Below are 112,871 nucleotides of genomic sequence, written 5' to 3'. Positions count from 1 at the left end.
CCGCGCAGGGCCGCCCGTTGGAAGTGCCAGGAGTCCTGGTTGAGGCAGTAGCCGTGCGAGAACACCACGGTGACCGGGGCCGGGACCTTGCGCCCGAAGAGCCTGCGCTTGCGCGGGGCGTTGGCGCCCGCCTCCGGCTCGACCTCGTCGCTCTCGTAGTACAGGACGGTCCCGTCGTCGGCGACCGCCTTGCCCGGCGTGCCCCGCAGCGCCCCGTACGGCCCCGACGCGTCCAGGGCGAGCCGCGCCTTCCTGCGCATCCCGCGCCCGACGGTGAGCCGCTCTATGGCGACGCCGGCCGCCGCGCCCGCCGCGACCACGCCTATCGCGGCCCCCGCGATCGAGGCCAGGCGCCATGTGCCCACCGCCGCCTGCGCCTCCTGGACCGCGGATACGACGGCGTCCCCCGTGCTGGTCTCGCTCACGTGCCGCTCCGCTCCTGCTCGTAGCCGTCTCTTACTCGTCCTCGTCCACGCGCCTACGCGTCCATGCGTCTACGCGCCTACGCGTCCTCGTCGTCCCGCTCGTGCGTATAGACGCGGGGCACCCGCGCACCGATGCGCGTCACGATCTCGTAGGCGATGGTGTCGGCCGCCCGCGCCCAGTCCTCGGCGGTCGGCTCCCCCTCGTCGCCCGGCCCGAACAGCACGGCCCGGGCGCCCGGCTCGACCGTGTCCCCCTCAAGGTCGACCACGAACTGGTCCATGGCAACGCGGCCCGCCGCGGTACGCACTTTCCCGCCCACCAGAACCGGACCGCGCCCCGAGGCGTGCCGCGGGATGCCGTCGGCGTAACCGAGCGGCACCAGGCCCAGGGTGGTCTCGCGCTCCGTGACGTAGTGGTGCCCGTAACTGACGCCGTGACCCGCCGGAACGTGCTTGCTCAGCGCGACCGAGGCGGAGAGCGTCATGACGGGCCGCAGGCCGAGCTCGCGGGCGGTGCCCAACTCGGGCGAGGGCGAGACGCCGTACATGGCGATGCCGGTGCGCACGAGGTCGTAGTGCGACTCGGGGAGGGTCAAGGTGGCCGGGGAGTTGGCGATGTGCCGCACCTCGGGGGTGACGCCCGCCTTCTCCGCGAAGCCGAGCATCTCCTCGAACGCCGTGAGCTGGGCGGCGATCGAGGGGTGGCCCGGCTCGTCGGCGCAGGCCAGGTGGGACCACAGTCCGGTGACCGTCACCTCGGGGGCGGCGAGCGCCGCGTGCACCAGTTCCGGCCAGTCGGCGGGCTGGCAGCCGTTGCGGCCGAGGCCGGTGTCGGCCTTGAGCTGGATCCTGGCCGTGCGTCCCGCGGCGCGGGCCGCCTCGGTGACCTCGCGCAGCGCCCACATCCCGCTCACCGAGACGTCGATGTCCGCCTCGATCGCCTCGCGCCAGGGGCCGCCGGGCGTCCACAGCCAGCACATCATGGGGCCCTCGATGCCGGCCGCACGCAGGGCGAGCGCCTCGTCGGGGGTGGCGGTGCCGATCCAGGCGGCGCCCGCCTGCCGCGCCGCCCGCGCGCACGGCACCGCGCCGTGCCCGTACGCGTCCGCCTTCACCACGGCCATGAGCTGCGCGCCGGACGAACGGGCGCGCAGCGTACGCACGTTGGCACGCAGCGCGCCGAGGTCGATCTCGGCGCGGGCGCGCACGGCGGGGTTCTGAGTCTTCGCGGTCATCGCGCCCAGTCTCTCAGAGCGCACGGGTACGCGGATTGTGCCGCGGACCACACCGCCCGGGCGGGCCCGGCGGCGGGCTCAGGTGCCGTCCCGGTGCCCCCACACATAGACGCCGTCGCCCTTGCGCAGGACGTCCCAGAGCTTGCGGGCGTCGGCCAGACCGAGGTTGACACAGCCCTGGCTGCCGACCGAGGTGTACACGCTGTGGTAGATGGCGTGGAAGGCCTGGCCGCCGTCGAAGAACTGGGCGTAGGGCATGGACTGGTGGTAGATCGTCGACCAGTGATTCTTGTGGCGCCAGTACACCTTGTGCCAGCCACCCCGGGTGGGCATGGAGGCCCGTCCGCTGCGGATCGGCACCGGCCCGAACACCACCTTCGTCCCGGTCTGCACCCACATCAACTGCCGCGTCAGATCCACGCACGCCACCCGCTGCGCCTTGACGGGGCACTTGTGCGCGGCGTTGGGGTTCCTACGGGCCGACAGGAACTGCATCCGCGACCAGGTGACCGGCCCCGCGAAGCCGATCGCCGGTGAAATGCCCTGCGCCTGCTGGAACGCGCGGATCGCGGCGCAGTCGGCGGCGGACTGCCTGCCGTCCACCGCGAGCCGCAGCCAGCGCTCGACCTGCCGCTGGTAGGGCCCGGTCCTGGCGGTGCAACTGCCCGGCTTCGCGGTGAGTTCGCCCTGCGGTACGTACTCGACGAGGCGGTAGGCATCCGCGGGGGCCGCGGCCGGCTCCACCGCGTCCTCGTCGGCCGCCGGCTCGTACACGAGGGGCGGCAGCACCTGGTCGGGGGTGTCCAACGGCCCCGCCTGCGCGTCCGGCGCGATGCCGGGCACGAGCACGTCGGGGTCGCCGGGGGCGGCGGGGGCGGGGGCGGGGGCCGCGGGGCGGGCGGGGGGTGGAGGTGGCGGCGTGGCCACCTGCGGTGCGGCGCCGAGTGTGAGCGCGGCCGCGAGTACGAGGCCGTAGGTGGCTCCCGCTCGACGCCTCTTAAGCTTTGGCGGCATTTGCCTTTTTTGTCCATATTCCATGGGTTCAGGGAACCTGGCGTGTTGGGCGTGTCGCGGAAGCCGCGCGGGGGTTGTCACCCGGGGGTGGGCCACCCCCGGGTGACCGGGCCCCCGCCCCGGATCCGGGGGGCGTTTTCCCACCCACCCGCCCGTGCAGCGGGGTTGGATGGTTCCGGCCCCTCCTGGGGCTCCGCCCCAGACCCCGAGGCACCTCGCCCACCCACCCGCCCGTAAGCGCAGGGTTGGAGGGTTCCGGCCCCCTGGGGCTCCGCCCCAGACCCCGTTCGCGCCTGAACGGCGCTCGTCCTCAATCGCCGGACGGGCTGAGGTTGCCCGTGCGGGCCCGCAACGAGCAGTTAAGGGGCGCGGGGAACTGCGCGACCAGCCACCTGCGGCCCGCAGACAAAGACGGGTTTCCTGGGGGCGCGGGGAACTGCGCGAAAAGCGACCACGGCCCGCAGGATCGAGAGGGGTTAGGGGCGCGGGGAACTGCGCGACCAGCCACCTGCGGCCTGCAGACGAAGACGGGGTTCAGGGGCGCAGGGGGTGGGGCGCGCTCAGGGCTGGTTTTGTCGCGGGGGGCGCCGGCCGGCCGGGGTCGCCACGTCACGCCAGACCCCGCCCACCGCCTCGGCCACCCCGAACGCCGTCACAGGCCCACCCCCCGCGGCCCGGCGCCCCGCCAGACCATGGAGATACGCCCCCACCGCCGCCGCGTCCCCCGCCCGCAACCCCGTCGCGAGCAGCGAGCCCGTCAGGCCGGACAGGACGTCACCGCTGCCGGCCGTGGCCAGCCAGGGCGTACCGGTCGGGTTGACCCGGACCGGGCCGCCCTCCGCGTCCGCGACCAGCGTGGTCGAGCCCTTCAGCAGGACGGTCGCCCCGTACCGCGAGGCCAGCTCACGCACCGAGGCGAGCCGCCCCGCCTCCACCTCCTCGCGCGCGACCCCGAGCAGCGCCGCCGCCTCCCCCGCGTGCGGGGTGAGCAGGGTGGCCGCCGAACGGGCCCGTACGACCTCGGGGTCCAGGCCGTGCAGGCCGTCCGCGTCCACCAGGGCCGGCACGTCGGATGCGAGCACCTCCTCGACGCCCGGGCCGTCGCCGAGTCCGGGGCCCACCACCCATGCCTGCACCCGACCGGCCTTCGCGGGCGAGCCGTCCGACACCAGGGTCTCGGGGAAGCGCGCGATCACCGCGTCGCCGCCGGGCCCGACGTAGCGCACCGCGCCCGCGCCGCCCCGCAGCGCCCCCGCGACCGCCAGGACCGCCGCCCCCGGATAGCGGGCCGACCCGGCGACGACCCCGACGACCCCCCGCCGGTACTTGTCGCTCTCCGCGCCCGGGGTGGGCAACAGGTCGGCCACGTCGGTGTGTTGGAGCGCCTCGACCGCCGGTACGGAGGGCAGGTCGAGGCCGATCGGGACGATGTGCACCGCGCCCGCGTACTCCCGCGCGGGGTCGATGAGCAGGCCAGGCTTGTACGCCCCGAACGTGATGGTCGCGTCCGCCCGCAGCGCCTCGCCCGGTACCTCGCCGGTGTCCGCGTCCACGCCGCTGGGCAGGTCCACGGCGACGATCAACGCGTTCGAGCCGCGGGCCGCGCGGGCCAGCGGGACGGCGTCGGGGCGCAGGCCGCCGCGGCCTCCGATGCCGACGATGCCGTCCAGTACGAGGTCGGCGGCGGCCAGTACCTCGAACGGGTCGTCGGCGACCCGGCCGCCCGCCCGCTCCAGCGCGGCGAGGCCCTCGGGGTGGGCGCGGTCGGGGTTGAGCAGGACCGCGCTGACGCCGGCGCCCCTGCGGGCCAGGCGGGCTCCGGCGTACAGGGCGTCGCCGCCGTTGTCGCCGCTGCCGACGAGCAGGACGACGCGGGCGCCGTAGACCCGGCCCAGCATGTTCGCGCAGGCGGCTGCGAGGCCGGCGGCGGCGCGCTGCATGAGCGTGCCGGGGGGTCGGTGGGCCATGAGGTCGGCCTCGGCGGCCCGAACGGTGTCGACGTCGTAGGCAGTACGCATGCCGCCCACTCTCCCCCACCCCGCCCCACCCCGAAACCCACGGCCCTCCCCTGGGGGCGCACCACCCACCCACCCGTGCAGGGGGTGGCTGGCTCCGACCCCCTGGGGCTCCGCCCCAGACCCCGAGCACCTTTGCCCACCCACCCGCCCGTAGGCCCAGGGTTGGAGGGTTCCGGGACCTCTGGGGCTCCGCCCCAGACCCCGTATCGCGCCTAAAGGGCGCTCGTCCTCAAACGCCGGACGGGCTGAGGTGCCTCGATGCCGACCGGCACCGAGCAGTTAAGGGGCGCGAGGAACTGCGCGAGAAGCGACCACGGTCCGCAGACGCGAGCGGGTTTCAGGGGCGCGGGGAACTGCGCAGAAGCGACCACGGCCCGCGGACGAAGGCAGGTTTTCAGGGGCGCGGGGAACTGCGCAAAAAGCGACCACTCCCGCAGGGTCGAGAGGGTGCCGAGTCAAGAGGGTGCAGGGGCTCAAGGAACCGCACGCCCCAGCCCCCTCCCCGAGGACGAACGAGCCCCCACCCCAGCCCCTCCGGCGTTTGAGGAGCAGGGCCCGGCCGAGGGCAGGGCGGCACCCCCGAGAAGCGAGGGCCCCTAGCCCTCCGCGATCACCACCGCCGACGCCACCCCCGCATCATGGCTGAGCGAAACATGCCAGTGCCGAACCCCCAGCTCCGCCGCCCGCGCCGCCACAGACCCCCGCACCCGAAGCCGCGGCTGCCCGCTCCCCTCCACATACACCTCCGCGTCCGTCCACAGCAGCCCCGCCGGCGCCCCCAGCGCCTTCGCGAGGGCCTCCTTCGCGGCGAAGCGGACGGCCAGCGACGCCACCCCGCGCCGTTCGCCTCCGGGGAGTATCAACTCGCTTTCCACGAACAGCCGTTGAAGCATGGCCGGGGTCCGGGCGATGGACTGCCCGAACCGTTCGATCTCCGCCACGTCGATGCCAACACCGATGATCACTGCCCACATCCCCCTGTCACTGCCGCTGCCTCACTCCACCCACCACTGACCGACTCCCCATCGCTGCCTCACTCCACCCACCACTGACCGACTCCCCATCGCTCCCGCACGCCACCCCCCAGCACCCCCCGACTCTCACTCCACTCCCGCACGCCACCCCCCAGCACCCCCCGACCCTCACTCCACCGTCACCGACTTCGCCAGGTTGCGCGGCTGATCGACCTCGTTCCCCCGGGCCGTCGCCAGCTCGCAGGCGAAGACCTGGAGCGGCACGGTCGCCACCAAGGGCTGGAGCAGCGTGGGCGTGGCGGGGATACGGATGAGGTGGTCGGCGTACGGCACCACCGCCTCGTCCCCCTCCTCCGCGATCACGATCGTGCGCGCCCCCCGGGCCCGGATCTCCTGGATGTTGGACACGATCTTGTCGTGCAGGACCGACCGCCCGCGCGGCGACGGCACCACGACGACCACCGGCAGATCCTCCTCGATCAGCGCGATCGGCCCGTGCTTGAGCTCGCCCGCCGCGAACCCCTCCGCGTGCATGTACGCCAGCTCCTTGAGCTTGAGCGCGCCTTCGAGCGCGACCGGGTAGCCCACGTGCCGGCCGAGGAAGAGCACCGTGTTCTTGGCGGCCAGCGAGCGCGCCAACTCCCGTACGGGCTCCATGGTTTCGAGCACCCGGTCGACCTCGGTGGCGATCTCCGCGAGGTCGCGCACCACGTCCCCGATCTCGTCTCCCCACTTGGTGCCGCGCACCTGGCCGAGGTACAGCGCGACGAGGTAGCAGGCCACCAGCTGGGTGAGGAACGCCTTGGTCGAGGCGACCGCCACCTCGGGGCCCGCGTGGGTGTAGAGGACCGCGTCCGACTCGCGCGGGATCGTCGAGCCGTTGGTGTTGCAGATCGCGAGGACCTTCGCGCCCTGCTCGCGGGCGTGCCGCAGCGCCATCAGGGTGTCCATGGTCTCGCCGGACTGCGAGATGGCGATGACCAGGGTGCGCTGGTCGAGGATCGGGTCGCGGTAGCGGAACTCGCTGGCCAGCTCGGTCTCGCACGGGATCCGCGTCCAGTGCTCGATCGCCAGCTTCGCGATCATGCCCGCGTGGTGGGCCGTCCCGCACGCCACGACGACGACCTTGTCGATCTCGCGCAGCACCGCGTGCGGGATCCGCAGCTCGTCCAGGGTCAGCGAGCCCGCCGCGTCGATGCGTCCGAGCAGCGTGTCGGCGACCGCCTTGGGCTGCTCGGCGATCTCCTTCAGCATGAAGTAGTCGTAGCCGCCCTTCTCGGCGGCCGAGGCGTCCCAGTCGACGTGGTACGACCGGGTCTCGGCGGGCGCGCCGTCGAAGTCGGTGACCACCACCCCGTCCCGGCGCAGCTCCACCACCTGGTCCTGGCCGAGCTCGATGGCGGAGCGGGTGTGCGCGATGAACGCGGCGACGTCGGAGGCGAGGAAGGCCTCCCCCTCGCCGACGCCCACCACGAGCGGCGAGTTGCGGCGCGCGCCCACCACCACGTCCGGCTCGTCGGCGTGCACGGCGACCAGCGTGAACGCTCCCTCCAGGCGTCGGCACACCTGCCGCATGGCCTCCGCCAGGTCCTCGGACGAGGAGTAGCACTCGGCCAGGAGGTGGGACACGACCTCGGTGTCCGTCTCGGAGGCGAGGGTGTGGCCGCGCTCGGCGAGCTCGGCCCGCAGCGCGGCGAAGTTCTCGATGATCCCGTTGTGCACGACGGCGACCCGCCCGGCGTTGTCCAGGTGCGGGTGCGCGTTGGCGTCGGTCGGGCCGCCGTGCGTGGCCCACCGGGTGTGCCCGATGCCGGTCGCCCCGGCGGGCAGGGGCGCCTCGACGAGCGCCTTCTCCAGATTGACCAGCTTGCCGGCCTTCTTCGCCGCGGCGAGCCCGCCGTCCGCGAGGACCGCGACACCGGCCGAGTCGTATCCGCGGTACTCAAGCCGCTTCAGACCCGCCACCACGACGTCGAGCGCCGACTGCCCGCCCACATAACCCACGATTCCGCACATGGCGGCAGCCTACGACCGCCACCGCCCATTTCCGCCTCACCGGGGCGCGCGCGACCCTTCATCCGTATTTCGTGGCTTACGGCAAGTGACCCACCCCACCCCCCACGCACGTCATACAGCCGCAACAATGGAGACGTGATCACCTCGCCGCCCCGGAGCGCCCACCGCAAGCCGGAGGCGACTCCCTATGTGGACCTGACGCGCGCGGAGTGGAGCGCTCTGCGCGACAAGACGCCGCTGCCGCTGACCGCCGAGGAGGTCGAGCGTCTGCGGGGACTCGGCGACGTCATCGACCTCGACGAGGTCCGTGACATCTATCTGCCGCTGTCCCGGCTGCTCAATCTCTATGTGGGCGCCACCGCCAATCTGCGCGGCACCCTCAACACCTTCCTCGGTGACGCGGGCAACGGGCACGGCACCCAGCACGGCACCCCCTTCGTCATAGGGGTGGCGGGTTCGGTGGCGGTCGGCAAGTCGACGGTGGCCCGTCTGCTCCAGGCGCTGCTGGCCCGCTGGCCCGAGCACCCGCGGGTCGAGCTCGTCACCACCGACGGCTTCCTGTACCCGATGGCCGAGCTGAAGCGCCGCGGTCTGATGTCGCGCAAGGGCTTCCCCGAGTCGTACGACCGCCGGGCCCTGACCCGGTTCGTCGCGGACATCAAGGCGGGCAAGGACGAGGTCACCGCACCCGTCTACTCGCACCTGATCTACGACATCGTGCCGGACGAACGGCTCGTGGTGCGCCGCCCCGACATCCTGATCGTGGAGGGCCTCAACGTCCTCCAGCCCGCCCTGCCCGGCCAGGACGGCCGCACCCGGGTCGGCCTCGCGGACTACTTCGACTTCAGTGTGTACGTGGACGCGCGCACCGAGGACATCGAGACCTGGTACCTCAACCGCTTCCGCAAGCTGCGCGACACCGCCTTCCAGAACCCGTTCTCGTACTTCCGCAAGTACACCCAGGTCTCCGAGGAGGAGGCGCTCGACTACGCCCGGACGACCTGGCGGACCATCAACCGGCCCAACCTGGTGGAGAATGTGGCGCCCACGCGCGGACGCGCCACGCTCGTCGTGCGCAAGGGACCGGACCACAAGATCCAGAAGATCTCCCTCCGCAAGCTCTGACGGACCCGACACCGCGCGGACTCCGGCACCGCGCAAGCCCCGACCCGGCGAGGAACCGTGCTGCACCTGCGTCTGATCGTGCCCGCCGACCGCACCGAGGAGGTCGTGCGCACCGTCGAGTCGACGGTGGGCACGGCTCATCTGGCGGTGCTCCCGGGCGCGGCCCGCAACCCCGTCGGCGACCTCGTGCTGTGCGATGTGGCCCGTGAGGCGGGCGACGGATTGATCGCCGAATTGCGATCGATCGGTCTCGACCGTGACGGTTCGATCGCCGTCGATCACATCGATCTTTCGATCTCGAAGCGGGCCGACAAGGCCGAGGCGGAGGCGCCGGGCGAGGGCGCGGACGCGGTCCTGTGGGAGTCGCTGACCGACGCCACCCACGAGGAATCGACGCTGTCGATCACCTACGTGGCGTTCCTGGCCGTCGCGACGATGCTCGCGGCGTGCGGGGTGATGCTCGACAACGCGATCCTGATCGTGGGCGCGATGGCGGTGGGCCCCGAGTTCGGGCCCCTGGCCGGCATCTCCACCGCCCTGGTGCGGCGCGCCCCGCGCCTGGTGGGACGCTCGCTGCTCGCGCTGGTGGTGGGCTTCGCCTCGGCGATGCTGCTCACGGCGGGCTTCGGCTGGCTGATGGAGGTGCTGGGGCTCTTCGACAAGTCGATGATCGAGGCACCCCGGCCGAACACGGCGTTCATCTTCCGGCCCGACTGGATGTCGTTCGTCGTGGCGTTCCTGGCGGGCATCGCGGGGACGCTCTCGCTCACCTCGGCGAAGTCCGGCGCGCTGATCGGCGTGGCGATCTCGGTGACGACGGTTCCGGCGGCGGCCAACGCCGCGATGGCGTTCAGCTATCAGGACTACGGCCAGACCTGGGGCTCCAGTTGGCAGCTGCTCGCCAACCTGGGCGGCATCGTCCTGTCCGGCACGCTCACGCTGCTCGCCCAGAAGGTGTTCTGGGCGAGTCAGCGCAAGCGTCAACTGCCTTAGCCGAGCGCCGACTTGACGACGTCGGCGAGACGGCCCGCCACCGAGCGGGCCTGCTCGATGTCGGCGGCCTCGACCATCACGCGCACCAGCGGCTCGGTGCCCGAGGGGCGCAGCAGCACCCGGCCGGTGGCGCCCAGTTCGCGCTCGGCCTCGGCGACGGCCGTGCCGAGTTCGGCGGAGGTGGCGACCCGGGACTTGTCGACGTCGGGGACGTTGACCAGGACCTGCGGCAGCCGCGTCATGACCCCGGCGAGGTCGGCGAGCGTACGGCGGGTCGCGGCGACGCGGGCGGCCAGCATCAGACCGGTCAGCGTGCCGTCACCGGTGGTCGCGTGGTCCAGGATGATCACGTGGCCGGACTGCTCGCCGCCCAGCGCGTACCCGTGCTCCTTCATCGACTCCAGGACATAGCGGTCGCCGACGCCGGTCTGGACGAGCTGAATGCCCTCGCCCTCCATGGCGATCTTGAAGCCGAGGTTCGACATCACGGTGCCGACGACGGTGTTGCCGCGCAGCGTGCCCGCCTCGCGCATGGCGAGCGCGAGGACCGCGAGGATCTGGTCGCCGTCGACCTCGTTGCCTTCGGCGTCCACGGCGAGGCACCGGTCGGCGTCGCCGTCGTGCGCGATGCCGAGGTCGGCGCCGTGCTCGACGACGGCCGCCTTCAGGAGGTCGAGGTGGGTGGAGCCGCAGCCGTCGTTGATGTTGAGCCCGTCCGGCTCGGCACCGATCGTGACGACCTCGGCGCCGGCCCGCGCGAACGCCTCCGGCGAGACCCGGGCGGCCGCGCCGTGCGCCTCGTCCAGGACGACCTTCAGGCCGTCGAGGCGGTTGGGCAGCACCCCGATGAGGTGGGCCACGTAACGGTCGAAGCCCTCCTTGTACGAACGGACCCGGCCCACGCCTGCACCGGTCGGACGCTCCCAGGGCTGGCCCGTGCGGTGCTGCTCATAGATCGACTCGATGCGGTCCTCCAGCTCGTCGGCGAGCTTGTGGCCGCCGCGCGCGAAGAACTTGACACCGTTGTCCGGCATGGCGTTGTGGCTGGCCGAGAGCATGACGCCGAGGTCGGCGCCCAGCACACCGGTGAGGTACGCCACCGCGGGGGTGGGCAGCACACCGACCCGCAGGACGTCCACGCCCGCGCTCGCGAGACCCGCGACGACCGCGGCCTCAAGAAACTCTCCCGAGGCCCGGGGGTCGCGCCCGACCACGGCGGTCGGCCGATGCCCCTCGAAGGTCCCCGCCTCGGCGAGCACATGTGCCGCCGCGACCGACAGTCCGAGCGCGAGCTCGGCCGTCAGATCCGAGTTGGCGACACCGCGCACGCCGTCCGTGCCGAAGAGTCGTCCCACGTCTGTCCTCCGAAAACCTCAAAGTGCGGGGTAGATAGACGAACGCCCCGGCAGCACGCAGAGTGCTGCCGGGGCGAACGAGAGCCGTAGTGGCAGGCGCGGATTTAGCGCTTGCTGTACTGCGGAGCCTTACGGGCCTTCTTGAGACCGGCCTTCTTGCGCTCGACCGCACGGTCGTCGCGGGAGAGGAAGCCGGCCTTCTTGAGGGCGCCGCGGTTGTTGTCCACGTCCGCCTCGTTCAGCGCGCGGGCCACGCCGAGGCGCAGGGCGCCGGCCTGACCGGACACGCCGCCACCCGAGATGCGGGCGATGACGTCGTAGCGGTTGTCGAGCTCGAGCACCTTGAAGGGCTCGTTGACTTCCTGCTGGTGGACCTTGTTCGGGAAGTAGTCCTCGAGCGTACGCCCGTTGATCTTCCACTTGCCGGTGCCCGGGACGATCCGGACACGGGCGATGGCGTTCTTGCGACGGCCCAGGCCGGCGGCCGGCTGCGGGTCGCCGAAGCGGGACGCCATCGACTCGGTGGTGTACTCGCCCTCGACGGGGACCTCGGACTCGAAGGTGGTGACCTCCGCGTAGGTCTCTTCGCCCTCGACGGGGGTCTCGACAGTGGTCTCGGCCACGATGCTCCTCAGATTCTTTTCTGTCTTAGGGGGTGTGGTGGCCGGAACTACTGCGCGACCTGGGTGATCTCGAACGGCACCGGCTGCTGGGCAGCGTGGGGGTGCTGGTCGCCCGAGTAGACCTTCAGCTTCGAGAGCATCTGACGGCCCAGGGTGTTCTTGGGGATCATGCCCTTGATGGCCTTCTCGACGGCCTTCTCCGGGTTGTTCGCCAGGAGGTCGTCGTAGCGCACCGAGCGGAGACCGCCCGGGTAGCCGGAGTGGCGGTAGGCCATCTTCTGGGTCTTCTTGTTGCCGGACAGGTGAACCTTGTCGGCGTTGATGATGATGACGAAGTCACCCATGTCCATGTGGGGCGCATAGACGGGCTTGTGCTTGCCCCGGAGGAGGTTCGCGGCGGTGGTCGCCAGACGACCCAGGACGACGTCCCGGGCGTCAATGACGTGCCACTGGCGAGTGATGTCGCCGGGCTTGGGGCTGTACGTACGCACTTCGTAGCCTTCGCTTCTTCAGTGGATGGGGTACCAGACTCATTGCACCCTGAAGCGATATGCAGCTGGGACTCACAGTGCCGGGACGCTTCCCGTATGCGAGCCACTGGTAACTGCTCCAGAGAACCTGCGTAAGGGCCACTCGCGTGAGAGCGATCGAGCCAATACGCATAACAAACCAGAAGACTACCCGGGCGCCCCCAGGCGGGTCAAAACAGCCCGACGGCCCCCGGTCCCCCTCCGGCCGCACCCGGCCCTGGCCTGGGCAGACGCCCTATCGCGCCCGCTCCACCCGGCGCTCGTCCCAGACCGGCTCCGGCGTCTCGCGCACCACTCCGTCCGAACCGAAGACCAGATAGCGGTCGAACGACTTCGAGAACCAGCGGTCGTGGGTGACGGCGAGCACCGTCCCGTCGTACGACTCCAGACCGTCCTGGAGCGCCTCCGCGGACTCCAGGTCCAGGTTGTCCGTCGGCTCGTCCAGGAGCAGCGCGGTGGTACCGGCCAGCTCCAGGAGCAGGATCTGGAAGCGGGCCTGCTGGCCGCCCGAGAGCTTCTCGAAGGCCTGGTCGCCCTGCCGCTCCAGCTCGTAGCGCCGCAGCACCGACATCGCGGCCCCGCGGTCCTTGGCGTGCTCGCTCCACAGGATGTCGACGAGGGTGCGCCCGAGCAGCTCGGGGTGGGCGTGGGTCTGCGCGAAGTGCCCGGGCACGACCCGCGCCCCCAGCTTCCAGTTCCCGGTGTACGCCACCGACTCGTCCCCGGCCAGCAGCCGCAGGAAGTGCGACTTGCCCGAGCCGTTGGAGCCGAGGACCGCGACCCGCTCGCCGTAGAAGACCTCCAGCGAGAACGGCTTCATCAGACCCGTCAGCTCAAGGTTCTCGCAGGTCAGGGCGCGCACACCGGTGCGGCCGCCGCGCAGCCGCATGGTGATCTCCTGCTCGCGGGGCGGCTCCGGCGGGGGCCCGGCCTCCTCGAACTTCTTGAAGCGCGTCTGCATCGCGTGGTAGCGGGACGCCATGTCCGGGCTGATCGCGGCCTGGTTGCGCAGCCGCAGCACCAGCGCCTTGAGGCGGGCGTGCTCCTCGTCCCAGCGCCGCTTGAGCTCCTCGAAGCGCGCGAACCGCTCCCGGCGCGCCTGGTGGTAGGTGGCGAATCCGGCGCCGTGCACCCACACGTCCGTGCCCGCCGGGCTCGGCTCCAGGCTCACGATCCGCTCGGCGGCCCGGGAGAGCAGCTCCCGGTCGTGCGAGACGAACAGGACGGTCTTGCGGGTCTCCCGCAGCCGCTCCTCCAGCCAGCGCTTGCCGGGGACGTCCAGATAGTTGTCCGGCTCGTCCAGGAGCAGCACCTCGTCGGGCCCGCGCAGCAGCGCCTCCAGGACGAGCCGCTTCTGCTCGCCGCCGCTGAGCGTGCGCACCTCGCGGAACTGCGCCTTGTCGTACGGCATCCCGAGCGCGGCCATGGTGCACATGTCCCAGACCGTCTCGGCCTCGTAGCCGCGCGCCTCCGCCCAGTCGCTGAGCGCCTGCGCGTACTTCATCTGCGCGGCCTCGTCGTCCACCGTCATGATCAGGTGCTCGGCCGCGTCGACCTCGGCGGCCGCCTCCTTGATCCGCGGCTGGGCCACCGACACCAGCAGGTCGCGTACGGTCCGCTCGTCCCGCACCGACCCGACGAACTGCGGCATCACACCGAGCCCGCCGCTGACCGACACCGAGCCGCCGTGCGGCTGGAGCTCACCGGAGATCATCCTCAACAACGTCGTCTTGCCGGCCCCGTTGGCGCCGACCAGGGCCACCACCGAGCCCTCCGCCACCCGGAACGAAGCGTCGCCGAGCAGCACCCGCCCGTCCGGCAGGTAGTACTCCAGGTGTGCAGCCTCAAGATGTCCCATGGGCGGATTGTCGCCCAGTGACCGGCCCCCTGAACAATCGAATTAGGATGCGCGGCATGAGCTTTGGGCAAGGGGGACCCGGGTGGGGCCCGGGGGATCAGCAGACGCCGGACTGGGCGGCGCTCGCCGACGCCTCGGCCGCGCGCAACCGGCGCAAGAAGTGGATCTTCATCGGTGCGGGCGCGGTCGCCACCGCGGCGGTCGTCGCGGTCGTGGCCACCGTCATCGTGAACGCGGGCTCCTCGGACGACGGCAAGTCCACGAGCGCGCTCCCCTCTCCCCCGGTACTGCCCAGCGACAGCGCGCAGCCGGGGCCCTCGTTCTCCCACGTGGCCCCGCCGCCCCCGCCCAACCCGTACGACTTCGTCGCCAGCGCCAAGAAGGACACCGCGCCGCTCGGCGCCGACACCCTCTTCCCGGGCCAGAGCCTCGCCCTGCCCAGCGGCGCCTACGCCAAGGGCCCCACCGGCAAGGTCACCGACTGCGCCTCGGTCACCCAGGGTTCGCTGGGTTCGACCCTCGCCAACAACGGCTGCCGGCAGGTCATCCGGGCCACCTACACCAAGGACGGCGTCGCGGTCACCGTGGGCGTGGCGGTCTTCGACACCGATGTCCAGGCCACCAAGGCCAAGGAGCAGGCGTCGGGCGGCATAGCCTCGCTCTCCGGCTCCGGAGTGAACACCTTCTGCCGCGGCGGGTCGGTCTGCCGCAACACGACCAACTCCTATGGCCGCTATGCCTACTTCACGATCAGCGGCTTCACCGACGGCAAGAACGTGACGCAGGGCGACACGGCCGTCTTCGCCGCGGGCAACGACCTCGCGAAGTTCACCTTCGACCAGATCGTGGCCCGCGGCCGCAACCAGGCCTCAGCAGCAGCCGCCCGCCCCGCCGCCTGAACTCCCGGGCAGGGTACGCAGGTTGCGCGCTTCCTTGCTGCGCGCGGCAAGCAACTCGTCGGCGGGGTAACCGACTTCCTCCAGGGTCAGCCCGTGCGGCTTGACCACATGCACGGAGGAGTCGCGCACCGCCGCCGCGAGGACCGTGCCGGGCCACTCCACACCCCGGTGCCCGTCACCGACGTACAGCAGCGCGCCCACCAGTGAGCGCACCATGTTGTGGCAGAAGGCGTCCGCGCGCACGGTCGCGGTGATGATCCCGTCGTCGCCGCGCGCCCAGGACAGCTCCTGGAGGGTGCGGATGGTGGTGGCGCCCTCGCGCTTCTTGCAGTACGCCGCGAAGTCGTGCTCGCCGAGCAGCGCGGCGGACGCCGCGTTCATGGCGTCGACGTCCAACTCCCAGTCGTGCCACAGGACATGACCGCGCAGCAGCGGGTCCACCCCGCCCACGTTGTCGGTCACCCGGTACGCGTACCGGCGCCAGATGGCCGAGAACCGGGCGTTGAATCCGCTCGGGGCCTCGGCGACCCGCCAGATCCGCACATCGTGCGGCAGCCGCCCGGCGAGGCGCCGCAGCAGCTTCTCGCGGTGCTCGGCCCACACCTCTTCGGGCAGGTCGACATGGGCGACCTGGCCACGCGCGTGCACCCCGGCGTCCGTACGTCCGGCGACGGTCAGGTCGTACGTCTCCGCCGAGCGCGTCACCGTGCGCAGCGCGTCCTCGATCTCGCCCTGCACGGTCCTGCGCCCCAGCGGCTGCCGGGCCCAGCCGGAGAAGTCCTTGCCGTCATAGGACAGGTCAAGCCGCACCCGGACGAGGCCGGGCTCCACCTCATCACTCACGTAACAGATCCTCTCAAAGCATCCCCGCAGCAGAACGGGCCCGCCCCCCGAAGGGAACGGGCCCGTTCACCAGCCTTCAGAACGCTTACGCGTCCTTCGCCTCGTCGGCCGGCTTGGCGTCCTCGACGTTCTCGGCGTCAGCGGCCTTGGCGTCGGACTCCTTGACGGCGCGCACGGTGGCGGCCTCGGCCTCGGCGACGGTCGCCTTCTTGGCGATCTCGCCCTCGACCAGCTCGATCACGGCCATCGGAGCGTTGTCACCACGGCGGTTGCCGATCTTGGTGATACGGGTGTAGCCACCCGGACGCTCCTCGTAGCGCGGCGCGATCTCGGTGAAGAGGGTGTGGACGATGCCCTTGTCGGTGATCGTCTGCAGCACCAGGCGACGGTTGTGGATGTCGCCCTTCTTCGCCTTGGTGATCAGGCGCTCGGCGACCGGACGCAGGCGGCGGGCCTTGGCCTCGGTCGTCGTGATGCGGCCGTGCTCGAAGAGCGACTTCGCCAGGTTGGCGAGGAGCAGACGCTCGTGCGCGGCGCTGCCACCCAGACGGGCACCCTTTGCGGGACGCGGCATGGTGATTCTCCTAGTGATCTGCACCGGCCGTATGAGGTACCGATGTCAGTGTCCGAGCAGGCGGCTGCCTGTCGGAGATCCGGAAGCAGCCCCGAAGGGGCGCTTCCGGAAGGGGCGCGGGGAACTGCGCGATCAAGCACAGAGCACCCGCACCCAAGAACGGACCGGACGGCCCGAGCTCTTAGTACTGCTCGGTCTCCACGAACCCGGCATCCGCGTCGTCATCGGCGCCGAAGGCGTCAGCCGCGGCGGTCGGGTCGAAGCCGGGAGGCGAGTCCTTCAGCGCGAGGCCCATACCGGCCAGCTTCGCCTTGACCTCGTCGATCGACTTCGCACCGAAGTTGCGGATGTCGAGCAGGTCCGCCTCGGAGCGCGCCACGAGCTCACCCACGGAGTGGATGCCCTCACGCTTGAGGCAGTTGTACGACCGAACGGTGAGCTCGAGCTCCTCGATCGGCAGGGCGAGATCGGCGGCGAGAGCGGCGTCCGTCGGGGACGGGCCCATGTCGATGCCCTCGGCGTCGATGTTGAGCTCGCGCGCCAGACCGAACAGCTCGACCAGGGTCTTACCGGCCGACGCCATGGCGTCACGGGGACGCATGGCCTGCTTGGTCTCGACGTCGACGATCAGCTTGTCGAAGTCGGTGCGCTGCTCGACACGGGTCGCCTCGACCTTGTACGTGACCTTGAGCACCGGGGAGTAGATGGAGTCGACCGGGATACGGCCGATCTCCTGGCCCAGCTGCTTGTTCTGCACGGCGGAGACGTAGCCGCGACCGCGCTCGACGGTCAGCTCCATCTCCAGCTTGCCCTTGCCGTTGAGCGTGGCGAGCACCAGGTCGGGGTTGTGCACCTCGACACCGGCCGGCGGGGCGATGTCAGCAGCGGTGACCAGGCCGGGACCCTGCTTGCGCAGGTACATCACGACCGGCTCGTCGTGCTCCGAGGAGACGACCAGCTGCTTGATGTTGAGGATGAGGTCGGTGACGTCTTCCTTGACGCCCGGCACGGTGGTGAACTCGTGCAGGACACCGTCGATCCGGATGCTGGTGACAGCGGCGCCGGGGATCGAGGAGAGGAGCGTACGACGCAGGGAGTTGCCGAGCGTGTAGCCGAAGCCGGGCTCCAGGGGCTCGATGACGAACCGCGAGCGGTACTCGTCAACGACCTCTTCGGTCAGCGAGGGGCGCTGAGCGATAAGCATGGGGAGATCCTTCAGTCATGGGCACCCACTATTTGATGCCCTGCTGGGTACTGCGGGGTACTGCGTACTGCAAGGGTACGGGCGGCACAGCCCGAAAGAGCCGTACCGCCCAGAACCTCAGGTCAAGCGACGTGCGTCAGACGCGGCGGCGCTTGGGGGGACGGCAGCCGTTGTGCGGCGTGGGGGTGACGTCCTGGATCGAGCCGACCTCGAGGCCAGTGGCCTGGAGGGAGCGGATCGCGGTCTCACGGCCGGAGCCCGGACCCTTGACGAAGACGTCGACCTTGCGCATGCCGTGCTCCTGCGCGCGGCGGGCGGCCGACTCGGCGGCCATCTGCGCGGCGAACGGAGTCGACTTGCGGGAGCCCTTGAAGCCGACGTGGCCGGCGGACGCCCAGGAGATCACGTTGCCCGAGGGGTCCGTGATCGAGACGATGGTGTTGTTGAACGTGCTCTTGATGTGCGCGTGGCCGTGAGCGACGTTCTTCTTTTCCTTGCGGCGCACCTTCTTGGCAGCGCCCTGACGACCCTTGGGGGGCATGTCTTACTCCAGCTGGAGAGGGGAGGTGATCGGTCCTACAGCGAAGACCGCTGAAAAGCGTCCGCTGTGGACTACTTCTTGCCCGGCTTCTTCTTACCGGCGATGGCGCGACGCGGGCCCTTGCGGGTACGAGCGTTCGTGCTGGTGCGCTGACCGTGGACCGGCAGACCACGACGGTGGCGCAGACCCTGGTAGCAGCCGATCTCGACCTTGCGGCGGATGTCGGCGGCAACCTCACGGCGAAGGTCACCCTCGGTACGCAGGTTGGCGTCCACGTACTCGCGGATCTTGACCAGGTCCTCTTCGGCCAGGTCGCGAACGCGGGTGTTCGGGTTCACGCCGGTCGAGGCGAGGATCTCCTTGGACCGGGTGCGCCCGATACCGAAGACGTAGGTGAGTGCGATCTCCACGCGCTTTTCGCGCGGGATGTCAACACCTGAAACGCGTGCCATTTACTGGCTCCAGTTGTTTTCGGGGGTCTTCCACAGCACCGTTCCCGACCGCCGTACTAGGTACGTTTCGGGTCCCCGGCCCCCGCCGGAGGTGTCACCAGCCGGGGAAACCGGCCAGGTGGGCGCTGCGTATGTACGTTTTGCTCGCGTCGCTCGAAGAACTGCGGAGTGCAGGTCGGTCGGCGTGCGTCAGCCCTGGCGCTGCTTGTGGCGCAGGTTGTCGCAGATGACCATGACCCGGCCGTGACGGCGGATCACCTTGCACTTGTCGCAGATCTTCTTGACGCTCGGCTTGACCTTCATGGGATGTCAGGTTCTCCGGGTCAGTGCCACCGCCGCCTGGAACAGACGGCGCGGGCAAGATCTACTTGTACCGGTAGACGATCCGGCCACGCGTCAGGTCGTACGGAGAGAGCTCCACCACGACCCGGTCATCCGGGAGGATGCGGATGTAGTGCATCCGCATCTTGCCGCTGATGTGCGCGAGGACCTTGTGACCGTTCTGGAGTTCCACCTTGAACATGGCGTTCGGGAGGGACTCGATCACGGTGCCCTCGATTTCGATGGCACCTTGCTTCTTGGCCACGCTTCGCCTTTCGAATCGGCTACCTTGATCGACTCCCGCAGCCGTGTGTGGACACACGGGTACACGAGAGCCGACGCATCAGTCTACGACAGGCCACTCGAAAAGACGAATCCGGGGAGTTTGCCCGCCATCGTAGATCCTTAAGCGGCCTGAGGTACGTGTCTGAGCCAGCGGGTCGGCCGGCTTGTTTCCCGGCCACCCGGCCCTCAGCCCAGCGGGTCCGGGGCCGTCGTGACCCCGTACTCCGCCAGCTTGGCCTTCCCGCAGTCCGGCATCGTCAGGACCAGCGGGCCGTTCTCCGTCAGGGCCACCGAGTGCTCCCAGTGCGAGGACCAGGAACCGTCCGTCGTGATGACCGTCCAGTCGTCCTCCAGGACCTCCGTGCGGGGCGTGCCCAGGGAGACCATGGGCTCGATCGCCAGGCAGAAGCCCGGGACGAGCTTCGGGTTGTGGCGGCCGAGCATCCGGCGCTTGTCGACGTAGTTCAGGAGGTGCGGGTCCATGTGCATCTCGGACCCGATGCCGTGGCCCCCGTAGTCCTCGACGATCCCGTACTTACCGGTCGACGGGCGGGGCTGGCGGCGGATGTACGACTCGATCGCGCGCGAGACGTCGATGAGCTTGTTGCCCTTCTTCACCGCGGCGATGCCGGCCCACATCGACTCCTCGGTCACCCGGGAGAGCTCGACCAGCTCGGGGGCGTGACCGCTGCCGACGAAGGCGGTGTACGCGGCGTCGCCGTGCCAGCCGTCGATGATCGCGCCGGCGTCGATGGAGATGATGTCGCCGTCCTTCAGGACGGTCTTGTCGTCCGGGATGCCGTGCACGACGACCTCGTTGACCGAAGTGCAGATCGTGGCGGGGAAGCCGCCGTACCCCAGGAAGTTGGACTTCGCCCCGTGATCGGCGATGACCTTGCGGGCCACCTCGTCGAGGTCCTTCGTCGTGGACCCCGGCACCGCTGCCTCGCGGGTGGCGGCGTGGATCGCGGCGACGACCAGCCCCGCCTCGCGCATCTTCGCGATCTGCTCGGGGGTCTTGATCTCCACCATGTGCGGCTCACGCCTTTCTGGACAGGTACGGTTCACCCCCCACGATAAGGCTTCCCGGCCAAGCCCCGGGGGCCTCGGCCGCCAGGTGCGACCCGTGCGCGACCGGTCCCGCAGTTCCCCGCGCCCCTAACTACTCGGTGCCGGCCAGCACCGGGCACCTCAGCCCGTCCGGCGTTTGAGGACGAGCGCCCTCAAGGCGCGAACGGGGTCTGGGGCGGAGCCCCAGGGACCTCGAACTCCGGCTGCGGACCGTGATCGCTCCCCGCGCAGTTCCCCGCGCCCCTAACTACTCGGTGCCGACCAGCACGGGGCACCTCAGCCCGTCCGGCGTTTGAGGACGAGCGCCCTCAAGGCGCGAACGGGGTCTGGGGCGGAGCCCCGGGAAGAGCGAGAGGCGCCGCACGCAGAACGGCCGCGGCACCCCCGCCAGGGGGCACCGCGGCCGCAAGCAGCACTGGATACGAGGGCTACGCCGCTTCGCGGCGCAACGCGTCCATCGCCTTCTTGGTGACCTCGTCGACCTTGCCCAGCGCGGCGATCGTGATGACCAGCCCCTGCGCCCGGTAGTAGTCGATGATCGGCTCGGTCTCGCTGTGGTAGACCTCGAGCCGCTTGCGCACCGTGTCCTCGGTGTCGTCGCCCCGCTGGTACAGCTCCCCGCCGCACTTGTCGCAGACGCCGTCCTGCTTGGGGGCGTTGTACGCCACGTGGAAGACGTGCGCGCTGTCGTTGCGGCAGATGCGCCGACCGGCGATCCGCTTGACGACCTCGTCCTCGGAGACCTCGAGGTCGAGCACCGCGTCCAGCTTCACGCCGTCCGCCTTCAGCACCTCGTCGAGCGCCTCGGCCTGGACCACGTTGCGCGGGAAGCCGTCGAGCAGGAAGCCGTTCTCGGCGTCCGGCGCTTCCATGCGGTCCTTGGCCATCCCGATGGTGACCTCGTCCGGTACCAGGTTGCCGGCGTCCATGTACGCCTTGGCCTGCTTGCCGAGCTCCGTGCCCTGGCTGATGTTGGCACGGAAGAGGTCGCCCGTGGAGATGTGCGGGATCGCCAGGTTCTGGGCAAGGAACGCGGCCTGCGTTCCCTTGCCTGCACCGGGCGGTCCGACGAGGACGATTCGCATCAGCGGAGGAACCCTTCGTAATTGCGCTGCTGAAGCTGGCTCTCGATCTGCTTAACGGTCTCCAGACCCACACCCACGATGATGAGGATGCTCGTCCCGCCGAGCGGGAAGCTCTGGACACCGCCGAAGATGATCAACGCCATTGTCGGTACGAGCGCGATCAGCCCCAGATACAGCGACCCCGGCCAGGTGATCCGGTTGAGTACGTAGCTCAGGTACTCAGCGGTCGGTCGGCCAGCCCGGATGCCCGGGATGAAGCCACCATACTTCTTCATGTTGTCGGCGACTTCCTCGGGGTTGAACGAGATCGCCACATAGAAGAAGGCGAAGAACACGATCAACAGGAAGTAGCTGACGATGTAGTAAGGATGGTCGCCCTTGGTCAAGTTGTCCTTGATCCAGGTCGCCCAGCCGGCCGTCGAGTTGGAGAACTGTACGACGAGCGCCGGGATGTAGAGCAGCGACGAAGCGAAGATGACCGGGATCACACCGGCCTGATTGACCTTCAGCGGAATGTAGGTCGAGGTCCCGCCGTACGACCGCCGGCCGATCATGCGCTTCGCGTACTGGACCGGAACGCGCCGCTGGGCCTGCTCGACGAAGACCACGAGCCCGACCATCACCAGGCCGACGAGCACCACGGTGCCGAACTCGATCCAGCCACCGGCCAGGTGACCCTGCTTCTTGATGGCCCACAGGGAGCTCGGGAAGCTGGCGGCGATCGAGATGAACATCAGGATGGACATGCCGTTGCCGATGCCGCGGTCGGTGATGACCTCACCGAGCCACATGACGCAGGCCGTACCGGCGGTCATCGTGATGACCATCGTGATGGTCGTGAAGATCGACCGGTTCGGGATGATCTCGGTGGCGACCTGGCACCCGTTGAAGAGGGCGCCGTTGCGGGCGGTGGCCACGAGGCCGGTGCCCTGGAGGATCGCCAGCGCGACGGTCAGATAACGCGTGTACTGCGTGATCTTCGCCGTACCCGCCTGGCCCTCCTTCTTGAGGGCTTCCAGACGCGGGATCACCACGGTCAGCAGCTGCAGGATGATGCTCGCCGTGATGTACGGCATGATGCCGAGCGCGAAGATCGTGATCTGCAGCAGCGCACCGCCGCTGAACATGTTCACCAGACTGAACAGGCCACTGTTCTGCTGGGCCTGGTCGACACAGGTCTGTACGTTCTTGTAGCTCACCCCGGGCATCGGAACGTGCGTACCGAGCCGGTAGACCACGATGATGCCGAGTGTGAAGAGCAGCTTCTTGCGCAGGTCAGGCGTCTTGAACGCCTGGGCGAACGCGGTGAGCACGGTGCCTCCTGCGACCCCCGCGCAAGTGCGTCAGGGTGACGGTCTTGAGGATCGACGAATAAGGATTGAAGTCTTGATCTGCCAAAAAACCGTGCCGGAGCCGTCCAGGCACACAGCACGGAACTTAGACAGTGCACGCCACCTTACCGGCGACCGTGCCCCCCTAGGAACGACCAACCGGGGATGCCCCATTTGAGAGGCATCCCCGGTTGGATGTTCAAGCCATCAAGCTGTCTCAGACAAGCTCGGTGACGGTGCCGCCGGCGGCGGCAATCTTCTCCTTGGCGGAGCCGGAAACGGCGTCAACCGAAACCTGCAGCGCCACGGAGATCTCGCCCTGGCCCAGGACCTTGACGAGGCTGTTCTTGCGAACCGCGCCCTTGGCGACCAGGTCGGCCACCGTGACCTCTCCACCCTCGGGGTAGAGAGCGCCGAGCTTGTCCAGGTTCACGACCTGGAACTCGGTGCGGAAGGGGTTACGGAAACCCTTGAGCTTCGGCAGGCGCATGTGGAGGGGCATCTGGCCACCCTCGAAGCGCTGCGGAACCTGGTAGCGGGCCTTCGTACCCTTGGTACCACGACCTGCGGTCTTACCCTTGGACGCCTCACCACGACCCACACGGGTCTTGGCGGTCTTGGCGCCCGGGGCAGGACGGAGGTTATGGGCCTTCAGCGGGCTGTTCTCACCCATGTCAGTCAACCTCCTCAACCGTCACGAGGTGGCGGACGGTCTGCACCATGCCGCGGAACTCGGGGCGGTCCTCCTTGACAACCACGTCGTTCAGGCGCTTGAGCCCGAGCGAACGCAGGGTGTCGCGGTGGTTCTGCTTGCTGCCGATGTACGACTTCGTCTGCGTGATCTTGAGGCGGGCCATTAGACACCCGCTCCCGCACGTGCACGCAGCAGAGCCGCGGGGGCGACGGCCTCGAGGGGCAGACCACGGCGAGCCGCGATCTCCTCGGGACGCTGCAGGCCCTTGAGGGCCGCCACGGTCGCGTGCACGATGTTGATCGCGTTCGAGGAGCCGAGCGACTTCGACAGGATGTCGTGAACGCCGGCGCACTCCAGAACGGCGCGCACCGGACCACCGGCGATAACACCGGTACCGGGGGAAGCCGGCTTCAGGAGCACGACGCCCGCCGCACGCTCGCCCGTGATCGGGTGAGGGATGGTGCCCTGGATGCGCGGAACCTTGAAGAAGTTCTTCTTGGCTTCCTCGACACCCTTGGCGATGGCCGCGGGAACTTCCTTGGCCTTGCCGTAACCGACACCTACGGTGCCGTCACCGTCGCCCACCACGACCAGCGCGGTGAAGCTGAAGCGGCGACCACCCTTGACAACCTTGGCAACGCGGTTGATCGCGACAACGCGCTCAACGTAAGCGGTCTTCTCGGCGGCAGCGCCACCGTCGCGACCCTTCCGGTCCCGCCGCTCGCCGCCACCGGCACCGCTTCCGCGGCGCTGGGGTCCAGCCATTGGATTTACCTCTCTCTGTTACGTCCGTTAGTCCCGGAACCGGGGCTTAGAACTTCAGCCCGGCTTCGCGGGCGGCGTCAGCCAGAGCGGCAATGCGCCCGGCGTACCTGTTGCCACCACGGTCGAACACGACGGTCTCGACGCCCGCGGCCTTGGCGCGCTCGGCGACCAGGGCCCCGACCGACTTGGCCTGCGCGGACTTGTCGCCCTCGCCACCACGGATCGACGCGTCCAGAGTCGACGCCGACGCCAGGGTGTGACCCTTGAGGTCGTCGATGACCTGAGCGGTGATACCGCGGTTGGAACGCGTCACGACGAGGCGCGGACGCTCCGCCGTACCCGACACGTGCTTGCGGATGCGGACGTGGCGACGTGCCTTGGCGGCACGCTTGTAAGCGTCGCCCTTGGCGATCTTCACACCGTATGCCATGGCTTACTTACCAGCCTTTCCGACCTTGCGGCGGATGACTTCGCCGGCGTACTTGACACCCTTGGCCTTGTACGGGTCGGGCTTCCGCAGCTTGCGGATGTTCGCGGCGACCTCGCCGACCTTCTGCTTGTCGATGCCCTCGACCGAGAACTTCGTGGGCGACTCGACCTTGAAGGTGATGCCTTCGGGGGCCTCGACGGTGATCGAGTGGCTGTATCCGAGCGCGAACTCCAGGTTGGAGCCCTTCGCCTGGACGCGGTAACCGACACCGCTGATCTCGAGCGCCTTGATGTATCCCTGGGTCACACCGGTGATCATGTTGGCCACCAGCGTGCGGGACAGGCCGTGCAGGGCCTTGTTCTGACGCTCGTCGTTGGGGCGGGTGACGTTCAGAACGCCGTCCTCACCCTTCACGATCTCGATGGGAGCCGCAACAGCGTGCGAGAGGGAACCCTTGGGGCCCTTCACGTGCACCGTACGGCCATCGATGGTGACGTCCACACCGGCGGGAACCTGGATGGGGAGCTTGCCGATTCGCGACATTAGCTTTTCCTCCGTTCCCGACTACCAGACGTAGGCGAGGACTTCCCCACCTACGCCCTTCTTGCCTGCCTGCTGACCGGTGAGCAGACCGTGCGACGTGGAGATGATCGCCACGCCCAGGCCGCCGAGCACCTTCGGCAGGTTGGTGGACTTCGCGTACACACGCAGACCGGGCTTCGAGATCCGCTTGATGCCCGCGATGGAGCGCTCACGGTTCGGCCCGAACTTCAGCTCGAGGACGAGGTTCTTGCCGACTTCGGCGTCCTCGACCTTCCAGCCAGTGATGAAGCCCTCCTGCTGGAGGATCTCCGCGATGTGCGACTTGATCTTGCTGTGCGGCATCACGACGGAGTCGTGGTACGCCGAGTTAGCGTTGCGCAGACGAGTGAGCATGTCTGCGATCGGGTCAGTCATGGTCATGAATCGGCCTTCGGCCTCTCTCGCCGCGGTTTCCTGTATGCGCCATCCCTCTCCCCACTCAGTGGCGGGACGGGTGCGGTGCGGGGACCTACGGCGTAGTAAGTCGTTATGGGCGGCGGACGCCCAACCCCACAAGCCTACGGCATGGGGAGTCGGGCCTCCGCCGACCAGATACTTACCGAGAGCGTCCGGAAATTCCCAAGTCCCTGAGGACAGAGGGGAATTACCAGGAGCTCTTGGTCACGCCCGGCAGCTCGCCACGGTGAGCCATCTCACGAAGGCACACGCGGCACAGGCCGAACTTGCGGTACACGGAGTGGGGACGACCGCAACGCTGGCAGCGCGTGTAACCGCGCACACCGAACTTGGGCTTGCGGGCAGCCTTCGCGATGAGAGCCTTCTTCGCCATCTCGCTTACGCCTCCTTGAAGGGGAAGCCGAGGTGACGAAGGAGGGCACGGCCCTCGTCGTCGTTGGTCGCCGTGGTGACCACGGTGATGTCCATACCCCGGGTACGGTCGATCTTGTCCTGGTCGATCTCGTGGAACATGACCTGCTCCGTGAGACCGAAGGTGTAGTTGCCACGGCCGTCGAACTGCTTCGGCGACAGACCACGGAAGTCACGGATACGCGGCAGCGCGAGCGACAGCGTACGGTCCAGGAACTCCCACATGCGGTCACCACGGAGGGTGACGTGGCAGCCGATCGGCTGACCCTCGCGCAGCTTGAACTGCGCGATGGACTTGCGGGCCTTGGTGACGGCCGGCTTCTGGCCCGTGATCGTGGTGAGGTCGCGAACCGCGCCGTCCATCAGCTTGGAGTCGCGGGCGGCGTCGCCCACACCCATGTTGACCACGATCTTGACGAGGCCGGGGATCTGCATGACGTTCTCGTACGAGAACTCCTCACGCAGCTTGCCCGCGATTTCCTCGCGGTACTTCGTCTTGAGACGCGGAGTGGTGGTGGTAGCCATCAGATGTCCTCACCCGTCCGCTTGGCAACGCGGATCTTGTTGCCCTCGTCGTCGAAGCGGAAACCGACGCGGGTAACGACCTTGTTGCCGTCCTTCTCCACGACGAGCTGAACGTTGCTCACGTGGATCGGGGCCTCGGTCGTCACAATGCCACCGGTCTGCGAACCGCGAGCGGTCTGGCCGGCCTTGGTGTGCTTCTTGACCCGGTTGACACCCTCGACCAGGACGCGGTCCTCGCGGGGGAAGGCCGCGATGACCTTGCCCTGCTTGCCCTTGTCCTTACCGGTGATGACCTGAACCAGGTCGCCCTTCTTGATCTTCATGCTTACAGCACCTCCGGCGCGAGCGAGATGATCTTCATGAACTTCTTCTCGCGCAGCTCCCGGCCCACCGGGCCGAAGATGCGGGTGCCGCGGGGGTCGCCATCGTTCTTGAGGATGACGGCCGCGTTCTCGTCGAAGCGGATGTACGAGCCGTCCTGACGACGACGCTCCTTGACGGTGCGCACGACGACAGCCTTGACGACGTCGCCCTTCTTCACGTTGCCACCGGGGATCGCGTCCTTGACGGTGGCGACGATGACGTCACCGATACCCGCGTAGCGGCGACCGGAGCCACCGAGCACACGGATGCAAAGGATTTCCTTCGCACCAGTGTTGTCGGCGACGCGCAGTCGCGACTCCTGCTGGATCACGTCTATCTCCTGATCGTCTGCCGGTTCCCGGCGGGGGCCACGGGCCTCTTACGAGGTGCGGCCCCCACCGAGCCTGGCGGAACCACTCTGAGGGAAACCCCTCAGAGAATTTCCTTACTTGGCCTTCTCGAGGATCTCGACGATGCGCCAGCGCTTGCTCGCCGACAGCGGACGCGTCTCCATGATGAGGACGCGGTCACCGACACCGGCAGCGTTCTGCTCGTCGTGCGCCTTGAGCTTGTTCGTACGGCGGATGACCTTGCCGTACAGCGCGTGCTTCACACGGTCCTCGACAGCGACGACGACGGTCTTGTCCATCTTGTCGCTGACGACCAGACCCTCACGGGTCTTGCGGAAACCGCGCGCTTCAGTCGTCTCAGTCACATTCTTCTCGCTCATCAGGCGCTCTCCACCGTCTCGATGCCCAGCTCGCGCTCGCGCATCAGGGTGTAGATCCGGGCGATGTCCTTACGGACGGACTTGAGCCGCCCGTGGTTCTCGAGCTGGCCCGTCGCCGCCTGGAAGCGGAGGTTGAACAGCTCTTCCTTGGCTTCGCGGAGCTTGTTGAGAAGCTCCTCGTCACCCAGCTCGCGCAGTTCGGACGCCTTGGTTCCGGCCGACATCACGCCTCACCTGCCTCGCGCCGGACGATGCGGCACTTCATCGGGAGCTTGTGAGCGGCTCGGGTGAGCGCCTCACGAGCAATCTTCTCGTTCGGGTAGGACAGCTCGAACATCACCCGACCCGGGTGAACGTTCGCGACCCACCACTCCGGAGAACCCTTACCGGAACCCATGCGGGTCTCGGCAGGCTTCTTCGTGAGCGGGCGGTCCGGGTAGATGTTGATCCAGACCTTGCCGCCACGCTTGATGTGGCGGGTCATCGCGATACGAGCCGCCTCGATCTGGCGGTTGGTCACGTACGCCGGCGTGAGGGCCTGAATGCCGTACTCGCCGAACGCAACCGTCGTACCACCCTTGGCCATACCGCGGCGCTTGGGGTGGTGCTGCTTGCGGTGCTTGACCCTACGGGGGATCAGCATTTCGGTCAGGCCTCCGTTCCGGTGCTCTCAGCCGGAGCGGCGGCGGCGGGAGCCTCGGCCTTGGGGGCCTCGGCAGCCGGCGCAGCCTGCTGCGGCTTGCGGCCGCGACCGCCACGCTCGCCGCCACGACCACCGCGGCCACCGGCCGGACGGTCGTTGGCGCCACCACGGGCCGGGCGGTTACCCGCACGGGCCGCTGCGTTCTCGGCGCGAACCTCGGCGATGTTCTTGACGTCGCCCTTGTAGATCCAGACCTTCACGCCGATGCGGCCGAAGGTCGTCTTGGCCTCGAAGAAGCCGTAGTCGATGTTCGCGCGCAGGGTGTGCAGCGGCACACGGCCTTCGCGGTAGAACTCCGAGCGGGACATCTCGGCGCCGCCGAGGCGGCCACCGCACTGGATCTTGATGCCCTTGGCGCCGGCCTTCATCGTGCCCTGCATGCTCTTGCGCATGGCACGACGGAAGGAGACGCGGGAGGAGAGCTGCTCGGCAACGGCCTGAGCAACCAGCTGAGCGTCCATCTCGGGGTTCTTGACCTCGAGGATGTTCAGCTGGACCTGCTTGCCCGTGAGCTTCTCGAGGTCGCCGCGGATGCGGTCGGCCTCGGCGCCACGGCGGCCGATGACGATGCCGGGACGCGCGGTGTGGATGTCCACCCGCACGCGGTCACGGGTGCGCTCGATCTCAACCTTCGAGATGCCGGCGCGCTCCATGCCGGACGTCATCATCCGACGGATGGCGACGTCTTCCTTGACGTAGTCCTTGTACAGCTTGTCGGCGTACCAACGGGACTTGAAGTCCGTGGTAATGCCGAGTCGGAACCCGTGCGGGTTTACCTTCTGGCCCATTACCGGGTTCCTTCCTTGCTGCTGACGACCACGGTGATGTGGCTGGTCCGCTTACGGATCCGGTAGGCACGGCCCTGAGCACGCGGACGGAACCGCTTCAGGGTCGGGCCCTCGTCCACGTACGCCTCGCTGATGACCAGCGAAGAGGCGTCGGTGTGGTCGTAGTTGTGCGCGGCGTTGGCAATGGCGCTGTCCAGCACCTTGCCGACCGGCACGCTCGCGGCCTGCGGGGCGAAGCGCAGGACCGCCTGAGCCTCCGTGGCATCCATGCCACGGATAAGGTCCACCACGCGGCGGGCCTTCATGGGCGTGACGCGGATGTACCGCGCCTGGGCCCTGGCTTCCATGGTTGTCCCTTCGGTGTAAGTCATAGTCGTTACCCACCCCGCGTTAGCGGCGCTTCGACTTCCGGTCGTCCTTGACGTGGCCGCGGAAGGTGCGAGTCGGCGAGAACTCGCCGAGCTTGTGGCCGACCATCGACTCGGAGACAAACACCGGGACGTGGGTCTTGCCGTTGTGCACCGCGATCGTGTGGCCGAGCATGGCCGGGATGATCATCGAGCGACGGGACCAGGTCTTGATGACGTTCTTGGTACCAGCTTCGTTCTGAGCGTCCACCTTCTTTACGAGGTGTCCGTCGACGAAGGGTCCCTTCTTGAGACTGCGCGGCATCTAAACCCGCTCCTAGCGCTTCTTGTTCGTCTTGCGGCGGCGGACGATGTACTTGCTCGATGCCTTCTTCGGCGAGCGAGTACGACCCTCCTTCTGACCCCACGGGCTGACCGGGTGGCGACCACCGGAGGTCTTGCCCTCACCACCACCGTGCGGGTGGTCGACCGGGTTCATGGCAACACCGCGGACGGAGGGGCGGACGCCCTTCCAGCGCATGCGGCCGGCCTTGCCCCAGTTGATGTTCGACTGCTCGGCGTTGCCGACCTCGCCGATCGTGGCGCGGCAGCGGGCGTCGACCAGGCGAATTTCGCCGGACGGCATACGAAGGTGGGCCATCGTGCCCTCCTTCGCCAGCAGCTGCACCGAAGCACCCGCGGAACGGGCGAACTTCGCACCGCCACCGGGACGCAGCTCGATGGCGTGGATGGTCGTACCGACCGGGATGTTGCGCAGCGCCAGGTTGTTGCCCGGCTTGATGTCGGCCCCGGGGCCGTTCTCAACGCGGTCACCCTGGCTCAGGCCACGGGGCGCGATGATGTAGCGCTTCTCGCCGTCTGCGTAGTGCAGGAGCGCGATGCGCGCGGTGCGGTTCGGGTCGTACTCGATGTGAGCGACCTTGGCCGGCACGCCGTCCTTGTCGTGACGACGGAAGTCGATCACGCGGTAGGCACGCTTGTGGCCACCGCCCTGGTGACGGACGGTCACACGACCGGTGTTGTTACGGCCGCCCTTGCTGTGCAGGGGGCGGACCAGCGACTTCTCCGGCGTGGACCGCGTGATCTCGACGAAGTCGGCGACGCTGGAGCCACGACGGCCCGGAGTCGTCGGCTTGTACTTGCGGATACCCATTTCTCAGTCCTCGTCCGATATTCGGACCAGGGCGCTCCGTTAGGAGGCCTGGCCGAAGATGTCGATACGGTCGCCCTCAGCAAGGGTCACGATGGCGCGCTTGGTGTCGGCACGCTTGCCGAAACCGGTCTTCGTGCGCTTGCGCTTGCCCTGGCGGTTGATCGTGTTGACCCCGGTGACCTTGACCGAGAAGACCGCTTCCACGGCCTGCTTGATCTGGGTCTTGTTGGAGCCCGGCTTCACGATGAACGTGTACTTGTTCTCGTCGAGCAGCGCGTAGCTCTTCTCGGACACAACCGGCTTGACAAGAATGTCGCGCGGGTCCGTGAAGGTCTTGCTGGTGATCTCGGCCATCAGGCCTCGCTCCCCTCGTTGTCATCGGCCTTGGGGCCAGACACGAAGGACTCGAAAGCGGCCTGGGTGAAGACCACGTCGTCGGAGACGATCACGTCGTACGTGTTCAGCTGGCCCGGCTCCAGGATGTGGACCTGGGGCAGGTTGCGGGCGGACAGCCACGCGGCCTCGTCGGCGCGCTCGACGACCAGGAGCAGGTTGTTGCGCTCCGAGATCTTGCCGAACAGCGTCTTGGCGGCCTTGGTGGAAGCCGTTCCGTCGACCACGCCGGTGACGACGTGGATGCGGGAGTGGCGTGCCCGGTCGGAGAGGGCACCGCGCAGGGCGGCGACCTTCATCTTCTTCGGGGTGCGCTGCGAGTAGTCACGCGGCTGCGGGCCGTGGACGACGCCACCACCGGCGAACTGCGGCGCACGGGTCGAACCCTGGCGCGCGCGGCCGGTGCCCTTCTGGCGGTACGGCTTGCGGCCACCACCACGGACTTCGCCGCGGGTCTTGGTCTTGTGCGTGCCCTGACGGGCAGCAGCCAGCTGCGCGACAACGACCTGGTGGATCAGCGGAACGCTGGTCTTCGCGTCGAAGATCTCCGCGGGGAGCTCGACGGTACCGGCCTTGTCGCCTGCCGGCGAAAGGATGTCAATGGTGCTCATTACCTCAAGCCCCCTTGGCCGCGGTACGGACCAGGACGAGGCCGCCGTTCGGACCGGGGACCGCGCCCTTGATGAGCAGCAGACCCTTCTCCGCGTCAACCGCGTGGATGGTCAGGTTCTGGGTGGTGACACGCTCGTTGCCCATGCGGCCCGCCATGCGGACGCCCTTGAACACGCGGCCCGGGGTGGCGCAGCCACCGATGGAACCGGGCGAGCGGTGCTTGCGCTGGACGCCGTGTCCGGCGCCGAGGCCCTTGAAGTTGTGACGCTTCATGACACCGGCGAAGCCCTTGCCCTTGCTCTTGCCCGTGACGTCGACCTTGACGCCGGACTCGAACACCTCGGCAGTGATCTCCTGGCCCAGCGTGTACTCGCTGGCGTCAGGGGTGCGGAGCTCCACCAGGTGGCGGCGCGGGGTCACGTCGGCCTTGGCGAAGTGACCCTTGAGGGGCTTGTTCACCTTGCGCGGGTCAATCTCGCCGAAGGCGATCTGGACCGACTCGTAACCGTCGACGTCGTTCGTGCGGACCTGCGTCACGACACACGGCCCGGCCTTGATGACGGTGACCGGGACAACCCGGTTGTTCTCGTCCCAGACCTGGGTCATGCCGAGCTTCTCGCCCAGGACGCCCTTGATGTTCTTGCTCATCTCGGCCCGTCCCTTCAGAGCTTGATCTCGATGTCGACACCGGCCGGAAGGTCGAGGCGCATGAGCGAGTCAACCGTCTTCGGCGTGGGGTCGAGAATGTCGATGAGGCGCTTGTGCGTGCGCATCTCGAAGTGCTCGCGAGAGTCCTTGTACTTGTGCGGCGACTTGATGACGCAGTACACGTTCTTCTCAGTGGGCAGCGGCACCGGGCCTGCGACCGACGCACCAGTGCGGGTCACCGTCTCGACGATCTTCTTCGCCGAGGAGTCGATGACCTCGTGGTCGTAGGCCTTGAGCCGGATGCGGATCTTCTGTCCCGCCATGGCTACCTAGTAGTCCTTTGTCTCGTAACGCTCTGGTACCCGGGGGTTCTGACGACTCTGTCTCCGACCCACGCGGTCGGGCGTGTCGCACTCCCTCTACGCAGAAATCCCATACGGGATTTCCCAACCAAGGGGATGCGGGCCACAAGACCTCGCAGACGGGGGCAGAACACCCACCGGACGCCTGGCCGGAGCCCCGCTGACACTTCCCGGAAGATTCCCGTACGTCCGCTCCAGCGCTGCCGCGAGGCGACAGATGGGGCGACGAGTACTGTGGGACTCGCTTCCGGTCCTCCCGGCGGGAGGCGCGCAGCATCGGCACTCAACCGAGCAACCCCGACAGTCTGCCACACCGGGCCACGGCCTGGCCAATCGCAGCGGGGAAGCGTACCCCACGTCACATGCGCTCACGCATTCGGCGCGCGACATCGCCCGCCCGGCCGCCCCGCACATGGCGTCGTCCGCGCCGTGCCCGCTCGCAGCCGCTCTCAGAGCATGGCCGCGCGCAGCTCCGCCGAGGGGATGCGCACGGAGATCCGGCTTCCGGGGTTCAGCTTGAGGGCGACATCGGCCGGCAGAGACGCCACGAGCTCCCCGCACGAGACCGCCTGCAACTGGGGCGCTGCGCTCGGGGCGTGCTTCGGGTCGGTCAGCACAGGGACGAATCGCCCCTCGGCGTCGGCATAGAGGGCCACCCCGGCCTCATCCGTCGGTACCAGGAACACGGTCGCACCCACCAGGCGCCGGACCACGTCTGCTTCGGGGCCGTGCCCCGTCGCGGCCAGTTGCATCGCCGCTTCGATCGCGTCCGTGGGAACCGGGAGTCCCATGGCCACGGGTGACGGCCGATAGTTGGGATTGCGCTTGAAATCCCCGGGCTCGCCTCTGCCATCGACCGGCCAGGCACCGATGACGGCGTACGGGGGAACCGATCCCCGCGGGTCATAAGCAGCGTCAATCGAATAGAGCCAGCTATTCGGAGCGCCTTTCGCCTGGGCCCGCAATTCAGGGGTCATGACCGGCTCCGGGGCACCTTCCCGCCGAGCCTCGAATGAATCCAGCCACTCCGCGTAGGCGGCCTTGTGCTCGGCCACCGAAACAACATCCCTGTCCGCGGCGTCCTCGAAAAGGTCGACGGTGTCCTCGGGCGTCGGGGCGACTCCCGCGCGCAGCCGGTAGGCCCTGGTGCTGCCGCTGGAGCGGAGCATCCCGCTCTGCCAGACGTCGGGCCTGGCGCCCTTGACCAGGAGCCGCCAGCCCGACGCCTCGAGCTGGAGACGTACATCCAGCAGCGCGCTGAACAGGTCCTCGGCCGCGCCCGACACGTTTCCCCACGGGCCCGCGGCGCGTACCCGATACGGGGTACGGCTGCGCTCATCAAGCCCCCAGGCCAGGTCGCACCGCACGAACTCGTCGCCGCGCGCAGCGACGACATCCCCCCGGCTGCCCATCATCGTCTCGGTCATAGGGTCCATCCTGGCGGCAGCATGCCGCTTGGTCGCACCCGGGGTTCAGGCGGGGCGGCAGGGGGTCGATAGTTGGGATTGGGAGTGAAGTTCCCCCACCCCCCATCAGGGGTCCGCTCCCATACCCCTTTAATATTCTCCGCACGGACGCCCCCAGGAAAGGCGATCTCACTCTCACTGGCAAAGATGTTGTCCGGCATGGAAGCATTTACGTCAATGCCACCAGGCGCATCGATCTCGTACCTGAATTTTGGCGCCCAGCCCAGATCAGGGTTGCGGGTCGTCCCCACATAGGCGGAGGGCGTGTTCTTCTCGACATAATCACGCAAGTGGGTATTGGACGGTTCCCAAGGCTGAAAACCTTCTTCGAAGATGGCATCAGGGGATCGCGCGTCAAAGCGCCACAGAGGTTCGTCCGACGTTCGCCAAACAGCATTTCCCGGAATGGTCGAGACGTCCACGGAACGGTCGGCCGCTGCCGCGAGCCGATCGGGATCCCCCGAATGTCTCGGTTCGTGAGGTCGTCGGGTTCCATCCTGCGAATCGATGCCGGCGCCCTTGGCCTCCGTCGAGCGGGCAGCATCCTCGATCGCAGCGTCGGCGCCCTCCCGCAGCCCGAACCTGGCCCCGGTCCGCAACGTTCCCCCGGCGAACATCTCCGGCTGGACCGCGTTGGGCAGCAGCCGGCCGGCGAACTCGAACGGGTCCCGCTTGAAGTCGTCCACCGCGCCCTTGATCGCCCGCTCCGGGTGGGCGGCCGTCGAGACGAGGCCGGCGAGGGTGGTGGCGACGCTTTTCTCGTACTCGGCCGGGTGCAGGAGGTTGTAGGGGTCCTCGGGGTTGAGGGAGCGGGCGAAGTTCAGGATGTCGGCGGTGCCCTTGACCACGCCCACGGCGGCGTGGTCGAGCTCGATCGCGCCGCCTGCCATGAAGTCCGTGTAGTCGCTGCCGAGCCGGGACAGCGGCGGCGGTGCGGCCGGGGCCGAGGCCAGGGCCGCCTCGACCATCCCCCGGGCCGCGGCCGCGGCCCCGCCGCGCTGGCGGCGGGCCTCGTCGAGCACCTCCTGGGCGCGCTGCCGGGTGGCCAGGCCCGGGTCGGAGAACGGGCCGGGCCGCGGCCCGGGTTCCTGTTGGGCGCGCACCTTGTCGTTGTAGGCGTCGACCCGCTGGTTGTACGCCGCCACCGCCTCGCGGGACTCCTGCTCGCCCTGCCGGTACAGCGCGATGGCCTCCTGTGCCTTGCTCTGCGCCCACTCGACGGTCCCGGCGTAGTGGACGAGGGCGCCGGAGGCGTCGTGGCAGGCGAAGGACGCCTCGTCCCACTTGGCGGGGTGCAGGGCGAACTGGGCGCGGAACGCCTCGGCGGCCTGTCCCTTCCAGCTCCCGGAGTCCAGCCGGCGCATGCCCTGGCCGACCTTGGCGAACGCCGCCGCGAAGTCCGCGAGGTGCTGGGCGTTGGCCCGGATCGTTTTGGGGTTGCCATGGACGAGGTCGTTGAACAGTTCGGTCTGGCCGAGCTGTTTCTCGTCGACATGCGCGCCAAGGGCCGCGGCGACACCATCGCCGAAGTCGTCGACCTGGTCGGCCAGTTGATGGGCGCCGACCCGGTCCAGGAGACCGCTCGCGAGGTGCGCGCCCTTGTCGACGGCACCGCCGACCGCCTTCTTTCCGGCGTCGACACCCTCCTCGACCTTGTCCAGGCCCTTGTTCAGCAGGTTCTTCCCGCCGTCGACCCAGCCCCCGAAGTCCGCCATCAGCCCTTGTCCCCGCCGTTCCTGGCCCGCTGTTCGGCGCGGGCCTCCGGTGAGGGCCCGAACTCCCGGTCGCGCCACTGGTCGACGGCCTCGTCCTGGCCCGTGGCCGACCCCGCGACCGACAGGGAGAGGCCGAACGGGGTCAGCTTGCTGTCGCTCATGTCCCGGCCGGCGTCCTTCACGCTCTGCTTGATGTCCGCGTCGGCCTTCTGGAAGGACTCGGCGCTGAAGTCCGCGTGGGCGTACATGGTGTGGTCGGCGAGGTCTCCCCAGGACATGCCGGTGACCTCGTCCTCGGTGGCGTGGGGATTGCCCATCGCCGAGTTGGCCAGGACCTTGAAGCCGCCCTGGACGTACTGGTCCTCCCGGTACACGATCCCGGCGGAGAGCCCCGCCCTCAGGGCGAAGTCGTTGCCCTCCTGCACCAGCGCCCGTACGCCCCACTCCCAGCGCTCGCAGAAGGACCTGAACGTCTCCGTGAGGCCGTCGTCGCCCAGCTCCAGGCCGCCCATCGCCATCGAGCCGAACCCGCGCCCCATACCGGCCTGCCCCACGAGCCCGAGCTCCTCCAGCTCGCTCAGGGCCCCGTTGATGCCCTGGGTGATCAGCGTCAGGGCCTCCGGCGGTATGCGCAGATCCTCAGTGCCCTCGCCGCTCATGCCCCTGCCGTCCCCTCGGTCGCATACGCCCCGGCGTCCAGCGCCACGGCCTCCGGCACGATCCCGGCGACCGGCGGGAAGACCATGCCCCGGGGGCTTCCGACGTCGAGCGCGACCCCGGCCGGAACCCCCAGCGCGGGCACGGCGATGTCCAACAGCCGTGCGCCGAGCACCCGTTGGTAGGCCCACTCCCGATCGCCTTCACCGCGTGCGATCGCGAACCGGGCCAGCGCCGCCTCGTCGGAGAACGCGTGGATCCACCGGATCCCACCCCACTCGGCGGTCCACCACCCGCCCTCGACCTCGGGCACCAACGTCGCCGTACGGCGGAAACCGCCCAGCACCGCCGCGAACCCGTGCCGTCCCCGCCACCCCTGCGGTCCCCCCGGTATCTCCACGCCCGGCAGAATCACACAGCCCCGATTCGCAAAGCAATCCGAATCCGGGCGCGCCCGGCGGGACTTGGCCGGTGGCGCCATCCCTCCGGCCGCATCCCCGCACCCCGCCGCCCGCGGCACGCAACCCCGCCCCCCACTCCCCCGTCTCACTGGGCGCGCGGCCCCTCGCGGGCGCGAAGGACGAGGACGAGCGGCGGACGGGACGTACGTGAACGACACAGCAAGGGCCTCGGGGCCGGGCCGGAGGGCCGTTCTCGGGGGCGCCGTCGCCGCGGGGCTCGCCGTCGGCGTCGCGGGGTGCGCGGTGCCCACCCCGGGGCGGACCAGGACGACGGCCACCGTCGCCCCCCTCACCCCACCCCCCACCCCCCTCCTCCTCCAGATCCTCGCCCACCCGGACGACGACCTGTACTTCATGAACCCGGACACCCACCACACCCTGGACGCCGGGGTCCCGCTCGTCAGCGTGTACGTCACCGGCGGGGAGGCCAACGGGGACAACCGGGTGGTCGGGGACACCGGGCCGCACGTCTACGACAAGGCCGCCTACTCCTCCGCCCGGCACCAGGGGCTGCGGCAGGCGTACGCCACCCTGCTCGGGCTCGACAGGTACACGCCCTGGGAGAAGTCCGTCGCCGAGCTGCGCGGCGGCCACCGCGCCGAGGTCAACCGGCTCCAACACCGGGGCCGCAGCGTGGAGTTGGTGTTCCTCAACACCGCCATGCACACCCCGCTGGGGGGACGGATGGGGCTGCCCGCGCTCTGGGAGGACCACCACCTCCAGCTGCCCGTCGTCATCGCCATCGGCTCCCCCCTGCGCCAGGCCAAGAGCTACACCTACGACGACCTGGTGGAGGTGCTGGCCGGGCTGCTCGCCCACTACGCGCCCACCCACGTCCAGACCCTCGACCCGGACCCGGACATCCAGCACAGCTCCCCGGCCGTACGCCAACACGACTCGGAGCAGGCGGGGTACTCCGACCACGCCGACCACACCGCCGCCGCGTCCTTCGCCTGGGCCGCGCTGATCCGCCACGCCGAGCAGGGCAGCGCCTTCCTCGCCACGGCCTACCGCGCCTACTACAACCGGCACTGGCCCAAGAACCTCCCCCCGAAGGTGCTCGCCGAGAAGGCCGTCCACCTCGTTCCGTACGGGGGGAGCGCGGACTGGAGTTGCGGGAACCCGGGCGGCTGCGGGGACTACAACGTCGGCGGGAACCGGCCGCTCACCAACGGCAAGGGCTGGGTCCGCTCCACCCACTACCGCCACCCCGGCGTCCGGCTCCTGCTCGGCGACGACGGCGCGTACGGCTATGGGGTGCTCGGGCTGCGCGCCGTCCGGTGGAGCCGGAACGACGACGGCGGCTGGGGCGCCCCCGAGGACCTCGGCGGCTCCCCCCTGGCCCCCGTCCTCGGCGGCGCCGGCCTCCCCGACGGCCGACAGCTCCTCTTCGCGCTCCGGTTCTCCTCGCTCCAGGGACGGGCCGGGGCCAACACCCGCGAGATCGTCGCCCTCGAACAGGCCGCGCCCGGTGGGCGGTTCGGGGCCTGGAAGGGGCTCGGCAACCCCGAGCGCGGCGACGACCGCGGGCGACGGATCGGTTCACCGCTGGCCCTCGCCTCGCCGGACGGACGCGTCCACCTCTTCGTGCGCAACGCGGACCGCGGCATCAGCACCCGCGTCCGCGAGGCGGACGGCACCTGGTCGCCCTGGCGCGATCTGGGCGGCGAGTCCGTACAGGAGGGGCTGAACGCGATCGTCGACCCGCGCGGGCGCGTCCATGTCTTCGCGGCCGGCACCGACACCGTGCACCACTGGACGCAGCCCACCCCCGGCGCGCCCCTCGCACCCGCCCCGACCCGGCTCCCGCTCCCCGTCGACGCGGTGGCCCCGAGCGTGCTCGGCGACGGCGTACGCCTCCTGTACCGCACCTCGGCCGACCCGAAGAAGGCCCACCAGGATCCCGGCTCCCCCGCCTCCCCGCGCCTCACCTCCGTACGCCTGGACGGCAGCGCGGCGACGCCGGTCGCGCTCGACGGATACGGGCCGGTCGGCGCCGCGGCCGGATTCGTGCTGGGCACGGACGAGCAGGGGACGCTCCAACTGGCCGACGGCAAAAGGGTGTTGAAGCGCGCCCGGGGCGCCACCCCCATCGGCATGCCCACGCTGTACGTCCGTGACGGGCGCCCCCTGGTCGTCGGGCTCGGCGTCGACGCCCGCCCCTGGTCCTGGCGGCCGTAACGCCTTCCGGAACCCCGCACGCACAGCGAAGAGCCCCGCACCTCGAAAGGTGCGGGGCTCTTCTGACAGCTCAGCGAGCTACCAGGTCAATCGTCAGGTACTTACTTGACGATCTTGACGACCTGGCCGGCGCCCACGGTCCGGCCACCCTCACGGATGGCGAACTTCAGGCCCTCTTCCATGGCGACGGGCTGGATCAGCGAGACCGTCATGGAGGTGTTGTCGCCCGGCATGACCATCTCGGTGCCCTCGGGGAGGGTAACGACACCGGTCACGTCAGTCGTACGGAAGTAGAACTGCGGGCGGTAGTTGTTGAAGAACGGCGTGTGACGGCCACCCTCGTCCTTGGACAGGATGTACGCCTGGGCCTCGAACTCGGTGTGCGGCGTGACCGAACCCGGCTTGATGATGACCTGGCCGCGCTCGACGTCCTCGCGCTTGATGCCACGAAGCAGCAGACCGACGTTCTCACCGGCCTGGCCCTCGTCGAGCAGCTTGCGGAACATCTCGATGCCGGTGACCGTGGTGGTGGTCTTCTCGGTCTTGATACCGACGATGTCGACGGTCTCGTTGACCTTCAGGACACCACGCTCGATACGACCGGTGACGACGGTGCCACGACCGGTGATCGTGAAGACGTCCTCGATCGGCATCAGGAACGGCTTGTCGACGTCACGCTCGGGCTGCGGGATCGCCTCGTCGACGGCGGCCATCAGGTTCAGGACCGACTGGCCCCACTCCTTGTCGCCCTCGAGCGCCTTGAGCGCCGAGACCTTGACGACCGGCAGGTCGTCGCCCGGGAACTCGTACTCGGAGAGGAGCTCACGAACCTCGAGCTCGACGAGCTCCAGGATCTCCTCGTCGTCCACCATGTCGGCCTTGTTCAGCGCGACGACGATGTACGGAACGCCGACCTGGCGGGCCAGGAGCACGTGCTCCTTGGTCTGCGGCATCGGGCCGTCGGTGGCGGCAACCACGAGGATCGCGCCGTCCATCTGCGCGGCACCCGTGATCATGTTCTTGATGTAGTCCGCGTGACCGGGGCAGTCGACGTGGGCGTAGTGACGCGACTCGGTCTGGTACTCGACGTGCGCGATCGAGATCGTGATACCGCGCTGGCGCTCCTCAGGAGCCTTGTCGATCTGGTCGAAGGCCGAGGCCTCGTTCAGGTCCGGGTACGCGTCGTGCAGCACCTTGGTAATGGCGGCCGTGAGGGTCGTCTTACCGTGGTCAATGTGACCGATGGTGCCGATGTTGACGTGCGGCTTAGTCCGCTCGAACTTTGCCTTCGCCACTGGGGTCCTCCTGCGGAGTGGTTCTGGTACGCCTTACTCATCGGCGCCAGGTGATCTTTGCTGGGATGCCGGGGCCCGGGGCACCCACCGTAAACCTGATGGTTTACGCCGAATGCCCCAGTGGCTCCGGTGACAAGCCTAAAGCGTGAACTCGGAAGAGTTACTCGCCCTTGGCCTTCGCGATGATCTCCTCGGCGACGTTCCGCGGAACCTCGGCGTAGGAGTCGAACTGCATCGAGTAGCTTGCGCGACCCGAGGTCTTGCTGCGGAGGTCGCCGACGTAGCCGAACATCTCCGAGAGGGGCACGAGGCCCCTCACGACGCGGGCGCCGCTGCGCTCCTCCATGGCCTCGATCTGGCCACGGCGGGAGTTGATGTCGCCGATGACCTCACCCATGTAGTCCTCGGGCGTGACGACCTCGACGGCCATCATCGGCTCAAGGAGCACGGGCGAAGCCTTGCGCGCGGCCTCCTTGAAGGCCTGCGAACCGGCGATCTTGAACGCGAGCTCGGAGGAGTCGACCTCGTGGTAGCCACCGTCGAGAAGGATGACGCGGACGCCAGTCATCTCGTAGCCGGCCAGGATGCCGAACTGCATGGCCTCCTGCGCACCCGCGTCCACCGACGGGATGTACTCCCGGGGGATGCGGCCACCGGTGACCTTGTTCACGAACTCGTACGACGCCTCGCCGCCCTCGATGGGCTCGATCGCGATCTGCACCTTGGCGAACTGACCGGTACCACCGGTCTGCTTCTTGTGGGTGTAGTCCACGCGCTCGACGGTCTTGCGGATCGTCTCGCGGTACGCGACCTGCGGCTTGCCGACGTTCGCCTCGACCTTGAACTCGCGACGCATACGGTCGACGAGGATGTCGAGGTGGAGCTCGCCCATACCACCGATGATGGTCTGGCCGGTCTCCTCGTCCGAGTGCACCTGGAAGGAGGGGTCCTCCTCCGCGAGACGCTGGATGGCGACACCCAGCTTCTCCTGGTCACCCTTGGACTTGGGCTCGATGGCGACCTGAATGACCGGCGCCGGGAAGTCCATGGACTCCAGGATGACCGGGTTCTTCTCGTCGCACAGCGTCTCACCGGTGGTGGTCTGCTTCAGGCCCATCACGGCGATGATGTCGCCGGCGCCCACCGAGTCGATCTCCTCACGCTTGTTCGCGTGCATGCGGTAGATCTTGCCGATGCGCTCCTTCTTGCCCTTGACGGAGTTCAGCACCGCGGTGCCGGCCTCCAGGCGACCGGAGTAGATCCGGACGAAGGTGAGCTTGCCGAGGTGCGGGTCGCTCGCGATCTTGAACGCCAGCGCCGAGAGGGGCTCCTCTTCGGACGGCTTGCGCTTGACCACGACCTCCGGGTCCTTGACGTCGTGGCCTTCGATGGCCTCGACGTCCAGGGGGGAAGGCAGGTAGCGAACGACGGCGTCGAGCAGGGGCTGGACGCCCTTGTTCTTGAACGCGGTGCCGCAGAACACGGGGGTGACGGTGGTGTCGCCGCCCTTGCCGGACGCGATGGTGATGCGACGCACGGCGGCGTACAGCTGCTCCTCGGTGGGCTCGACGCCCTCGAGGAAGAGCTCCATCATCTCTTCGTCGTTCTCGGCGACGGTCTCGACCAGCTTGCCGCGCCACTCTTCAGCAGCCTCGGTGTGCGTGGCCGGGATGTCGACGACGTCGTACATCTCGCCCTTGGTCGCTTCCGCGGACCACACGAGGGCCTTCATGCGGACCAGGTCCACAACGCCCTCGAAGTTGGCCTCGGAACCGATCGGCAGCTGCATGACGATCGGGGTCGCGCCGAGGCGGTCCACGATCATGTCCACGCAGCGGTGGAACTCGGCGCCGGTACGGTCGAGCTTGTTGACGAAGCAGATGCGCGGGACGCCGTAACGGTCGGCCTGACGCCAGACCGTCTCGGACTGCGGCTCCACACCGGCGACACCGTCGAACACGGTGACCGCACCGTCGAGGACGCGGAGCGAACGCTCCACCTCGACCGTGAAGTCCACGTGGCCCGGGGTGTCGATGATGTTGATGGTGTGGTCGACGTCCTCGAGCGGCCAGTGGCAGGTCGTCGCGGCGGACGTGATCGTGATGCCGCGCTCCTGCTCCTGCTCCATCCAGTCCATCGTGGCAGCGCCGTCGTGGACCTCACCGATCTTGTACGAGACGCCGGTGTAGAACAGGATCCGCTCGGTGGTGGTCGTCTTGCCCGCGTCGATGTGAGCCATGATCCCGATGTTGCGGACCTTGGCCAGGTCAAGTGAAGTGGTAGCCATATCGGCTCAGTCTTCTCTCGGTCTCGATGTGGGTAGCGACTACCAGCGGTAGTGCGCGAAGGCCTTGTTGGACTCGGCCATCTTGTGGGTGTCCTCGCGCTTCTTGACCGCAGCGCCGAGGCCGTTGGAGGCGTCGAGCAGCTCGTTCATGAGGCGTTCGGTCATGGTCTTCTCACGGCGGGCGCGGGAGTAACCCACGATCCAGCGAAGCGAGAGGGTGGCGGCGCGACCGGGCTTGACCTCGATCGGCACCTGGTAGGTGGCGCCACCGACACGGCGGGACTTGACCTCAAGAGACGGCTTGACGTTCTCGAGAGCGCGCTTCAGCGTGATGACCGGGTCAGCACCGGTCTTCTCGCGCAGGCCCTCCATGGCGCCGTAGACGATGCGCTCGGCGGTGGAGCGCTTGCCGTCCAGCAGGATCTTGTTGATCAGCGAGGTGACAAGAGGAGAGCTGTAGACCGGGTCGATGATGACCGGGCGCTTCGGGGCGGGGCCCTTACGAGGCATTCTTACTTCTCCTTCTTGGCGCCGTAGCGGCTGCGGGCCTGCTTGCGGTTCTTGACACCCTGGGTGTCGAGCGAGCCGCGGATGATCTTGTAGCGAACACCCGGCAGGTCCTTCACACGGCCACCACGCACGAGCACGATCGAGTGCTCCTGCAGGTTGTGTCCCTCACCCGGGATGTAGGCCGTGACCTCGATGCCGGAGGTCAGGCGCACACGCGCGACCTTACGGAGCGCCGAGTTCGGCTTCTTCGGGGTGGTCGTGAACACACGCGTGCAGACGCCGCGACGCTGGGGCGAACCCTCGAGCGCGGGCGTCTTGTTCTTCTCGACCTTGTCCTGCCGGCCCTTCCGGACCAGCTGCTGGATCGTAGGCACTACTTCTCCGGTTTCTGTGTGCCGTAGTAAAACTAACCTGAAACACGTCTCCGACCCACGCGGTCGGGTGTGTCGAATACTGCAGACCCCCGCCCGAAGGCGGGAGAGGCGCAGATTGCGGTGGCCGGTCCAGAAGCTCGTACTGCGGACGTAGGCACGCAGCGGAGCCCAGGCACACCCCAGGCACAAGGTCTGAGCGTACCTACCTCATCGACTTGGGTCAAAACAAATGCCCACGCGCGGGCCTCGGCACCCCGTGGGACATGTCACCCCATACCCGTCCGGGCTCCACCATGAGACGAACCGTCTCAGCAGGCGGTCGTTCGGGCGCCCTCCAGGGTCCCCGTCGGTACCCCGGCCGACGCTGAAAACCCCGAAGGGCGCCCGCCCCGCGTGCTGCGGGGTGGGCGCCCTTCGGCTGACGTACGCCTTACTGGTTGTAGGGACCGTAGTCGTAGTCCTCCAGCGGAACGGCCTGGCCGGAGCCCGTGCCGAACGGCGAGTAGTCGATGTCGTCGTAGCCGACGGCCGAGTACATCGCGGCCTTGGCCTCTTCGGTGGGCTCGACCCGGATGTTGCGGTAGCGGGACAGACCCGTACCGGCCGGGATGAGCTTACCGATGATGACGTTCTCCTTGAGGCCGATGAGGCTGTCGGACTTGGCGTTGATCGCCGCATCCGTCAGGACTCGGGTCGTCTCCTGGAAGGAGGCGGCCGACAGCCAGGATTCCGTCGCCAGCGAGGCCTTGGTGATACCCATCAGCTGCGGACGGCCGGAGGCCGGGTGGCCGCCTTCCGTGACCACACGACGGTTCTCGGTCTCGAACTTCGAGCGCTCGACGAGCTCGCCCGGCAGCAGCTCCGCGTCGCCGGACTCGATGATCGTCACGCGGCGCAGCATCTGCCGGATGATGATCTCGATGTGCTTGTCGTGGATCGACACGCCCTGCGAGTTGTAGACCTTCTGGACTTCGCCGACCAGGTGGACCTGGACCGCGCGCTGACCGAGGATCCGCAGCACGTCGTGCGGGTTGGTGGCACCGACGGTGAGCTTCTGGCCCACCTCGACCGCGTCGCCCTCGCCGACCAGGAGACGGGCACGCTTGGAGATCGGGAACGCCGTCTCCTCGCTGCCGTCGTCCGGGGTGACGACGATCTTCTTGGTCTTCTCGGTCTCCTCGATGCGGACGCGACCCTTGGCCTCCGAGATCGGCGCGACACCCTTGGGCGTACGGGCCTCGAAGAGCTCGACGACACGCGGCAGACCCTGCGTGATGTCGTCACCGGCCACACCACCGGTGTGGAAGGTACGCATCGTCAGCTGGGTACCGGGCTCACCGATGGACTGGGCGGCGATGATGCCGACCGCCTCACCGATGTCGACCAGCTTGCCGGTGGCGAGCGAGCGTCCGTAGCAGAAGGCACAGGTGCCGACCGCGGACTCACAGGTCAGGACCGAGCGGGTCTTGACCTCCTCGACACCCGCACCCACGAGGGCGTCGATGAGCACGTCACCGAGGTCCACGTTGGCCGGCGCGATGACCTTGCCGTCGACGACGACGTCCTCGGCGAGCATGCGGGCGTAGACGGAGGTCTCGACGTCCTCGGTCTTGCGCAGCACGCCGTCGGCGCCCCGCTCCGCGATCTTGAGCTTGAGGCCGCGGTCGGTGCCGCAGTCCTCCTCACGGATGATGACGTCCTGCGAGACGTCCACCAGACGACGGGTCAGGTAACCCGAGTCGGCGGTACGCAGGGCGGTGTCCGCCAGACCCTTACGGGCACCGTGCGTGGAGATGAAGTACTCCAGAACGGTGAGGCCCTCACGGAAGGACGCCTTGATCGGACGCGGGATGGTCTCGTTCTTCGCGTTCGACACCAGACCACGCATACCGGCGATCTGACGCATCTGCATCATGTTTCCTCGGGCACCCGAGTCAACCATCATGAAGATGGGGTTCGTCTTGGGGAAGTTCGCGTTCATCGCCTCGGCAACCTCGTTGGTCGCCTTGGTCCAGATCGCGATGAGCTCCTGCGTGCGCTCGTCCTTGGTGATCAGACCGCGCTCGTACTGCTTCTGCACCTTCTCGTCCTGGGCCTCGTAGCCCTGGACGATGGCCTTCTTGGCCTCCGGGACGACGATGTCCGAGACGGCGACGGTGACGCCGGAACGGGTGGCCCAGAAGAAGCCCGCCGCCTTCAGGTTGTCGAGCGTCGCCGCCACGATGACCTTGGGGTAGCGCTCGGCGAGGTCGTTGACGATCTCGGAGAGCTGCTTCTTGCCGACCGAGTAGTCGACGAACGGGTAGTCCTCGGGCAGCAGCTCGTTGAAGAGCGCGCGGCCAAGGGACGTCCGCAGACGGAACGAGTCGCCCTGCTGCCAGGTCGTCTCGCCGTCCTCGTCGAGCGGCGGGGTCCAGCCACGCGGCGGGACGGTGCCGATCGGGAAGCGGATGTCGATCTTCGCCTGGAGCGAGAGCTCCCGGGCGTCGAACGCCATGATCGCCTCGGCGGTCGAGTTGAAGGCGCGGCCGGCGCCCTTCACCTCGCGCTCCTCTTCGTCCGTGGTGAGGAAGAAGAGGCCGAGCACCATGTCCTGGGTCGGCATGGTGACGGGACGGCCGTCGGCCGGCTTCAGGATGTTGTTCGAGGACAGCATCAGGATGCGGGCCTCGGCCTGCGCCTCCGCGGAGAGCGGCAGGTGGACGGCCATCTGGTCACCGTCGAAGTCCGCGTTGAACGCGGTGCAGACGAGCGGGTGGATCTGGATGGCCTTGCCCTCGACCAGCTGGGGCTCGAAGGCCTGGATGCCGAGGCGGTGCAGCGTGGGCGCACGGTTCAGCAGAACCGGGTGCTCGGCGATGACCTCTTCGAGGACGTCGTACACGACCGTGCGGCCGCGCTCGACCATCCGCTTGGCGCTCTTGATGTTCTGCGCGTGGTTCAGGTCGACCAGGCGCTTCATCACGAACGGCTTGAAGAGCTCCAGCGCCATGGCCTTCGGCAGACCGCACTGGTGCAGCTTGAGCTGCGGGCCGACGACGATGACGGAACGCGCGGAGTAGTCCACACGCTTACCGAGCAGGTTCTGACGGAATCGACCCTGCTTGCCCTTGAGCATGTCGGACAGCGACTTCAGCGGACGGTTGCCGGGGCCCGTGACCGGGCGACCACGACGGCCGTTGTCGAAGAGCGCGTCGACGGCCTCCTGAAGCATGCGCTTCTCGTTGTTCACGATGATCTCGGGAGCGCCGAGGTCAAGGAGTCGCTTGAGGCGGTTGTTGCGGTTGATCACGCGGCGGTACAGGTCGTTCAGGTCGGAGGTCGCGAAGCGGCCACCGTCCAGCTGCACCATCGGACGCAGGTCCGGCGGGATGACCGGCACGCAGTCGAGCACCATGCCCTTGGGGCTGTTGCTGGTCTGCAGGAACGCGGAGACGACCTTGAGGCGCTTGAGCGCACGGGTCTTCTTCTGGCCCTTGCCGGTACGGATGATCTCGCGGAGGCGCTCGGCCTCCTCGTCGAGGTCGAAGGTCTCCAGGCGCTTCTGCAGGGCAGCGGCACCCATCGAGCCGTCGAAGTACGTGCCGAAACGGTCACGCAGCTCGCGGTAGAGCAGCTCGTCGCCCTCGAGGTCCTGGACCTTGAGGTTCTTGAAGCGGCTCCACACCTCGTCGAGACGGTCGATCTCGCGCTGCGAACGGTCGCGCAGCTGCTTCATCTCGCGCTCGGCACCCTCGCGCACCTTGCGGCGCACATCGGCCTTGGCACCCTCGGCCTCGAGCTCGGCGAGGTCCGTCTCGAGCTTCTTGGCGCGGGCTTCGAGGTCGGAGTCGCGGCGGTTCTCGATCTGCTGACGCTCGACGGAGACGTGCGCCTCCAGCGACGGCAGGTCGCGCGTACGGCGCTCCTCGTCCACGAACGTGATCATGTACGCGGCGAAGTAGATGACCTTCTCGAGGTCCTTCGGCGCGAGGTCGAGCAGGTAGCCAAGACGCGACGGAACGCCCTTGAAGTACCAGATGTGGGTCACGGGAGCGGCAAGCTCGATGTGGCCCATCCGCTCGCGGCGCACCTTGGCGCGCGTGACTTCCACGCCACAGCGCTCACAGATGATGCCCTTGAAGCGGACGCGCTTGTACTTGCCGCAGTAGCACTCCCAGTCCCGGGTCGGACCGAAGATCTTCTCGCAGAAGAGTCCGTCCTTTTCGGGCTTGAGGGTGCGGTAGTTGATGGTCTCCGGCTTCTTGACCTCACCGTGGGACCACTGACGAATGTCGTCAGCGGTGGCGAGGCCGATCCGCAGCTCGTCGAAGAAGTTGACGTCGAGCACTTGTCGTCAATCCCTCTTTCGGGGTCGATTCTTCAAGATGGTCTGAGGGGGGTCCCGGGGACGGCGGGGGCTCTAGTGAGCCCCCGCCAGACCCGTCAGACCTCTTCGACGCTGCTCGGCTCGCGCCGGGACAGGTCGATACCGAGCTCCTCCGCAGCGCGGAAGACGTCCTCGTCCGTGTCGCGCATCTCGATGGACATGCCGTCCGAGGACAGCACCTCCACGTTGAGGCAGAGCGACTGCATTTCCTTGATGAGCACCTTGAAGGACTCGGGAATGCCGGGCTCGGGGATGTTCTCGCCCTTGACGATGGCCTCGTAGACCTTCACACGGCCGGTCACGTCGTCGGACTTGATGGTCAGCAGCTCCTGGAGGGCGTACGCGGCGCCGTATGCCTCCAGCGCCCACACCTCCATCTCACCGAAGCGCTGGCCACCGAACTGGGCCTTACCACCCAGCGGCTGCTGGGTGATCATCGAGTACGGACCGGTCGAGCGGGCGTGGAGCTTGTCGTCGACCAGGTGGTGCAGCTTGAGGATGTACATGTACCCGACCGAGATCGGGTCCGGGAACGGCTCACCGGAGCGGCCGTCGAACAGGTTGGCCTTGCCCGAGGGCTGGACCAGCCGGTCACCGTCGCGGTTGGGGATCGTGGCCTCGAAGAGACCGGTGATCTCGTCCTCGCGGGCGCCGTCGAAGACCGGGGTGGCGACGTTGGTGCCGGCGGCGACCTGGTCGGCGCCGATGGCCTGGAGCCGCTGGGCCCAGTCGTCGGCCAGACCGGAGACGTCCCAGCCGCGGCTGGCGAGCCAGCCGAGGTGGATCTCCAGGACCTGTCCCGGGTTCATTCGGGACGGGACACCGAGCGGGTTGAGGATGATGTCGACCGGAGTTCCGTCCTCGAGGAACGGCATGTCCTCGATCGGAAGGATCTTCGAAATGACACCCTTGTTGCCGTGACGGCCGGCGAGCTTGTCACCGTCCGTGATCTTGCGCTTCTGCGCCACGTAGACGCGAACCAGCTGGTTCACACCCGGCGGCAGCTCGTCGCCCTCTTCACGGTCGAAGACGCGGACGCCGATGACCTTGCCGATCTCGCCGTGCGGCACCTTCAGCGAGGTGTCACGCACCTCGCGTGCCTTCTCACCGAAGATCGCGCGCAGCAGGCGCTCCTCCGGCGTCAGCTCGGTCTCACCCTTGGGCGTGACCTTGCCGACGAGGATGTCGCCGGCGACGACCTCGGCACCGATACGGATGATGCCGCGCTCGTCGAGGTCGGCGAGGACCTCTTCGGAGACGTTCGGGATGTCCCGGGTGATCTCCTCCGGGCCGAGCTTGGTGTCACGGGCGTCGACCTCGTGCTCCTCGATGTGGATCGAGGAGAGGACGTCGTCCTGCACGAGGCGCTGCGACAGGATGATCGCGTCCTCGTAGTTGTGACCCTCCCACGGCATGAACGCCACGAGCAGGTTCTTGCCCAGCGCCATCTCACCCTGCTGGGTGGCGGGACCGTCGGCCAGGACCTGGCCCTCGATCACGCGGGCGCCCTCGTCGACGACAACCTTCTGGTTGACCGAGGTGCCCTGGTTGGAGCGGGCGAACTTGGCGATCCGGTACGTGGTGTACGTGCCGTCGTCGTTGGCGACGGTGATGTAGTCCGCGGAGACCTCCTGGACCACACCCGCCTTCTCCGCCTTGATGACGTCACCGGCGTCGACCGCGCAGCGGTACTCCATGCCGGTGCCGACGAGCGGCGCCTCGGACGTGATCAGCGGCACGGCCTGACGCATCATGTTCGCGCCCATGAGGGCACGGTTGGCGTCGTCGTGCTCGAGGAACGGGATCATGGCGGTCGCGACCGACACCATCTGGCGCGGCGAGACGTCCATGTAGTCGACCTCGGTGCCGGGCACGTAGTCGACCTCGCCACCACGGCGGCGGACCAGCACGCGCGGCTCGGTGAACCGCATGTCGTCGCTGAGCGCGGCGTTGGCCTGCGCGATGACGAAGCGGTCCTCCTCGTCGGCGGTGACGTAGTCGACCTCGTCGGTGACCTGGCCGTCGACGACCTTGCGGTACGGCGTCTCGATGAAGCCGAACGCGTTGACGCGGCCGTACGAGGCGAGCGAACCGATCAGACCGATGTTCGGGCCTTCGGGCGTCTCGATCGGGCACATGCGGCCGTAGTGCGACGGGTGCACGTCACGGACCTCGAAGCCGGCCCGCTCACGGGAGAGACCACCCGGGCCAAGCGCCGACAGACGGCGCTTGTGGGTGAGACCCGACAGCGGGTTGTTCTGGTCCATGAACTGCGAGAGCTGCGAGGTGCCGAAGAATTCCTTGATCGACGCCACGACCGGGCGAATGTTGATCAGGGTCTGCGGCGTGATCGCCTCGACGTCCTGGGTCGTCATGCGCTCACGCACGACGCGCTCCATACGAGCCAGACCCGTACGGACCTGGTTCTGGATGAGCTCGCCGACGTTGCGCAGACGACGGTTGCCGAAGTGGTCGATGTCGTCGGTCTCGACGACGATGTTCCGACCCGACTCGCCGACCGTCTCGGTCTCACCGGCGTGCAGCTTGACCAGGTACTTGATGGTCGCGATGACGTCGTCGGTGGTGAGCACGCCGGCGTCCAGCGGCTCGTCCGCGCCGAGCTTCTTGTTCACCTTGTAGCGGCCGACCTTCGCGAGGTCGTAGCGCTTCGGGTTGAAGTAGAGGTTCTCGAGCAGCGTCTGAGCGGCCTCGCGCGTCGGCGGCTCGCCCGGACGCAGCTTGCGGTAGATGTCGAGCAGCGCGTCGTCCTGGCCCTGGGTGTGGTCCTTCTCCAGGGTGGCGCGCATCGACTCGTACTCGCCGAACTCCTCGAGGATCTGCTCGGTGGTCCAGCCGAGAGCCTTCAGGAGGACGGTGACGGACTGCTTGCGCTTGCGGTCGATGCGGACACCGACCATGTCGCGCTTGTCGATCTCCATCTCGAGCCAGGCACCCCGGGACGGGATGATCTTGGCCGTGAAGATGTCCTTGTCGGACGTCTTGTCGATGTTGGAGTCGAAGTAGACACCCGGCGAGCGGACCAGCTGCGACACGACGACACGCTCGGTGCCGTTGATGACGAAGGTGCCCTTGTTGGTCATGAGCGGGAAGTCGCCCATGAAGACCGTCTGGGACTTGATCTCGCCGGTCTCGTTGTTGGTGAACTCGGCGGTGACGAAGAGCGGGGCCGCGAACGTGAAGTCGCGCTCCTTGCACTCGTCGATCGAGTTCTTCGGCGGCTCGAAGCGGTGGTCGCGGAAGGTCAGCGACATCGACCCGGAGAAGTCCTCGATCGGGGAGATCTCTTCGAAGATCTCCTCCAGACCGGACTTGGTGGGGACGTCCTGTCCACTCTCGAGAGCGGCCTCGACCCGAGACTTCCAAGCGGCATTGCCGAGCAGCCAGTCAAAGCTCTCGGTCTGCAGCGCAAGAAGGTTCGGAACCTCGAGGGGCTCCTTGATCTTTGCAAAGGAGATGCGCAGCGGGGCGGTGCTGGCGCCGTTGTTCGTATTGGCGGTCGAGGCGTTGCGCGAGGCGGCCAAGAGGGGGTCCTTCCGAGGGCTCGGACTCACTACGCGCGTACCGGTCCCACGTGGGCACAGAGAGAGACGTTTCCCGACGAGGCCCAAGAGGCCAGGTCGGGGCGGTTCCATCAAAGATGCTCAAGCGAGGGCATGCCCCTGGTGACGGGCAGGGGACAGCTAACAGGCAGCGCAAAGGGACAGTGTAGCCACTCGGCACACTGATGTCCAGGGCGGATTTTTCGACACCCGCGTTGCTCTTCTCAAGTACCTCGGTACCTCGGTCGGCCGTGCGCCGCGCAGACGCAGATTAGTACTGCCCTCTTCGCCGTCGATCCATGCCTCGGATCCGGATCGTTGTGACGACGCGTCCTGAGAATTGCGCGCTGCGTGCGGTTCGTCAAGACCCCTCCGCTCCCCGGGAATCGCCGCGGGAGCCGTTACGGGGCTACGCCTGCGTTCTCGCCGAGCAGACGGCGAAGATCACCATACTCCCCGACGGGCCGCGTGCAAGGCAGGCGGCGCGGGTACGCCGAAGGGCGACCACCCGGATGGGTGATCGCCCTTGGCGGTGTCCAGCGGCGCGCGAGCGCGCCTGCGAGACGGGTGCGGGCCCCGTGGGGACCCGCGGGGAATTACTTGACCGTGACGGAGGCGCCGGCGGCCTTGAGGGACTCGGCAGCCTTGTCAGCGGCCTCCTTGGCGACCTTCTCGAGGACGGGCTTCGGGGCGCCGTCGACGAGGTCCTTGGCCTCCTTCAGACCCAGCGAGGTCAGCTCACGCACGACCTTGATGACCTGGATCTTCTTGTCGCCCGCACCCTCGAGGATGACGTCGAACTCGTCCTGCTCCTCGACGGCCTCGGCGGCGGCGGCCGGACCGGCCGGACCGGCGACGGCGACGGCCGCGGCGGCGGTGACGTCGAACTTCTCCTCGAAGGCCTTCACGAACTCGGAGAGCTCGATGAGGGTCATCTCCTCGAACTGGGCGAGCAGGTCTTCCTGGCTGAGCTTCGCCATGATGGGCGATCCTTCCACTAATTCGGCGGGTGCCGGATGTACATGTAGGCGGGCGTACGTTCGGCCCGCTGCGACCGTCGCCCTAGTGGGCGGCGATCATTGCGCGAGCCGAGTTACTCGGCACCGCCCTGCTCGGCGAGCTTGACGCGAAGCGCTTCCGCGGTGCGGACGAACTTCGACGGCAGCGCCTGGAAGAGCGAGGCAGCCTGAGACTGCTTGCCCTTGAACGCGCCGGCCAGCTTGCTGAGCAGAACCTCGCGGGACTCGAGGTCCGCGAGCTGCTTGATCTCATCGGCGGACAGCGCCTTGCCATCAAGGACACCGCCCTTGATGATCAGGTTCGGGTTCTCCTTGGCGAAGTCACGAAGACCCTTCGCCGACTCCACCGGGTCACCGGTGATGAAGGCAACCGCCGTCGGACCAGCGAACTGGTCGTCCAGCGAAGTGATCCCGGCCTCGTTGGCCGCAATCTTGGTCAGCGTGTTCTTCACCACGGCGTACTGGGCGTTCTCACCGAGCGAACGACGAAGCTTCTCGAGCTGCGTCACGGTGAGACCCCGGTACTCGGTCAGCACGGCGGCGTTCGAGCTGCGGAACTGGTCCGCGAGCTCGGCTACCGCGGCAGCCTTGTCGGGCCTTGCCATAGAGCGTCGGCCTCCTTCCGGGTGATGAGGACCGCTCAAAAGGGGCCGAACAAAACGAAACGCCCCGGCGCAGGCGCACGGGGCGTAGCTCAACCAGCAGCACTCGATAAGAGATACGTCCGGGAACTTTCCACGGTCACCTGCGCGGGTCGTCCGTATTCAACGGATCCTTCGGCCACCGCCCCCTCGAATGAAGGCACGGCAACGACCAGCGGTCTTTGGCTTCTGGAGAAGCGTACGTCACGGGGTCCGTGTCAAGCAAATCCGCTCATACGGGGTCCCGGCCGGGGCGGAGAACCCGGTCGGGACACGGCACCGGCCGGACTCCGGCTCAGGCGGCGCCGCCCTTGTCGAGGTCCTTCAGCGAGTCCGCGAAGTCGTAGGTCTCGGCCGCCGCGGGAGCCTGCACCACGTTCTTGGCGCCGTAGTCCGAGTAGTGCGCGCTCATCGTGAACTTGCCCTGGGGGCTGTCGATGCCGACGTTCATCTGCACCGGGTAGCCGGACGCGTTGATCCAGAGCTCGGTGTCGTAGGCCTTGACTCCGGAGCCCTTCATGGCGTCGATGAACTTCTGGCGCTCCTGGGCCGACAGACCGTCCAGGCTCTTGTTGGTGGCGAGCGCCTCCTCCAGCGTCAGCGTGCCCTTGTAGTGCTCGGCCGGGGCGCCGTCGATCTGCTCGCTGCCGAGGTGCTTCACGTTCGGCGAGTCCGTCAGGAGCGCCAGCTGCTGGGCCGGGTCCTGGTTCTGGGCGCCGCCCGTCAGCTGCTGGGCGAGACCGTCGCCGCCGGCGCCCTTGGCGAACGCGCCGAGGTCCATCTTCATCCAGCGCTTGCCGCCGTTGTCCCTGGCCGCCTCGGCACCCATGTCCATGTACATGACGTTGTTCAGCATGACCGTACGGATCTTGTCCGGCGCGTCCGGCATGCCCTTCAGGGCCGGGGTGGTCATGGTGAAGTCCATCGCGGACGGGTTCCACGCCTGGATGCCGGTCATCTCCATCTCACCGACGCCGGCGCCCACGATGGACGGCACCGACATCTTCATGGTGACCTTCGCGGACTTGGCCGCCGCGGTCTTCTTGTACGCCGCCTGGAGCGCCATGCGGGCGTCGGCGGGGCTCGACTGCCCGGCGGCCCTGTCCGACGCGCCCGCCGCCTTCTTCGTGTCCCCGCCCTGGCATGCGGCGGCGCCCGCCACCAGCACCGCGACCGCCGCGAAGGATATTCCGGCGCGTCTGAAAGACCTGCTCATGTCGTCCCCACCCCATTGATCAAACCGACCGGATCGCCACCACCGTAACGCAGCGCACCGACGGCGGGCCCGGCAAAAAAACCGGCCCCCGCGCCTCTGACGAGGTGCGGGGGCCGGTCTCAGTACGTCTCGGTGTGTCTCAGTGCTCCTGAGACCCCGAAGCCCGCGACTGCCGTGATCCGGGGGATCAGACGGCGGCCGGGTCCTCCTCGACGAGGAGGTTGCGGGTGCGGTTCGAGTCGAGGGAGATACCGGGGCCCATCGTGGTGGTGATGGTCGCCTTCTTGATGTACCGGCCCTTGGCGGCGGACGGCTTCAGACGGAGGATCTCCTCCAGAGCCGCACCGTAGTTCTCCACCAGCTTGGTGTCGTCGAAGGACACCTTGCCGATGATGAAGTGCAGGTTCGAGTGCTTGTCGACGCGGAACTCGATCTTGCCGCCCTTGATCTCCTCGACCGCCTTGGCGACGTCGGGGGTGACCGTGCCGGTCTTCGGGTTCGGCATCAGACCACGGGGACCGAGCACGCGGCCGAGGCGGCCGACCTTGCCCATGAGGTCCGGGGTGGCGACGACGGCGTCGAAGTCCAGACGGCCCTTCGCGACCTCGTCGATGAGCTCGTCGGAGCCGACGATGTCGGCGCCCGCGGCAAGCGCGGCCTCGGCACGGTCGCCGGTCGCGAAGACCAGGACCCGGGCGGTCTTACCGGTGCCGTGCGGGAGGTTCACGGTGCCACGGACCATCTGGTCGGCCTTGCGCGGGTCGACACCCAGGCGGAAGGCGACCTCGACGGTGCCGTCGAACTTGGTCGTGGAGGTCTCCTTGGCGAGACGGACCGCCTCGAGCGGCGCGTACAGCTTGTCCGCGTCGATCTTGGCGTCCGCAGCGCGGAGAGTCTTGCTGCGCTTCACTTCAGCTCCTGTGTTGGTTCAGGCATGGAGTCGTGGTGCGGGCCAGCGCTTGGCCCTACCACTGGAGGTGGGACGGGGTGAGCTGAGATCAGCCCTCGACCGTGACGCCCATGGAACGGGCGGTGCCGGCGATGATCTTCGACGCGGCGTCGAGGTCGTTGGCGTTCAGGTCGGGGAGCTTCGTCGTGGCGATCTCGCGAACCTGGGCCTGCGTGATCTTGGCGACCTTGGTCTTGTGGGGCTCGCCGGAGCCCTTCTGGATGCCGGCGGCCTTCAGGATCATCTTCGCGGCCGGCGGCGTCTTGGTGATGAAGGTGAAGGAGCGGTCTTCGTAGACCGTGATCTCCACCGGGATCACCCAGCCACGCTGCGACTCGGTCGCGGCGTTGTAGGCCTTGCAGAATTCCATGATGTTGACGCCGTGCTGGCCCAGCGCGGGACCGACCGGCGGAGCCGGGTTCGCCGCACCGGCGTTGATCTGGAGCTTGATAAGCCCCGTGACCTTCTTCTTCTTGGGAGGCATTGCTCTCTCCGGGTCCTAGTGAGAGTGAACCGCCTTCATCCGATCAACCGGATGGAGGCATACCGCACAACGATAGCGGGTATAGCTGCGCGGCTAAAAACCGAGCAGGTCAGAGGGGCTGCGAGAGCCCGTCTGACCTGCTCGGAAGTGCTGGTTCCAGAAGCGGTGCCCGGAGGCGTCAGTTCTTCTGGATCTGGTCGAAGCTGAGCTCGACCGGGGTCTCGCGACCGAAGATCTCGACGAGGCCCTTGACCTTCTTCGAGTCGGCGTTGATCTCGTTGATGGTCGCCTGCAGCGTCGCGAACGGGCCGTCGGTGACGGTGACCGAGTCGCCCACCTCGAAGTCCAGGACCTGGACCTCGACCTTGCGCTGCGGAGCCGGCTTGCCCTCGGCCTCGGCGGCCTCGCGGGCGGCCTTTTCCTCGGCCTCCGGGGCGAGCATCTTGACGATCTCGTCCAGGGTCAGCGGGTACGGGTCGTAGGCGTTGCCCACGAAGCCGGTGACACCCGGGGTGTTGCGGACGACGCCCCAGGACTCGTTCGTCAGATCCATGCGGACGAGAACGTAACCGGGCAGCTTGTTCTGCCGGACGTTCTTGCGCTCGCCGTTCTTGATCTGGACGATCTCCTCTTCGGGGACCTCGGCCTGGTAGATGAACTCCTCGACGTTCAGCGAGACGGCACGCTGTTCGAGGTTGGCCTTCACACGCTTCTCGTAACCGGCGTACGTGTGGATGACGTACCACTCGCCGGGCAGGAAGCGGAGCTCCTGGCGCAGGGCCTCGACCGGGTCGACGGGCGCGGCGGGCTCCGCCGGCTCCTCATCCTCGGTGGACTCGCCGGACTCGGTCTCGACGGACCCGGTGGGCTCCGCGGACTCCTCGTCCGACGCGGTGGCCTCGGTCTCGGTCTCGTCCTCGTCGGAGGCGAGCTCGTCGGTCACCTCGGAAGCCTCGGCGGCCTCGTCCTCGTCGGACTCGGCGTCATCGGACTCGACGTGCAGGGCAGCCTCTTCGGCCGCTTCGCCCGCAGCGGCGTCGGCAGCCTCGGCCTCGTCCTCGTCGGCCGCCTCGATGATCTCGAGCTCGTCCTCGACGGACTCGACCGACTCGGAGGCGTCGTTCAGGTTCGGGTCAGACACGGTGGCTGCTTCTTCCTGGCTACAGATGGGGTGGAACATGCGAAAGGGGCGCCGATGAGGGGCGCCCTTCGCGATCAGCCGAAGACGTATTTGACGACCTGCGAGAAGCCGGAGTCAATCAACGTCACGATGCCGATCATGATGACGACGAACACGATCACCACGGTGGTGTACGTCGTCAGCTGGCTGCGTGTCGGCCAGACAACTTTACGGAGTTCGGCAACAACCTGCCGGTAGAAGAGCGCGAGCCGGCCCAGAGGGCCCTTCTTGCCGCGCTTACCGCCCTTGCGGGCCTTCTTCTTCGAATCCTTGGACTCCGCTGCCTCGTCCTGGGCATCAGGCATGTCGATGGAGCCCACGGCGTCCGTCACGCTTCTCACCTGATTCCGGGTCATGGCCGTGCCGCGCCCGGTGGAGCCGCACGGCGGTGCATTGAAGTACGTACATGCGCACACATCCTGGCGAAGGTGTGTGTAGCAGGGCCGGAGGGACTTGAACCCCCAACCGCTGGTTTTGGAGACCAGTGCTCTACCAATTGAGCTACGACCCTTTGTGGTTCCCCCAACCTACCGCATGTGGTGGTGTGGTTGGTGAGGGCCAACAGGCAGTGAGTGTACGTGGTCAGGGGCCCGGCGTCGAACAGCTTGCTTCCGGGCGCCTCCGGTCCGTCGCCGCCGGATGGTCACCGGCGCCGTCGAACCGCCGTCCCACGGGCCCGCGGAACGGGCCGCTCGGACGCCTGTCCACATGCTGACCGGTCCGTGAAACGCGGGTGCTGCGGCCGTCGGAGGTCTGGGAGCATGGCCCGCATGAGCGCTGCAACTCCCCCGCCTTCCTCCCCCACCGAGCGCCGGGTCTCCGCGCGCATCGGGGCCATCTCCGAGTCCGCGACCCTCGCCGTCGACGCCAAGGCCAAGGCCCTCAAGGCCGCCGGGCGTCCGGTCATCGGCTTCGGCGCGGGCGAGCCCGACTTCCCGACGCCCGACTACATCGTCGAGGCCGCGGTCGAGGCCTGCCGCAACCCGAAGTACCACCGCTACACGCCGGCGGGGGGCCTGCCCGAGCTCAAGGCCGCGATCGCCGCGAAGACGCTGCGCGACTCCGGCTACGAGGTCGACGCCTCGCAGGTGCTGGTGACCAACGGTGGGAAGCAGGCGATCTACGAGGCCTTCGCGGCGATCCTGGACCCGGGTGACGAGGTCATCGTCCCGGCGCCGTACTGGACCACCTACCCCGAGTCGATCCGGCTCGCGGGCGGTGTCCCGGTGGAGGTCGTGGCCGACGAGACGACCGGCTACCGGGTCTCGGTGGAGCAGCTGGAGGCGGCCCGTACGGAGCGTACGAAGGTCGTCCTGTTCGTCTCGCCGTCCAACCCGACCGGCGCGGTCTACAGCGAGGCCGACGCCGAGGCGATCGGGCGCTGGGCCGTCGAGCACGGCCTGTGGGTCATGACCGACGAGATCTACGAGCACCTCGTGTACGGCAGCGCCGCCTTCACCTCGCTGCCCGCGATCGTGCCCGAGCTGCGGGAGAAGTGCATCGTCGTCAACGGGGTCGCCAAGACGTTCGCGATGACCGGCTGGCGGGTCGGGTGGATCATCGGCCCGAAGGACGTCGTCAAGGCGGCGACCAACCTCCAGTCGCACGCCACGTCCAACGTGTCCAACGTCGCGCAGATCGCCGCGCTGGCCGCCGTCTCCGGGAACCTGGACGCGGTCGCCGTGATGCGTGAGGCCTTCGACCGGCGCCGCCGGACGATGGTGCGGATGCTGAGCGAGATCGACGGCGTGATCTGTCCCACCCCCGAGGGCGCGTTCTACGCCTACCCCTCGGTGAAGGGCCTGCTCGGCAAGGAGATCCGCGGCAAGCGTCCGGCGACCTCGGCGGAGCTCGCCGCGCTGATCCTGGACGAGACCGAGGTCGCGGTCGTCCCCGGCGAGGCCTTCGGCACGCCGGGCTACCTGCGGCTCTCGTACGCCCTGGGCGACGAGGACCTCGTCGAGGGCGTCTCGCGGATCCAGAAGCTGCTCGCGGAGGCGCGGGACTAGGCCCGTTCCACGCACGGCGGGGCCGGCCCACGGATTCTCGTGGGCCGGCCCCGTTCCGTTTCTGTGTACGAGCAAGACCCCCTTCAGGGAAAGCCCTACCGGTGCGACGGGCGCGTACGGCAGGATCTTGGGATGGAGCACGTACGGGATGTCTCTGAGCTGCCGAAGGCCCATCTGCATCTGCACTTCACCGGGTCGATGCGGCCCGCGACCCTGCTGGAGCTCGCCGACAAGTACGGCGTACGGCTGCCCGATGCGCTGACCGGCGCCGAGCCGCCCAAGCTGCGGGCCACCGACGAGCGCGGCTGGTTCCGCTTCCAGCGCCTCTACGACGCGGCCCGGTCCTGTCTGCGGGCCCCCGAGGACATCCAGCGCCTGGTGCGCGAGGCGGCCGAGGAGGACGTCAAGGACGGCTCCGGCTGGCTGGAGATCCAGGTCGACCCGACCTCGTACGCCCCGCTGCTCGGCGGGCTGATCCCGGCCCTGGAGATCATCCTGGACGCGGTCGACTCGGCGTCCCGCGAGACCGGGCTCGGAATGCGCGTCGTGGTCGCCGCGAACCGGATGAAGCACCCCCTCGACGCGCGCACCCTGGCCCGGCTCGCGATCCGCTACGCCGATCGCGGTGTCGTCGGGTTCGGCCTGTCCAACGACGAACGCCGGGGCATGGCAAGGGACTTCGACCGCGCCTTCGCGATCGCCCGCGAGGGTGGTCTGCTCGCGGCCCCGCACGGCGGCGAGCTCTCCGGGCCCGCCTCCGTACGCGACTGCCTCGACGATCTGCACGCGCGGCGGATCGGCCACGGGGTGCGGGCCGCGGAGGACCCCCGCCTGCTGCGCCGCCTCGCCGACAAGGGCATCATCTGCGAGGTCTGCCCCGCGTCCAACGTCGCCCTCGGCGTCTACGAGAAGCCCGAGGACGTACCGCTCCGCGTCCTGTTCGACGCCGGGGTCCCGATGGCCCTGGGCGCCGACGACCCGCTGCTCTTCGGCTCCCGCCTGGCCGCCCAGTACGAGATCGCGCGCCGCCATCATGGCTTCGACGACGCCGAACTCGCCGAACTGGCCCGCCAGTCGATCCGCGGGTCGGCCGCGCCCCCGGACATCCAGGACAAGCTCCTGTCGGGCGTCGACGCCTGGCTGACGCCCTGACCCCGCGCCGGCTGCCCCCGGGGGGGGGTTGCCCACCCGCCCGCCCGTGCAACGGGTTGGATGGTTCCGGACCCTGGGGCACCTTTGCCCGCCCACCCGCCCGTGCAGGGGGTTGGATGGTTCCGGGACCTCTGGGGCTCCGCCCCAGACCCCGTTCCCGCCTGAACGGCGCTCGTCCTCAATCGCCGGACAGGCTGAAATGCCCGATGCAGGCCAGCACCAGTACCGCTAAGGGGCGCGGGGAACTGCGCGAGTAGCGGGCACGGTCCGCGGACGAAGGCGGGTTTTTGGGGGCGCGGGGAACTGCGCGAGAAGCGACCGCGGTCCGCAGGGTCGAGACGGGCTAGGGGCGCGGGGAACTGCGCGAGAAGCGACTGCGGTCCGCAGGGTCGAGAGGGGTTGGGGGCGCGGGGAACTGTGCAAAAAGCGACCACCGCCCGCAGGCGACGAACCACGGGACGAACCACACGCGGCCCAGCCCCGGCAGGGGCGAGCCCCTCCCCCTACACCCCCAACCCCCGCAGAAGCGCCCCCGCAACCCCCCGCGCGAACTCCTCCAGCGACCGCGGCCCCCGCCCCCCCGGCGTCATGTCGTACGCGAACGCCCGCTGCGCGCACGCCCCCAGGAGCAGCGACGCCGCGGCGTACGTGTCCGTGTCCGCCCCGATCCGCCCCGCCCGCCGCTCCGCACGGAGATACGCGTCGACCCCGTCGATCGGCACATGGGGGCCTGAGCCGAGCTCCCGCAGCGCCTCGTCGTGGCGGCGCTTGAGCTGCGGGTCCGCGTACAGCGAGGCCGCGATCGGGAAGCTCTCCGCGTAGAACAGCGCCGCCTGCCGGGCGATCTCGGTCAGGTTCTCCTCCACCGACCGCTCCCCCGGCTCCTCGGTCAGCCGCGCCACCAGCGGGCCGAGCTGGGGCAGCCGCTCCTTGAGGACCGTCACGAACAGGTCCTCCTTGCTCGCGAAGTGCTTGTACAGCGCCGCCTCCGAACACCCCGCCGCCTTCGCGATCTCCTTCGTCGTGGCGCGGGCGAGGCCGAGGGTGAGCATGAGTTCGTGCGCGGCGTCGACGATGCGGACACGCGCCGGAGGCGACTGCATGTGTGCTCCAACGAGGCTTGACGGGTGGGTGAGTACTTACTCACTCTAGGGGTGAGTGAACACTTACCCACCCCAGGAGGGCGGAGCGATGAGGCTCACGGTTTTCGGTGCCACCGGAGGCATCGGCCAGGAAATGGTCCAGCAGGCGCTGGCTTCGGGGCACGACGTCACCGCGGTGGTGCGCGACCCCGCCCGATTCGCCGTACGGGGCGCGGGACTTGAGGTCTTCCGGGCCGATCTGACCGACCCCGGGCCGCTCCGCGAGGCCGTCGCCGGGCGGCACGCGGTGCTGTCCGGGCTCGGCGCCCGCAAGCGCTCGGACGCCGGGATCACGGCCCGGCTCACCCGGTCGGTGCTGGCCGCGATGGAGGCCGAGGGGACGCGGCGGCTCGTCGTGGTGAGCGCGGCGCCGGTCGGCCCCGAGGCGCCGGGCGACGGGCTGCTCGACCGCGGTATGCGGTCCATGGTCAGCGCGATTCTGCGGGACGTGTACGCCGATCTGAGCGCCATGGAGGCCGAGTTGGCGGCGAGCGCGACGGACTGGACGTCCGTACGGCCGCCCAAGCTCACCGACAAGCCGCTCACCGGGACCTACCGCCGGGTCGTCGGCGGCACCCCGAAGGCGGCCCGCACCATCGCCCGCGCGGATGTGGCCCACGCGATGCTGGCCTGCGTGGACGACCCGGCGACGGTGAAACAGGGGGTGGGGGTGGCGTACTGAGGGCCAGGCCCGCCCGGGCCGGGTTGCGGTGCGGGCTCCGGTGCACCCGGACTCCTCAGATTTCGACCCCGACCGCCACCGGCTCGTTCACCAGCGTCACCCCGAACGCCAGCTCCACCCCCGCGACCACCTCGCGGGCGAGCGCCAGCAGGTCCTCGGTGGTGGCGCCCCCGCGGTTCGTCAGCGCGAGGGTGTGCTTGGTGGAGATGCGGGCGGGGCCGGTCCCGTATCCCTTGGTGAAGCCGGCCTTGTCGATCAGCCAGGCGGCGGAGGTCTTGGTGCGGTCGGTGCCGACGGGCCACGCGGGGGGCGTCACGTCCGCGCCGAGGCGCTCCTGGGCGCGGGCCAGGAAGGCTTCGTACGCCTCGTTGGGGAGGATCGGGTTGGTGAAGAACGAGCCCGCCGACCAGGTGTCGTGGTCCTCCGGGTCGAGCACCATGCCCTTGCCGGCGCGCAGCTTCAGGACGGTCTCGCGGGCGGTGGCGGCCGGCACGCGGTCGCCCGGCGCGACGCCGAGGGTTCGGGCCGTCTCGGCGTACTTGACCGGCGCGGAGAGTCCGCCTGCGTCCTCCAGCTCGAACACGACACGCAGCACGACGTAGCGGTCGGGGTGCTGCTTGAAGCGGCTGTGGCGGTACGAGAAGTCGCACTCGGCGTTGGTGAGGGTGACGGTGGTGCGGTCGCGGCGGTCGTAGGCGACGACGTGCGTGATGGTGCTGGACACTTCCTGGCCGTACGCGCCGACGTTCTGGATCGGGGTCGCGCCCGCGGAGCCGGGGATGCCGGCGAGGCATTCGATGCCGGCGAGTCCGGCCTCGACGCTCCGGGCCACCGCGTCGGTCCACACTTCGCCCGCGGCGAGTTCGAGGCGGGTGCCGTCGAGCTCGAAGCCGCGGGTGGCGATGCGCAGGGCGGTGCCGGCGAAGCCCTTGTCCCCGATGAGCAGGTTGCTGCCGCCGCCGATGGCGAGGAGCGGGGTGCCGCTCTCATCGGCCTCGCGGACGGCGGCGACGACCTCGGCGTCGGTCTCGGCGGTGACCAGTCGGTCGGCCGGGCCGCCCAGGCGGAGGGTGGTCAGGGGGGCGAGGGGGGCGTCATGAAGTTCCTGCACGGGGACCAGCGTACGGGGGCGGGTGGGCCGGCGCGGTGCGGGTGCGGGTCGTTGGGGGGCGCCGACCTGCGGTCGGCAGTGCGGGCATACGCGGCGGGCCGGGACCGCGGCGTCCCCGGTACGGAGCGCGCCGTGGGGGGTGGGGGGCGTGAACGCGCCGGGGTACCTCCTCATACGTCGCGCCGTTCCGCCCCCGCAAGGGTGCCCGGCGCCGGCACTCCTCCTTGCGGGGGCACCCCGGCACGTCCCCACCCGGCCGCATCACGACCGTCCCTGGGACTCGAATCCGTTCCTACACAGCGGCGTGCTCGTCAGCGGAGATCGGTACGCCCACCGGCTCCGCCCGGACAGGCGTCTCGCGGCGGGGGATCAGTACCGCGGCGGCCGCCGCCAGGGCGACCGCGGCCGCGCCCACCCACAGGGCCGGCCCGAGGCCGTCGGTGAAGGCCTGGGCCGAGCCGTAGCCGCCCTGCGCGGAGAAGACCGAGGCCAGCACCGCGATGCCGAGGGCGCCGCCGATCTCGCGCAGCGCGTTGTTGGCGCCGGAGGCGATGCCCTGCTCGGAGGGGCGCACGCTGGACATCGCCAGATTCGCCGCGGGGGCGAAGTACATGCCCATGCCGATACCGCTGATGACCAGCGCCGGGAGTTGCGCCGTGTACGAGACGTCCGGCGCCATGATCAGGGCGAACCAGGCGAGGCCGGTCGCCTGGAGGGCGAGGCCCGCCGCGACGACCGGGCGGCCCCCGATCCGGTCGGACAGGTAGCCGGCGATGGGCGCGGCGATCATGGGCATGCCGGTCCAGGGCAGCATCCGCAGGCCCGCCTCGGTCGGCGAGTAGCCGATGACGTTCTGGAGGAACTGGCTGAGCAGGAAGATCGAGCCGAACATCCCGACGAACATCAACAGGCTCGCCGCGTTGATCGCGGAGAACGCCCGGCTGCGGAACAGCCGCATCGGCAGCATCGGGCTCGCGCTGCGGGTGCCGTGGACGACGAACGCTGCGAGGAGGGCGCCACCGGCTATGAGGCCGGTGAGGACGGTCGCGCTGGTCCAGCCGTCCGGGTTGCCGCGGATCAGGGCGTAGACGATGCCGAAGAGGCCCGTGCTGGCCAGCACTGTTCCCTTGATGTCGAGCCGGGCGCCGGTGCCGTACGACTCGTTCAGGCGCAGCCGGGCCAGCGGGATCGTCAGCAGGCCGAGCGGAACGTTGAGCCAGAAGATCCACTGCCAGGACGCGTGCTCGGTCAGGGTGCCGCCGATGAGCGGTCCCGAGGCCACCGCGAGGCCGTTCACCGCGCTCCAGATGCCGTACACCATGCCGCGCTTGGCGGCGGGCACCGCCGCGGTCAGCAGGGTGAGGGTGAGCGGCATCATGATCGCGGCGCCCACTCCCTGGATCGCGCGGGCCGCGATCAGGCCGTCGATCCCGGGTGCGAGGGCCGCGCCCGCCGAGGCGCCGGTGAAGATCGTCAGGCCGGTGATGAAGAGCCGGCGGCGCCCGAACCGGTCGCCGAGGGTCGCGCCGAACATCAGCAGCACCGCGAAGGTGAGGGTGTACGCGCTCACCGTCCATTCGAGGTCGTCCAGGCCCCCGCCGAGGTCCTCGCGGATCGAGGGGAGCGCGGTGGTGACGACCAGGTTGTCGAGCGCCGCCATGAACCCCGCGACGCTGGTCACCAGCAGCGCCCAGCCCGCGCCTCTTCGTCCTGCGGTGGGCGGCTTCTTCTGTGGGTCGGACATGGTTTCCCCCGCTATTGGTTAGTTATTGATTACTAATTTTCATGGGCAGGAAAGGCTGTTCCCGGGTCGCGCCCTACGGCGTCGGCTGGGCCGAGTCGTAGAAGCCCTTCCACACCCGGTCCTCGGGCGGAAAGCCGAGCGCCACCAGGGTGTTGATGAGCATCCCGCACGCCAGGAACGTCGTCGTCTCGCCGGTGTCCGCGCCCAGCGCCAAGTGGACCGTGTCGTACAGCTCCGTCCAGCCGGCCCGCATGACCTTGCCGAACTCGTGGTCGCCGGCCGCCTCCGCGGCGGCCACCGCCACATAGGTCTGCATCTGGAGCAGCAGCTTGTCCCGGTCGTCGGCGATGAGCTTCTGGTAGGCGGCGCCCATGGCGTGCAGCGCCTCCTCGCCCTGAAGGCCCTCGGCCGCGTTCCGGAAGACCTCGGCGGTCTCCTCGATGCACCGGCCGGCCGCGGCCTGGAAGATGGCCTGCTTGTTCGCGAAGAGGCGGAAGAGGTACGGCTGCGAGACGCCGACGCGTTTGGCGATCACCTCGGTTGAGGTGCCGTGATAGCCACTGCGGGCGAATTCGATCATCGCCGCGCGAATGACGCTTTCACGGCGCTCTTCGGCGCTCATCCTGACCATGAGGGAAAGTTAGTGGTTGATTACTTAGTTCGTCAAGGGGGCGTGTGGCGGGGGCTCTGGAAGCCCCCGCCCCTACTCAGGCCAGGCGTACGACGGCGCGGGACATGCCCAGCACCTTCTGGCCCGCGCTCATCGCCGTGATGTCGACGCGCACCGTGCGCGCCTCGTCGTCCAGCTTCGCCGCGACCTTGGCCGTGACCTCGATCAGGGCGCCCGTGTCGTCGTTGGGGACGACCACCGGCTTGGTGAAGCGGACGCCGTACTCGCTCACCGCGCCCGGGTCGCCGACCCAGTCCGTCACCACGCGGACCGCCTCGGCCATCGTGAACATGCCGTGCGCGATGACGTCGGGCAGCCCGACCTCCTTCGCGAACTTCTCGTTCCAGTGGATCGGGTTGAAGTCGCCGGACGCGCCCGCGTACTGGACGAGCGTGGCGCGGGTCACGGGGAAGGACGCGGCCGGCAGCTCGGTGCCGGGCTCGACGTCCTCGTAACGGATCTTCGCGGTCATCTCAGGCCCCCTCGGCCGCTCGGGACACCAGCTTCGTCCACGCGGTCACGACGTGCTCGCCGGCCTCGTCGTGGACCTCGCCCCGGATGTCCAGGATGTCGTTGCCCGCAAGGGACTTGATCGCCTCGATGGTCGAGGTGACGGTCAGCCGGTCGCCCGCGCGGACCGGGCGGCTGTACGCGAACTTCTGGTCGCCGTGCACCACCCGGCTGTAGTCCAGACCCAGCTGGGGGTCCTGGATGACCTGGCCCGCCGCGCCGAAGGTGATGGCGAACACAAAGGTCGGCGGGGCGATCACGTCGGTGTGGCCCAGCGCCTTGGCTGCCTCGGGGTCGGTGTAGGCGGGGTTCTCGTCACCGACCGCCACCGCGAACTCGCGGATCTTCTCCCGGCCGACCTCGTACGGGGCGGTGGGCGGATAGGTCCGCCCCACGAAAGACTGGTCGAGCGCCATCGGCCGGCTACCTCCTGCATATGAGGGTCGTTGGTGCGAACACCGTGAATCTAGTCGTTCGCCGCCGCACCGTTCCCATACCGGTGGGCAACGCCGAGAGGCCGCCCCCCGGTATGGGGAACGGCCTCTCGAACGAGCCTGTAATGCCAGAACCGTGATTAGCGGGTCTCGCGGTGCGCAGTGTGCGAGTTGCAGCGCGGGCAGTGCTTCTTCATCTCAAGTCGGTCCGGGTTGTTACGCCGGTTCTTCTTGGTGATGTAGTTCCGCTCCTTGCACTCCACGCAGGCCAGCGTGATCTTCGGGCGGACGTCGGTGGCAGCCACGTGAGTGCTCCTTGACGGACGGGTTGACGGATGAACGCATAAAAGAGTAGCCGATCGAAGGACCGACCCCACAATCGGCTACCGTGTGTAGCGGTGACCGGACTTGAACCGGTGACACAGCGATTATGAGCCGCTTGCTCTACCGACTGAGCTACACCGCTTTGACACGGAGTCCCTCACCCGAAGGTGAGGGCTTCCGCACCAGAGCCCCAATACGGAATCGAACCGTAGACCTTCTCCTTACCATGGAGACGCTCTACCGACTGAGCTATTGGGGCGAGCGATGAAGACATTACACGGTCCCTCGCCGATCGCCCAAATCCGTTTCGTGGCGCCTCTCGGACGGCCCGTCCCACCGGTCTCGTAGGCCACTCAGGGCCACACCGGTACGACTATTTCGCTCCTCCTCGATGCGCACCGGAGCCGCCCCTAGGCTCGCCTCACGCTGCGTGATCATGCCCGCCCGAGCCCGATCACCCGAGCCCGATCAGGAGCGCGATGTCCGACAGCCACCAGCAGCCGGCCCACTCCCCCGGCACCGGCGAAGGCCCCGACCCCACCTCCGGATCGTCGCTGCTGCTGTGCGGGGCGAGGCTCGCCGACGGGCGCACCGTGGACGTGCGGCTCGGCGGCGGCCGCATCGAGGCGGTCGGCACCGTGGGCAGCCTCGCCGCGCAGGGGGCGTCCCGCGTCGACCTCAACGGCTTCCTGCTGCTGCCCGCCCCGGTCGAGCCGCACGCCCACAGCGACACCGCCCTGACCGCCTTCGGCTCGGAGGGCCCGGTCTCGTACGCCGTCGAGGAGGTCCAGCGCCGGGCCACCGAGGCCGCCCTGCTCCAGCTCGGCCACGGCGCCACGGCGCTGCGTTCGCACGTACGCATCGACGAGGTCGGCGGGCTCGATCCGCTCGAAGCCGTGCTCCAGACCCGGCGCTCCCTGCGCGGACTCACCGAGCTCGCGGTGGTCGCCGTGCCGCGGCTCCTGACCGGGGTGGCGGGCGCGGACGGGCTCGCCATGCTGCGCGACGCGGTCAAGATGGGCGCCTCCGTGGTGGGCGGCTGCCCCGATCTGGACGCCGATCCGGCCGGCTACGCGGAGGCCGTCCTGGAGCTCGCCGCCGAGCACGGCTGCGCGGTCGACCTGCACACCGACGGCGCCGATCCGGCGCGCCTGGCCCGGCTCGCGGCGATGTCCGGCGGGCTGCGCCCGGGTGTCACGATCGGCCCGTGCGGCGGCCTCTCGCGCCTTCCGCGCGACACTGCGGCCCGCGCCGCCGACCAACTCGCCTCCGCCGGCGTCACGGTGACGTGCCTGCCACAGGGCGGGTGCGGCATGACGGACCGTCAAGGCGCCGCCCCCGTACGCCTGTTGAGGGCGGCCGGGGTCCGACTGGCCGCCGGGAGCGGCGCGTTGCGGGACGCCGCCAACCCGGTCGGCCGGGGCGACCCGCTGGAGGCCGCCTATCTGCTCGCCTCCCAGGCCGGCCTGCGCCCCGAGGACGCGTACGCCGCGATCAGCACGGTGGCGCGGGAATCCATGGGCCTGCCCGAGGTACGCGTCGAGGCGGGCTTCCCCGCCGAGCTCCTCGCGGTACGCGGCGAGCGCATCGCGGGGGTCCTCTCGCTCGCCTACAGCCGCATCGTCATCCACCGGGGCCGGGTGGTGGCCCGCACCAGCGCGGTGCGCGAGTACTGCGACTCGGCCGCGGCGGTCGCCCTCGACCTGCCGCGCCAGGGGCGCTCCGAGCACGGGCGCGGCGAGCCCGGCTGACCCGCCGCCGGCGCTCCACCGGCGTGCCGCTCCATCTCCGCGTACCGTCGTGACCATGGGCATTGTCATCGCTGGAGGTCATGGTCAGATCGCGCTGCGCCTCGAACGCCTGCTGGCGGCGCGGGGCGACGAGGTCGCGGGAATCATCCGCAAGCCCGAGCAGGCGGACGATCTGAGAAGGGCCGGCGCGGAGCCGGTGGTCCTGGACCTGGAGTCCGCGACGGTGGACGCCGTCGCCGAGGTGCTCCGGGCCGCCGACGCGGTGGTGTTCGCGGCGGGCGCGGGCCCGGGCAGCGACCCTTCCCGCAAGGAGACGGTGGACCGCGCGGCGGCCGTACTGCTCGCGGACGCGGCGGAACGGGCGGGCGTGCGGCGCTACGTCATCGTGTCGTCCATGGGCGCGGACAGCGCCCACCGGGGCGACGAGGTCTTCGACGACTACCTGCGCGCCAAGGGCGCCGCCGACGACGCCGTACGCTCCCGCGCGAGCCTGGACTGGACGGTCCTGCGCCCCGGAATACTGACCGACGACGCCGGCAAGGGCCTGGTCACCCTGGCCGCCTCTACCGGCCGCGGCACGATCCCGCGCGACGACGTGGCCGCGGTCCTGGCCGAACTCCTCGACACCCCCGCCACGGCGGGCCTGACCCTGGAACTGATCAGCGGCTCGACGCCGGTGGTGGTCGCGGTCAAGGGGGTGGCCGGGAACTGAGCCCGGCAACGAAGAAACCCCCTTCCTCCAGCGTTTCCGCGGGAGGAAGGGGGTTTCACCCAGTGTGGCGGCGCCAGGATTCGAACCTGGGTAGGCAGAGCCGACGGATTTACAGTCCGTTCCCATTGGCCACTCGGGCACACCGCCATGGGATGTCGCCGTTGGATTCCCGCTTTTCGGCGGTGCTCCGTGGCAACGACGTAAACGATACCCGATGCCCAGGGGTGGTTCGCCACCCCATTGATCAGCGCTGTGCCGGGCGGCGGGTGACTAGGCTTTGGGGCGGTGGTTCGGCAGTGGGGCCGGGTCGCCACGCGCTCGGCCGCAGGCCCGGCGCACCCGACACACACCCCGAACCAAGGAGCCACAGGACATGGCCGACTCCAGTTTCGACATCGTCTCGAAGGTCGAGCGGCAGGAGGTCGACAACGCCCTCAACCAGACCGCGAAGGAGATCTCGCAGCGCTACGACTTCAAGGGCGCGGACGCCTCGATCTCGTGGTCCGGCGAGAAGATCCTGATGCAGGCGAACGGCGAGGAGCGCGTCAAGGCGATCCTCGACACCTTCCAGACCAAGCTGGTCAAGCGCGGTATCTCGCTGAAGGCGCTGGACGCGGGCGAGCCGCAGCTCTCCGGCAAGGAGTACAAGATCTTCGCCTCGATCGAGGAGGGCATCTCCCAGGAGAACGCCAAGAAGGTCGCCAAGGTCATCCGCGACGAGGGCCCCAAGGGCGTCAAGGCGCAGGTGCAGGGCGAGGAGCTGCGCGTCTCCTCGAAGAGCCGCGACGACCTCCAGGCCGTCCAGGCCCTGCTCAAGGGCAAGGACTTCGACTTCGCGATCCAGTTCGTGAACTACCGCTGACCCCGCTCGCTCCGCCCGCAAGCCCCCGGACGTCCTGTCCGATTTCCGCCAGCGGCGCGGGGGCGAGGGTCGCAGACTCGGTGTCGTACGCAAGGAAGGAAAGGTGCGATGACGCTCTACGCGACCCTCGACAGCCCGTTGGGCGAGCTGCTGCTCGTCGGCCAGGAGGCGCCCGGCGCGCCGGGCGGGACCGCGTTGGTCTCGCTCTCCGTGCCGGGGCAGAAGGGCGGCGCGGTCGTCCAGGACGGGTGGCGGCGGGCGCCCACGGCGTTCGCCGGGATCGCGGCGCAGCTCGCGGCGTACTTCGCGGGCGAGCTGAACCGTTTCGACATCGGGTACGCGCCCGGCACGCCCGGCACCGCCTTTCAGCGGCAGGTCTGGGCCGAGCTGGAAGCGGTCCCGTATGGGACGACGGTCTCGTACGGTGAGATCGCCCGGCGGATCGGCGCGTCCTCGGTGAAGGTGCGGGCGGTGGGCACCGCGATCGGGCGCAATCCGCTGCTCGTGGTGCGGCCCTGCCACCGTGTGATCGGCTCCGACGGATCGCTGAAGGGCTATGCCGGCGGTCTGGAGCGCAAGCGGGTGCTGCTCGGGCTCGAAGGCGCCCTCGCGCCATGAGTGAGGGCCTTTTCCGGCTGCCTCGGCCCGCGCGGGTCGAGGTCGCGCCCGGCGCGGTCCACCTGCCGGGCTGGCTCACGCCGGAGCAGCGCCACGAGCTGGTCACGGCCTGCCGGGACTGGGCACGCGGACCCGTTCCGATCCGCCACACCGTGCTGCCCAACGGCGGTGTGATGTCCGTGCGGTCGGTGTGTGTCGGCTGGCACTGGCAGCCCTATCGCTACACCCGCGTCGCCTCGGACGTGAACGGGCTGCCCGTGGCCCCGTTCCCCGACTGGCTCGGGGCGCTGGGGCGTACGGCGGTGGCCGCCGCGTACGGCGACGAGGAGGCGGCCGCCCGCTACTCCCCCGACACCGCGCTCATCAACTTCTACGACGGCGCCGCCAAGATGGGGCTGCACCAGGACAAGGACGAGCGGTCGTCGGCGCCCGTGGTCTCGTTCAGCATCGGGGACAGCTGCGTTTTCCGCTTCGGCAATGCCGAGCATCGCGGACGGCCTTATACGGACGTCGAGTTGGCCTCCGGTGACCTGTTCGTCTTCGGCGGGCCCTCCCGGTTCGCGTACCACGGCGTCCCCAAGGTGCTGCCGGGGGCGGGCGACCCGGAGGCCGGTCTTGCCCGGGGCCGGCTGAACATCACCCTGCGCGAGACCGGGCTCGATGAAGGGATTTGAGGGACGCCAACTCCCTTGTGCGTACGGTCCGTTGGTCAGCGGCTGCGGGAATGGCCGAACAGGATGCGGTAGATGATGAGCAGGACCAGCGAGCCGCCGATCGCCGCGCCCCAAGTGGCCCCGTCGTAGAAGTGGTTGGCGATCGGGCGGTCCAGCCAGCGGGCCGATATCCAGCCGCCGACGAACGCTCCCGCGACGCCTATGAGGGTGGTGCCGATCAGGCCGCCCGGGTCGCGACCGGGGAGCAGGATCTTGGCGATGGCCCCGGCGAGCAGGCCGAGGATGATCCAGCTGACGATGCCCATGCCGGGAACCCGCCTTTCGTACGTGCGCGCTCGGCGGGGCATCTGCTGTATTGCGTAACCCCGCAACCGTTCGGTTCGTACGGGAAGACGCCCCCGCGGCGCCGGCGGTTGCGTACCTGGTCAGGGAGGCCGGGCAGGGACACGGCCGGGTGGCTCAGCGCGCGGCGAACGGCTGGTCCGTGCGGACGATCTCCTTGCCGAGCGGCAGCAGCGACACCGGGATCAGCTTGAAGTTGGCGATGCCGAGCGGGATGCCGATGATCGTGACGCACAGGGCGATGCCGGTGACGATGTGGCCCAGCGCCAGCCACCAGCCGGCCAGGACCAGCCACAGGACGTTGCCGACGCAGGAGGGCGCGCCCGCGCCCGCCCGGTCGACGACGGTGTGGCCGAACGGCCAGAGGGCGTATACGCCGATCCGGAACGCGGCTATGCCGAACGGGATCCCGATGACCGTGATGCACAGCAGCACGCCCGCCAGCAGGTAGCCGAGGAACATCCAGAAGCCGCACAGGATCAGCCAGATGATGTTCAGGATGGTCTTCATGGGCGGCGACCTGCCATGTGTTCGAGTCGGGCGATGCGTTCCGCCATCGGCGGGTGGGTCGAGAACAGTTTGGACATTCCCTGACCGGGGCGGAAGGGATTGGCGATCATCATGTGGCTGGCCGTCTCGATGCGGGGCTCGGACGGCAGCGGGAGCTGCTTGGTGCCCGCGTCGAGCTTGCGCAGCGCGCCGGCCAGGGCCAGCGGGTCGCCGGTGAGCTGGGCGCCGGAGGCGTCGGCCTCGTACTCGCGGGAGCGGCTGATCGCGAGCTGGATCACCGAGGCCGCGACCGGGCCCAGGATCATGATCAGCAGCATGCCGACGATGCCCGGGCCCTCGTCGTCGCTGGAGCGGCCGACCGGGATCAGCCACGCGAACTGGACCAGGAACATGATCACCGAGGCGAGGGCGCCGGCGACCGAGGAGATCAGGATGTCCCGGTTGTAGACGTGGCTCAGCTCATGGCCGATCACGCCCCTCAGCTCGCGCTCGTCGAGTATCCGCAGGATCCCGTCCGTGCAGCAGACCGCCGCGTTGCGCGGGTTGCGGCCGGTGGCGAAGGCGTTGGGCGCCTGCGTCGGCGAGATGTAGAGGCGGGGCATGGGCTGGCGGGCCTGGGTGGAGAGCTCGCGGACCATCCGGTAGAGCTCCGGGGCCTCGAACTCGCTGACCGGGCGCGCCCGCATGGCCCGCAGGGCGAGCTTGTCGCTGTTCCAGTAGGCGTAGGCATTGGTGCCCAGCGCCACGAGGACGGCGACGATCAGCCCGGTACGGCCGAAGAAGCCTCCGATGACGATGATGAGCGCGGACAGTCCTCCGAGGAGGACCGCGGTCCTCAGCCCGTTGTGCCGGCGGTGCACGGTACGCCCTCCAAAGTGGTGCGGCGGGGAGCCCTTCGCGGGTGGTCCTTCCACGTTCCAGTGGACTCTCCCGTACTGGTCAACGCCAGGCGGGGGACGCTGGTTCCCTTGTGCGCGCTGGAGGGCGCGTTGGGCCGTACGGGTCGGGTCAGCGCGGGGCGGGCAGCCCGGCCATCTCCAGCGCCTTGGGATCGGGCTCCAGCTCGCTGGTGCAGTGTGAGCAGCGGGTCGCGATGCCGGGGATCTGGGAGTAGCAGCGCGGGCAGTCGCGCAGCGCGGCCTTGATGTCGACGGGCTTGTCCTTGTCCCGCCGGTCGAAGCGGGCCTGGACCTTCATCATGGGCACGACGACCACGAAGTAGAGCACCGCCGCGGTGATCACGAAGGCGATGGCCGCGCCGACGAACTTTCCGTAGGGGAAGGTCACGCCGTCGACGGAGAAGGTCGCCGCGCTGAAGTCGCCGGTCGAGCGGGTGGCGAGGCCGATGAGCGGGGTGATGAACGCGGTGCTGAAGCCCGTGACGACCGCGGTGAACGCCGATCCGACGGCCAGACCGACGGCCATCGTCACTATGTTTCCGCGCAGGATGAAGTCCTTGAACCCGCTCAGCACCGCTCTGCTCCCTGTGGGGTGTCGTCCTGGTCCGCGCCGTACGCGCGTGCCTGTCGTGATGTGCGCGTACGACAGTGCCTTCTCAAGGCCGCCCGTACCAAACCGTGCGCCGTCGCCAGGCTCGCCAGAGCGCCCGGGCGCGCGCAAGGGAGCACTCCCCCACGGCGCGGGGCCGGCTCAGAACAGGGTCACCGACGCGAAGTGCAGGGCGAGTTGGGGCAGGCCCGACAGGACCACACCGGCGACCGCGGTGAGCGCGATGGCGAGCGTGAGGGGCGCCGGGATCCCGGCTCGCGCGGTCCCGGAGGGCTCCTCGGCCCCCTCGGGCGCCCGGAACAGGATCGCGGTCCAGCGCAGGTAGTAGTAGAGGGCGACGACGACGTTGACCGCCATGACCACGGCGAGCCAGCCGAGGCCCGCGTCGACGGCCGCCGAGAAGACGGTGACCTTGGCGAACAGGCCGATGATGCCCGGCGGGAGCCCGGCCAGACACAGCAGGAAGAAGGCGAGTGCGAGGGCGGCCAGGGGGCGCTCGGCGTACAGGCCCCGGTAGTCGGCGAGGCGGTTCAGCGGCTTGCCGCGCGCGACCAGGGCGGCGACGGCGAACGCGCCCAGGTTCACCACGGCGTACATCAGGGCGTAGGCCACGGTCGCGCCGACCTGGTGGTCGCTGGAGTACGCGGCGGCGGCGATCGGCACCAGGAGGTAGCCGGCCTGTCCCACCGACGACCAGGCGAGCAGCCGTACCGCGCTGTGGGCGCGCGTCGCCGACTGGCGCAGGGCGGCCGCGTTGCCGAGGGTCATGGTGAGCGCGGCGAGCACCGCGAGGGCCGGGCCCCACACGTCGGCGTAGGCGGGGAAGGCGACGACCGTCACCAGGATGAGCCCGGAGAAGCCGACCGCCTTGCCGACGACGGAGAGATAGGCGGCGACCGGCAGCGGCGCGCCCACATAGGTGTCGGGCACCCAGAAGTGGAAGGGCGCCGCGGCCGTCTTGAAGGCGAAGCCCACCAGCGTCAGAACCACGCCGGTCTTGGCGACGGTGCCCAACTGGCCGGGAACGTCGGCGAGTTTGGTGGCGATCTCCGTGAGGTGCAGGGTGCCGGTCGCCGCGTACACGAAGCTGACGCCGAGCAGCATCACGGCGGTCGCGGTGACCGACGACAGGAAGAACTTCAGGGCCGCCTCGGAGGACAGCCGGTCGCCGCGCTTGAGGCCGACCAGCGCGAAGGCGGGCAGCGAGGCGACTTCCAGGGCGACGACGAGGGTGGCCAGGTCGCGTGCGGCGGGCAGCAGGGCCGCGCCGGCCGCCGAGGACAGCAGCAGGAACCAGAACTCGCCGGCCGGGAGCTTCTCCTCGGTGTCCCGCATCGAGAGCAGCGCGGTCAGCAGGGCGCCGCCCAGGACCAGGGCCTGGATGACGAAGGCGAACTGGTCGACGGTGTAGCTGCACGCGTCGGGGTTGGCGGTGAGGCAGAACGTGGAGCGGCCGCCGCCCCGCAGCGGCACGAGCGCGGCGAGGGCCGCCGCCAGGCCGGCCAGGGTGATCCAGCCGAGCAGCGGCTTGCGGGCGGGCGGCAGGAACAGGTCGGCGAGCAGCACGACCAGGGCGACGGCCGCGGCGATCAGGGGCGGCGCGATCGCGACCCAGTCGACGGACTGGACCAGGCTTGCGGTGCCGGCCGCCGCGGTGGTGACGTCGGGGGTCACGACTTGCCTCCTGCGAGGAGCTTCTGGACGGCCGGGTCGGTGAGGCCGAGGAGGACCGCGGGCCAGAGCCCGGCGAGGACGGTGAGCGCGACGAGCGGGCTCCAGGCGGCGAACTCGTAACCCTGGACGTCGGCGAGCGGGGGGCCCTCGGCCGGTTTGTCGCCCATGCAGACCCGGCGCACCACGACCAGCAGATACGCGGCGGTGAGCAGGGTGCCGAGGGCGGCGATCGCCACGAAGGTGAGGAAGGCGGGGCGGCTGAGGCCGGGTGCCGGGTCGAAGGCGCCGAACATGGCGAGCATCTCGCCCCAGAACCCGCCGAGTCCGGGCAGTCCGAGCGAGGCGACGGCGGCGAAGGCGAGCAGGCCGCCCAGGCGCGGGGCCCGGCCGTAGAGGGCGGCTCCGGTCACGCCGGCCAGGGTGTCGAGGTCTGCGGTGCCGTAACGGTCCTTGAGGGCGCCGACCAGGAAGAACAGCAGGCCGGTGATGAGGCCGTGGGCGATGTTGGCGAACAGCGCGCCGTTGACGCCGGTGGGGGTCATCGACGCGATGCCGAGCAGCACGAAGCCCATGTGGCCGACGGAGGAGTACGCGATGAGCCGCTTCAGGTCGCCCTTGTTGCCCTGCTTGGCGAGCGCGAGACAGGCCAGCGAGCCGTAGATGATCCCGGCGACCGCGAAGGCCGCCAGATAGGGCGCGAAGGTGTGCATGCCGTGCGGGGCGATCGGCAGCGCGATGCGCACGAACCCGTAGGTGCCCATCTTCAGGAGCACACCGGCGAGCAGCACCGAGCCGACGGTCGGTGCGGCGGTGTGGGCATCCGGGAGCCAGCTGTGCAACGGGAACATCGGGGTCTTGACCGCGAGCCCGATCCCGATCGCCAGAACGGCGATGACCTGCACGGACGTGGTCAGCCCGCGGCCGTTGTCAGTGGCGAGTGCCACCATGTCGAACGTGCCCGACTTGAGCCCGATGAGGAGCAGGCCGAGCAGCATGACGACCGAGCCGAGCAGCGTGTAGAGGATGAACTTCCAGGCGGCGGCGCCTCGTTGGGCCCCGCCCCAGCGGGCGATCAGGAAGTACATCGGGATGAGGACCGTCTCGAACGCGAGGAAGAACAGCACGAGATCGAGAACGGCGAAGGTGGCGAGGGTGCCGGACTCGAGCACGAGCAGGAGCGCGACGAACGCCTTCGGGGACGGGCCCGTCGGCATCTTGAAATAGCTGTACAGCGCGCAGAGGAAGGTCAGCAGCGCGGTCAGGACGAGGAGGGGGAGGGAGATGCCGTCGGTGCCGAGGTGGATGTGGACGTTGAGCGCCGGGATCCACTGGATGTCCGTGGTGGCCTGCATCGTCGACGGGTGGCCGTGGTCGAAGCCGAGCGCGAGGACGATCGCGGCGAGCAGGATCACGCCGGTCACGGTCACGCCGTGGCGCAGCACGGCCTGTTCGGGGCTCTTGCCGCGGAGGCCGGGCGGGGCGGGGAGCAGTGCCGCCACCGCGCCGATGAGGGGCCCGACGACGATGAACGCCAGAAGGAACTGCATCACGGACTCGCTGATATCGATCACGGCTCAGGACCCCGCGGTGACGTTGGCAAGGACGACCACGGCGGCCGCCAGGACGAGTGAGCCGGCGAGCAGAGCGCCGAGGTAGCTCTGCACATTGCCGGTCTGCGCCCGGCGCACGGCCCGCCCGAGCAGGCGCGGCACCGCGCTCGCACCGCTCACGTACGTCTCGACGACCTCGCGGTCCAGGAAGCGGACCAGGGTGGCCGCCGCGAGCACGGGGCGGACGAACAGGGCGTGGTAGGCGGCGTCCAGGTGGAAGCCGGTGGCCGCGTGGCGGTGCAGCGGGCCGAGCAGGAGACGGCCGGGGTCGGCCGGGTCGGGGGCGGACGCGATGTTCCCGTAGACCTGGGTGTGGCTGGCGATGGCCTCTTCCTCGACCTGGCCGCCGTCGCCCTCGGGGTGGGCGGCGACGGCGCCCATCGGCGTGGCGGCCGCCAGCGCGGAGGTGTGGCGCCAGGCCGCGTAGGTGACGAGCCCGCCGACCAGGGCGACGCCCGTGGACAGCACGGCGGTGGTGACGGAGGGGGTGAGGGCCTGCCCGTCGAACCAGTCGCCGAGGCGGCCGGTGGTGAGTCCGAACGCGATGGAGGGGATGGCGAGCACCCACAGGACGGCGTTCATGACGACGGGCTGCTTGCCGTGGTCGGGGGCCTTCGCTCCCCTGCCGCGGAAGGTCAGCAGCCACAGGCGCATCGCGTACGCGGCGGTGAGGAGGGCGGTGAGCAGTCCGGCGATCAGCACGATCCAGCCGGCACCGGAGGGGGCGATCCGGCTCTCACCGAGCGCGGTGTGCTCGGCGGCGGACAGCACGGCCTCCTTGGAGAAGAAGCCGGCGAAGGGAGGGATCGCGGCGAGCGCGAGCAGGGCGACGGTCATCGTCCAGTACGCGTCGGGAATGCGCTTGGCCAGGCCGTCCATGCGGGACATGGCGGTCAGCGAGTTGGTGCCGGCGGCATGGATGACCACGCCCGCGGCGAGGAAGAGCAGCGCCTTGAAGGCGCCGTGCGACAGGAGGTGGAAGACGGCGGCTCCGCGGTCACCGACGGCCAACGCGCCCGACAGATAGCCGAGTTGACCGATGGTGGAGTACGCGAGGACGCGCTTGATGTCGTCCTGGGCAAGGGCCGCGAGGCCCGAGCCGACCATCGTGAGCGCGGCCATCACGGCGAGCACGGTCATCGCCGCGGCCGAGGCGGCGAAGACGGGCAGCAGCCGGGCCACGAAGTAGATGCCGGCGGCGACCATCGTCGCGGCGTGGATCAGCGCGGAGACCGGGGTCGGGCCGGCCATCGCGTCGGGCAGCCAGGTGTGCAGCGGGAACTGGGCGGACTTGCCGGCCACCCCGGCGAGCAGCAGCAGGGCGATGAGGGTGGGGTGGGCGATACCGCCGGTCAGGGCGGCCTGGACGACGCCGGTGATACGGAACGTACCGGCGTCGGTGGCGAGCGCGAACAGACCGATCAGGAAGGGGACGTCGCCGAGCTTGGTGACCAGGAAGGCCTTCAGGGATGCGGCACGCGCCTCGGGCGTCTCCCAGTAGTGGCCGACCAGGAAGTACGAGCAGATGCCCATGATCTCCCAGCCGACCAGGAGCACCATCAGGTCGCCGGAGTAGACGACGAGCAGCATCGCGGAGGTGAACAGGGAGACGAGCGCTGCGTACGAGGTGTAGCGCGGGTCGTCGCGCAGATAGCCGGTCGAGTAGAGCTGCACGCAGGTGGCGACCAGGCCGACCAGGACGGCGACCAGGGCCGCGAACCCGTCCAGGTGGAGGGCGAGTTCGATCGGTACGGAGCCGGTCGGGGTGAGCCGGGTGGCCGCGTCGATCGCCTTGCCGCCGCCCTGGTCGACGGCGACGACCACGGCGAGCACGAACGCGGCGAAGGTCGGCAGCACCGCGAGCGGGCGCACGAAGCCCGGCGCCCGGCGGCCGAGGAGCAGGCCGGCCGCCGCGCCCAGGAAGGGAAGGAGGGGAACGAGGACGGCGAGGGTCGTGGTGGTCACGCGGCGGCCTCAGCCTTCTGCGCCGGGGCGGCGGGGTCTTCGGGGTCCGCCGGGTCGGGGCCGGAGCCCTCGGCGGTGTCGCGGAGCTTGTCGATGTCGGCCGTGCCGCGGTTGCGGTACACCGCGAGCACGATCGCCAGGCCGATGCCGATCTCGGCGGCGGCGATGGCGATGGTGAACAGGGTGAGCGCCTGTCCCGCGTGGAGGCTGTCGCGCAGCCACACGTCGAAGGCGACGAGGTTGAGGTTGACCGCGTTGAGCATCAGCTCGACGGACATCAGGACCAGGATCGCGTTGCGCCGCGCGAGCACACCGTAGAGACCGACGCAGAACAGGAGGACGGCGAGCACGGCGGGATAGGCGAGGTGCATCAGCGCGACTCCGTCTCACGGGGGGCGGCGACGCCGGTGCCGGGCGTGCCGGTGGCCGGGGCGGCGCCGGTGCCGGGCGTGCCGGTGGCCGGGCTGCCGCCGATTGCCGGGGTGTCGCCGATTGCCGGGGTGTCGCCGATTGCCGGGGTGTCGCCGATTGCCGGGGTGTCGCCGATTGCCGGGGTGTCGCCGATTGCCGGGGTGTCGCCCGGGGCGCTCTTGCGGGACAGCACGATCGCACCCACCAGGGCGGCCAGCAGAAGCACGGACAGCGCCTCGAACGGCAGCACCCAGTGCCGGAAGAGGATCTCGCCGGACACCTTGGTCGAGCCCTGGGCGGGCCCGCCGAAGTCGATCCAGCTCGTGCGGAAGGCGTCCACCACGACCCACACCAGGGTCCCGGCGGCGGCGACGGCCACCGCGAGGGCGACCCAGCGATTCCCGGAGTCGGCGTCCGGGGAGCGGCCGATGGGAGCCCGGGTGAGCATCAGACCGAACAGGAGGAGCACCACGATCGAACCGACGTAGATGAGGACCTGCACCCAGGCGATGAACTCGGCGGTGAGCAGCAGGTATTCGACGGCGAGGCCACCGAGCGCCACGACCAGCCACAGGGCGGCGTGCACCAGCTGCTGGGTCGTGACGGTCATGACGGCCGCGCCGAGCGTGGCGATGCCGACGAGCACGAAGGCGATCTCCACACCGGTCGGCGACAGGAAGCCCTGGGGCGCCGTGAGGGCCGCCTGGGCCAGGATCGCGCTCATGCCCGACCTCCCTCGAGGCCCGGGTCCCGGCCGGGGCCGGTGGGCCCGTCGCCATCCCCGGCCTGCGCGGCTTCGGAGCCCTGCGCGGCTTCGGAAGGCTGCCCAGCTGCGGAAGCCTGCGCTGCCTCGGCCGCCTGTGCCGCCTCGGCCGCCTGCGCGGCGGCCAGCTTGTCGGCCGTCTTGCGGGCGGCGGCGAACTCCTTCGGCTCCTCGGCGCCGGGGTCGAGCGCGGGCGGGGCCGGGACCGTCCACATCCAGTCGCGCAGCTTGTCGCGCTCGTGGGTGAGTTCGTGGATGTCCGTCTCCGCGTACTCGAACTCCGGGGACCAGAACAGCGCGTCGAAGGGACACACCTCGATGCAGATACCGCAGTACATGCAGAGCGAGAAGTCGATGGCGAAGCGGTCGAGGACGTTGCGGCTGCGTTCGCGGCCGCCCTCGACGGCGGCCGGGACCGTCTCCTTGTGGGAGTCGATGTAGATGCACCAGTCGGGGCACTCGCGGGCGCACAGCATGCAGACCGTGCAGTTCTCCTCGAACAGGCCGATCACGCCCCGGCTGCGGGGCGGGAGTTCGGGCTGGACGTCGGGGTACTGCGCGGTGACGGTCTTCTTCGTCATCGTGCGGAGCGTCACGGCGAGGCCCTTGGCGAGGCCGGAACCGGGGATGGGCATTAGCTGATCGCCACCTTCACGATGCCGGTGAGCGCGATCTGCGCGAGGGCGAGCGGGATGAGCGTGGTCCAGGCGAGCTTCTGCAACTGGTCCTCGCGGAGCCGGGGATAGCTGACCCGGAGCCAGATCACGACGAAGGCGAGCACGGCCGTCTTGAGCAGGGTCCACACCCAGCCCAGACCGTCGGCGCCCCACGGGCCGTGCCAGCCGCCCAGGAACAGGACGGTGGTCAGACCGCACAGGACGACGATGCCGGCGTACTCGGCCAGCAGGAACAGCGCGAAGCGCAGCCCCGTGTACTCGGTGTACGCGCCGAAGATGATCTCGGAGTCGGCGACGGGCATGTCGAACGGCGGCCGCTGGAGTTCGGCGAGGCCCGCGACGAAGAAGACCAGCGCGCCGACGATCTGCCAGGGCATCCACCACCAGTGGAAGGCGTTGAGGATGCCGGGCAGCGAGACCGTGCCGGCCGCCATCGCCACGGAGGCGGCGGCGAGCAGCATCGGCAGCTCGTAGGCGAGGAGCTGGGCGGCGGTGCGCAACCCGCCGAGCAGCGAGAACTTGTTGGCCGAGGCCCAGCCCGCCATGAGCGAGCCGAGCACGCCCACGCCCATCACGGCGAGCACGAAGAAGATGCCGGCGTCGACGACCTGGCCCACCGCGCCCTCGCCCGGGCCGATCGGGACGGCCACCAGGACGAGGAGGTAGGGCAACAGGGCGACAGCGGGCGCCAGTTGGAAGATGCGACGGTCGGCGGCGGCCGGTACGACATCCTCCTTCTGGGCGAACTTCACGCCGTCCGCGACGAGTTGGGCCCAGCCGTGGAAGCCGCCTGCGTACATGGGGCCGAGCCGGCCCTGCATGTGCGCCATCACCTTGTGCTCGGTCTGCCCCACGACGAGCGGCAGGACCAGGAACACGACGAAGACGACGACCAGCCTGAGGGCGACGTCGAGTGCGTCATTCACGCGGCTCGCCTCCGGCGGGGTCGGTTCGTTCGGCGGAATCGGTTCGTTCGGCTTCACCGGTTCCGGCGTCCGGGGCGTCCTCGGCCCCGGGCTCCTCTTCGGCGAAGGCGGGTTGGGGGTTGTGCCAGGGGGCGTCCGTGCTGCGCGACCGGGGCGGCGCGGCGGGCTGGGCCTTCGCGTCCCCGCCCTGCTGCGAGGCGGACCCCTCGCTCGCACTCCGGCTCCGCCGAAGGCGAGCGGCCGGGGCATCCGACGCCTCGGGGGACCCGGTTGCCTCGGGTGCCCCAGGGGCGGCCTTGCCCTCAGGGGCCTCCGGGGCAGGCGGCCCGACCTCCGGGGCTTCCGGGACCACCGGGGCCTCCGGGGCGGCCTGGACCGCCGGGGTTTCCGGGGTGGCCGGGGTTTCCGGGACCACCGGCGTTTCCGGGGGCGCGGGAGTGCCGGACGCCTCCGGGGTCGCCTGGGAAGCCGAGCCCTCCGTCACGCTCCGGGCGCGCCGGACCGGCCGGTCGCCCGCGGCCCGTGCCGGGCGTTCGGCGGCGCCGGCGCCTGCCGCACGCGGGGTGCGGGTCGGGCGGGTCGGGGCGGGGGGAAGCTGGCCCTTCAGGGGGCCCCATTCGTTCGGGTCGGGGACGCCGGGCGGAAGCATCTGGCGGCGCTTGGGGCCGCCGTGGGCCGCGCCCGCCGCGGGCTCCCCGGGCTCCTTCGCGCCGGGCCACGCCTTGGCGACGCGGGCCGCGAGCACGAAGTCCTTGCGCAGGGGGTGCCCCTCGAAGTTCTCCGGCAGGAGCAGCGGCACCAGGTGCGGGTGGCCGGTGAAGTCGACGCCGAACATCTCGTGGGTCTCGCGCTCGTGCCAGGCAGCGCCCGCGTAGACGTCGATGGCGGAGGGCAGCACCGCGGCCGTGTGCGCGACGGTCGTGCGCAGCAGCAGTCGGCGGACCCGGCCGCCGCCGAGGGCGACGACATGGGCGCAGACGCGGAAGCCCGTGCCGGGTTCGTCGACCGCGCTCAGCCAGTCGAAGTAGGTGCAGCCCAGCGCGTCGCGGGCGACGAGGAGGGCGTCGATCCAGGAGTCGGCGGGCACGTCGACGGTGAGCAGCCCGTAGGCCTCCTCCGCCATGGCCTCCGCGCCGAAGATCTCGGCGACGCCGTCGGGCAGGCTGTCGTACGCGCTCACGCCCGGCCCTCCCCGGGGGTGGGCGGCGCGGCCACGAGCCCGCTGGTGAGCTGGGCCGGGGTGGCCGCGTTGGCGTACCGCTCGCCGAGCGACTCGCGGGCGATCTTCTCCTGGAGCTTGAGGATGCCCTGGAGCAGCGCCTCGGGCCGGGGCGGGCAGCCGGGCACGTACACGTCGACCGGGATGATCTGGTCCACACCCTTGGTCACCGCGTACGAATCCCAGTACGGGCCGCCGCAGTTGGAGCAGGCGCCGAAGGAGATGACGTACTTGGGCTCGGGCATCTGCTCGTAGAGCCGCTTGACCGCGGGCGCCATCTTGTCCGTCACCGTGCCGGAGACGATCATGAGGTCGGCCTGGCGCGGCCCCGGCGCGAAGGGGATCACGCCGAGCCGGATGAAGTCGTGGCGGGCCATGGAGGCCGCGATGAACTCGATGGCGCAGCAGGCGAGGCCGAAGTTGAAGACCCACAGGCTGTAGCGGCGGCCCCAGTTGAGGACCACCTTCATCGGCTCGGGGGCCAGGCGCGAGAGCACGCCCAGCTTCTTCGGCTCGGGCAGCAGCACGGGCTGCGAAGCGGGTCCGGGAGTCGTCACGTCCATTCCAGGACGCCCTTCTTCCATGCGTAGAGCAGTCCCACGGCCAGGAAGCCGAGGAAGATGAACATCTCGACGAGGGTGGTCGCGCCGTATCCCGGGGCCGCGAAGACGGTCGCCCAGGGGAAGAGGAAGATCGAGTCGACGGCGAAGATCACGTACAGGAAGGCGTAGACGTAGTAGCGGACCTGGGTGTGGGCCCAGCCCTCGCCGACCGGGTCGACGCCGCACTCGTACGTCAGGAGCTTCTCCGGTGTCGGCACGACCGGCCGCAGCAGCCGCCCGGCCCCGAAGGCCACGGCGACGAACAGCACGCCGACGACGGCGAGCAGGCCGACGACCGCATAGCTGTGGAAGTAGTCGGCAGCCAACACCGGCATCTGGCGCACGGTCGGTTCCGGCACGTCGCGCCCCTCGCTCCCTGGCCTCGATGATCTCGTCGCGCCCTGTTCGACGCTGTGTACGGACGGGAGTCTAGGCCCTGCTAAGGGGGCCCTTGGCAGGCGCGTCTCACGGTGTGGGCCACGTGTGGGCCACGCTTGGGCCACGGGGGTGGGGTTTTCCCCCGTACAAGAGGGTGCGGCACCCCATGGCGCCGCCGATCTCGGCCCGGCACGCTTGGCACCATGACCAGGACCCTCCGCGAGCAGCAGCGGTACGCAGCAGAACAGCCAGGCGGTCCCGCCGGTGACGAGCGGGCCCACCCGCCCGCCGCGCGGTTCGCCTACGAGCGGGGCACCTGGAAGGAGGTCGCGCACCTCCTGACCAACTTCCCCATGGGGCTGACCGGCTTCATCTATGTCGTCGTGATGGTGGCGCTCGGCGCCGGCCTGTCGGTGACCGTGGTCGGCCTTCCGCTGCTCGCCACCGGCCTGCTCGGCGCGCGCCAGCTCGGCAAGGCGGAACGCGCCCGGGCCCGGGCCCTGTTGGGGGTGCGGATCGAGGAGCCCACCCCGATCCCCGCGAGCCCGAGCAAGCACGGCGGCTTCTTCCCCTGGCTGTGGACGAGCCTGCGGGACCCGGTGGCCTGGCGCAACGTGCTGTACGAGTTCGTGCGGCTGCCCTGGGGGATCCTCACCTTCACGGTGACCCTGCTCTCCCTCTTCCTCGCGTGGCCAGTGCTCGGCTTCATCGCGCGGGGGCTCACCAACGCCGACCGCATGATGGTGCGCGCGCTGCTCTCGCCCTCCGACAGCCTGGAGCGGCGGATCGCCGAGCTGGAGTCCGACCGGGGGGTGGTCGTGGACACGGCCGCCGCCGATCTGCGGCGCATCGAGCGCGATCTGCACGACGGCGCGCAGGCGCGTCTGGTGGCGCTGGCCATGGGGCTCGGCCTCGCCAAGGAGAAGCTCCTGGAGGACCCGGACACGGCGGCCGCGATGGTCGACGAGGCGCACGGAGAGGTGAAGCTGGCCCTCCAGGAGCTGCGCGACCTGGCCCGCGGCATCCATCCCGCGGTCCTCACCGACCGGGGCCTGGACGCGGCCCTGTCCTCGGTCGCCTCCCGCTGCACGGTCCCGGTCAAGGTCGCGGTCGACCTGCCCGGGCGGCCCGCCCCGGCCATCGAGGGCATCGCGTACTTCACCGTCTCCGAGCTCCTCCAGAACGTCAGCAAGCACAGCCGGGCGCGGAACGCCTCGGTGGAGGTGTGGCGCAGTGCGGACCGGCTGCTCATCCAGGTCGAGGACGACGGCGTGGGCGGTGCGCGCCTCGACGGCGGGACCGGCATGGCGGGTCTGGCCGAGCGCCTCGGCGCGGTGGACGGGCTGCTCGTGCTCGATTCGCCGGTCGGCGGGCCGACCGTCGTCACGGCCGAACTGCCGTGGCGGGACCGGGGCCCCCAGGACTCACCGGAGGGCCGGGGGTAGGGAAAACCCCCGGCCGAAGAGGGTGACCGGCCGCATGGTCGGGGACGCCCGCACAGGCCAAGCTGGTGTGCACAGGGGGCGGCGCGGAACACCACGGCCGCGCATCGACGCGAGGGACGGACAGGACGATGAGCATGGACACCGATCACGGGTACGGCGTGGCGCGGACGGCGCGGCCGCGGCGACACCTGGTTCCGCCGGTGCTGCGCGCACCGCTCGAGGGCCGCACCTTCCGCGAGTTCGGCTATCTGCTGCTGAGCCTGCCGATCAGCATCGTGCTGTTCTGCTGGGCGGTGACCGCGGTGTCGCTGAGCGCCGGCCTGCTGATCACTTTCATCGGCATCCCGCTCATGGCCGTGGCCCTGATGGGCTGCCGGGCGTTCGGCGTGATGGAGCGGGCCCGGGCGCGGGCGCTGCTCGGGGTCGACATCGCCGAGCCGCGGCCGGTGCGCTCGCGCGGCGGTCTGATGTCGTGGATCGGCGGGGTCCTCAAGAGCGGCGTCTCCTGGCGCCACCTGCTGTACTCGGTGCTCCACTTCCCGTGGGCGATCTTCGCCTTCTGCACGACGCTGACGCTCTGGACGACCGGCTGGACCCTGTTCACGTACCCGGTGTGGCAGTGGGTGTTCCCGATGTACGCGGGCCAGGCCGGCCTTCAGCTCTACGGGGACGACCACCACACCGTCTACCTCGAATCGCCGGGTGAGATCGCCCTGACCTCGGCGGCCGGCCTGCTCATCACGCTGGTCGCGCCGTGGCTGATCCGCGGTTTCGCCGCGGTGGACCGGCTGATGGTGGTGGGGCTGCTCAGCCCCTCGCGCCTTGAGGAGCGGGTCACGGAGCTGGAGTCGGACCGCGGGGTCGTGGTGGACACCTCGGCGGCGGACCTGCGCCGCATCGAGCGCGATCTGCACGACGGCGCGCAGGCCCGTCTGGTGGCGCTCGCCATGGACCTGGGTCTGGCGAAGGAGAAGCTGACCGAGGACCCGCACGCGGCGGCCCGGATGGTCGACGAGGCGCACGGCGAGGTGAAGGTGGCCCTCCAGGAGCTGCGCGACCTGGCCCGCGGCATCCACCCGGCGGTCCTCACCGACCGGGGCCTGGACGCGGCCCTGTCCTCGGTCGCCTCCCGCTGCACGGTCCCGGTGCAGGTGGAGGTGGACCTGCCGGCCCGGCCGGTCCCGGCCATCGAGGGCATCGCGTACTTCACCGTCTCCGAGCTCCTCCAGAACGTCAGCAAGCACAGCGGCGCGAGCCGGGCCACCGTGGATGTGTGGCGGGCCGGCGACCGCCTGATGCTCCAGGTCGCCGACAACGGGCGGGGCGGCGCGGACGTCTCGGCCGGGTCCGGTCTCGCGGGGCTCGCCGAGCGCCTGGACGCGGTGGACGGCATCCTCGCCGTCGACTCCCCGCCCGGCGGCCCCACCACGATCACGGCCGAACTGCCCTGGCGGGCCTAGCCCTTACGGCGGCCCGGCGAGGCCCCCCTCCTCCCTCCGACCCCTCGTCCCCGTAAACCCGGGGTCGGGGGGTTTTTGCCTGGCGCGGGCGGATTCCTGGCCGGATGCTGAGATGCTGGATCGGCACAACGCCATGGCTTGCACAGAGCTGTGGGGCACGCGCCCGACGGGTGCGCGCCTGAGGAGCAACGAGGCCCAGGGGGGCTGCAGAGTCGTGGAGGACAGGGTGCGGGTGGTCATCGCCGAGGATTCGGTACTGCTTCGGGAGGGCCTGACCCGGCTGCTGACCGACCGGGGCCACGACGTCGTCGCGGGAGTGGGCGACGGGGTGGCGCTGGTCAAGACCGTGGGAGAGCTCGCCGACCAGGGCGCGCTGCCCGATGTCGTGGTGGCGGACGTGCGGATGCCGCCGACCCACACCGACGAGGGGGTGCGCGCGGCGGTGCACTTGCGCGCCCTGTATCCGGGGATCGGCGTCCTGGTACTCAGCCAGTACGTCGAGGAGCAGTACGCGACCGAACTGCTCGCCGGGTCGAGCCGGGGTGTCGGCTATCTGCTCAAGGACCGGGTCGCCGAGGTGCGGGAGTTCGTGGAGGCCGTGGTGCGGGTCGCCCGGGGCGGCACCGCCCTGGACCCCGAGGTCGTGGCGCAGCTCCTGGGCCGCAGCCGCAAGCAGGACGTCCTCGCCAATCTGACCCCGCGTGAGCGGGAGGTGCTGGGGCTGATGGCCGAGGGGCGGACGAACTCGGCGATCGCCAAGCAACTGGTCGTCAGCGACGGCGCCGTCGAGAAGCACGTCAGCAACATCTTCCTGAAGCTGGGGCTCTCGCCGAGTGACGGGGATCACCGTCGTGTACTCGCGGTGTTGACCTATATCAATTCATGACCACCTGCCACCCTGTCGAGGATCGAGCGGAACCCAGCCGACGGGGTCGAAACTCGGTCACCGGGCCGGATCGAGTCACCGCTCGCGGGGCTTCCGACACGTGCGACCCAGAACCGGAGAAGGATCGCTGGGCGTGTTAACAGAAGGGGCCGGGGGGCGAGGGCATCGTGGCACTACAGGGCAGTAAGGCGTCTCAAAAGAGCGTCCAACATATGAGCGGTCCAGGGAAGGCCACCCTTACCGACGTAGGGTGGGCCTTGGCGCTACCGGTCGGCCGGATGCGCCCGAGCAGCCCGCCCGAGGGAGGTCCAGTTCAGTGACCAGCCAGGTCAGTAGCCCAGCCGAGCAGACCGACGGAGCCGATGAGGCCGTCGTCGGGGAGCAGCGCAGGCCCGCCGGCGAGAAGGAAGTCCGCCGCCTCGACCGGGTCATCATCCGTTTCGCGGGTGACTCGGGTGACGGCATGCAGCTCACCGGTGACCGGTTCACGTCGGAGACGGCGACGTTCGGAAACGACTTGTCGACGCTGCCGAACTTCCCGGCCGAGATCCGGGCGCCTGCCGGAACGCTGCCCGGGGTGTCCAGCTTCCAGCTCCACTTCGCCGATCACGACATCCTGACGCCGGGCGACGCCCCGAACGTCCTGGTGGCGATGAACCCGGCGGCGCTGAAGGCGAACCTGGCGGACGTGCCGCGCGGCGCCGAGATCATCGTGAACACCGACGAGTTCGCCAAGCGCGCGATGGCCAAGGTCGGCTACGACACCTCTCCTCTGGAGGACGGCTCGCTGTCGGCGTACAACGTGCACCCGGTGCCGTTGACGACGCTGACGATCGAGGCGCTCAAGGAGTTCGGGCTCTCCCGCAAGGAGGCCGAGCGCTCGAAGAACATGTTCGCGCTGGGCCTGCTGTCCTGGATGTACCACCGGCCCACCGAGGGCACGGAGAAGTTCCTGCGGACCAAGTTCGCGAAGAAGCCGGAGATCGCCGAGGCGAACGTGGCGGCGTTCCGGGCGGGCTGGAACTTCGGTGAGACCACCGAGGACTTCGCGGTCTCCTACGAGGTCGCCCCCGCCACCAAGGCGTTCCCCGCGGGCACGTACCGCAACATCTCCGGGAACCTGGCCCTGTCGTACGGGCTGATCGCGGCGGCCCAACAGGCCGATCTGCCGCTGTACTTGGGCTCGTACCCGATCACCCCGGCCTCCGACATCCTGCACGAGCTGTCACGGCACAAGAACTTCGGGGTGCGCACCTTCCAGGCGGAGGACGAGATCGCCGGGATCGGCGCGGCCCTGGGCGCGGCGTTCGGCGGCTCGCTCGCGGTCACCACGACCTCGGGCCCGGGCGTGGCGCTGAAGTCCGAGGCGATCGGTCTCGCGGTCTCCCTGGAGCTGCCGCTGCTGATCGTGGACATCCAGCGCGGCGGCCCCTCGACGGGACTGCCGACCAAGACCGAGCAGGCCGACCTGCTCCAGGCGATGTACGGACGCAACGGCGAGGCCCCGGTCCCGGTGGTCGCGCCGAGGACGCCCGCGGACTGCTTCGAGGCGGCGATGGAGGCGGCCCGGATCGCGCTGGCCTACCGCACCCCGGTCTTCCTGCTCTCCGACGGCTACCTCGCCAACGGCTCCGAGCCGTGGCGGGTGCCCGAGACCGATGAACTCCCGGACCTGCGCGTGCAGTTCACCACCGGACCCAACCACACCCTGGCCGACGGCACCGAGGTGTTCTGGCCCTACAAGCGGGACCCGGAGACCCTCGCCCGCCCCTGGGCGGTGCCGGGCACGCCGGGTCTGGAGCACCGGATCGGCGGCATCGAGAAGCAGGACGGCACGGGCAACATCTCCTACGACCCGGCCAACCACGACTTCATGGTCCGTATCCGCCAGGCGAAGATCGACGGCGTCGAGGTCCCCGACCTGGACGTGGACGACCCCGACGGCGCCCGCACCCTGGTCCTCGGCTGGGGTTCGACGTACGGGCCCATCACCGCGGCCGTGCGCCGGCTGCGCGCCCAGGGCGAGCCCATCGCCCAGGCCCATCTGCGCCACATCAACCCCTTCCCGAAGAACCTCGGCGAGATCCTGGCGCGCTACGACAAGGTCGTCGTGCCGGAGATGAACCTCGGCCAGCTCGCCACCCTGATCCGCGCCAAGTACCTGGTCGACGCCCACTCCTACAACCAGGTCAACGGCATGCCGTTCAAGGCCGAGCAGCTCGCCACCGCTCTCAAGGAGGCCATCCATGCCTAACGCGAACGAGCTTTTGCAGCTGGTCCCCAAGGCCGAGGGCAAGCAGTCCATGAAGGACTTCAAGTCCGACCAGGAAGTGCGCTGGTGCCCGGGCTGCGGCGACTACGCGATCCTGGCCGCCGTGCAGGGCTTCATGCCCGAACTCGGCCTGGCCAAGGAGAACATCGTCTTCGTCTCCGGCATCGGCTGCTCCTCCCGCTTCCCGTACTACATGAACACCTACGGGATGCACTCCATCCACGGCCGCGCCCCGGCCATCGCGACCGGCCTGGCCTCCTCGCGCCGGGACCTGTCGGTGTGGGTGGTCACCGGCGACGGCGACGCGCTGTCCATCGGCGGCAACCACCTCATCCACGCGCTGCGCCGCAACGTCAACTTGAAGATCCTGCTGTTCAACAACCGGATCTACGGCCTCACCAAGGGCCAGTACTCCCCGACCTCCGAGGTCGGCAAGATCACCAAGTCGACGCCGATGGGCTCCCTGGACGCGCCCTTCAACCCGGTCTCCCTCGCCATCGGCGCCGAGGCCTCGTTCGTGGCGCGCACCGTCGACTCCGACCGCAAGCACCTCACCGAGGTGCTGCGCCAGGCGGCCGAACACCCCGGCACCGCGCTCGTGGAGATCTACCAGAACTGCAACATCTTCAATGACGGCGCCTTCGAGGCCCTCAAGGACAAGGACCAGGCGGAGGAGGCCGTGATCCGCCTGGAGCACGGACAGCCCATCCGCTTCGGCGCGGACGCCGCCAAGGGCGTGGTCCGCGACCAGGCCACCGGAGACCTCAAGGTCGTCCCGGTCACCGCGGACAACGAGGCCGACATCCTGGTCCACGACGCGCACAGCGCCTCGCCCACCACGGCGTTCGCCCTGTCCCGCCTCGCCGACCCCGACACCCTGCACCACACCCCGATCGGTGTGTTCCGCTCGGTCGACCGCCCGGTGTACGACACCCTGATGGCCGACCAGTTGGACACCGCGATCGAGCAGAACGGCAAGGGCGATCTCGCCGCGCTGCTCGCGGGCAAGGACACCTGGACGGTCGTCGGCTGAACCGGCTCCCCGCCCGGGCCTACCCCGGCCCCCCGCATGAACCGTGTGCCCGGCCGAGGTCTCGCGGACTTCGGGCCGGGCACACGCGTTTTCCGGTGCCACCGCGCGGGAGCGGACGCCCGAACCACCTCAACCCGTCCAACTCGCCGCACCTACACGGAAGTTGACTCCTTGGCCGCGTCATAGGCGGCCCGGGCGCGCTCTACGTCGGCCATCCGCACCCCGGTCCAGCGGGCCAGCGCCCGTACCTGCTCGGCGGCCTCGCGCCCGAGCTCGGTCATCGAGTAGTCGACGCGCGGCGGGATGACCGGCTTCGCGTCGCGCCGCACGAAGCCGTCGCGCTCCAGCGTCCGAAGAGTCTGGGCCAGCATCTTCTCACTCACCGCGGCGACCTTGCCGATCTCGCGCCGCAGCTCGCTGAACCGGTACGGCCGGTCGAGCAGCGCGTCCAGGACCAGCACGCCCCAGCGGCTGGTGACGTGCTCCAGAACGAGCCGATGCGGACACATGGCCTCCCGCCGCTCCTCGCGTGCTCCCCGGTCGTCCCGCTCACTTACTCCCATACCAGTACCTTACTTCAAAGTGGGTACTTACGCCGAGTTAGCGCTAACCGTAAGGTGGCAACCAGAGCACCTCACACCCCCCGCACAGAAGGAGCACCCCATGAGCATCGTCGTCACCGGAGCCACCGGATCGCTCGGCCGTCTCGTCGTCGAGGAGCTGCTCGCGCGGGTTCCCGCGAGCGAGATCGTCGCGGTCGTACGCGACAAGGAGAAGGCCGCCGCCCTCGCCGCCCGGGGCGTGGAGCTGCGCGTCGCCGACTACAGCGAGCCCGCCACCCTCGCCGGGGTCTTCGAGTCGGGCGACCGGGTCCTGCTGATCTCGGGCAGCGAGGTCGGGCGCCGGGTGCCGCAGCACACCGCGGTGATCGAGGCGGCAAAGGCGGCGGGCGTGGCGCAGCTCGCCTACACCGGCATCCTGGGCGGCCCGGACGCCGACTTCACGCTGGCGGACGAACACCGGGCGACCGAGCGGCTCATCCTGGACTCGGGCCTGCCGTACACGTTCCTGCGCAACGGCTGGTACACCGAGAACTACACCGCCAACCTCGCGCCGGTCCTGGCGCACGGCGCGGTGGTGTCCAACGCGGGCGAGGGCCGGGTGGCCTCGGCGGCCCGGGCCGACTACGCGGCGGCGGCGGCCGAGGTGCTGACCGGCGAGGGCCACCTGGGCCGGGCGTACGAGCTGAGCGGGGACGTGGCCTGGTCCTTCGCCGAGTACGCGGCCGAGTTCGCGGCGGCCTCCGGCAAGCCCGTCACCTACCGCCCGGTCACCGCGGAGGCCCACCTCGCGGTACTGACCGAGGCGGGCGTGCCCGCGCCCTTCGCGGAGATCCTGGTGGACGTGGACCACGCCATAGAGCGGGGCCGCCTGGCCGCCACCCCGGGCGACCTGTCCCGCCTGATCGGCCGCCCGACGACGCCGCTGTCGGTCTCGCTGCGGGACGCGTCGGCCGCGTAGGGCCACGGCCTCGTACCGCTGGGTGGGGCGTCAGTACCGTATCCCGGTACGGGCATGACACCGCGGCCCCTTCGGCGCTACCTTCTGGTGGAGCGAGCGCGCACAGGGAGGGCCAGTGGCCAAGGAGTCGGCGGGACAACAGCGGACCGGACTGCTGTACGGGATCGGCGCGTACGGGATGTGGGGGCTGGTCCCCCTGTTCTGGCCCCTGCTCAAGCCGGCCGACGCGATCGAGATCCTGGCCCACCGCATGGTGTGGTCGCTCGGCCTGGTGGCGATCGTGCTCCTTGTGATGGGCCGCTGGGCGTGGATCGGCGCACTGGTCCGCCAGCCGCGCAGGCTCGGCCTGATAGCCCTGGCGGCCGTGGTGATCACAGTGAACTGGGGCGTGTACATCTGGTCGGTCAACTCCGGCCATGTGGTGGAGGCGTCCCTGGGCTACTTCATCAACCCGCTCGTCACCATCGCGATGGGCGTGCTGATCCTCAAGGAGCGGCTTCGGCGGGCCCAGTGGATCGCGGTGGGGATCGGCGCGGCGTCCGTGACCGTCCTGACGGTGGGGTACGGGCAGCCGCCGTGGATCTCGCTGACCCTGGCGTTCTCCTTCGCGACGTACGGCCTGGTGAAGAAGAAGGTGAACCTGGGCGGCCTGGAATCCCTGGCCGCGGAGACCGCCGTGCAGTTCCTGCCCGCGCTGGCCTATCTGCTGTGGCTGGGCGGCCAGGGCCGGGCCACCTTCGGCAACGAGGGCGCGGGGCACGCGGCGCTGCTGGCGGCGACGGGTGTGGTGACCGCGATCCCGCTGATCTGCTTCGGCGGCGCGGCGATCCGGGTGCCGCTCTCGACGCTCGGCCTGCTCCAGTACCTGGCGCCGGTCTTCCAGTTCCTGCTGGGCATCGTGTACTTCCACGAGGAGATGCCCCCGGAACGCTGGGCGGGCTTCGCCCTGGTGTGGCTGGCCCTGACGATCCTGACGTGGGACGCCCTGCACACGACGCACCGGGCCCGCCGCGACCTGTCCTCGACGCCGGGGGCCACGCCGGGGGTGGCCCCGCCTGCCCCCTTGCCGGGGGTGGCCCCGCCTGCGCCCTTGCCGGGGCCGGCCCCGGGAATCACTCCGGGGGTGCCCCGGGGGTGACCCCGCCCCTGCCCCTGCCGGGCCGGGCCGGGCCCCCGGGGGTGGCTTCGTCGGCGATGCCCAGCGGGACGACGGGGCTCCCGGAACAACCCGGCGGGGTTGCGGGCCGTGGTCGCTTCTTGCGCAGTTCCCCGCGCCCCTAGGCCGTCTTGACCCTGCGGGCCGTGGTCGCTTCTCGCGCAGTTCCCCGCGCCCCTAGGCCGTCTTGACCCTGCGGACCGTGCTCGCCTCTCGCGCAGTTCCCCGCGCCCCTCAACCTGTTTTCGTCCGCGAGCCGTGCGTGGCTGGTCGCGCAGTTCCCCGCGCCCCTAGGGCGTCTTGACCCTGCGGACCGTGGTCGCTTCTCGCGCAGTTCCCCGCGCCCCCAAAACCCTCGGTCGGCTGCGGGCCGTGCTCGCCTCTCGCGCAGTTCCTCGCGCCCCTTAACCGCTCGGTGCAGGCCACCTCAGCCCGTCCGGCGATTGAGGACGAGCGCCCTTAAGGCGCGAACGGGGGTGCAGGGGGCGGAGCCCCCGCTCGGGGTTTGGGGCGGAGCCCCAAGGGCCGGGCCATCCCACCCCCTGCACGGGCGGGTGGGTGGGCGAGGTGCCTCGGGGTCTGGGGCGGAGCCCCAGGGGGCCCGGAACCGACCAACCCCGCCGCACGGGCGGGTGGGTGGGAGACCCCCCGGGGTCTGGGGCGGAGCCCCAGGGGGCCCGGAACCAGCCGACCCCCCGGTGGGCAGACGCCCTCCGAAAAGGAGAGGCCACCCCCGCCCACCCCCAGCTACCCTCCCCCCATGATCCCGTACTCGTACTACTTCTTCCGCTGACCCACCCCCACCGCGGCCCCGCCGCCCCGCACCCCCGCCAGGAGGAACCCCTACCGAGCACCCCCAGGGATCAGCCATGCCCACGCACACCCGAACCCCGTCCCAACTGACCCTCACCGCCGCCGCCAAGGCATACCGCGGCCGCCCCGTACTGGACCAGATCACCCTCACCGTCCGCCCCGGCGAAAAGGCCGCCGTCATCGGTGAGAACGGCTCCGGCAAGTCGACCCTGCTGCGGCTGATGGCCGGTGTGGAGCAGCCCGACACCGGGGAGGTCACCGCCGTCTTCCCGGGCGGCATCGGCCACCTGACCCAGACGCTCGACCTCGCCCCGGACCGTACGGTCCAGGACGCCGTGGACCTGGCCCTGGCCGACCTGCGCGAACTGGAGGCGGCCATCAGCGCCGCCGAGTCCCGCCTGGCCGGCCCGTCGGCCACCCCCACGGAAGCCGAACTGGACGCCTACGGCGCCCTGTTGACGGCGTACGAGGACCGCGACGGCTACCGCGCGGAAGCCCGCACCACCGCCGCCCTGCACTCCCTCGGCCTCGCCCACCTGACCCGCGACCGCACACTCGGCTCGCTCTCCGGCGGCGAGCGGTCCCGCCTCGCGCTGGCCTGCGTCCTGGCCGCCGCCCCCGAGCTGCTGCTGCTCGACGAGCCGACGAACCATCTGGACCGGCAGGCCACCGACTGGCTGGCGGAGCAACTCCGCGCCCACCGGGGCACGTTGGTGGTGGTCACCCACGACCGCGCGTTCCTCGAACGCGTCTCGACGACGATCCTGGAGGTGGACCGGGAGCTGCGCACGGTCGTCCGGTACGGCGACGGCTGGGCCGGTTACCGTACGGCGCGCGCGGCCGCACGGCGGCGACGGGAGCTGGCGCACCAGGAGTGGCGCGCGGAGCTGACCCGTACCCGGGAGCTGGTCGCGGCCGCCGGACAGCGGCTCGCCGCCACCGGCGGGGACCCCGGCCAGGGCTTCGGCAAGCACCGCCGGTCCTCGGAGGCCAAGCTGTCCGGCCGCGTCAGGGCGGCGAGGAGGCGCCTGGAGCAGTTGGAGCGCGAGCCGGTGGCGGCCCCCGCGCCACCCCTGAGCTTCAGCGCCCGCCTGACGACGCCGTCGACCACCCCCACCTCCACCCCCGAGCCCGCCCCGCGACCGACGCCGGCCGGCACCCCCACCCCTGCCCCTGACCCCACCACCCCCCTCGTAGAGCTGTCCGGGGTGAAGGTCGGCGACCGCCTCCACGTCCCCACCCTCGCCGTCGAGCCCGGCCGGCGCCTCCTCGTGTCCGGTCCCAACGGCGCCGGCAAGTCCACGCTGTTGCGCGTCCTCGCCGGCGACCTCGCACCGGACGAGGGGAGGGTCCACCGAACGAGCCGCCATATCGCCTATCTGGCACAGGAGTTGACGGACGCCACCACCTCCCACCTCTCCCTGCTCGCCGCGTACGCGTCCGGGCGTACCGGGCTTCCTGAGGAGTACGCCGACGAACTGCTTGCGCTCGGTCTGTTCCGCGAGGAAGACCTGGCCGTCCCGGTCGCGGAGCTCTCGGTCGGCCAGCGGCGGCGGCTCGAACTGGCCCGCCTGGTGACCCGCCCCGCCGATCTCCTCGTACTGGACGAGCCCACGAACCATGTGTCGCTCGCCCTCGTCGAGGAGGTCGAGCGGGCGCTGGCCGACTTTCCCGGCGCGGTCGTCGTGGTCTCGCACGACCGCCGCTTCCGGTCCTCCTTCGCGGGCGACCGGCTGGAGCTGCGCGCCGGTACGCCAGTGAGCTGACCGCGCCCGCCCGTGGGGGCGAGGGGGGCCATCCAGGGCGCCCCCACGCCCCCACCCCGCTATAAACGACCACATGACCCTGCACTGGAAACTCGTCGTCGACGCCTCCGACCCCCACGCCCAGGCCGACTTCTGGGCCGCCGCCCTCGGCTACGAGACCGAGGACAACAGCCTGCTGATCGGCCGGCTGCGCGCGGCGGGCGCGATCGGCGAGGAAGTCACCCTCGAACACGGCGGCCGGACCGCGTTTCGAGATCTGGTCGCCGTCCGGCATCCGGACGACTCCTACGACCCCGAGAGCGGCACGGGGCTCGGCCGGCGCATCCTGTTCCAGCGGGTGCCGGAGGCCAAGACGGTCAAGAACCGGCTGCACATCGACGTCCACGCCGCCCCCGGCGAACGAGAGGCGGAGGTCACCCGCCTCACCGGACTGGGCGCGTCCGTACTGCGCCAAGTGAAGGAACCCGGCGGCGAGTTCACCGTCATGGCCGACCCCGAAGGCAACGAGTTCTGCGTGCAGTAGGACCTCCCGCGCCCGCCCCCGAGGCCCTCCCGCGACATCCCCCCATTGCCCGCCCTTTGGCGGCAGTTGTCCGTCCCGCTACCCGCAGAGCTACGTTCGACATCCGAACACCCGTGGCCGATTTACGTTCTTGACGTCTGCTCTACCTCTCCTTGACCATCGGGCTCGCGTTTCCGTCCCATCCCCGAACGGAACCCGGAGCCCCCCCATGCACCGCTCATACCCCCCACGCCCCCTCGCCGCCGGCGCGGCGCTGGCCACGGCCGCGCTGACCCTCGGCCTGCTCGCCCCCGCCGCCCACGCGGCCCCGCCCGCCCCCGCACCGGCCAGGGCGGCCGCCATCGCCGCCGCGTCCGCCCCCGACATACCCGTCGCCAACGTCAAGGCCCACCTCACCCAGCTCCAGCAGATAGCCAACGCCAACGGCGGCAACCGCGCCCACGGCCGGTCCGGCTACAAGGCCTCGCTCGACTACGTCAAGGGCAAGCTGGACTCCGCCGGATTCACCACCTCCGTCCAGCAGTTCAGCTCCTCCGGCGCCACCGGCTACAACCTGATCGCCGACTGGCCCGGCGGCGACACCTCGCGCACGGTCATGGCGGGCGCGCACCTCGACTCGGTCACCGTCGGGCCCGGCATCAACGACAACGGGTCCGGTTCGGCCGGCATCCTGGAGACCGCGCTCGCCGTGTCGCGGGCCCAGCTCAAGCCCGACAAGCATCTGCGGTTCGCCTGGTGGGGCGCCGAGGAGCTCGGCATGGTCGGCTCCCGGTACTACGTCAACTCGCTGGCCGGCGGGGACCGTTCGAAGATCTCCGGGTATCTGAACTTCGACATGATCGGCTCGCCGAACCCGGGCTACTTCGTCTACGACGACGACGCCACCCTGGAGAAGGTCTTCAAGGACTACTTCGCCACCCTCTCCATCCCCACCGAGATCGAGACCGAGGGCGACGGCCGCTCCGATCACGCCCCCTTCAAGGACGCGGGCATCCCCGTCGGCGGCCTCTTCTCCGGCGCCGACTACACCAAGACGTCCGCCCAGGCCCAGAAGTGGGGCGGCTCGGCGGGCCAGGAGTTCGACGCCTGCTACCACGCCTCCTGCGACACGAGCGCCAACATCGACACCACCGCGCTCGACCACAACAGCGACGCCATCGCCTACGCCCTGTGGCAACTGGCCGCCGGCGGCACCACCCCGCCCGACCCGGGCGGCTCGTACGAGAACACCACGGACCTTCCCATCCCGGACTCGCCGGCCCCGGCGGTGACGTCCTCGATCACCGTCTCGGGCCGCACCGGCAACGCGCCCTCCACGCTCAAGGTGGCCGTGAACATCGTCCACACCTACAGCGGTGACCTGGTGATCGACCTGGTCGGGCCGAGCGGCCGCGCCTATCGGCTGCACAACTCGTCGTCCGACTCCACGCCCAACATCGACACCACGTACACGGTGAACGCCTCCTCGGAGACCTCGAACGGCACCTGGAAGCTGAGGATCCAGGACAAGGGCCCGCAGGACACCGGCTACCTCAACAGCTGGAAGCTCACCTTCTGAGGGAGCCCCCGCATCGCCCCTCCCATCGGGCGTATGCGTGTGCATATACTGCACACGCATACGCCTTTGGGCTACGTACGGAGGGGACCATGGCCCGCAACTTCCTTTTCCTGCTGGGCAGTACACGCGGCGGCGGCAACACCGAGACGCTCGCCCGGCAGGCGGCCGAGCAGCTTCCCGCGGGTGACACCGCGCGCTGGCTGAGCCTCGCCGACCTCGACCTTCCCCGGTTCCGCGACGAGCGCCACACCGAGCACCGCGTCCGGCCCGCCTCCACCGGGGACGCGGCGACGCTGCTCGACGCGACACTGGCCGCCACCGACCTGGTGATCGCCTCGCCGCTGTACTGGTACAGCGTCAGCACCCCGGTCAAGCACTACCTCGACCACTGGGTGAACTGGCTCCACACCCCCGGGCTCGACTTCGCGCAGCGCATGGCGGGCCGCACCCTGTGGGGCGTGACCGCGCTCGCCGATCCCGACCACTCGGCGGCCGACCCGCTCGTGGGGAGCCTGCGCCACTCGGCCCGGTACATGAAGATGAACTGGGGCGGCGTGCTGCTCGGCACCGGCAACCGGCCGGGCGAGATCGCGCAGGACACCGAGGCCGCCGCCCGCGCCAAGACGTTCTTCAGCTCGACCCCGACGCCCGCAGCCCTCGCATGACGTAGGCCACCAGCTCTTCGATGCGCTCCGGCTCGTGCAGCGGCCGGCCCAGCGCGTGACGGTAGTACAGCGGGCCGTAGAGCATCTCCACGGCCAGCGGAAGGTCGATGTCCAGGGGCAGTTGACCCTGCTCCTGGGCGCGCCGCATCCGCTCGTAGACCAGGGCGACGCGCGGGATGACGAGCTCTTCGTTGACCGCCCTCGCCAACTGCTCGTCGTGCAGGAGCTCGGCGAGGATGCCGGTGTACGCGGCCCCCGCGACCGGCGCGGTGAACACCTTCACCAGGCTGCCGATATGGGTGCAGAGATCGACATCGATGTCTCCCGTGTCGGGGAACGTCGTGTCGCTGACCACCTGTTCGGTCACCGCGTCGAGCAGGACCGCGCCCTTCGTCGGCCACCAGCGGTAGATCGTCTTCTTGCTCACGCCCGCCCGGGCCGCGATGGCCTCGATGGTGACCTTGCTGTATCCGTTCTCCGCACACAGTTCGAGCGCGGCCACGAGCGTCGCTCGGCGCGATTTCTCGCTGCGGCGCCTGGGGTCCGGCGCGGATTCGGACGAGGTGATCATGCCCTCACTCTACGAGTACACCCGGAACCGGATTGACAGCCTGGGCCGCGGCTCCAACAATGGCACAGGAAACGGAACGTGTCGTGTCGAGCTGTCACGGGGGTGGGCTCGCGCGACCGCTCCGTTCCGACTTTCCCGTTCTTCCCCGATCTTCCCCGGGTTGCCGCTGCCCGCTCTCACGCCGTGATGTCCTTCGTGGTGAAGCGCGCCCAGGCCGCCGAGCCGAAGACCGCCACATACAGGGCCTGGAGCTCGAAGTTCTTCACGAGCTGATCCCAGTAGACCGGCTCGCGCAGTACGTCGGCGAAGGACAGCCAGTAGTGCGGGAAGAGGTACGGCGCGATCGCGTGCAGCTGCGGAATCTGGCCCAGGATCTGGACCGTGATCAGCAGCCCGACGGTCGAGGCCATCGCCGCGATCCCGCTGTTGGTCAGCGTCGAGACGAACAGCCCCAGGGCCGCCATCCCCGACAGCGAGACCGCCACCACGCCGGCGATCGCCACCGCCCGCAGCAGCCCGTCGGCGAACGAGATCCGTGTACCGGAGATCGTCGTGACATCGCCGAGCGGGAAGAGCAGCGCACCGACCGCGAGCGCCGAGGCCGCCACCACGAGCGTGGCCACCAGACAGAACGCGAGCACCGAGGCGTACTTGGCGAGCAGCAGCCGGGTGCGGCCCGCCGGGGCCACCAGCAGATAGCGCAGGGTGCCCGACGCGGCCTCGCCCGCCATCGCGTCGCCCGCCACCACCCCGACCGCCATCGGCAGGAACACCGGCAGGGTGGCCGCGAGCGCCGCGAAGACGAGGAAGAGGCCGTTGTTGGTGATCTGCGTGATGAACGCGGGGCCACCGCCCCCGTCGCGGCCGCCTCCCCCGCCGCCGCCCCCCGTGTCGATCTTCACCGCGATGCCGATCAGGACCGGCACCGCGGCCAGCACCCCGAGCAGGGCGAGCGTGCGCCAGCGGCGCACCACCGTGACCAGCTCAGAACGGAACAGGCCCAGCGACCACAGGACGCTCGGGTCGCGCGCGGGCTCCCGGCCCTGCCGCGCCTCGTTCACGGTCTCAGCCCGCGACATCGAAACCCTCCCCGGTCAGTGCGACGAAGGCGTCCTCCAGGGAGGCCCGCTCGGCCACGAAGCCACGCACCCGCACCCCGGCCCGTACCAGCTCGGCGTTGATGTCCGCCAACTCCACACCGTCGGGCGGCAGTTCGGCCGTCACGCGGTCCTCGCCGAGGACCGTCACATCGGCGATCCCCCGCCCCTTGAGGAGGCGGGCCGCGGCCTGGGGGTCGGGGGTGGTCACCGCGAGCCTGCCGCGCGCGTTGGCGGCGAGCTCGGCCACCTCGCCCTGGACGACGAGCCGGCCCTGGTTCATCACGGCGGCGTGCGAGCAGACCTGCTCGATCTCGTCGAGGAGGTGCGAGGAGAGGAAGACGGTCGTCCCGTCCTCGGCCAACTCCCGTATCAGGGAACGGATTTCCCGCATGCCCTGCGGGTCGAGCCCGTTCGTCGGCTCGTCCAGGACGAGCAGCTCCCGGCGCTGGAGCAGCGCCGCGGCCAGGCCGAGGCGCTGCTTCATGCCCAGCGAGTAGGCCCGCGCCTTCTTGCCCGCGGCGGATGTGAGGCCCACCCGGTCCAGGGCCGTCGTGACCCGCGCGGTGCGGGTGCGCGGGTCGGCGGTGGGGTCGGCGGCGTCGTACCGCAGCAGGTTGTCCCGGCCGGACAGGAAGCCGTACAGGGCGGGGCCCTCGATCAGGGCGCCCACCCTGGGCAGTACGGTGCGGGCGGCCGCCGGCATGGGGCTGCCCAGGAGGCGCGCGGTGCCGGAGGTCGGCTCGATGAGGCCCATCAGCATCCGGATGGTGGTCGTCTTGCCCGAGCCGTTGGGGCCGAGGAAGCCGAAGACGCTGCCGCGGGGGACCGTGAGGTCCAGCCCGTTCACGGCCAACTGCCCGCCGCGGTACCGCTTGCTGAGGCCTCGCGTCTCGATGGCCGCTGAACTGTTCCCCACCCCGCCCCTTTCCGCCGTGAGCCCCGAGACGGCCGCGGACCGGACACGGACCGGCCGCACGGCCCGGGGCCCGGGCCCGGCCGCCGTCCGCGCGGCCGGGCCCGACTCCCTTGCTACTTGCCCGAGTTGGCCGCCGCCACCAGCGCGTCCTTGGTCACCGCGCCCACGTACACCTTGCCGTTGTCCGTGATCAGGGCGTTGACCAGGCGCGTCGTGAAGACCGTGCCCTTGCCGAACTTCCCGGAGACCTTGGAGCCGAGGGAGTCCAGGAGCTTCTGGGCGTCGCCGCCGCCCTTGGACTCGTCGGCCTTCGGGATGCCCTTGCCGCCGGTGTCGAACTCGGCGATGGCGGTCCAGCCCTCGCCGATCACCTTGCTGTTCTTGGCGTTCTTGGCGTCGCCGAGGCTCCCGAGCCCACCGGGCAGGCTCTGCTCGGGCTTGGACGCCCCCTTCTGCCTGCCGTTGTCCTCGGTGACCTTCGCGCCCTTGGGCGGGCTGAACGTGAAGGTGCTCGCGGACGGCTTCGAGAAGTCGACCTTGGTGAAGCCCGCGTCGACCACGGCCTTGCCGCCCGCGCTCGGCGAGAGCGTGAACTTCAGCGGCACACCCGTCTTGGCATCCACCGCTACGCGGACCGAACCGATCGTCGAACCGGACTGCTTGGGCTTGATCAGGAGCTGGTACGCGTCGCGTCCGGCGATCTGCGCCGTGCCGTCGACCGACACCGCGGTGGTGGGATCGACGTTCTTCAGGAACTCGTCGGCCAGCGCCTTCGGCGTGGTCGGCACGCCCTCGCCCGGCGCCTTGCGGCCGTGCTCCTTGCCCGCGCCGGCCGCGGCCCGCTGCGAGTGGTAGGCCTGGTTGGAGGCGCTGTCGTAGGCCCAGACGTCGTCGCCGTTACGGATCAGGCTGTACTCGGCGGCGTCCTCCAGGATCGACACCTTCTGGCGGTCGGGGCCGTCGGCCGCGATGCGCAGGGTGTGGGTGCCCGAGGCGAGCTCGGTGAGCTTCGCGTCCGGGGAGGCCGACGTGCCCGAGCCGCCCGCGCCCTTGGGGGCGAACGAGCCGAGGCTGCCGAGCCCGGGCAGCCCCAGGTCGGTGCTGATCTTCATCGTGCCGGAGAGCTGCTGGGTGTCGGACGCGGCCATCTTCTCGATGAGCTGCTGCGCGCTGATCTTCGGCAGACTGGGGTCACCGGACGCGGCGAGCGCCGGGACAAGCCCGATCGTCGCCGCGGCCACCCCCGCCACCGCGACCGGGACCAGATAGCGCGTCGCCTTCCGGCGGCCCGCGCCGGGCTCCGTGGCCTCGTCGGTGGCCTGTGCGCTGTCGTTCGGTGCCATGTGTGCCCTACCTCCGTGGTCGGCGGCGTCCGTCCGTCGTGCTGCTCAGTTCCACCCCGCGCCGCCATTCTCACCCGAATTGGTCAGGAGTGGTGCTTACCATCTGACCAAAATGACCGGCTCGGCGCGTCAGCCCCCGGGAGCAACCTCATGTACCTCTCTGGGATGACGGAACCCCGAGCCGGCTCCCCCGACCAGTAGGGGACACCCTCCCCCGGCCCGTCTCAGCCGGCGCGGTGCACGACCGCGTCGCAGAGCTCTCCCAGGGCGGACTTCGCGTATCCCGAGGGCAGTGGCGCCAGTGTGGCCCGCGCGTCCTCCGCGTACCGGACGGTGTCCCGGCGCGCCTGCTCAAGGGCGGGGTGGACGCGCAGCCTGCGCAGCGCCTCCGCGTGCCGGGCGTCGTCGCTGAGGTCGCCGTCGAGCAGCGCCACCAGCTCCAGGTCCTCCGGACGGTTCTCCCTCGCGGCCTGCGCCCGCAGGTGCAGGACCGGCAGCGTGGGGATGCCCTCGCGCAGATCGGTGCCCGGGGTCTTGCCGGACTCGTGGGAGTCGCTGGCGATGTCCAGGACGTCGTCGGCGAGCTGGAAGGCGATGCCCAGGCGCTCGCCGTACTGCGTGAGGATGTCGACGACCGACTCCTCGGCGCCGGACATCATCGCGCCGAACCGGCCCGAGACGGCGACCAGCGAACCGGTCTTTCCGGAGAGCACGTCGAGGTAGTGGTCGACCGGGTCGCGCCCGTCGCGGGGACCGGCAGTCTCCAGGATCTGGCCGGTGACGAGCCGTTCGAACGCCTCGGCCTGAATACGGACGGCCTCGGGGCCGAGATCCGCCAGTATGTGCGAGGCGCGTGCGAAGAGAAAATCACCCGTGAGGACCGCGACGGAGTTGCCCCAGCGGGCGTTGGCGCTCCCCACGCCGCGCCGCACGTCGGCCTCGTCCATCACGTCGTCGTGGTACAGCGTCGCGAGGTGGGTGAGCTCGACGACCACGGCGGAGGGCACCACGCCCGGCGCATAGGGATCGCCGAACTGGGCGGCCAGCATCACGATCAACGGGCGGAATCGCTTGCCACCTGCGCGGATGAGATGTTGCGCGGCCTCCGTGATGAACGGGACCTCACTCTTGGTGGCATCGAGCAGTCCCGCCTCGACAGCTGCCAATCCGGTCTGGACATCGGCTTCAAGTGCCTGGTCCCGCACGCTCAGCCCGAACGGCCCGACGACGGTCACGAGGGGTACTCCTGTCTGCTGACGATCACACGGATTGTCGATGTGTCGCTGCCTTCACTCAAGTCAGCGTATCGGGTCGCTGTTCGATCACCATGGGCGCCTTCCCGTCACCGCTCGCGCGCGGCCCGTTGGACCCCGGTATGTTCTTGATCAGCTCATACGATCAGGAGTGAACCCTTTGTCCGGAACGATGGCTGACGCCCCTGAAGAACCGGCCGCGGACCAACCGCCTCCGCAGGACGATCACGCCGTTTTCGGCCAGCCCCGCGGTCTGCTCACCCTCTCCGGCCTGGAGGTCTGGGAGCGCTTCTCGTTCCTCGGCATGCAGGCGATCCTCGTCCTGTACTTCGCCGACTCCGTCGCGCACGGTGGCATGGGCATGTCGGCGGGCACCGCGGCCTCCGTCTCGGCCGCCTACGGCACCCTGGTCTATCTGGTCTCGGTGGCCGGCGGCTGGCTCGCCGACCGCATCCTCGGCTCCTACCGCGCGGTCCTGTACGGCGGCGTCCTGATCGCCTGCGGCCACTACGCGATGGCCGTGCCCACGGGAGCCGCCACCTGGGCCGGGCTCGGCCTGATCAGCGCCGGCACCGGCCTGCTCAAGCCCAATGTCGCCTCCATGGTCGGCAAGCTCTACCGCACCGAGGACGAGCGCCGTGACGCCGGCTTCGCCCTGTACTACATGGGCATCAACATCGGCGCCTTCCTCGGCCCGCTGATCACCGGCTGGCTCGGCGACCACAAGGGCTGGCACTGGGGCTTCTCGGCGGCCGCGATCGGCATGACCTTCGGCCTGATCCAGTACGTCGCCGGCCGCCGCCACCTGGCCGGACGCAAGCACGCCGCCGAGTTCGCCCTGCCGCCCGAGGGGATGCGCCGCGCGGTCCGCCTGATGGTGCTCGGCGCCCTGGTTCTCGCGGCGCTCGCCGTGCTGCTCGCGCTCGGCGGCCTGCTGACCATGGCCCGCTTCGTCGACCTGCTGACCCTGGTCTCGGTGATCGCGCCGGTCGTCTACTTCGCGGTGATGTTCGCGAGCCCCCGGGTGAGCGCCGGGGAACGCGGCCACCTGCGCCCCTATGTGGTGCTGTTCCTGGCTTCGGTCGCCTTCAACTACATCCTGTTCCAGGCGTATTCGACGATGATGCTGCTCGCCTCCACCAACGCCGAGACGACCATTCTGGGCTTCCACTTCCCGGCCGGCTGGTACGCCTCCGCGCTGGGCGCGTTCGAGGTGGCGCTCGCGCCGGTGGTGGCCGCCGTGTGGGCCCGCATGGGACCGCGCCAGCCGCACGCCTCCAACAAGATCGCCTTCGGCGTGATCCTGGGCGGGCTCTCGTTCCTGCTGATGGTCCTGGCCACCGCGGGCCACTCCACCGACGCCTACCGGATGGCCGCCTGGTGGATCGTCGGCTCGTATCTGCTGCTGGGCCTCGGCGACATCCTGCTCGAAACCTCCGGCATGTCGGCCACCACCAAACTCGCCCCCCGGGCCTTCGCCAGCCAGACGATGTCGCTCTGGTTCCTCTCCCTCGCCCTGGCCAACGGCATCCAGGCCCAGACCGTGAAGGTGTACGGAAAGGTCTCCAACCCCGCGTACTTCGGCGTGAACGGCGCCCTCGCGGTGGCCGCCGGCGTCGCCGTGATCCTCGCCGCCCCCTGGCTCAAGCGCACCATGCACCCCGTCCACTGAGGTTGCCGCCATGCACATCCGCACCGCATTCCCCCACGAGACCCGGCACGAGGATGTCCGGATCCCGCTGCCCGACGGCACGCTCCTTTACGCGCGCGTCTGGCGCCCGGTCACCGAGGAGCCCGTCCCCGCGCTGCTCGAATACCTCCCCTACCGGCTCACCGACTGGACGGCCCCGCGCGACTGGCAGCGCCATCCCTGGTACGCGGGGCACGGCTATGCCTCGGTACGGGTCGATGTGCGCGGGCACGGATGCTCCGAGGGGCTGCCCGGCGACGAGTACGACGCCACGGAGCTGGCCGACGGGGTCGCGGTCGTCAACTGGCTCGCCCAGCAGCCCTGGTGCACCGGCAAGGTCGGCATGTTCGGCATCTCCTGGGGCGGCTTCAACAGCCTCCAGATCGCGGCCCTGGCCCCCGAACCGCTCAAGGCCATCGTGACGGTGTGCTCGGCCGACGACCGCTACGACAACGACGTCCACTACATGGGCGGTTCGGTGCTCGCGGTGGACATGCACGCCTGGGCGGCCACGATGCTCGCCTTCGTCTCCCGCCCGCCGGACCCCCGGTTCGTCGGAGAAGAATGGCGTGAAATGTGGCTGGAACGACTCGAAGCGGTCCGGCCGTTCATCCACACCTGGCTCGCCCACCAGACCCGGGACGCCTACTGGAAGCACGGCAGCGTCTGCGAGGACTACTCGGCGATCGAGGCGGCCGTCCTCGCGGTGGGCGGCTGGCACGATCCCTACCGGGACACGGTCCTCAGGCTGGTCGAGCACCTGCCGCCCGACCGCGTCCGCGGTCTGATCGGCCCTTGGTCCCACCAGTATCCGGACCGCGGGCTCCCCCCTGGCCCGGCGATCGGCTTCCTCCAGGAGACCCTGCGCTGGTGGGACCACCATCTCAAGGGCGAGGAGACGGGGGTGATGAAGGAGCCGCTGCTGCGCTCCTGGATCAGCGAATCGCACCCGCCGGCCACGGTCTACGCCGAGCTCCCCGGCCGCTGGGTGGGCGACCCCGCCTGGCCCTCACCCCACATCACGCCCCTCTCCTACGCACTCCAGGGCGCGCCCGTCCAGGTGCGCTCGCCGCAGCACACCGGCCTGGACGCGGGCCGCTTCTTCCCCTTCGGCAACGACGCCGACCTGCCCCCGGACCAGCGCGCCGAGGACGCCCACTCGGCCGCCTTCGACTTCCCGGTACCGGACGACTCCGGGCCCCTGGAGATCCTGGGCCGCCCCCGGGTCACCCTGCGGCTGCGCATGGACGTGCCGTTCGGCCAGGCCATCGCCCGGCTCTGCGACGTGGCCCCGGACGGCTCCTCCACCCTGGTCACCAGAGGCGTACTGAACCTGTCCGCCCGGCACGGCAGGGACCGGGCGGACGCCTGGCCGCTGGGCGCGACCGAGGACGTGAGCTTCGATCTGAACGGCATCGGGCACGCCTTCGCTCCCGGGCACCGCGTCCGGCTCGCGGTGTCCTCCGCGTACTGGCCGTGGATCTGGCCGCAGGCCGACTCGGTCGGCTTCACCCTCGACCCGGCCGGCTCGTCCCTCCAACTCCCGCTCCGCGAGCGGACGTCCGACGACGTCATCGTCTTCGCGGACCCCGAACAGTCCGAGCCCCTCGGCGTCTCCCATCCGGCCCCGCTGGACGAGCCCGCGCCCGAGCGGCTGGTCGTACGCGACGTGGCGAAGGGCGAGTGGCGTCTGGAGGTCGACCCCCGCTACGGCGGCACGCGGGTGTATCCCGACGGGCTCGAATTCACCGAGGACGCGCGCGAGACGTACACCATCCAGTCCGACGACCCGCTGTCCGCCCGCACACACTCCGCCTGGCATCTGCGGCTGCACCGGCCGGAATTGGGATGGGACGTGACGGTGGACACGCGCTCGGAGATCACCTGTGACGCGGCGGATTTCGTCACGTCGGACGAGGTGGTGTGCCGGGAGGGGGGCGAGGTGGTGTTCCACCGCACGTGGGAACGCCGAATCCCCCGCGAGGGGGGTTGAGCCCGGCTCAGCCCACCCACGGGCCGGCTGGTTCCGGGACCCCTGGGGCTCCGCCCCAGACCCCGTTCGCGCCTTAAGGGCGCTCGTCCTCAATCTCCCCCAAGGCCTTAAGGGCCAGGGGGGACCCCCATGACGGGCTGAGGTTGCCCGACGCGGGCCGGCATCGAGTAGTTAGGGGCGCGGGGAACTGCGCGAAAAGCGACCACGGCCCGCAGCCGAACGAGACCCCCCGGAGGGTCCAGCGGCGGGCCGGCGCGAGCATATGCTTCACGATCAGCCCCGGTATGTTCCGGTCCGCCGCGCACAGCACGCTGCCGCCCGACACCGGTCCCCCCTCGGGACAGAGAGCATCACAGCCCGCGGGACGCGTGGCCCCCTCGACCGACGCGTCCCGGCAGAGACGCCAGAGGGGGAACCGCCGCTTCCGGAGACTGATTTTCCGGACATTGCGAACTCTTCAGGCACTGCCGCCCCGAGCGGCGCCGACGTAACGTGTGACCCACACCCGTGGAAAGCGAGGCAGGCACCGATGTCCGAGCAGAGCCCGCTCGAACTGGCCGAGGGCGACCCCTTCGGCCCGCACAATCTCCCCTACGGCGTCTTCTCCACGCCGGGCCATCCCGATGACCGCAGGGTCGGCGTCCGCATCGGCGACCACGTCCTGGACGCGGGGGCGGCGGCGCACGCGCTGGGCTCCCCGTACGCGGCGCTCCTCGCCAAGCCGAGCCTCAACCCGCTGCTCGCGGCCGGGCGCACGGCCTGGCGCGATGTGCGCCGGGCGCTCACCGCCTGGGTGACGGTGCCCGCGCACCGCCCAGTGATAGAGCCCCTGCTCCACCCGCTCTCCGAGGTCGAGCTGCACCTGCCGTACGAGGTCGCCGACTACGTCGACTTCTACGCGAGCGAGCACCACGCCACGAACGTGGGCCGCATCTTCCGCCCCGACGGCGATGCGCTCACCCCCAACTGGAAGCACCTGCCGATCGGTTACCACGGCCGCTCCGGCACGATCGTCGTCTCCGGTACGGACGTGACCCGGCCCCAGGGCCAGCGCAAGGCCCCGACGGACCCGGCCCCAGTGTTCGGCCCCTCCGTCAAGCTGGACATCGAGGCCGAGGTCGGCTTCGTGGTGGGCACGCCGTCCGCGCTGGGCGAGCCGGTGGACCTGGCCTCCTTCGACGACCACGTCTTCGGCCTGTTCCTCCTCAACGACTGGTCCGCGCGCGACATCCAGGCCTGGGAGTACGTGCCGCTCGGCCCCTTCCTCGGCAAGTCCTTCGCGACCTCGGTCTCGGCGTGGGTCACCCCCCTCGAGGCCCTGACGGCGGCCCGCGTCACGCCCCCGTCCCGCGACTTCCCCCTCCTGCCCTACCTCGACGACTCCACCGAAGAGGTCCCCGGCGGGTTCGACCTGCGCATCACGGTCTCGATCAACGGCACGCCCGTCTCCGAGCCGCCGTTCGCCTCCATGTACTGGACGGCCGCGCAGCAACTGGCCCACATGACGGTGAACGGCGCGTCGCTGCGCACCGGGGACGTGTACGGCTCGGGCACGGTCAGCGGCCCCGAGCGCGGGCAGCGCGGCTCGCTCCTCGAACTCACCTGGAACGGTACGGAGCCGCTGGAACTGCCGTCGGGCAAGCGGGCGTTCCTGGAGGACGGCGACGAGGTGACCCTCACGGCGTGGGCGCCGGGCCCGCACGGCGTCCCGGTGGGCCTGGGCGAAGTCCGGGCCCGCATCACCCCGTCCCCCTGACCCCCTCCCCGCCCGGGGCCCCCGGCGCTTCCTCCGCGAGGCCCCGGGGGCGAGGCGCACCTCCGAACCACCGGCCGATCGCGCAGTTCCCCGCGCCCCCAACCCCTCCCGCTCGTGCGGACCGTGGTCGCTTCTCGCGCAGTTCCCCGCGCCCCTAAAAGCCCTTCGGTCTGCGGATCGTGGTCGCTTCTCGCGCAGTTCCCCGCGCCCCTGGCAGTGCTGGTGCTGGCCCGCATCGGGCATTTCAGCCCGTCCGGCGGTTGAGGACGAGCGCCCTTAAGGCGCGATACGGGGCCTGGGGCGGAGCCCCAGAGGTCCCGGAACCATCCAACCCGCTGCACGGGCGGGTGGGTGGGCAAGCGCGCCTCGGGGCTGGGGCGGAGCCCCAGAGGGCTAGGGGGTTTCGGACAGCACGGACAGGACGGCTTCGCCGTACTTCGCCCGCTTCGCCTCCCCCACCCCACCCACCGTCGCCAACTCCTCCAACGACCCCGGCCGAACCGTCGCGATCTCCCTCAACGTCGCATCGTGGAAGATGACATACGCCGGAACCCCCGCCTCCTTCGCCTGCGCCCCCCGCCACGCCCGCAGCGCCTCGAAGACCGGAAGCGCCTCGGGCGGCAGGTCGGCCGCGACCGTCGCGGACTTCTTGGACGCGCTCCGCGACGCCGCCCGCACCGCCTTTTCCGGCTCCGTCCGCATCCTGACCTCCCGCCGGCCGCCCAGCACCTCCCCGCTGGCCTCGGTCAGTACCAGCGTGCCGTACTCCCCCTCCACCGCGAGCAGCCCTTGGGCGAGCAACTGCCGCACCACGCCCCGCCATTGAGGCTCGGAGAGGTCCTCGCCGATGCCGAAGACGGACAGCGCGTCATGGTCGAACTGGATGACCTTCGCGGTCCTGCGGCCGAGCAGAATGTCGATGATCTGGCCCGCACCGAACTTCTGGTTCCGCTCGCGCTGGAGGCGTACCACCGTGGAGAGCGCCTTCTGCGCGGCCACGGTGCCGTCCCACGTCTGCGGCGGGGTCAGACACGTGTCGCAGTTGCCGCAGTTCGCGGCCGGGGCCTCCTGGCCGAAGTAGCCGAGCAGTTGGGCACGTCGACAGGAGGCGGTCTCGCAGAGCGCCAGCATCGCGTCCAGGTGGGAGGCGGCCCGGCGCCGGAACGCCTCGTCCCCCTCCCCGCCCTGGATCATCTTCCGCTGCTGCACGACGTCCTGGAGCCCGTACGCCATCCAGGCCGTGGAGGGCAGGCCGTCACGCCCCGCGCGGCCGGTCTCCTGGTAGTAGCCCTCGACGGACTTGGGGAGGTCGAGGTGGGCCACGAACCGCACGTCCGGCTTGTCGATGCCCATGCCGAAGGCGATGGTCGCCACCACCACCAGGCCGTCCTCCCTCAGGAAGCGGGACTGGTGCAGGGCGCGCGTGCCGCCGTCGAGTCCCGCGTGGTACGGGACCGCCTGCACGCCGTTGTCGCTCAGGTACTGCGCGGTCTTGTCGACCGAGGCCCGCGAAAGGCAGTAGACGATGCCCGCGTCCCCGTCGTGCTCCTCCTTGAGGAAGGCGAGGAGCTGCTTCTTCGGGTCGTTCTTGGGCACGATCCGGTACTGGATGTTCGGCCGGTCGAAGCTCGCCACGAAGTGCCGGGCGTCGGGCATGCCGAGGCGCTGGGTGATCTCACGGTGGGTGGCGTCCGTGGCGGTGGCGGTGAGTGCGATACGGGGCACGTCGGGCCAGCGCTGGCCGAGCAGGGACAGGGCGAGGTAGTCGGGGCGGAAGTCGTGGCCCCACTGGGCGACGCAGTGCGCCTCGTCGATGGCGAAGACGGAGATCTTGGCGCGGGAGAGCAGGTCGAGGGTGGCCTCCACGCGGAGCCGCTCGGGGGCCAGGTAGAGCAGATCGAGCTCGCCGGCGAGGAGCTCGGCCTCGACCGTGCGGCGCTCGTCGAAGTCCTGCGTGGAGTTGATGAACCCGGCGCGCACCCCGAGTGCGCGCAGCGCGTCGACCTGGTCCTGCATCAGGGCGATGAGGGGGGAGACCACGACGCCCGTGCCCGGCCTGACCAGCGCGGGGATCTGGTAGCAGAGCGACTTTCCACCGCCGGTGGGCATGAGGACGACGGCGTCACCGCCCGCCACGACGTGCTCGATGACTTCGCCCTGGGCCCCTCGGAATGCCTCGTATCCGAAGACGCGGTGCAGTGTCCGCAGGGCTTCGGTGTCTGCGGCCGTCTGCGTTCCGCCCACTGCGCTCATCGCTCTGTCCCCCGTACTGGTCCGTCTGCCTCACCGTTCACCCTCGCAACGATAGGCTCCCGCGCGGACACCCCCCGAGTTATCCACAGCCCCGGGCACCTCGCGGGGTTGCACACCCCCAACCCCATCCTCGCCCCACGCCCCGCGCGTGAGCCGCCCGCGCAGTTCCCCGCGCCCCCAAAACCCCCGGCCGTCTGCGGACCGGGCCCCTCTCGCGCCGTTCCCCGCGCCCCCTGGCCCGTCTCAACCCTGCAGACCGTGCCCCCGTCTCGCGCAGTTCCCCGCGCCCCTGAGATACCCGCCCTCGTCCGCAGACCGTGCCGGCGTCTCGCGCAGTTCCCCGTGCCCCTGAGATACCCGTCTTCGTCTGCGGACCGTGCCCGCTCCTCGCGCAGTTCCCCGCGCCCCTAACCCCTCTCGACCGTGCGGATCGTGGTCGCTTCTCGCGCAGTTCCCCGCGCCCCTTAGCGGTACTGGTGCTGGCCGGCATCGGGCATTTCAGCCCGTCCGGCGTTTGAGGACGAGCGCCGTTCAGGCGCGATACGGGGTCTGGGGCGGAGCCCCAGGAAGGCCCGAACCAACCAACCCGCTACACGGGCGGGTGGGTGGGCGAGGTGCCTGGGGCCTGGGGCGGAGCCCCAGGAAGGCCGGAACCATCCAAGCCTGCGCCTACGGGCGGGTGGGTGGGTAAACACCTCGGGGTCTGGGGCGGAGCCCCAGGGGGCCCGGAACCAACCAACCCCGCCGCACGGGCGGGCGGGTGGGAAAACCCCCAGGGGCCCGTGCCACAGCCCCCAGAAAGCCGCCCCACCCCCCAAAAAACACCTACCGCACAAA

Annotated in this window: 113 protein-coding genes and 4 tRNA genes (2 of these 117 cut by a window edge); 26 read left to right on the top strand and 91 right to left on the bottom strand. The window is 69.9% G+C overall.

Annotated features, from left to right (window positions below; all coding sequences use genetic code 11):
* From N4G70_RS10555 to glmS, 6 genes are all read right to left on the bottom strand, one after another.
* Window positions 1-425 carry the beginning of an alpha/beta fold hydrolase gene (locus N4G70_RS10555; RefSeq protein ID WP_261712289.1) on the bottom strand. 811 nt of this gene lie to the left of the window's left edge, so 425 of the gene's 1,236 nt are visible here — the first part of the coding sequence; it begins with the start codon at window positions 423-425; its stop codon lies off the left edge, out of view.
* Window positions 426-502: 77 nt separating this feature from the next.
* Complete coding sequence (alr, locus tag N4G70_RS10550; RefSeq protein WP_261712288.1) at window positions 503-1,660, bottom strand: alanine racemase; 1,158 nt, start codon at window positions 1,658-1,660, stop codon at window positions 503-505.
* A 78-nt stretch (window positions 1,661-1,738) separates the two neighbouring features.
* Entirely contained in the window at window positions 1,739-2,674 is a 936-nt protein-coding gene (locus tag N4G70_RS10545; RefSeq protein ID WP_261712287.1) for a L,D-transpeptidase, read from the bottom strand.
* Window positions 2,675-3,234: 560 nt separating this feature from the next.
* Entirely contained in the window at window positions 3,235-4,692 is a 1,458-nt protein-coding gene (locus tag N4G70_RS10540) for an NAD(P)H-hydrate dehydratase (protein WP_261712286.1), read from the bottom strand.
* A gap of 596 nt (window positions 4,693-5,288) precedes the next feature.
* Window positions 5,289-5,666 carry a holo-ACP synthase gene (locus N4G70_RS10535; protein WP_261712285.1) on the bottom strand — a complete coding sequence of 126 codons (378 nt, stop codon included), beginning with the start codon at window positions 5,664-5,666 and terminating at the stop codon, window positions 5,289-5,291.
* A gap of 168 nt (window positions 5,667-5,834) precedes the next feature.
* Window positions 5,835-7,682 (bottom strand): glutamine--fructose-6-phosphate transaminase (isomerizing), encoded by a 1,848-nt coding sequence (gene glmS / locus N4G70_RS10530; protein WP_261712284.1) that lies wholly within the window; start codon window positions 7,680-7,682, stop codon window positions 5,835-5,837.
* 135 nt (window positions 7,683-7,817) lie between these two features.
* Here glmS and coaA point away from each other — a divergent pair, with 135 nt between their 5' ends.
* Both coaA and N4G70_RS10520 read left to right on the top strand, forming a co-directional pair.
* A complete protein-coding gene (coaA, locus tag N4G70_RS10525) occupies window positions 7,818-8,807 on the top strand; it encodes a type I pantothenate kinase (protein WP_261712283.1) in 990 nt (329 codons plus the stop codon).
* A gap of 57 nt (window positions 8,808-8,864) precedes the next feature.
* On the top strand, window positions 8,865-9,800 hold the full coding sequence (locus N4G70_RS10520; protein WP_261712282.1) for a DUF389 domain-containing protein: 936 nt from the start codon (window positions 8,865-8,867) through the stop codon (window positions 9,798-9,800).
* Here the strand turns inward: N4G70_RS10520 and glmM are convergent.
* The 4 genes from glmM to N4G70_RS10500 all read right to left on the bottom strand — a co-directional run bounded on the left by glmM (window position 9,797) and on the right by N4G70_RS10500 (window position 14,166).
* Window positions 9,797-11,155 (bottom strand): phosphoglucosamine mutase, encoded by a 1,359-nt coding sequence (gene glmM, locus N4G70_RS10515; protein WP_261712281.1) that lies wholly within the window; start codon window positions 11,153-11,155, stop codon window positions 9,797-9,799. The two genes, N4G70_RS10520 and glmM, sit on opposite strands and share 4 nt — an antisense overlap.
* A gap of 104 nt (window positions 11,156-11,259) precedes the next feature.
* Window positions 11,260-11,778: a 30S ribosomal protein S9 gene (gene rpsI, locus N4G70_RS10510; protein WP_161245589.1), complete on the bottom strand. Its 519-nt coding sequence runs from the start codon at window positions 11,776-11,778 to the stop codon at window positions 11,260-11,262.
* Between the two features lie 47 nt (window positions 11,779-11,825).
* Entirely contained in the window at window positions 11,826-12,269 is a 444-nt protein-coding gene (gene rplM, locus N4G70_RS10505; RefSeq protein ID WP_053727625.1) for a 50S ribosomal protein L13, read from the bottom strand.
* Window positions 12,270-12,543: 274 nt separating this feature from the next.
* On the bottom strand, window positions 12,544-14,166 hold the full coding sequence (locus N4G70_RS10500) for an ABC-F family ATP-binding cassette domain-containing protein (protein WP_261712280.1): 1,623 nt from the start codon (window positions 14,164-14,166) through the stop codon (window positions 12,544-12,546).
* Between the two features lie 56 nt (window positions 14,167-14,222).
* Between N4G70_RS10500 and N4G70_RS10495 the strand changes: the two genes are divergently transcribed.
* Window positions 14,223-15,065, top strand: coding sequence for a hypothetical protein (locus tag N4G70_RS10495; protein ID WP_261712279.1), 843 nt, complete (start codon window positions 14,223-14,225; stop codon window positions 15,063-15,065).
* On the opposite strand, the gene truA is transcribed toward N4G70_RS10495, so the two are convergent.
* From truA to N4G70_RS10320, 35 genes are all read right to left on the bottom strand, one after another.
* Window positions 15,036-15,908, bottom strand: a complete 873-nt coding sequence (gene truA / locus N4G70_RS10490) for a tRNA pseudouridine(38-40) synthase TruA (RefSeq protein ID WP_261712278.1) — start codon at window positions 15,906-15,908, stop codon at window positions 15,036-15,038. The genes N4G70_RS10495 and truA overlap by 30 nt on opposite strands.
* A gap of 85 nt (window positions 15,909-15,993) precedes the next feature.
* Window positions 15,994-16,482 (bottom strand): 50S ribosomal protein L17, encoded by a 489-nt coding sequence (rplQ, locus tag N4G70_RS10485; RefSeq protein ID WP_120721892.1) that lies wholly within the window; start codon window positions 16,480-16,482, stop codon window positions 15,994-15,996.
* A gap of 181 nt (window positions 16,483-16,663) precedes the next feature.
* The gene (locus N4G70_RS10480) at window positions 16,664-17,686 is read right to left on the bottom strand and encodes a DNA-directed RNA polymerase subunit alpha (RefSeq protein WP_010473911.1); all 1,023 of its coding nucleotides are present in this window, start codon (window positions 17,684-17,686) and stop codon (window positions 16,664-16,666) included.
* 136 nt (window positions 17,687-17,822) lie between these two features.
* On the bottom strand, window positions 17,823-18,227 hold the full coding sequence (gene rpsK, locus N4G70_RS10475) for a 30S ribosomal protein S11 (RefSeq protein ID WP_003956432.1): 405 nt from the start codon (window positions 18,225-18,227) through the stop codon (window positions 17,823-17,825).
* A gap of 71 nt (window positions 18,228-18,298) precedes the next feature.
* Window positions 18,299-18,679 (bottom strand): 30S ribosomal protein S13, encoded by a 381-nt coding sequence (rpsM, locus tag N4G70_RS10470; protein ID WP_053727621.1) that lies wholly within the window; start codon window positions 18,677-18,679, stop codon window positions 18,299-18,301.
* Window positions 18,680-18,868: 189 nt separating this feature from the next.
* Window positions 18,869-18,982 (bottom strand): 50S ribosomal protein L36, encoded by a 114-nt coding sequence (gene rpmJ, locus N4G70_RS10465; protein WP_003956441.1) that lies wholly within the window; start codon window positions 18,980-18,982, stop codon window positions 18,869-18,871.
* Between the two features lie 61 nt (window positions 18,983-19,043).
* Window positions 19,044-19,265 carry a translation initiation factor IF-1 gene (infA, locus tag N4G70_RS10460; protein WP_003956442.1) on the bottom strand — a complete coding sequence of 74 codons (222 nt, stop codon included), beginning with the start codon at window positions 19,263-19,265 and terminating at the stop codon, window positions 19,044-19,046.
* A 206-nt stretch (window positions 19,266-19,471) separates the two neighbouring features.
* Window positions 19,472-20,317: a type I methionyl aminopeptidase gene (map, locus tag N4G70_RS10455; RefSeq protein ID WP_261712277.1), complete on the bottom strand. Its 846-nt coding sequence runs from the start codon at window positions 20,315-20,317 to the stop codon at window positions 19,472-19,474.
* 467 nt (window positions 20,318-20,784) lie between these two features.
* Window positions 20,785-21,441, bottom strand: coding sequence for an adenylate kinase (locus N4G70_RS10450; protein WP_261712276.1), 657 nt, complete (start codon window positions 21,439-21,441; stop codon window positions 20,785-20,787).
* Entirely contained in the window at window positions 21,441-22,754 is a 1,314-nt protein-coding gene (gene secY, locus N4G70_RS10445; protein ID WP_261712274.1) for a preprotein translocase subunit SecY, read from the bottom strand. Before secY ends, N4G70_RS10450 begins: the two co-directional genes overlap by 1 nt.
* A 235-nt stretch (window positions 22,755-22,989) precedes the next feature.
* Window positions 22,990-23,445, bottom strand: a complete 456-nt coding sequence (rplO, locus tag N4G70_RS10440; RefSeq protein ID WP_120721896.1) for a 50S ribosomal protein L15 — start codon at window positions 23,443-23,445, stop codon at window positions 22,990-22,992.
* Between the two features lies 1 nt (window position 23,446).
* Window positions 23,447-23,629 (bottom strand): 50S ribosomal protein L30, encoded by a 183-nt coding sequence (rpmD, locus tag N4G70_RS10435; protein WP_053682614.1) that lies wholly within the window; start codon window positions 23,627-23,629, stop codon window positions 23,447-23,449.
* Window positions 23,629-24,231 (bottom strand): 30S ribosomal protein S5, encoded by a 603-nt coding sequence (gene rpsE, locus N4G70_RS10430; protein ID WP_120721897.1) that lies wholly within the window; start codon window positions 24,229-24,231, stop codon window positions 23,629-23,631. The genes rpmD and rpsE overlap by 1 nt, the downstream gene beginning before the upstream one ends.
* 46 nt (window positions 24,232-24,277) lie before the next feature.
* Window positions 24,278-24,661: a 50S ribosomal protein L18 gene (rplR, locus tag N4G70_RS10425; RefSeq protein WP_100578126.1), complete on the bottom strand. Its 384-nt coding sequence runs from the start codon at window positions 24,659-24,661 to the stop codon at window positions 24,278-24,280.
* Between the two features lie 3 nt (window positions 24,662-24,664).
* Window positions 24,665-25,204: a 50S ribosomal protein L6 gene (gene rplF / locus N4G70_RS10420; RefSeq protein WP_120721899.1), complete on the bottom strand. Its 540-nt coding sequence runs from the start codon at window positions 25,202-25,204 to the stop codon at window positions 24,665-24,667.
* A gap of 21 nt (window positions 25,205-25,225) precedes the next feature.
* Complete coding sequence (gene rpsH, locus N4G70_RS10415; RefSeq protein WP_003966947.1) at window positions 25,226-25,624, bottom strand: 30S ribosomal protein S8; 399 nt, start codon at window positions 25,622-25,624, stop codon at window positions 25,226-25,228.
* 223 nt (window positions 25,625-25,847) lie between these two features.
* Window positions 25,848-26,033, bottom strand: coding sequence for a type Z 30S ribosomal protein S14 (locus tag N4G70_RS10410; protein WP_003948630.1), 186 nt, complete (start codon window positions 26,031-26,033; stop codon window positions 25,848-25,850).
* A 5-nt stretch (window positions 26,034-26,038) separates the two neighbouring features.
* Window positions 26,039-26,596: a 50S ribosomal protein L5 gene (gene rplE / locus N4G70_RS10405; RefSeq protein WP_261712270.1), complete on the bottom strand. Its 558-nt coding sequence runs from the start codon at window positions 26,594-26,596 to the stop codon at window positions 26,039-26,041.
* Window positions 26,596-26,919, bottom strand: a complete 324-nt coding sequence (gene rplX / locus N4G70_RS10400) for a 50S ribosomal protein L24 (RefSeq protein WP_053727612.1) — start codon at window positions 26,917-26,919, stop codon at window positions 26,596-26,598. Before rplX ends, rplE begins: the two co-directional genes overlap by 1 nt.
* 2 nt (window positions 26,920-26,921) lie before the next feature.
* Complete coding sequence (gene rplN, locus N4G70_RS10395) at window positions 26,922-27,290, bottom strand: 50S ribosomal protein L14 (protein WP_053727611.1); 369 nt, start codon at window positions 27,288-27,290, stop codon at window positions 26,922-26,924.
* A 114-nt stretch (window positions 27,291-27,404) separates the two neighbouring features.
* Window positions 27,405-27,689, bottom strand: coding sequence for a 30S ribosomal protein S17 (gene rpsQ / locus N4G70_RS10390; RefSeq protein ID WP_100578124.1), 285 nt, complete (start codon window positions 27,687-27,689; stop codon window positions 27,405-27,407).
* On the bottom strand, window positions 27,689-27,913 hold the full coding sequence (gene rpmC / locus N4G70_RS10385; protein ID WP_003966952.1) for a 50S ribosomal protein L29: 225 nt from the start codon (window positions 27,911-27,913) through the stop codon (window positions 27,689-27,691). The genes rpsQ and rpmC overlap by 1 nt, the downstream gene beginning before the upstream one ends.
* Entirely contained in the window at window positions 27,913-28,332 is a 420-nt protein-coding gene (gene rplP, locus N4G70_RS10380) for a 50S ribosomal protein L16 (protein ID WP_053727610.1), read from the bottom strand. The genes rpmC and rplP overlap by 1 nt, the downstream gene beginning before the upstream one ends.
* A 5-nt stretch (window positions 28,333-28,337) precedes the next feature.
* A complete protein-coding gene (gene rpsC, locus N4G70_RS10375; RefSeq protein WP_053727609.1) occupies window positions 28,338-29,180 on the bottom strand; it encodes a 30S ribosomal protein S3 in 843 nt (280 codons plus the stop codon).
* Window positions 29,180-29,527: a 50S ribosomal protein L22 gene (gene rplV, locus N4G70_RS10370; RefSeq protein ID WP_004571827.1), complete on the bottom strand. Its 348-nt coding sequence runs from the start codon at window positions 29,525-29,527 to the stop codon at window positions 29,180-29,182. Before rplV ends, rpsC begins: the two co-directional genes overlap by 1 nt.
* Window positions 29,528-29,570: 43 nt before the next feature.
* The gene (gene rpsS / locus N4G70_RS10365) at window positions 29,571-29,852 is read right to left on the bottom strand and encodes a 30S ribosomal protein S19 (RefSeq protein WP_100578122.1); all 282 of its coding nucleotides are present in this window, start codon (window positions 29,850-29,852) and stop codon (window positions 29,571-29,573) included.
* 12 nt (window positions 29,853-29,864) lie between these two features.
* Window positions 29,865-30,701, bottom strand: a complete 837-nt coding sequence (gene rplB, locus N4G70_RS10360; protein WP_053727607.1) for a 50S ribosomal protein L2 — start codon at window positions 30,699-30,701, stop codon at window positions 29,865-29,867.
* Window positions 30,702-30,740: 39 nt separating this feature from the next.
* A complete protein-coding gene (rplW, locus tag N4G70_RS10355) occupies window positions 30,741-31,055 on the bottom strand; it encodes a 50S ribosomal protein L23 (RefSeq protein WP_053727606.1) in 315 nt (104 codons plus the stop codon).
* Complete coding sequence (gene rplD, locus N4G70_RS10350) at window positions 31,055-31,705, bottom strand: 50S ribosomal protein L4 (RefSeq protein WP_261712267.1); 651 nt, start codon at window positions 31,703-31,705, stop codon at window positions 31,055-31,057. The genes rplW and rplD overlap by 1 nt, the downstream gene beginning before the upstream one ends.
* A 4-nt stretch (window positions 31,706-31,709) precedes the next feature.
* Entirely contained in the window at window positions 31,710-32,354 is a 645-nt protein-coding gene (gene rplC / locus N4G70_RS10345; protein ID WP_120721902.1) for a 50S ribosomal protein L3, read from the bottom strand.
* Between the two features lie 14 nt (window positions 32,355-32,368).
* Window positions 32,369-32,677: a 30S ribosomal protein S10 gene (rpsJ, locus tag N4G70_RS10340; RefSeq protein WP_003948644.1), complete on the bottom strand. Its 309-nt coding sequence runs from the start codon at window positions 32,675-32,677 to the stop codon at window positions 32,369-32,371.
* Window positions 32,678-33,165: 488 nt separating this feature from the next.
* On the bottom strand, window positions 33,166-34,143 hold the full coding sequence (locus N4G70_RS10335) for a type VII secretion system-associated protein (protein ID WP_261712265.1): 978 nt from the start codon (window positions 34,141-34,143) through the stop codon (window positions 33,166-33,168).
* A complete protein-coding gene (locus N4G70_RS10330) occupies window positions 34,140-35,897 on the bottom strand; it encodes a WXG100 family type VII secretion target (RefSeq protein ID WP_261712264.1) in 1,758 nt (585 codons plus the stop codon). Before N4G70_RS10330 ends, N4G70_RS10335 begins: the two co-directional genes overlap by 4 nt.
* The gene (locus N4G70_RS10325) at window positions 35,897-36,556 is read right to left on the bottom strand and encodes a hypothetical protein (RefSeq protein WP_261712263.1); all 660 of its coding nucleotides are present in this window, start codon (window positions 36,554-36,556) and stop codon (window positions 35,897-35,899) included. Before N4G70_RS10325 ends, N4G70_RS10330 begins: the two co-directional genes overlap by 1 nt.
* A complete protein-coding gene (locus N4G70_RS10320) occupies window positions 36,553-37,035 on the bottom strand; it encodes a hypothetical protein (RefSeq protein ID WP_399034881.1) in 483 nt (160 codons plus the stop codon). The genes N4G70_RS10325 and N4G70_RS10320 overlap by 4 nt, the downstream gene beginning before the upstream one ends.
* Before the next feature lie 127 nt (window positions 37,036-37,162).
* On the opposite strand from N4G70_RS10320, the gene N4G70_RS10315 reads away from it, so the two are divergent.
* Entirely contained in the window at window positions 37,163-39,196 is a 2,034-nt protein-coding gene (locus tag N4G70_RS10315; RefSeq protein ID WP_261712260.1) for a PIG-L family deacetylase, read from the top strand.
* A gap of 101 nt (window positions 39,197-39,297) precedes the next feature.
* Here N4G70_RS10315 and tuf read toward each other — a convergent pair whose 3' ends face one another.
* From tuf to N4G70_RS10245, 14 genes are all read right to left on the bottom strand, one after another.
* Entirely contained in the window at window positions 39,298-40,491 is a 1,194-nt protein-coding gene (gene tuf / locus N4G70_RS10310; RefSeq protein WP_261712259.1) for an elongation factor Tu, read from the bottom strand.
* Between the two features lie 160 nt (window positions 40,492-40,651).
* A complete protein-coding gene (fusA, locus tag N4G70_RS10305) occupies window positions 40,652-42,778 on the bottom strand; it encodes an elongation factor G (protein WP_261712257.1) in 2,127 nt (708 codons plus the stop codon).
* Between the two features lie 39 nt (window positions 42,779-42,817).
* Entirely contained in the window at window positions 42,818-43,288 is a 471-nt protein-coding gene (rpsG, locus tag N4G70_RS10300) for a 30S ribosomal protein S7 (protein ID WP_014154599.1), read from the bottom strand.
* A 2-nt stretch (window positions 43,289-43,290) separates the two neighbouring features.
* The gene (gene rpsL / locus N4G70_RS10295) at window positions 43,291-43,662 is read right to left on the bottom strand and encodes a 30S ribosomal protein S12 (protein ID WP_003948652.1); all 372 of its coding nucleotides are present in this window, start codon (window positions 43,660-43,662) and stop codon (window positions 43,291-43,293) included.
* 430 nt (window positions 43,663-44,092) lie between these two features.
* Entirely contained in the window at window positions 44,093-47,992 is a 3,900-nt protein-coding gene (locus N4G70_RS10290) for a DNA-directed RNA polymerase subunit beta' (RefSeq protein ID WP_167157676.1), read from the bottom strand.
* Between the two features lie 95 nt (window positions 47,993-48,087).
* Window positions 48,088-51,573 carry a DNA-directed RNA polymerase subunit beta gene (gene rpoB, locus N4G70_RS10285; protein WP_261712253.1) on the bottom strand — a complete coding sequence of 1,162 codons (3,486 nt, stop codon included), beginning with the start codon at window positions 51,571-51,573 and terminating at the stop codon, window positions 48,088-48,090.
* A gap of 614 nt (window positions 51,574-52,187) precedes the next feature.
* Window positions 52,188-52,571 (bottom strand): 50S ribosomal protein L7/L12, encoded by a 384-nt coding sequence (gene rplL / locus N4G70_RS10280; RefSeq protein WP_261712252.1) that lies wholly within the window; start codon window positions 52,569-52,571, stop codon window positions 52,188-52,190.
* 113 nt (window positions 52,572-52,684) lie between these two features.
* The gene (rplJ, locus tag N4G70_RS10275) at window positions 52,685-53,215 is read right to left on the bottom strand and encodes a 50S ribosomal protein L10 (protein ID WP_261712251.1); all 531 of its coding nucleotides are present in this window, start codon (window positions 53,213-53,215) and stop codon (window positions 52,685-52,687) included.
* Window positions 53,216-53,546: 331 nt separating this feature from the next.
* Window positions 53,547-54,467 carry a DUF4412 domain-containing protein gene (locus N4G70_RS10270; RefSeq protein ID WP_261712250.1) on the bottom strand — a complete coding sequence of 307 codons (921 nt, stop codon included), beginning with the start codon at window positions 54,465-54,467 and terminating at the stop codon, window positions 53,547-53,549.
* Window positions 54,468-54,654: 187 nt separating this feature from the next.
* Window positions 54,655-55,377, bottom strand: coding sequence for a 50S ribosomal protein L1 (gene rplA, locus N4G70_RS10265; protein WP_162952540.1), 723 nt, complete (start codon window positions 55,375-55,377; stop codon window positions 54,655-54,657).
* Window positions 55,378-55,465: 88 nt separating this feature from the next.
* The gene (gene rplK, locus N4G70_RS10260; RefSeq protein WP_261712248.1) at window positions 55,466-55,900 is read right to left on the bottom strand and encodes a 50S ribosomal protein L11; all 435 of its coding nucleotides are present in this window, start codon (window positions 55,898-55,900) and stop codon (window positions 55,466-55,468) included.
* 178 nt (window positions 55,901-56,078) lie between these two features.
* Window positions 56,079-57,041 (bottom strand): transcription termination/antitermination protein NusG, encoded by a 963-nt coding sequence (gene nusG, locus N4G70_RS10255; protein ID WP_261712247.1) that lies wholly within the window; start codon window positions 57,039-57,041, stop codon window positions 56,079-56,081.
* Between the two features lie 74 nt (window positions 57,042-57,115).
* Window positions 57,116-57,412: a preprotein translocase subunit SecE gene (gene secE, locus N4G70_RS10250; protein WP_120721918.1), complete on the bottom strand. Its 297-nt coding sequence runs from the start codon at window positions 57,410-57,412 to the stop codon at window positions 57,116-57,118.
* Window positions 57,413-57,518: 106 nt separating this feature from the next.
* Window positions 57,519-57,591, bottom strand: a tRNA-Trp gene (locus tag N4G70_RS10245).
* A 259-nt stretch (window positions 57,592-57,850) separates the two neighbouring features.
* On the opposite strand from N4G70_RS10245, the gene N4G70_RS10240 reads away from it, so the two are divergent.
* Both N4G70_RS10240 and N4G70_RS10235 read left to right on the top strand, forming a co-directional pair.
* The gene (locus tag N4G70_RS10240) at window positions 57,851-59,089 is read left to right on the top strand and encodes a pyridoxal phosphate-dependent aminotransferase (RefSeq protein ID WP_261712245.1); all 1,239 of its coding nucleotides are present in this window, start codon (window positions 57,851-57,853) and stop codon (window positions 59,087-59,089) included.
* A gap of 132 nt (window positions 59,090-59,221) precedes the next feature.
* A complete protein-coding gene (locus N4G70_RS10235; protein ID WP_261712244.1) occupies window positions 59,222-60,241 on the top strand; it encodes an adenosine deaminase in 1,020 nt (339 codons plus the stop codon).
* A 503-nt stretch (window positions 60,242-60,744) separates the two neighbouring features.
* Here the strand turns inward: N4G70_RS10235 and N4G70_RS10230 are convergent.
* Window positions 60,745-61,344, bottom strand: a complete 600-nt coding sequence (locus N4G70_RS10230; protein WP_261712242.1) for a TetR/AcrR family transcriptional regulator — start codon at window positions 61,342-61,344, stop codon at window positions 60,745-60,747.
* An 88-nt stretch (window positions 61,345-61,432) separates the two neighbouring features.
* Here N4G70_RS10230 and N4G70_RS10225 point away from each other — a divergent pair, with 88 nt between their 5' ends.
* Window positions 61,433-62,065 (top strand): NAD(P)-dependent oxidoreductase, encoded by a 633-nt coding sequence (locus tag N4G70_RS10225; protein WP_261712241.1) that lies wholly within the window; start codon window positions 61,433-61,435, stop codon window positions 62,063-62,065.
* 55 nt (window positions 62,066-62,120) lie between these two features.
* Here N4G70_RS10225 and N4G70_RS10220 read toward each other — a convergent pair whose 3' ends face one another.
* From N4G70_RS10220 to N4G70_RS10185, 8 genes are all read right to left on the bottom strand, one after another.
* Window positions 62,121-63,185: a UDP-N-acetylmuramate dehydrogenase gene (locus tag N4G70_RS10220; RefSeq protein ID WP_261712578.1), complete on the bottom strand. Its 1,065-nt coding sequence runs from the start codon at window positions 63,183-63,185 to the stop codon at window positions 62,121-62,123.
* Window positions 63,186-63,468: 283 nt separating this feature from the next.
* Window positions 63,469-64,920 carry a DHA2 family efflux MFS transporter permease subunit gene (locus N4G70_RS10215; RefSeq protein ID WP_261712239.1) on the bottom strand — a complete coding sequence of 484 codons (1,452 nt, stop codon included), beginning with the start codon at window positions 64,918-64,920 and terminating at the stop codon, window positions 63,469-63,471.
* Window positions 64,921-64,993: 73 nt separating this feature from the next.
* Entirely contained in the window at window positions 64,994-65,551 is a 558-nt protein-coding gene (locus N4G70_RS10210; protein ID WP_261712238.1) for a TetR/AcrR family transcriptional regulator, read from the bottom strand.
* 76 nt (window positions 65,552-65,627) lie between these two features.
* Complete coding sequence (locus N4G70_RS10205; protein ID WP_261712237.1) at window positions 65,628-66,062, bottom strand: MaoC family dehydratase; 435 nt, start codon at window positions 66,060-66,062, stop codon at window positions 65,628-65,630.
* A 1-nt stretch (window position 66,063) separates the two neighbouring features.
* Window positions 66,064-66,516: a MaoC family dehydratase N-terminal domain-containing protein gene (locus N4G70_RS10200; RefSeq protein ID WP_261712236.1), complete on the bottom strand. Its 453-nt coding sequence runs from the start codon at window positions 66,514-66,516 to the stop codon at window positions 66,064-66,066.
* Window positions 66,517-66,674: 158 nt separating this feature from the next.
* On the bottom strand, window positions 66,675-66,839 hold the full coding sequence (gene rpmG, locus N4G70_RS10195; protein ID WP_003956487.1) for a 50S ribosomal protein L33: 165 nt from the start codon (window positions 66,837-66,839) through the stop codon (window positions 66,675-66,677).
* A gap of 88 nt (window positions 66,840-66,927) precedes the next feature.
* Window positions 66,928-67,000 (bottom strand) — tRNA-Met (locus N4G70_RS10190).
* 44 nt (window positions 67,001-67,044) lie between these two features.
* Window positions 67,045-67,117: transfer RNA gene (locus N4G70_RS10185), tRNA-Thr, on the bottom strand.
* A 220-nt stretch (window positions 67,118-67,337) separates the two neighbouring features.
* Here N4G70_RS10185 and N4G70_RS10180 point away from each other — a divergent pair.
* The gene (locus tag N4G70_RS10180) at window positions 67,338-68,609 is read left to right on the top strand and encodes an amidohydrolase family protein (protein WP_261712235.1); all 1,272 of its coding nucleotides are present in this window, start codon (window positions 67,338-67,340) and stop codon (window positions 68,607-68,609) included.
* 55 nt (window positions 68,610-68,664) lie between these two features.
* Window positions 68,665-69,321: an SDR family oxidoreductase gene (locus N4G70_RS10175; protein ID WP_261712233.1), complete on the top strand. Its 657-nt coding sequence runs from the start codon at window positions 68,665-68,667 to the stop codon at window positions 69,319-69,321.
* 65 nt (window positions 69,322-69,386) lie between these two features.
* Here N4G70_RS10175 and N4G70_RS10170 read toward each other — a convergent pair.
* A tRNA-Tyr gene (locus tag N4G70_RS10170) sits at window positions 69,387-69,468 on the bottom strand.
* A gap of 226 nt (window positions 69,469-69,694) precedes the next feature.
* Here N4G70_RS10170 and N4G70_RS10165 point away from each other — a divergent pair.
* From N4G70_RS10165 to N4G70_RS10155, 3 genes are all read left to right on the top strand, one after another.
* Entirely contained in the window at window positions 69,695-70,183 is a 489-nt protein-coding gene (locus tag N4G70_RS10165) for a YajQ family cyclic di-GMP-binding protein (RefSeq protein WP_261712232.1), read from the top strand.
* Window positions 70,184-70,291: 108 nt separating this feature from the next.
* Window positions 70,292-70,801 carry a methylated-DNA--[protein]-cysteine S-methyltransferase gene (locus N4G70_RS10160; protein ID WP_261712231.1) on the top strand — a complete coding sequence of 170 codons (510 nt, stop codon included), beginning with the start codon at window positions 70,292-70,294 and terminating at the stop codon, window positions 70,799-70,801.
* Window positions 70,798-71,475, top strand: a complete 678-nt coding sequence (locus N4G70_RS10155; RefSeq protein WP_261712229.1) for an alpha-ketoglutarate-dependent dioxygenase AlkB — start codon at window positions 70,798-70,800, stop codon at window positions 71,473-71,475. The genes N4G70_RS10160 and N4G70_RS10155 overlap by 4 nt, the downstream gene beginning before the upstream one ends.
* Window positions 71,476-71,510: 35 nt before the next feature.
* Here N4G70_RS10155 and N4G70_RS10150 read toward each other — a convergent pair whose 3' ends face one another.
* The 14 genes from N4G70_RS10150 to N4G70_RS10085 all read right to left on the bottom strand — a co-directional run bounded on the left by N4G70_RS10150 (window position 71,511) and on the right by N4G70_RS10085 (window position 84,018).
* Window positions 71,511-71,780 carry a GlsB/YeaQ/YmgE family stress response membrane protein gene (locus tag N4G70_RS10150; RefSeq protein WP_261712228.1) on the bottom strand — a complete coding sequence of 90 codons (270 nt, stop codon included), beginning with the start codon at window positions 71,778-71,780 and terminating at the stop codon, window positions 71,511-71,513.
* Window positions 71,781-71,934: 154 nt separating this feature from the next.
* Window positions 71,935-72,327 carry a YccF domain-containing protein gene (locus N4G70_RS10145; RefSeq protein ID WP_261712227.1) on the bottom strand — a complete coding sequence of 131 codons (393 nt, stop codon included), beginning with the start codon at window positions 72,325-72,327 and terminating at the stop codon, window positions 71,935-71,937.
* Window positions 72,324-73,187 (bottom strand): zinc metalloprotease HtpX, encoded by an 864-nt coding sequence (gene htpX, locus N4G70_RS10140; RefSeq protein ID WP_261712226.1) that lies wholly within the window; start codon window positions 73,185-73,187, stop codon window positions 72,324-72,326. Before htpX ends, N4G70_RS10145 begins: the two co-directional genes overlap by 4 nt.
* 148 nt (window positions 73,188-73,335) lie before the next feature.
* A complete protein-coding gene (locus N4G70_RS10135; protein ID WP_261712225.1) occupies window positions 73,336-73,800 on the bottom strand; it encodes an MscL family protein in 465 nt (154 codons plus the stop codon).
* A 177-nt stretch (window positions 73,801-73,977) separates the two neighbouring features.
* Window positions 73,978-75,510 (bottom strand): NADH-quinone oxidoreductase subunit N, encoded by a 1,533-nt coding sequence (locus tag N4G70_RS10130; RefSeq protein WP_261712224.1) that lies wholly within the window; start codon window positions 75,508-75,510, stop codon window positions 73,978-73,980.
* Window positions 75,507-77,081 (bottom strand): NuoM family protein, encoded by a 1,575-nt coding sequence (locus N4G70_RS10125; protein ID WP_261712223.1) that lies wholly within the window; start codon window positions 77,079-77,081, stop codon window positions 75,507-75,509. Before N4G70_RS10125 ends, N4G70_RS10130 begins: the two co-directional genes overlap by 4 nt.
* A 3-nt stretch (window positions 77,082-77,084) precedes the next feature.
* Window positions 77,085-79,085, bottom strand: a complete 2,001-nt coding sequence (locus N4G70_RS10120; RefSeq protein WP_261712222.1) for an NADH-quinone oxidoreductase subunit L — start codon at window positions 79,083-79,085, stop codon at window positions 77,085-77,087.
* Window positions 79,082-79,456: an NADH-quinone oxidoreductase subunit NuoK gene (gene nuoK / locus N4G70_RS10115; RefSeq protein WP_120721937.1), complete on the bottom strand. Its 375-nt coding sequence runs from the start codon at window positions 79,454-79,456 to the stop codon at window positions 79,082-79,084. Before nuoK ends, N4G70_RS10120 begins: the two co-directional genes overlap by 4 nt.
* Window positions 79,456-80,220 carry an NADH-quinone oxidoreductase subunit J gene (locus N4G70_RS10110; protein ID WP_261712221.1) on the bottom strand — a complete coding sequence of 255 codons (765 nt, stop codon included), beginning with the start codon at window positions 80,218-80,220 and terminating at the stop codon, window positions 79,456-79,458. Before N4G70_RS10110 ends, nuoK begins: the two co-directional genes overlap by 1 nt.
* On the bottom strand, window positions 80,217-80,894 hold the full coding sequence (locus N4G70_RS10105; RefSeq protein ID WP_261712220.1) for an NADH-quinone oxidoreductase subunit I: 678 nt from the start codon (window positions 80,892-80,894) through the stop codon (window positions 80,217-80,219). The genes N4G70_RS10110 and N4G70_RS10105 overlap by 4 nt, the downstream gene beginning before the upstream one ends.
* Window positions 80,894-81,862, bottom strand: a complete 969-nt coding sequence (locus tag N4G70_RS10100) for a complex I subunit 1 family protein (RefSeq protein WP_261712219.1) — start codon at window positions 81,860-81,862, stop codon at window positions 80,894-80,896. The genes N4G70_RS10105 and N4G70_RS10100 overlap by 1 nt, the downstream gene beginning before the upstream one ends.
* Window positions 81,855-83,042 carry an NADH-quinone oxidoreductase subunit C gene (locus N4G70_RS10095; protein WP_399034853.1) on the bottom strand — a complete coding sequence of 396 codons (1,188 nt, stop codon included), beginning with the start codon at window positions 83,040-83,042 and terminating at the stop codon, window positions 81,855-81,857. Before N4G70_RS10095 ends, N4G70_RS10100 begins: the two co-directional genes overlap by 8 nt.
* Complete coding sequence (locus N4G70_RS10090; RefSeq protein ID WP_261712218.1) at window positions 83,039-83,644, bottom strand: NADH-quinone oxidoreductase subunit B; 606 nt, start codon at window positions 83,642-83,644, stop codon at window positions 83,039-83,041. The genes N4G70_RS10095 and N4G70_RS10090 overlap by 4 nt, the downstream gene beginning before the upstream one ends.
* Window positions 83,635-84,018 carry an NADH-quinone oxidoreductase subunit A gene (locus N4G70_RS10085; protein ID WP_100578212.1) on the bottom strand — a complete coding sequence of 128 codons (384 nt, stop codon included), beginning with the start codon at window positions 84,016-84,018 and terminating at the stop codon, window positions 83,635-83,637. Before N4G70_RS10085 ends, N4G70_RS10090 begins: the two co-directional genes overlap by 10 nt.
* 246 nt (window positions 84,019-84,264) lie before the next feature.
* On the opposite strand from N4G70_RS10085, the gene N4G70_RS10080 reads away from it, so the two are divergent.
* The 5 genes from N4G70_RS10080 (at window position 84,265) to N4G70_RS10060 (ending at window position 91,157) form a co-directional block, all read left to right on the top strand.
* Window positions 84,265-85,506 (top strand): sensor histidine kinase, encoded by a 1,242-nt coding sequence (locus tag N4G70_RS10080; protein ID WP_261712216.1) that lies wholly within the window; start codon window positions 84,265-84,267, stop codon window positions 85,504-85,506.
* A 134-nt stretch (window positions 85,507-85,640) separates the two neighbouring features.
* A complete protein-coding gene (locus tag N4G70_RS10075) occupies window positions 85,641-86,966 on the top strand; it encodes a sensor histidine kinase (RefSeq protein WP_261712215.1) in 1,326 nt (441 codons plus the stop codon).
* A gap of 226 nt (window positions 86,967-87,192) precedes the next feature.
* The gene (locus N4G70_RS10070; RefSeq protein ID WP_261712576.1) at window positions 87,193-87,852 is read left to right on the top strand and encodes a response regulator transcription factor; all 660 of its coding nucleotides are present in this window, start codon (window positions 87,193-87,195) and stop codon (window positions 87,850-87,852) included.
* Window positions 87,853-88,168: 316 nt separating this feature from the next.
* A complete protein-coding gene (locus N4G70_RS10065; RefSeq protein WP_261712214.1) occupies window positions 88,169-90,106 on the top strand; it encodes a 2-oxoacid:acceptor oxidoreductase subunit alpha in 1,938 nt (645 codons plus the stop codon).
* Window positions 90,099-91,157, top strand: coding sequence for a 2-oxoacid:ferredoxin oxidoreductase subunit beta (locus N4G70_RS10060; protein WP_261712213.1), 1,059 nt, complete (start codon window positions 90,099-90,101; stop codon window positions 91,155-91,157). The genes N4G70_RS10065 and N4G70_RS10060 overlap by 8 nt, the downstream gene beginning before the upstream one ends.
* A gap of 152 nt (window positions 91,158-91,309) precedes the next feature.
* On the opposite strand, the gene N4G70_RS10055 is transcribed toward N4G70_RS10060, so the two are convergent.
* Entirely contained in the window at window positions 91,310-91,720 is a 411-nt protein-coding gene (locus N4G70_RS10055; RefSeq protein WP_261712212.1) for a helix-turn-helix domain-containing protein, read from the bottom strand.
* A gap of 100 nt (window positions 91,721-91,820) precedes the next feature.
* Between N4G70_RS10055 and N4G70_RS10050 the strand changes: the two genes are divergently transcribed.
* The 6 genes from N4G70_RS10050 to N4G70_RS10025 all read left to right on the top strand — a co-directional run bounded on the left by N4G70_RS10050 (window position 91,821) and on the right by N4G70_RS10025 (window position 99,159).
* Window positions 91,821-92,678: an SDR family oxidoreductase gene (locus N4G70_RS10050; RefSeq protein ID WP_261712211.1), complete on the top strand. Its 858-nt coding sequence runs from the start codon at window positions 91,821-91,823 to the stop codon at window positions 92,676-92,678.
* A 178-nt stretch (window positions 92,679-92,856) separates the two neighbouring features.
* Window positions 92,857-93,816 carry an EamA family transporter RarD gene (gene rarD / locus N4G70_RS10045; protein WP_399035122.1) on the top strand — a complete coding sequence of 320 codons (960 nt, stop codon included), beginning with the start codon at window positions 92,857-92,859 and terminating at the stop codon, window positions 93,814-93,816.
* An 887-nt stretch (window positions 93,817-94,703) separates the two neighbouring features.
* Window positions 94,704-96,413 (top strand): ABC-F family ATP-binding cassette domain-containing protein, encoded by a 1,710-nt coding sequence (locus tag N4G70_RS10040; RefSeq protein ID WP_261712209.1) that lies wholly within the window; start codon window positions 94,704-94,706, stop codon window positions 96,411-96,413.
* Between the two features lie 73 nt (window positions 96,414-96,486).
* On the top strand, window positions 96,487-96,936 hold the full coding sequence (locus N4G70_RS10035; RefSeq protein WP_261712208.1) for a VOC family protein: 450 nt from the start codon (window positions 96,487-96,489) through the stop codon (window positions 96,934-96,936).
* A 208-nt stretch (window positions 96,937-97,144) separates the two neighbouring features.
* Complete coding sequence (locus tag N4G70_RS10030; RefSeq protein WP_261712207.1) at window positions 97,145-98,494, top strand: M28 family metallopeptidase; 1,350 nt, start codon at window positions 97,145-97,147, stop codon at window positions 98,492-98,494.
* An 89-nt stretch (window positions 98,495-98,583) separates the two neighbouring features.
* The gene (locus N4G70_RS10025) at window positions 98,584-99,159 is read left to right on the top strand and encodes a flavodoxin family protein (protein ID WP_261712206.1); all 576 of its coding nucleotides are present in this window, start codon (window positions 98,584-98,586) and stop codon (window positions 99,157-99,159) included.
* Here the strand turns inward: N4G70_RS10025 and N4G70_RS10020 are convergent.
* The 5 genes from N4G70_RS10020 to N4G70_RS10000 all read right to left on the bottom strand — a co-directional run bounded on the left by N4G70_RS10020 (window position 99,125) and on the right by N4G70_RS10000 (window position 104,324).
* Complete coding sequence (locus tag N4G70_RS10020; RefSeq protein ID WP_261712204.1) at window positions 99,125-99,730, bottom strand: TetR/AcrR family transcriptional regulator; 606 nt, start codon at window positions 99,728-99,730, stop codon at window positions 99,125-99,127. The two genes, N4G70_RS10025 and N4G70_RS10020, sit on opposite strands and share 35 nt — an antisense overlap.
* Window positions 99,731-99,906: 176 nt before the next feature.
* Window positions 99,907-100,809, bottom strand: coding sequence for an ABC transporter permease (locus N4G70_RS10015; protein WP_261712203.1), 903 nt, complete (start codon window positions 100,807-100,809; stop codon window positions 99,907-99,909).
* Window positions 100,796-101,746 carry an ABC transporter ATP-binding protein gene (locus N4G70_RS10010; protein ID WP_261712202.1) on the bottom strand — a complete coding sequence of 317 codons (951 nt, stop codon included), beginning with the start codon at window positions 101,744-101,746 and terminating at the stop codon, window positions 100,796-100,798. Before N4G70_RS10010 ends, N4G70_RS10015 begins: the two co-directional genes overlap by 14 nt.
* Window positions 101,747-101,859: 113 nt before the next feature.
* Window positions 101,860-103,089, bottom strand: a complete 1,230-nt coding sequence (locus N4G70_RS10005; protein WP_261712201.1) for a DUF2092 domain-containing protein — start codon at window positions 103,087-103,089, stop codon at window positions 101,860-101,862.
* Between the two features lie 224 nt (window positions 103,090-103,313).
* Window positions 103,314-104,324, bottom strand: a complete 1,011-nt coding sequence (locus N4G70_RS10000; RefSeq protein ID WP_261712199.1) for a polyprenyl synthetase family protein — start codon at window positions 104,322-104,324, stop codon at window positions 103,314-103,316.
* 190 nt (window positions 104,325-104,514) lie between these two features.
* Between N4G70_RS10000 and N4G70_RS09995 the strand changes: the two genes are divergently transcribed.
* From N4G70_RS09995 to fahA, 3 genes are all read left to right on the top strand, one after another.
* Complete coding sequence (locus N4G70_RS09995) at window positions 104,515-106,014, top strand: peptide MFS transporter (protein ID WP_261712198.1); 1,500 nt, start codon at window positions 104,515-104,517, stop codon at window positions 106,012-106,014.
* Window positions 106,015-106,024: 10 nt separating this feature from the next.
* A complete protein-coding gene (locus N4G70_RS09990; protein WP_261712196.1) occupies window positions 106,025-108,025 on the top strand; it encodes a CocE/NonD family hydrolase in 2,001 nt (666 codons plus the stop codon).
* A 529-nt stretch (window positions 108,026-108,554) separates the two neighbouring features.
* On the top strand, window positions 108,555-109,781 hold the full coding sequence (gene fahA / locus N4G70_RS09985; protein ID WP_261712195.1) for a fumarylacetoacetase: 1,227 nt from the start codon (window positions 108,555-108,557) through the stop codon (window positions 109,779-109,781).
* Window positions 109,782-110,174: 393 nt separating this feature from the next.
* On the opposite strand, the gene recQ is transcribed toward fahA, so the two are convergent.
* Window positions 110,175-112,034 (bottom strand): DNA helicase RecQ, encoded by a 1,860-nt coding sequence (gene recQ / locus N4G70_RS09980; RefSeq protein ID WP_261712193.1) that lies wholly within the window; start codon window positions 112,032-112,034, stop codon window positions 110,175-110,177.
* A gap of 825 nt (window positions 112,035-112,859) precedes the next feature.
* Window positions 112,860-112,871, bottom strand: the final stretch of a protein-coding gene (nuoN, locus tag N4G70_RS09975; protein ID WP_261712192.1) for an NADH-quinone oxidoreductase subunit NuoN. 1,641 nt of this gene lie beyond the right edge of the window; only the last 12 of its 1,653 coding nucleotides appear in the window; the start codon falls outside the window, past its right edge; its stop codon occupies window positions 112,860-112,862.

Origin of the sequence: Streptomyces sp. ASQP_92 (assembly GCF_025399895.1) — a bacterium.
Taxonomy (GTDB): Bacteria; Actinomycetota; Actinomycetes; order Streptomycetales; family Streptomycetaceae; genus Streptomyces.
The sequence above is the reverse complement of the archived record's forward strand: the minus strand, read 5'-3'. Positions and strand labels throughout refer to the sequence as shown.

Coding starts and splice junctions, on each gene's coding strand:
- N4G70_RS10200 (WP_261712236.1), bottom strand. CDS start 66,516: ATGGCGCTCGACCAGTCTTTCGTGGGGCGGACCTATCCGCCCACCGCC.
- N4G70_RS10165 (WP_261712232.1), top strand. CDS start 69,695: ATGGCCGACTCCAGTTTCGACATCGTCTCGAAGGTCGAGCGGCAGGAG.
- N4G70_RS10005 (WP_261712201.1), bottom strand. CDS start 103,089: ATGGCACCGAACGACAGCGCACAGGCCACCGACGAGGCCACGGAGCCC.
- N4G70_RS10105 (WP_261712220.1), bottom strand. CDS start 80,894: ATGCCCATCCCCGGTTCCGGCCTCGCCAAGGGCCTCGCCGTGACGCTC.
- rpsJ (WP_003948644.1), bottom strand. CDS start 32,677: ATGGCGGGACAGAAGATCCGCATCCGGCTCAAGGCCTACGACCACGAG.
- rplD (WP_261712267.1), bottom strand. CDS start 31,705: ATGAGCACCATTGACATCCTTTCGCCGGCAGGCGACAAGGCCGGTACC.
- N4G70_RS10015 (WP_261712203.1), bottom strand. CDS start 100,809: ATGTCGCGGGCTGAGACCGTGAACGAGGCGCGGCAGGGCCGGGAGCCC.
- N4G70_RS10060 (WP_261712213.1), top strand. CDS start 90,099: ATGCCTAACGCGAACGAGCTTTTGCAGCTGGTCCCCAAGGCCGAGGGC.
- N4G70_RS10035 (WP_261712208.1), top strand. CDS start 96,487: ATGACCCTGCACTGGAAACTCGTCGTCGACGCCTCCGACCCCCACGCC.
- N4G70_RS10240 (WP_261712245.1), top strand. CDS start 57,851: ATGAGCGCTGCAACTCCCCCGCCTTCCTCCCCCACCGAGCGCCGGGTC.
- nuoK (WP_120721937.1), bottom strand. CDS start 79,456: ATGCACCTCGCCTATCCCGCCGTGCTCGCCGTCCTCCTGTTCTGCGTC.
- rplL (WP_261712252.1), bottom strand. CDS start 52,571: ATGGCGAAGCTCAGCCAGGAAGACCTGCTCGCCCAGTTCGAGGAGATG.
- N4G70_RS10545 (WP_261712287.1), bottom strand. CDS start 2,674: ATGCCGCCAAAGCTTAAGAGGCGTCGAGCGGGAGCCACCTACGGCCTC.
- rplF (WP_120721899.1), bottom strand. CDS start 25,204: ATGTCGCGAATCGGCAAGCTCCCCATCCAGGTTCCCGCCGGTGTGGAC.
- rplB (WP_053727607.1), bottom strand. CDS start 30,701: ATGGGTATCCGCAAGTACAAGCCGACGACTCCGGGCCGTCGTGGCTCC.
- N4G70_RS10225 (WP_261712241.1), top strand. CDS start 61,433: ATGAGGCTCACGGTTTTCGGTGCCACCGGAGGCATCGGCCAGGAAATG.
- N4G70_RS10230 (WP_261712242.1), bottom strand. CDS start 61,344: ATGCAGTCGCCTCCGGCGCGTGTCCGCATCGTCGACGCCGCGCACGAA.
- N4G70_RS10155 (WP_261712229.1), top strand. CDS start 70,798: ATGAGTGAGGGCCTTTTCCGGCTGCCTCGGCCCGCGCGGGTCGAGGTC.
- N4G70_RS10235 (WP_261712244.1), top strand. CDS start 59,222: ATGGAGCACGTACGGGATGTCTCTGAGCTGCCGAAGGCCCATCTGCAT.
- rplJ (WP_261712251.1), bottom strand. CDS start 53,215: ATGGCAAGGCCCGACAAGGCTGCCGCGGTAGCCGAGCTCGCGGACCAG.
- N4G70_RS10090 (WP_261712218.1), bottom strand. CDS start 83,644: ATGGACGTGACGACTCCCGGACCCGCTTCGCAGCCCGTGCTGCTGCCC.
- N4G70_RS10050 (WP_261712211.1), top strand. CDS start 91,821: ATGAGCATCGTCGTCACCGGAGCCACCGGATCGCTCGGCCGTCTCGTC.
- rarD (WP_399035122.1), top strand. CDS start 92,857: ATGTGGGGGCTGGTCCCCCTGTTCTGGCCCCTGCTCAAGCCGGCCGAC.
- rpmD (WP_053682614.1), bottom strand. CDS start 23,629: ATGGCCCGCCTCAAGATCACGCAGACGAAGTCGTACATCGGCAGCAAG.
- rpsE (WP_120721897.1), bottom strand. CDS start 24,231: ATGGCTGGACCCCAGCGCCGCGGAAGCGGTGCCGGTGGCGGCGAGCGG.
- rpmJ (WP_003956441.1), bottom strand. CDS start 18,982: ATGAAGGTCAAGCCGAGCGTCAAGAAGATCTGCGACAAGTGCAAGGTG.
- N4G70_RS10025 (WP_261712206.1), top strand. CDS start 98,584: ATGGCCCGCAACTTCCTTTTCCTGCTGGGCAGTACACGCGGCGGCGGC.
- rplO (WP_120721896.1), bottom strand. CDS start 23,445: ATGGGTGAGAACAGCCCGCTGAAGGCCCATAACCTCCGTCCTGCCCCG.
- rplQ (WP_120721892.1), bottom strand. CDS start 16,482: ATGCCGCGTCCCGCAAAGGGTGCCCGTCTGGGTGGCAGCGCCGCGCAC.
- rplR (WP_100578126.1), bottom strand. CDS start 24,661: ATGGCATACGGTGTGAAGATCGCCAAGGGCGACGCTTACAAGCGTGCC.
- N4G70_RS10040 (WP_261712209.1), top strand. CDS start 94,704: ATGCCCACGCACACCCGAACCCCGTCCCAACTGACCCTCACCGCCGCC.
- map (WP_261712277.1), bottom strand. CDS start 20,317: ATGGTGGAGATCAAGACCCCCGAGCAGATCGCGAAGATGCGCGAGGCG.
- N4G70_RS10210 (WP_261712238.1), bottom strand. CDS start 65,551: ATGGTCAGGATGAGCGCCGAAGAGCGCCGTGAAAGCGTCATTCGCGCG.
- N4G70_RS10055 (WP_261712212.1), bottom strand. CDS start 91,720: ATGGGAGTAAGTGAGCGGGACGACCGGGGAGCACGCGAGGAGCGGCGG.
- N4G70_RS10480 (WP_010473911.1), bottom strand. CDS start 17,686: ATGCTTATCGCTCAGCGCCCCTCGCTGACCGAAGAGGTCGTTGACGAG.
- N4G70_RS10320 (WP_399034881.1), bottom strand. CDS start 37,035: ATGGCGCCACCGGCCAAGTCCCGCCGGGCGCGCCCGGATTCGGATTGC.
- N4G70_RS10500 (WP_261712280.1), bottom strand. CDS start 14,166: ATGGGACATCTTGAGGCTGCACACCTGGAGTACTACCTGCCGGACGGG.
- N4G70_RS10270 (WP_261712250.1), bottom strand. CDS start 54,467: ATGAGCAGGTCTTTCAGACGCGCCGGAATATCCTTCGCGGCGGTCGCG.
- fusA (WP_261712257.1), bottom strand. CDS start 42,778: ATGGCTACCACTTCACTTGACCTGGCCAAGGTCCGCAACATCGGGATC.
- N4G70_RS10160 (WP_261712231.1), top strand. CDS start 70,292: ATGACGCTCTACGCGACCCTCGACAGCCCGTTGGGCGAGCTGCTGCTC.
- rplC (WP_120721902.1), bottom strand. CDS start 32,354: ATGAGCAAGAACATCAAGGGCGTCCTGGGCGAGAAGCTCGGCATGACC.
- N4G70_RS10495 (WP_261712279.1), top strand. CDS start 14,223: ATGAGCTTTGGGCAAGGGGGACCCGGGTGGGGCCCGGGGGATCAGCAG.
- N4G70_RS10205 (WP_261712237.1), bottom strand. CDS start 66,062: ATGACCGCGAAGATCCGTTACGAGGACGTCGAGCCCGGCACCGAGCTG.
- rpsM (WP_053727621.1), bottom strand. CDS start 18,679: ATGGCACGCGTTTCAGGTGTTGACATCCCGCGCGAAAAGCGCGTGGAG.
- rplE (WP_261712270.1), bottom strand. CDS start 26,596: ATGGCTACCACCACCACTCCGCGTCTCAAGACGAAGTACCGCGAGGAA.
- rplW (WP_053727606.1), bottom strand. CDS start 31,055: ATGGCCGAGATCACCAGCAAGACCTTCACGGACCCGCGCGACATTCTT.
- N4G70_RS10030 (WP_261712207.1), top strand. CDS start 97,145: ATGCACCGCTCATACCCCCCACGCCCCCTCGCCGCCGGCGCGGCGCTG.
- N4G70_RS09995 (WP_261712198.1), top strand. CDS start 104,515: ATGGCTGACGCCCCTGAAGAACCGGCCGCGGACCAACCGCCTCCGCAG.
- N4G70_RS10080 (WP_261712216.1), top strand. CDS start 84,265: ATGACCAGGACCCTCCGCGAGCAGCAGCGGTACGCAGCAGAACAGCCA.
- N4G70_RS10540 (WP_261712286.1), bottom strand. CDS start 4,692: ATGCGTACTGCCTACGACGTCGACACCGTTCGGGCCGCCGAGGCCGAC.
- N4G70_RS10325 (WP_261712263.1), bottom strand. CDS start 36,556: ATGAGCGGCGAGGGCACTGAGGATCTGCGCATACCGCCGGAGGCCCTG.
- fahA (WP_261712195.1), top strand. CDS start 108,555: ATGTCCGAGCAGAGCCCGCTCGAACTGGCCGAGGGCGACCCCTTCGGC.
- recQ (WP_261712193.1), bottom strand. CDS start 112,034: ATGAGCGCAGTGGGCGGAACGCAGACGGCCGCAGACACCGAAGCCCTG.
- rplK (WP_261712248.1), bottom strand. CDS start 55,900: ATGCCTCCCAAGAAGAAGAAGGTCACGGGGCTTATCAAGCTCCAGATC.
- N4G70_RS10330 (WP_261712264.1), bottom strand. CDS start 35,897: ATGGCGGACTTCGGGGGCTGGGTCGACGGCGGGAAGAACCTGCTGAAC.
- N4G70_RS10535 (WP_261712285.1), bottom strand. CDS start 5,666: ATGTGGGCAGTGATCATCGGTGTTGGCATCGACGTGGCGGAGATCGAA.
- rpsG (WP_014154599.1), bottom strand. CDS start 43,288: ATGCCTCGTAAGGGCCCCGCCCCGAAGCGCCCGGTCATCATCGACCCG.
- N4G70_RS10215 (WP_261712239.1), bottom strand. CDS start 64,920: ATGTCCGACCCACAGAAGAAGCCGCCCACCGCAGGACGAAGAGGCGCG.
- N4G70_RS10150 (WP_261712228.1), bottom strand. CDS start 71,780: ATGGGCATCGTCAGCTGGATCATCCTCGGCCTGCTCGCCGGGGCCATC.
- N4G70_RS10450 (WP_261712276.1), bottom strand. CDS start 21,441: ATGCGAATCGTCCTCGTCGGACCGCCCGGTGCAGGCAAGGGAACGCAG.
- N4G70_RS10335 (WP_261712265.1), bottom strand. CDS start 34,143: ATGACCGAGACGATGATGGGCAGCCGGGGGGATGTCGTCGCTGCGCGC.
- rplP (WP_053727610.1), bottom strand. CDS start 28,332: ATGCTGATCCCCCGTAGGGTCAAGCACCGCAAGCAGCACCACCCCAAG.
- rpsC (WP_053727609.1), bottom strand. CDS start 29,180: ATGGGCCAGAAGGTAAACCCGCACGGGTTCCGACTCGGCATTACCACG.
- rplX (WP_053727612.1), bottom strand. CDS start 26,919: ATGAAGATCAAGAAGGGCGACCTGGTTCAGGTCATCACCGGTAAGGAC.
- N4G70_RS10085 (WP_100578212.1), bottom strand. CDS start 84,018: ATGCCGGTGTTGGCTGCCGACTACTTCCACAGCTATGCGGTCGTCGGC.
- rpsS (WP_100578122.1), bottom strand. CDS start 29,852: ATGCCGCGCAGTCTCAAGAAGGGACCCTTCGTCGACGGACACCTCGTA.
- glmS (WP_261712284.1), bottom strand. CDS start 7,682: ATGTGCGGAATCGTGGGTTATGTGGGCGGGCAGTCGGCGCTCGACGTC.
- rpsQ (WP_100578124.1), bottom strand. CDS start 27,689: ATGAGCGAGAAGAATGTGACTGAGACGACTGAAGCGCGCGGTTTCCGC.
- N4G70_RS10110 (WP_261712221.1), bottom strand. CDS start 80,220: ATGAGCGCGATCCTGGCCCAGGCGGCCCTCACGGCGCCCCAGGGCTTC.
- N4G70_RS10180 (WP_261712235.1), top strand. CDS start 67,338: ATGTCCGACAGCCACCAGCAGCCGGCCCACTCCCCCGGCACCGGCGAA.
- rplV (WP_004571827.1), bottom strand. CDS start 29,527: ATGGAAGCCAGGGCCCAGGCGCGGTACATCCGCGTCACGCCCATGAAG.
- N4G70_RS10175 (WP_261712233.1), top strand. CDS start 68,665: ATGGGCATTGTCATCGCTGGAGGTCATGGTCAGATCGCGCTGCGCCTC.
- N4G70_RS10075 (WP_261712215.1), top strand. CDS start 85,641: ATGGACACCGATCACGGGTACGGCGTGGCGCGGACGGCGCGGCCGCGG.
- N4G70_RS10020 (WP_261712204.1), bottom strand. CDS start 99,730: ATGATCACCTCGTCCGAATCCGCGCCGGACCCCAGGCGCCGCAGCGAG.
- alr (WP_261712288.1), bottom strand. CDS start 1,660: ATGACCGCGAAGACTCAGAACCCCGCCGTGCGCGCCCGCGCCGAGATC.
- N4G70_RS10410 (WP_003948630.1), bottom strand. CDS start 26,033: ATGGCGAAGAAGGCTCTCATCGCGAAGGCTGCCCGCAAGCCCAAGTTC.
- N4G70_RS09990 (WP_261712196.1), top strand. CDS start 106,025: ATGCACATCCGCACCGCATTCCCCCACGAGACCCGGCACGAGGATGTC.
- rpsK (WP_003956432.1), bottom strand. CDS start 18,227: ATGCCCCCCAAGGGTCGTCAGGGCGCTGCCAAGAAGGTGCGCCGCAAG.
- rpmC (WP_003966952.1), bottom strand. CDS start 27,913: ATGTCGGCCGGAACCAAGGCGTCCGAACTGCGCGAGCTGGGTGACGAG.
- rpsH (WP_003966947.1), bottom strand. CDS start 25,624: ATGACCATGACTGACCCGATCGCAGACATGCTCACTCGTCTGCGCAAC.
- N4G70_RS10145 (WP_261712227.1), bottom strand. CDS start 72,327: ATGAAGACCATCCTGAACATCATCTGGCTGATCCTGTGCGGCTTCTGG.